The 114,020-nt window shown below is 70.1% G+C and carries 105 protein-coding genes and 5 tRNA genes (2 of these 110 cut by a window edge); 75 read left to right on the forward strand and 35 right to left on the reverse strand.

Annotated features, from left to right (window positions below; genetic code table 11):
- Nucleotides 1-1,610, reverse strand: partial view of a maltotransferase domain-containing protein gene (locus tag ACTU3I_RS16960; RefSeq protein ID WP_442926903.1) — the 5' portion only. Its footprint begins 469 nt before the window's first position; 1,610 of the gene's 2,079 nt are visible here — the first part of the coding sequence; its start codon is at nt 1,608-1,610; its stop codon lies off the left edge, out of view.
- 74 nt (nt 1,611-1,684) lie between these two features.
- A complete protein-coding gene (glgX, locus tag ACTU3I_RS16965; protein WP_442926904.1) occupies nt 1,685-3,772 on the reverse strand; it encodes a glycogen debranching protein GlgX in 2,088 nt (695 codons plus the stop codon).
- Nucleotides 3,773-3,823: 51 nt separating this feature from the next.
- Between glgX and ACTU3I_RS16970 the strand changes: the two genes are divergently transcribed.
- The 3 genes from ACTU3I_RS16970 (at nt 3,824) to ligA (ending at nt 8,754) form a co-directional block, all read left to right on the forward strand.
- Nucleotides 3,824-4,993, forward strand: a complete 1,170-nt coding sequence (locus tag ACTU3I_RS16970; RefSeq protein ID WP_442926905.1) for a cysteine desulfurase family protein — start codon at nt 3,824-3,826, stop codon at nt 4,991-4,993.
- Between the two features lie 288 nt (nt 4,994-5,281).
- Nucleotides 5,282-6,382, forward strand: coding sequence for a tRNA 2-thiouridine(34) synthase MnmA (gene mnmA / locus ACTU3I_RS16975; protein ID WP_442926906.1), 1,101 nt, complete (start codon nt 5,282-5,284; stop codon nt 6,380-6,382).
- A 44-nt stretch (nt 6,383-6,426) separates the two neighbouring features.
- Nucleotides 6,427-8,754: an NAD-dependent DNA ligase LigA gene (gene ligA / locus ACTU3I_RS16980; protein ID WP_442926907.1), complete on the forward strand. Its 2,328-nt coding sequence runs from the start codon at nt 6,427-6,429 to the stop codon at nt 8,752-8,754.
- Between the two features lie 76 nt (nt 8,755-8,830).
- On the opposite strand, the gene ACTU3I_RS16985 is transcribed toward ligA, so the two are convergent.
- The gene (locus ACTU3I_RS16985; protein ID WP_442926908.1) at nt 8,831-10,531 is read right to left on the reverse strand and encodes a long-chain-fatty-acid--CoA ligase; all 1,701 of its coding nucleotides are present in this window, start codon (nt 10,529-10,531) and stop codon (nt 8,831-8,833) included.
- Nucleotides 10,532-10,597: 66 nt separating this feature from the next.
- Here ACTU3I_RS16985 and gatC point away from each other — a divergent pair, with 66 nt between their 5' ends.
- From gatC to ACTU3I_RS17015, 6 genes are all read left to right on the forward strand, one after another.
- A complete protein-coding gene (gatC, locus tag ACTU3I_RS16990; RefSeq protein ID WP_442926909.1) occupies nt 10,598-10,897 on the forward strand; it encodes an Asp-tRNA(Asn)/Glu-tRNA(Gln) amidotransferase subunit GatC in 300 nt (99 codons plus the stop codon).
- On the forward strand, nt 10,894-12,432 hold the full coding sequence (gene gatA, locus ACTU3I_RS16995; protein WP_442926910.1) for an Asp-tRNA(Asn)/Glu-tRNA(Gln) amidotransferase subunit GatA: 1,539 nt from the start codon (nt 10,894-10,896) through the stop codon (nt 12,430-12,432). Before gatC ends, gatA begins: the two co-directional genes overlap by 4 nt.
- Complete coding sequence (gene gatB, locus ACTU3I_RS17000) at nt 12,432-13,946, forward strand: Asp-tRNA(Asn)/Glu-tRNA(Gln) amidotransferase subunit GatB (RefSeq protein ID WP_442926911.1); 1,515 nt, start codon at nt 12,432-12,434, stop codon at nt 13,944-13,946. Before gatA ends, gatB begins: the two co-directional genes overlap by 1 nt.
- A 114-nt stretch (nt 13,947-14,060) precedes the next feature.
- Complete coding sequence (locus ACTU3I_RS17005) at nt 14,061-15,317, forward strand: DNA polymerase IV (RefSeq protein WP_442926912.1); 1,257 nt, start codon at nt 14,061-14,063, stop codon at nt 15,315-15,317.
- A 38-nt stretch (nt 15,318-15,355) separates the two neighbouring features.
- The gene (locus ACTU3I_RS17010) at nt 15,356-15,676 is read left to right on the forward strand and encodes a hypothetical protein (protein WP_442926913.1); all 321 of its coding nucleotides are present in this window, start codon (nt 15,356-15,358) and stop codon (nt 15,674-15,676) included.
- Nucleotides 15,677-15,722: 46 nt separating this feature from the next.
- Nucleotides 15,723-16,244, forward strand: coding sequence for a hypothetical protein (locus ACTU3I_RS17015; RefSeq protein WP_442926914.1), 522 nt, complete (start codon nt 15,723-15,725; stop codon nt 16,242-16,244).
- Here ACTU3I_RS17015 and ACTU3I_RS17020 read toward each other — a convergent pair whose 3' ends face one another.
- Nucleotides 16,245-16,790 carry a YaeQ family protein gene (locus tag ACTU3I_RS17020; RefSeq protein WP_442926915.1) on the reverse strand — a complete coding sequence of 182 codons (546 nt, stop codon included), beginning with the start codon at nt 16,788-16,790 and terminating at the stop codon, nt 16,245-16,247. It lies immediately after the preceding gene.
- A gap of 35 nt (nt 16,791-16,825) precedes the next feature.
- Here ACTU3I_RS17020 and ACTU3I_RS17025 point away from each other — a divergent pair, with 35 nt between their 5' ends.
- Nucleotides 16,826-18,046: a M23 family metallopeptidase gene (locus ACTU3I_RS17025; protein WP_442926916.1), complete on the forward strand. Its 1,221-nt coding sequence runs from the start codon at nt 16,826-16,828 to the stop codon at nt 18,044-18,046.
- A gap of 13 nt (nt 18,047-18,059) precedes the next feature.
- Here ACTU3I_RS17025 and ACTU3I_RS17030 read toward each other — a convergent pair whose 3' ends face one another.
- The 6 genes from ACTU3I_RS17030 to ACTU3I_RS17055 form a co-directional block, all read right to left on the reverse strand.
- The gene (locus ACTU3I_RS17030; protein ID WP_442926917.1) at nt 18,060-18,560 is read right to left on the reverse strand and encodes a DUF2017 family protein; all 501 of its coding nucleotides are present in this window, start codon (nt 18,558-18,560) and stop codon (nt 18,060-18,062) included.
- On the reverse strand, nt 18,557-18,847 hold the full coding sequence (gene clpS / locus ACTU3I_RS17035; RefSeq protein WP_442926918.1) for an ATP-dependent Clp protease adapter ClpS: 291 nt from the start codon (nt 18,845-18,847) through the stop codon (nt 18,557-18,559). The genes ACTU3I_RS17030 and clpS overlap by 4 nt, the downstream gene beginning before the upstream one ends.
- Nucleotides 18,844-19,227: a metallopeptidase family protein gene (locus ACTU3I_RS17040; protein ID WP_442926919.1), complete on the reverse strand. Its 384-nt coding sequence runs from the start codon at nt 19,225-19,227 to the stop codon at nt 18,844-18,846. Before ACTU3I_RS17040 ends, clpS begins: the two co-directional genes overlap by 4 nt.
- A gap of 2 nt (nt 19,228-19,229) precedes the next feature.
- A tRNA-His gene (locus ACTU3I_RS17045) sits at nt 19,230-19,305 on the reverse strand.
- Between the two features lie 36 nt (nt 19,306-19,341).
- Entirely contained in the window at nt 19,342-19,968 is a 627-nt protein-coding gene (orn, locus tag ACTU3I_RS17050) for an oligoribonuclease (RefSeq protein ID WP_442926920.1), read from the reverse strand.
- Nucleotides 19,969-20,047: 79 nt separating this feature from the next.
- Nucleotides 20,048-20,120: transfer RNA gene (locus ACTU3I_RS17055), tRNA-Arg, on the reverse strand.
- 96 nt (nt 20,121-20,216) lie between these two features.
- On the opposite strand from ACTU3I_RS17055, the gene ACTU3I_RS17060 reads away from it, so the two are divergent.
- A complete protein-coding gene (locus ACTU3I_RS17060; protein ID WP_442926921.1) occupies nt 20,217-20,426 on the forward strand; it encodes a methyltransferase in 210 nt (69 codons plus the stop codon).
- Nucleotide 20,427: 1 nt separating this feature from the next.
- On the opposite strand, the gene yczE is transcribed toward ACTU3I_RS17060, so the two are convergent.
- A complete protein-coding gene (gene yczE, locus ACTU3I_RS17065; protein WP_442926922.1) occupies nt 20,428-21,057 on the reverse strand; it encodes a membrane protein YczE in 630 nt (209 codons plus the stop codon).
- A gap of 62 nt (nt 21,058-21,119) precedes the next feature.
- Here yczE and yczR point away from each other — a divergent pair, with 62 nt between their 5' ends.
- Nucleotides 21,120-22,535 (forward strand): MocR-like transcription factor YczR, encoded by a 1,416-nt coding sequence (gene yczR, locus ACTU3I_RS17070; protein WP_442926923.1) that lies wholly within the window; start codon nt 21,120-21,122, stop codon nt 22,533-22,535.
- On the opposite strand, the gene ACTU3I_RS17075 is transcribed toward yczR, so the two are convergent.
- Nucleotides 22,536-22,781, reverse strand: coding sequence for a hypothetical protein (locus tag ACTU3I_RS17075; protein WP_442926924.1), 246 nt, complete (start codon nt 22,779-22,781; stop codon nt 22,536-22,538).
- Between the two features lie 69 nt (nt 22,782-22,850).
- On the opposite strand from ACTU3I_RS17075, the gene msrA reads away from it, so the two are divergent.
- The 5 genes from msrA (at nt 22,851) to ACTU3I_RS17100 (ending at nt 26,788) form a co-directional block, all read left to right on the forward strand.
- Nucleotides 22,851-23,375: a peptide-methionine (S)-S-oxide reductase MsrA gene (gene msrA, locus ACTU3I_RS17080; protein ID WP_442926925.1), complete on the forward strand. Its 525-nt coding sequence runs from the start codon at nt 22,851-22,853 to the stop codon at nt 23,373-23,375.
- A gap of 147 nt (nt 23,376-23,522) precedes the next feature.
- Nucleotides 23,523-24,029: a single-stranded DNA-binding protein gene (locus tag ACTU3I_RS17085; protein WP_442926926.1), complete on the forward strand. Its 507-nt coding sequence runs from the start codon at nt 23,523-23,525 to the stop codon at nt 24,027-24,029.
- 20 nt (nt 24,030-24,049) lie between these two features.
- On the forward strand, nt 24,050-24,553 hold the full coding sequence (locus ACTU3I_RS17090; protein ID WP_442926927.1) for a DUF6993 domain-containing protein: 504 nt from the start codon (nt 24,050-24,052) through the stop codon (nt 24,551-24,553).
- A gap of 41 nt (nt 24,554-24,594) precedes the next feature.
- A complete protein-coding gene (gene ettA, locus ACTU3I_RS17095; RefSeq protein ID WP_442926928.1) occupies nt 24,595-26,274 on the forward strand; it encodes an energy-dependent translational throttle protein EttA in 1,680 nt (559 codons plus the stop codon).
- Nucleotides 26,267-26,788, forward strand: a complete 522-nt coding sequence (locus ACTU3I_RS17100) for an acyl-CoA thioesterase (protein WP_442926929.1) — start codon at nt 26,267-26,269, stop codon at nt 26,786-26,788. Before ettA ends, ACTU3I_RS17100 begins: the two co-directional genes overlap by 8 nt.
- Before the next feature lie 9 nt (nt 26,789-26,797).
- Here the strand turns inward: ACTU3I_RS17100 and ACTU3I_RS17105 are convergent, their stop codons facing one another.
- Complete coding sequence (locus tag ACTU3I_RS17105) at nt 26,798-27,682, reverse strand: acyl-CoA thioesterase (protein ID WP_442926930.1); 885 nt, start codon at nt 27,680-27,682, stop codon at nt 26,798-26,800.
- A 47-nt stretch (nt 27,683-27,729) separates the two neighbouring features.
- On the opposite strand from ACTU3I_RS17105, the gene ACTU3I_RS17110 reads away from it, so the two are divergent.
- Complete coding sequence (locus tag ACTU3I_RS17110; protein ID WP_442926931.1) at nt 27,730-28,404, forward strand: hypothetical protein; 675 nt, start codon at nt 27,730-27,732, stop codon at nt 28,402-28,404.
- A 35-nt stretch (nt 28,405-28,439) separates the two neighbouring features.
- Here ACTU3I_RS17110 and ACTU3I_RS17115 read toward each other — a convergent pair whose 3' ends face one another.
- The 4 genes from ACTU3I_RS17115 to pepN form a co-directional block, all read right to left on the reverse strand.
- Nucleotides 28,440-30,104: an FAD-binding dehydrogenase gene (locus ACTU3I_RS17115; protein WP_442926932.1), complete on the reverse strand. Its 1,665-nt coding sequence runs from the start codon at nt 30,102-30,104 to the stop codon at nt 28,440-28,442.
- Nucleotides 30,105-30,129: 25 nt separating this feature from the next.
- Nucleotides 30,130-30,567 carry a globin gene (locus ACTU3I_RS17120; RefSeq protein ID WP_442926933.1) on the reverse strand — a complete coding sequence of 146 codons (438 nt, stop codon included), beginning with the start codon at nt 30,565-30,567 and terminating at the stop codon, nt 30,130-30,132.
- Nucleotides 30,564-31,739, reverse strand: coding sequence for a mechanosensitive ion channel domain-containing protein (locus tag ACTU3I_RS17125; RefSeq protein WP_442926934.1), 1,176 nt, complete (start codon nt 31,737-31,739; stop codon nt 30,564-30,566). The genes ACTU3I_RS17120 and ACTU3I_RS17125 overlap by 4 nt, the downstream gene beginning before the upstream one ends.
- A gap of 112 nt (nt 31,740-31,851) precedes the next feature.
- Complete coding sequence (pepN, locus tag ACTU3I_RS17130) at nt 31,852-34,407, reverse strand: aminopeptidase N (RefSeq protein WP_442926935.1); 2,556 nt, start codon at nt 34,405-34,407, stop codon at nt 31,852-31,854.
- A 114-nt stretch (nt 34,408-34,521) separates the two neighbouring features.
- Between pepN and ACTU3I_RS17135 the strand changes: the two genes are divergently transcribed.
- From ACTU3I_RS17135 to ACTU3I_RS17155, 5 genes are read left to right on the forward strand one after another with little or no spacing between them, the layout of a single operon-like run.
- Nucleotides 34,522-35,709 (forward strand): ferrochelatase, encoded by a 1,188-nt coding sequence (locus ACTU3I_RS17135; RefSeq protein WP_442926936.1) that lies wholly within the window; start codon nt 34,522-34,524, stop codon nt 35,707-35,709.
- 10 nt (nt 35,710-35,719) lie between these two features.
- Nucleotides 35,720-36,262, forward strand: coding sequence for a ribose-5-phosphate isomerase (locus tag ACTU3I_RS17140; protein WP_442926937.1), 543 nt, complete (start codon nt 35,720-35,722; stop codon nt 36,260-36,262).
- Between the two features lie 49 nt (nt 36,263-36,311).
- Nucleotides 36,312-37,310: an Fpg/Nei family DNA glycosylase gene (locus tag ACTU3I_RS17145; RefSeq protein ID WP_442926938.1), complete on the forward strand. Its 999-nt coding sequence runs from the start codon at nt 36,312-36,314 to the stop codon at nt 37,308-37,310.
- A 28-nt stretch (nt 37,311-37,338) separates the two neighbouring features.
- A complete protein-coding gene (locus ACTU3I_RS17150; protein ID WP_442926939.1) occupies nt 37,339-37,980 on the forward strand; it encodes an FMN-binding negative transcriptional regulator in 642 nt (213 codons plus the stop codon).
- Between the two features lie 44 nt (nt 37,981-38,024).
- On the forward strand, nt 38,025-39,452 hold the full coding sequence (locus tag ACTU3I_RS17155) for an amidohydrolase (RefSeq protein ID WP_442927184.1): 1,428 nt from the start codon (nt 38,025-38,027) through the stop codon (nt 39,450-39,452).
- Between the two features lie 56 nt (nt 39,453-39,508).
- On the opposite strand, the gene ACTU3I_RS17160 is transcribed toward ACTU3I_RS17155, so the two are convergent.
- Entirely contained in the window at nt 39,509-39,994 is a 486-nt protein-coding gene (locus tag ACTU3I_RS17160; protein WP_442926940.1) for a Dps family protein, read from the reverse strand.
- A gap of 147 nt (nt 39,995-40,141) precedes the next feature.
- Here ACTU3I_RS17160 and ACTU3I_RS17165 point away from each other — a divergent pair, with 147 nt between their 5' ends.
- From ACTU3I_RS17165 to ACTU3I_RS17175, 3 genes are all read left to right on the forward strand, one after another.
- Nucleotides 40,142-42,283 carry an acyltransferase family protein gene (locus ACTU3I_RS17165; protein ID WP_442926941.1) on the forward strand — a complete coding sequence of 714 codons (2,142 nt, stop codon included), beginning with the start codon at nt 40,142-40,144 and terminating at the stop codon, nt 42,281-42,283.
- A 9-nt stretch (nt 42,284-42,292) separates the two neighbouring features.
- A complete protein-coding gene (locus ACTU3I_RS17170; RefSeq protein ID WP_442926942.1) occupies nt 42,293-42,832 on the forward strand; it encodes a gamma carbonic anhydrase family protein in 540 nt (179 codons plus the stop codon).
- Nucleotides 42,833-42,999: 167 nt separating this feature from the next.
- Nucleotides 43,000-43,500 carry a cupin domain-containing protein gene (locus ACTU3I_RS17175; protein WP_442926943.1) on the forward strand — a complete coding sequence of 167 codons (501 nt, stop codon included), beginning with the start codon at nt 43,000-43,002 and terminating at the stop codon, nt 43,498-43,500.
- A gap of 1 nt (nt 43,501) precedes the next feature.
- Here ACTU3I_RS17175 and ACTU3I_RS17180 read toward each other — a convergent pair whose 3' ends face one another.
- Together ACTU3I_RS17180 and ACTU3I_RS17185 are read right to left on the reverse strand one after the other, a co-directional pair.
- Nucleotides 43,502-43,663 carry a hypothetical protein gene (locus ACTU3I_RS17180; RefSeq protein ID WP_442926944.1) on the reverse strand — a complete coding sequence of 54 codons (162 nt, stop codon included), beginning with the start codon at nt 43,661-43,663 and terminating at the stop codon, nt 43,502-43,504.
- 77 nt (nt 43,664-43,740) lie between these two features.
- Nucleotides 43,741-43,814 (reverse strand) — tRNA-Gly (locus ACTU3I_RS17185).
- A 145-nt stretch (nt 43,815-43,959) separates the two neighbouring features.
- Between ACTU3I_RS17185 and ACTU3I_RS17190 the strand changes: the two genes are divergently transcribed.
- From ACTU3I_RS17190 to ACTU3I_RS17220, 7 genes are all read left to right on the forward strand, one after another.
- Nucleotides 43,960-44,033: transfer RNA gene (locus ACTU3I_RS17190), tRNA-Pro, on the forward strand.
- Nucleotides 44,034-44,099: 66 nt separating this feature from the next.
- A complete protein-coding gene (gene tig, locus ACTU3I_RS17195; protein WP_442926945.1) occupies nt 44,100-45,545 on the forward strand; it encodes a trigger factor in 1,446 nt (481 codons plus the stop codon).
- Nucleotides 45,546-45,609: 64 nt separating this feature from the next.
- Nucleotides 45,610-46,101 carry a tetratricopeptide repeat protein gene (locus ACTU3I_RS17200; RefSeq protein ID WP_442926946.1) on the forward strand — a complete coding sequence of 164 codons (492 nt, stop codon included), beginning with the start codon at nt 45,610-45,612 and terminating at the stop codon, nt 46,099-46,101.
- A gap of 81 nt (nt 46,102-46,182) precedes the next feature.
- Nucleotides 46,183-46,767, forward strand: coding sequence for an ATP-dependent Clp protease proteolytic subunit (locus tag ACTU3I_RS17205; protein ID WP_442926947.1), 585 nt, complete (start codon nt 46,183-46,185; stop codon nt 46,765-46,767).
- A 29-nt stretch (nt 46,768-46,796) separates the two neighbouring features.
- Complete coding sequence (locus tag ACTU3I_RS17210) at nt 46,797-47,468, forward strand: ATP-dependent Clp protease proteolytic subunit (RefSeq protein ID WP_442926948.1); 672 nt, start codon at nt 46,797-46,799, stop codon at nt 47,466-47,468.
- A gap of 148 nt (nt 47,469-47,616) precedes the next feature.
- Nucleotides 47,617-48,885: an ATP-dependent Clp protease ATP-binding subunit ClpX gene (gene clpX, locus ACTU3I_RS17215; protein ID WP_442926949.1), complete on the forward strand. Its 1,269-nt coding sequence runs from the start codon at nt 47,617-47,619 to the stop codon at nt 48,883-48,885.
- 28 nt (nt 48,886-48,913) lie between these two features.
- Nucleotides 48,914-50,017, forward strand: coding sequence for an epoxide hydrolase family protein (locus ACTU3I_RS17220; protein ID WP_442926950.1), 1,104 nt, complete (start codon nt 48,914-48,916; stop codon nt 50,015-50,017).
- A gap of 15 nt (nt 50,018-50,032) precedes the next feature.
- On the opposite strand, the gene ACTU3I_RS17225 is transcribed toward ACTU3I_RS17220, so the two are convergent.
- On the reverse strand, nt 50,033-52,084 hold the full coding sequence (locus ACTU3I_RS17225) for a M3 family metallopeptidase (RefSeq protein WP_442926951.1): 2,052 nt from the start codon (nt 52,082-52,084) through the stop codon (nt 50,033-50,035).
- 95 nt (nt 52,085-52,179) lie between these two features.
- Here ACTU3I_RS17225 and ACTU3I_RS17230 point away from each other — a divergent pair, with 95 nt between their 5' ends.
- The 3 genes from ACTU3I_RS17230 to ACTU3I_RS17240 are packed head-to-tail and all read left to right on the forward strand — an operon-like array spanning nt 52,180 to nt 54,240.
- The gene (locus ACTU3I_RS17230; RefSeq protein ID WP_442926952.1) at nt 52,180-52,782 is read left to right on the forward strand and encodes a helix-turn-helix domain-containing protein; all 603 of its coding nucleotides are present in this window, start codon (nt 52,180-52,182) and stop codon (nt 52,780-52,782) included.
- Nucleotide 52,783: 1 nt separating this feature from the next.
- Nucleotides 52,784-52,984 (forward strand): hypothetical protein, encoded by a 201-nt coding sequence (locus ACTU3I_RS17235; protein ID WP_442926953.1) that lies wholly within the window; start codon nt 52,784-52,786, stop codon nt 52,982-52,984.
- A complete protein-coding gene (locus tag ACTU3I_RS17240; protein ID WP_442926954.1) occupies nt 52,981-54,240 on the forward strand; it encodes an MFS transporter in 1,260 nt (419 codons plus the stop codon). Before ACTU3I_RS17235 ends, ACTU3I_RS17240 begins: the two co-directional genes overlap by 4 nt.
- Here ACTU3I_RS17240 and ACTU3I_RS17245 read toward each other — a convergent pair.
- The gene (locus tag ACTU3I_RS17245; RefSeq protein ID WP_442926955.1) at nt 54,233-54,484 is read right to left on the reverse strand and encodes a hypothetical protein; all 252 of its coding nucleotides are present in this window, start codon (nt 54,482-54,484) and stop codon (nt 54,233-54,235) included. The genes ACTU3I_RS17240 and ACTU3I_RS17245 overlap by 8 nt on opposite strands.
- Entirely contained in the window at nt 54,484-57,051 is a 2,568-nt protein-coding gene (gene valS, locus ACTU3I_RS17250; protein WP_442926956.1) for a valine--tRNA ligase, read from the reverse strand. Before valS ends, ACTU3I_RS17245 begins: the two co-directional genes overlap by 1 nt.
- A gap of 156 nt (nt 57,052-57,207) precedes the next feature.
- Between valS and ACTU3I_RS17255 the strand changes: the two genes are divergently transcribed.
- From ACTU3I_RS17255 to ndk, 8 genes are all read left to right on the forward strand, one after another.
- Nucleotides 57,208-58,857, forward strand: coding sequence for an ABC transporter substrate-binding protein (locus ACTU3I_RS17255; protein ID WP_442926957.1), 1,650 nt, complete (start codon nt 57,208-57,210; stop codon nt 58,855-58,857).
- 40 nt (nt 58,858-58,897) lie between these two features.
- Nucleotides 58,898-59,875, forward strand: a complete 978-nt coding sequence (locus ACTU3I_RS17260; protein WP_442926958.1) for an ABC transporter permease — start codon at nt 58,898-58,900, stop codon at nt 59,873-59,875.
- Nucleotides 59,875-60,684 carry an ABC transporter permease gene (locus ACTU3I_RS17265; protein WP_442926959.1) on the forward strand — a complete coding sequence of 270 codons (810 nt, stop codon included), beginning with the start codon at nt 59,875-59,877 and terminating at the stop codon, nt 60,682-60,684. Before ACTU3I_RS17260 ends, ACTU3I_RS17265 begins: the two co-directional genes overlap by 1 nt.
- Nucleotides 60,681-62,324 carry a dipeptide ABC transporter ATP-binding protein gene (locus tag ACTU3I_RS17270; protein ID WP_442926960.1) on the forward strand — a complete coding sequence of 548 codons (1,644 nt, stop codon included), beginning with the start codon at nt 60,681-60,683 and terminating at the stop codon, nt 62,322-62,324. Before ACTU3I_RS17265 ends, ACTU3I_RS17270 begins: the two co-directional genes overlap by 4 nt.
- A gap of 91 nt (nt 62,325-62,415) precedes the next feature.
- The gene (ileS, locus tag ACTU3I_RS17275) at nt 62,416-65,835 is read left to right on the forward strand and encodes an isoleucine--tRNA ligase (protein ID WP_442926961.1); all 3,420 of its coding nucleotides are present in this window, start codon (nt 62,416-62,418) and stop codon (nt 65,833-65,835) included.
- Entirely contained in the window at nt 65,832-67,184 is a 1,353-nt protein-coding gene (locus ACTU3I_RS17280) for a bifunctional folylpolyglutamate synthase/dihydrofolate synthase (protein WP_442926962.1), read from the forward strand. The genes ileS and ACTU3I_RS17280 overlap by 4 nt, the downstream gene beginning before the upstream one ends.
- The gene (locus tag ACTU3I_RS17285; RefSeq protein ID WP_442926963.1) at nt 67,181-67,576 is read left to right on the forward strand and encodes a DUF4233 domain-containing protein; all 396 of its coding nucleotides are present in this window, start codon (nt 67,181-67,183) and stop codon (nt 67,574-67,576) included. Before ACTU3I_RS17280 ends, ACTU3I_RS17285 begins: the two co-directional genes overlap by 4 nt.
- 2 nt (nt 67,577-67,578) lie before the next feature.
- Nucleotides 67,579-67,995, forward strand: coding sequence for a nucleoside-diphosphate kinase (ndk, locus tag ACTU3I_RS17290; protein ID WP_442926964.1), 417 nt, complete (start codon nt 67,579-67,581; stop codon nt 67,993-67,995).
- Between the two features lie 126 nt (nt 67,996-68,121).
- Here the strand turns inward: ndk and ACTU3I_RS17295 are convergent, their stop codons facing one another.
- The gene (locus ACTU3I_RS17295; RefSeq protein WP_442926965.1) at nt 68,122-68,535 is read right to left on the reverse strand and encodes a hypothetical protein; all 414 of its coding nucleotides are present in this window, start codon (nt 68,533-68,535) and stop codon (nt 68,122-68,124) included.
- A 2-nt stretch (nt 68,536-68,537) separates the two neighbouring features.
- Nucleotides 68,538-69,140, reverse strand: a complete 603-nt coding sequence (locus tag ACTU3I_RS17300; protein WP_442926966.1) for a vitamin K epoxide reductase family protein — start codon at nt 69,138-69,140, stop codon at nt 68,538-68,540.
- Between the two features lie 284 nt (nt 69,141-69,424).
- On the opposite strand from ACTU3I_RS17300, the gene ACTU3I_RS17305 reads away from it, so the two are divergent.
- Entirely contained in the window at nt 69,425-71,794 is a 2,370-nt protein-coding gene (locus tag ACTU3I_RS17305) for an Rne/Rng family ribonuclease (RefSeq protein WP_442926967.1), read from the forward strand.
- Nucleotides 71,795-71,796: 2 nt separating this feature from the next.
- Here the strand turns inward: ACTU3I_RS17305 and ACTU3I_RS17310 are convergent, their stop codons facing one another.
- Nucleotides 71,797-72,063, reverse strand: coding sequence for a DUF4031 domain-containing protein (locus ACTU3I_RS17310; RefSeq protein ID WP_442926968.1), 267 nt, complete (start codon nt 72,061-72,063; stop codon nt 71,797-71,799).
- Nucleotides 72,064-72,274: 211 nt separating this feature from the next.
- On the opposite strand from ACTU3I_RS17310, the gene rplU reads away from it, so the two are divergent.
- From rplU to rsfS, 9 genes are all read left to right on the forward strand, one after another.
- Nucleotides 72,275-72,583 (forward strand): 50S ribosomal protein L21, encoded by a 309-nt coding sequence (gene rplU, locus ACTU3I_RS17315; protein ID WP_442926969.1) that lies wholly within the window; start codon nt 72,275-72,277, stop codon nt 72,581-72,583.
- Between the two features lie 17 nt (nt 72,584-72,600).
- Nucleotides 72,601-72,858: a 50S ribosomal protein L27 gene (rpmA, locus tag ACTU3I_RS17320; protein ID WP_442926970.1), complete on the forward strand. Its 258-nt coding sequence runs from the start codon at nt 72,601-72,603 to the stop codon at nt 72,856-72,858.
- A gap of 100 nt (nt 72,859-72,958) precedes the next feature.
- Nucleotides 72,959-74,470, forward strand: coding sequence for a GTPase ObgE (obgE, locus tag ACTU3I_RS17325; protein ID WP_442926971.1), 1,512 nt, complete (start codon nt 72,959-72,961; stop codon nt 74,468-74,470).
- Nucleotides 74,467-75,306, forward strand: coding sequence for a glutamate 5-kinase (gene proB, locus ACTU3I_RS17330; protein ID WP_442926972.1), 840 nt, complete (start codon nt 74,467-74,469; stop codon nt 75,304-75,306). The genes obgE and proB overlap by 4 nt, the downstream gene beginning before the upstream one ends.
- A 9-nt stretch (nt 75,307-75,315) precedes the next feature.
- Nucleotides 75,316-76,575, forward strand: coding sequence for a glutamate-5-semialdehyde dehydrogenase (locus ACTU3I_RS17335; protein ID WP_442926973.1), 1,260 nt, complete (start codon nt 75,316-75,318; stop codon nt 76,573-76,575).
- Between the two features lie 52 nt (nt 76,576-76,627).
- Nucleotides 76,628-76,852, forward strand: a complete 225-nt coding sequence (locus ACTU3I_RS17340; protein ID WP_442926974.1) for a hypothetical protein — start codon at nt 76,628-76,630, stop codon at nt 76,850-76,852.
- A 9-nt stretch (nt 76,853-76,861) separates the two neighbouring features.
- Complete coding sequence (gene nadD / locus ACTU3I_RS17345) at nt 76,862-77,458, forward strand: nicotinate-nucleotide adenylyltransferase (protein WP_442926975.1); 597 nt, start codon at nt 76,862-76,864, stop codon at nt 77,456-77,458.
- Nucleotides 77,455-78,447 (forward strand): hypothetical protein, encoded by a 993-nt coding sequence (locus ACTU3I_RS17350; protein WP_442926976.1) that lies wholly within the window; start codon nt 77,455-77,457, stop codon nt 78,445-78,447. Before nadD ends, ACTU3I_RS17350 begins: the two co-directional genes overlap by 4 nt.
- Nucleotides 78,444-78,815, forward strand: a complete 372-nt coding sequence (gene rsfS / locus ACTU3I_RS17355; protein ID WP_442926977.1) for a ribosome silencing factor — start codon at nt 78,444-78,446, stop codon at nt 78,813-78,815. Before ACTU3I_RS17350 ends, rsfS begins: the two co-directional genes overlap by 4 nt.
- 10 nt (nt 78,816-78,825) lie before the next feature.
- On the opposite strand, the gene ACTU3I_RS17360 is transcribed toward rsfS, so the two are convergent.
- A complete protein-coding gene (locus tag ACTU3I_RS17360; RefSeq protein ID WP_442926978.1) occupies nt 78,826-79,260 on the reverse strand; it encodes a VOC family protein in 435 nt (144 codons plus the stop codon).
- Between the two features lie 111 nt (nt 79,261-79,371).
- On the opposite strand from ACTU3I_RS17360, the gene ACTU3I_RS17365 reads away from it, so the two are divergent.
- Nucleotides 79,372-79,447 (forward strand) — tRNA-Ala (locus ACTU3I_RS17365).
- Between the two features lie 85 nt (nt 79,448-79,532).
- On the opposite strand, the gene ACTU3I_RS17370 is transcribed toward ACTU3I_RS17365, so the two are convergent.
- The gene (locus ACTU3I_RS17370) at nt 79,533-81,761 is read right to left on the reverse strand and encodes an LLM class flavin-dependent oxidoreductase (RefSeq protein ID WP_442926979.1); all 2,229 of its coding nucleotides are present in this window, start codon (nt 81,759-81,761) and stop codon (nt 79,533-79,535) included.
- Nucleotides 81,762-81,925: 164 nt separating this feature from the next.
- On the opposite strand from ACTU3I_RS17370, the gene ACTU3I_RS17375 reads away from it, so the two are divergent.
- Complete coding sequence (locus ACTU3I_RS17375; protein ID WP_442926980.1) at nt 81,926-82,234, forward strand: winged helix-turn-helix transcriptional regulator; 309 nt, start codon at nt 81,926-81,928, stop codon at nt 82,232-82,234.
- A 44-nt stretch (nt 82,235-82,278) separates the two neighbouring features.
- Nucleotides 82,279-83,475, forward strand: a complete 1,197-nt coding sequence (locus ACTU3I_RS17380) for a glycoside hydrolase family 3 N-terminal domain-containing protein (protein ID WP_442926981.1) — start codon at nt 82,279-82,281, stop codon at nt 83,473-83,475.
- On the opposite strand, the gene ACTU3I_RS17385 is transcribed toward ACTU3I_RS17380, so the two are convergent.
- The 4 genes from ACTU3I_RS17385 to ACTU3I_RS17400 all read right to left on the reverse strand — a co-directional run bounded on the left by ACTU3I_RS17385 (nt 83,476) and on the right by ACTU3I_RS17400 (nt 86,991).
- Nucleotides 83,476-84,363: a 3-methyladenine DNA glycosylase gene (locus tag ACTU3I_RS17385; protein ID WP_442926982.1), complete on the reverse strand. Its 888-nt coding sequence runs from the start codon at nt 84,361-84,363 to the stop codon at nt 83,476-83,478.
- Nucleotides 84,360-85,073, reverse strand: coding sequence for an SOS response-associated peptidase (locus tag ACTU3I_RS17390; RefSeq protein WP_442926983.1), 714 nt, complete (start codon nt 85,071-85,073; stop codon nt 84,360-84,362). Before ACTU3I_RS17390 ends, ACTU3I_RS17385 begins: the two co-directional genes overlap by 4 nt.
- 209 nt (nt 85,074-85,282) lie before the next feature.
- Nucleotides 85,283-86,323 carry an App1 family protein gene (locus ACTU3I_RS17395; RefSeq protein WP_442926984.1) on the reverse strand — a complete coding sequence of 347 codons (1,041 nt, stop codon included), beginning with the start codon at nt 86,321-86,323 and terminating at the stop codon, nt 85,283-85,285.
- A gap of 5 nt (nt 86,324-86,328) precedes the next feature.
- Nucleotides 86,329-86,991, reverse strand: a complete 663-nt coding sequence (locus tag ACTU3I_RS17400; protein WP_442926985.1) for a DedA family protein — start codon at nt 86,989-86,991, stop codon at nt 86,329-86,331.
- Between the two features lie 42 nt (nt 86,992-87,033).
- Between ACTU3I_RS17400 and ACTU3I_RS17405 the strand changes: the two genes are divergently transcribed.
- From ACTU3I_RS17405 to holA, 5 genes are all read left to right on the forward strand, one after another.
- The gene (locus ACTU3I_RS17405) at nt 87,034-88,341 is read left to right on the forward strand and encodes an anthranilate synthase component I family protein (protein ID WP_442926986.1); all 1,308 of its coding nucleotides are present in this window, start codon (nt 87,034-87,036) and stop codon (nt 88,339-88,341) included.
- A gap of 60 nt (nt 88,342-88,401) precedes the next feature.
- Nucleotides 88,402-90,981: a leucine--tRNA ligase gene (leuS, locus tag ACTU3I_RS17410; RefSeq protein WP_442926987.1), complete on the forward strand. Its 2,580-nt coding sequence runs from the start codon at nt 88,402-88,404 to the stop codon at nt 90,979-90,981.
- 99 nt (nt 90,982-91,080) lie between these two features.
- Nucleotides 91,081-91,689 carry a helix-hairpin-helix domain-containing protein gene (locus tag ACTU3I_RS17415; protein WP_442926988.1) on the forward strand — a complete coding sequence of 203 codons (609 nt, stop codon included), beginning with the start codon at nt 91,081-91,083 and terminating at the stop codon, nt 91,687-91,689.
- Complete coding sequence (locus tag ACTU3I_RS17420) at nt 91,686-94,010, forward strand: ComEC/Rec2 family competence protein (RefSeq protein ID WP_442926989.1); 2,325 nt, start codon at nt 91,686-91,688, stop codon at nt 94,008-94,010. The genes ACTU3I_RS17415 and ACTU3I_RS17420 overlap by 4 nt, the downstream gene beginning before the upstream one ends.
- A 9-nt stretch (nt 94,011-94,019) precedes the next feature.
- A complete protein-coding gene (gene holA / locus ACTU3I_RS17425; protein ID WP_442926990.1) occupies nt 94,020-95,057 on the forward strand; it encodes a DNA polymerase III subunit delta in 1,038 nt (345 codons plus the stop codon).
- A 51-nt stretch (nt 95,058-95,108) separates the two neighbouring features.
- On the opposite strand, the gene rpsT is transcribed toward holA, so the two are convergent.
- The 3 genes from rpsT to ACTU3I_RS17440 all read right to left on the reverse strand — a co-directional run bounded on the left by rpsT (nt 95,109) and on the right by ACTU3I_RS17440 (nt 101,046).
- Nucleotides 95,109-95,369 carry a 30S ribosomal protein S20 gene (rpsT, locus tag ACTU3I_RS17430; RefSeq protein ID WP_442926991.1) on the reverse strand — a complete coding sequence of 87 codons (261 nt, stop codon included), beginning with the start codon at nt 95,367-95,369 and terminating at the stop codon, nt 95,109-95,111.
- 111 nt (nt 95,370-95,480) lie between these two features.
- On the reverse strand, nt 95,481-96,200 hold the full coding sequence (locus ACTU3I_RS17435; RefSeq protein ID WP_442926992.1) for an alpha/beta fold hydrolase: 720 nt from the start codon (nt 96,198-96,200) through the stop codon (nt 95,481-95,483).
- A gap of 73 nt (nt 96,201-96,273) precedes the next feature.
- Nucleotides 96,274-101,046: an ExeM/NucH family extracellular endonuclease gene (locus ACTU3I_RS17440; protein ID WP_442926993.1), complete on the reverse strand. Its 4,773-nt coding sequence runs from the start codon at nt 101,044-101,046 to the stop codon at nt 96,274-96,276.
- Nucleotides 101,047-101,221: 175 nt separating this feature from the next.
- Here ACTU3I_RS17440 and ACTU3I_RS17445 point away from each other — a divergent pair, with 175 nt between their 5' ends.
- From ACTU3I_RS17445 to leuA, 13 genes are all read left to right on the forward strand, one after another.
- Complete coding sequence (locus tag ACTU3I_RS17445) at nt 101,222-102,376, forward strand: pyridoxal phosphate-dependent aminotransferase (protein ID WP_442926994.1); 1,155 nt, start codon at nt 101,222-101,224, stop codon at nt 102,374-102,376.
- A 12-nt stretch (nt 102,377-102,388) separates the two neighbouring features.
- Nucleotides 102,389-104,233 (forward strand): translation elongation factor 4, encoded by a 1,845-nt coding sequence (gene lepA / locus ACTU3I_RS17450; protein WP_442926995.1) that lies wholly within the window; start codon nt 102,389-102,391, stop codon nt 104,231-104,233.
- Nucleotides 104,234-104,338: 105 nt separating this feature from the next.
- Complete coding sequence (locus ACTU3I_RS17455) at nt 104,339-104,989, forward strand: DUF1990 family protein (RefSeq protein ID WP_442926996.1); 651 nt, start codon at nt 104,339-104,341, stop codon at nt 104,987-104,989.
- Nucleotides 104,989-106,206 (forward strand): radical SAM family heme chaperone HemW, encoded by a 1,218-nt coding sequence (gene hemW / locus ACTU3I_RS17460; RefSeq protein ID WP_442926997.1) that lies wholly within the window; start codon nt 104,989-104,991, stop codon nt 106,204-106,206. Before ACTU3I_RS17455 ends, hemW begins: the two co-directional genes overlap by 1 nt.
- An 80-nt stretch (nt 106,207-106,286) precedes the next feature.
- Nucleotides 106,287-107,327: a heat-inducible transcriptional repressor HrcA gene (gene hrcA, locus ACTU3I_RS17465; RefSeq protein ID WP_442926998.1), complete on the forward strand. Its 1,041-nt coding sequence runs from the start codon at nt 106,287-106,289 to the stop codon at nt 107,325-107,327.
- A gap of 51 nt (nt 107,328-107,378) precedes the next feature.
- Entirely contained in the window at nt 107,379-108,503 is a 1,125-nt protein-coding gene (dnaJ, locus tag ACTU3I_RS17470; protein WP_442926999.1) for a molecular chaperone DnaJ, read from the forward strand.
- A gap of 3 nt (nt 108,504-108,506) precedes the next feature.
- A complete protein-coding gene (locus tag ACTU3I_RS17475; protein WP_442927000.1) occupies nt 108,507-109,238 on the forward strand; it encodes a 16S rRNA (uracil(1498)-N(3))-methyltransferase in 732 nt (243 codons plus the stop codon).
- Nucleotides 109,239-109,302: 64 nt separating this feature from the next.
- Entirely contained in the window at nt 109,303-109,650 is a 348-nt protein-coding gene (locus ACTU3I_RS17480; protein WP_442927001.1) for an HIT domain-containing protein, read from the forward strand.
- A 46-nt stretch (nt 109,651-109,696) separates the two neighbouring features.
- On the forward strand, nt 109,697-110,734 hold the full coding sequence (locus ACTU3I_RS17485) for a PhoH family protein (protein WP_442927185.1): 1,038 nt from the start codon (nt 109,697-109,699) through the stop codon (nt 110,732-110,734).
- Complete coding sequence (gene ybeY, locus ACTU3I_RS17490) at nt 110,731-111,201, forward strand: rRNA maturation RNase YbeY (RefSeq protein ID WP_442927002.1); 471 nt, start codon at nt 110,731-110,733, stop codon at nt 111,199-111,201. The genes ACTU3I_RS17485 and ybeY overlap by 4 nt, the downstream gene beginning before the upstream one ends.
- Nucleotides 111,198-112,535 (forward strand): hemolysin family protein, encoded by a 1,338-nt coding sequence (locus tag ACTU3I_RS17495; protein WP_442927003.1) that lies wholly within the window; start codon nt 111,198-111,200, stop codon nt 112,533-112,535. Before ybeY ends, ACTU3I_RS17495 begins: the two co-directional genes overlap by 4 nt.
- Nucleotides 112,525-113,418 carry a GTPase Era gene (era, locus tag ACTU3I_RS17500; RefSeq protein WP_442927004.1) on the forward strand — a complete coding sequence of 298 codons (894 nt, stop codon included), beginning with the start codon at nt 112,525-112,527 and terminating at the stop codon, nt 113,416-113,418. Before ACTU3I_RS17495 ends, era begins: the two co-directional genes overlap by 11 nt.
- Nucleotides 113,419-113,570: 152 nt before the next feature.
- Nucleotides 113,571-114,020, forward strand: partial view of a 2-isopropylmalate synthase gene (gene leuA, locus ACTU3I_RS17505; protein WP_442927005.1) — the 5' portion only. The gene runs 1,311 nt beyond the window's last position; only the first 450 of its 1,761 coding nucleotides appear in the window; the start codon lies at nt 113,571-113,573; its stop codon lies beyond the right edge, outside the window.

Genomic DNA, 114,020 nt, shown 5'->3' on the forward strand with positions numbered 1-114,020 from the left:
AAGAGCTCGTACCCGGCGTACACGCCGTACGTCGGCGCGGCCGTGGCCGCCAGCGCCGCGCGCACCTTGTACGCGGGGCGCCCGCCGTACTGCAGGTATTCGGTGAGGATATCGGGGGTGTTGACGAAGAGATTCGGCCGCAGGTAATCGTCCGTCTCGGTGGCGAGGCCGGTGAAGAACTCCTCGAGCTCCTCCTTGGTGTTGCGCCAGGTGAAGTAGGTGTAGCTCTGCTGGAACCCTGCCATCGCGAGACCCCGGAGCGGCGCGGGGCGCGTGAAGGCCTCGGCCAGGAACACGACGTCCGGGTGCTCCGCGCTGACGGTGGCGATCAGCCACTCCCAGAACTGCAGCGGCTTGGTGTGCGGATTGTCGACGCGGAAGATCAACACGCCCTGCGCGATCCAATGGCGGACGATGCGCAGCACCTCGGCGCGGATCCCTTCGGGATCGTTGTCGAAGTTGATCGGGTAGATGTCCTGGTACTTCTTGGGCGGATTCTCCGCGTACGCGATCGATCCGTCGGGAAGGGTCGTGAACCACTCCGGGTGCTCCGTCACCCACGGATGGTCCGGGGCGGCCTGGAGCGCGAGATCCAGGGCGATCTCCAGCCCCTCGGCGCGCGCGGCGCGGACGAAGGCGCGGAAGTCGGTCAGGGTTCCGAGATCGGGGTGGACAGCGTCGTGGCCGCCCGCGGCCGATCCGATCGCCCAGGGCGACCCCGGGTCGCCCGGCTGCGGGTCGAGGGTGTTGTTGCGGCCCTTGCGGTTGCGTTCGCCGATCGGGTGGATGGGCGGCAGATACAGAACATCGAAACCCATCTCGGCGACCGCGGAGAGCCGCCGTGTTGCGGTGCGGAAATTGCCGCTGCGGATCGTGCCGTCCTTGAACAGGCGTGCGCCCTCGGAGCGCGGGAAGAACTCGTACCACGCACCGACACCGGCGCGGCGTCGCTCGACCAGCATCTCGAGGTCGCCGCCGACGCTTCCGAGCGTCGTGAGCGGACGGTCGGCGAAGAACGCGGCGATCGCGGTGTCGCGAACGATCCCGAGTGCGGCTTCGTCGGCGACGGCGGCGTCGCGAAGCACGGCGGCCGCCCCCTCGAGGGTCATCCGCTCCGCCCGCGGGCGCGTCTTGTCGGCGATGGCACGCTCGAACAGCTGCGCGCCGATCTCCCTCATCAGCGCGGGGTCCACCCCGGCGGCGATCTTCAGCTCGGCGGCGTGCTGCCACGTGGCGAAGTCGTCCGAGAACGCCTCGAAGCGGTATCGCCAGATGCCCTGCTCCAGGGGCACCACCAGGGTGCTCCAGCGGTCGAAGCCGTCGCCCAGCGCGCTCAGACGATGCAGGGCCTCGTCCCCGGACGGCGAGAACACACGCACGTGCACGCCGATGAGATCATGCCCCTCGCGAAATGCCGTCACGGTGAACGGGACCGCTTCCTCGACATACGCGGACGGTCGGAATCTGCCGCCCGGAACGGACGGGCGCGGGAGGGCCAGCGGGATCCGCGGCGTCACCGTCTCGCTCGGTGTCGCCGTCGCCGGGCGCACGGGGATGGAGGCGGCGCTGCGCCACGGGCGGGGGGTGGAGAGTCGCGTCGGAGGTGCCACGATCCGAACCTACCCCGCACCCCTCGGCGGGCACACGAACGCCTGCGACCGTTGACAACGGCCGGAAAGCTCGATCACTCGACGCGGAACAGGTGCATCGAGGTGGGAGCCAGGGCGACGACGTCCCCGGCGACGTAGCCGACCTCGCCGTCGCGGGGCCGCTCATCCGCGCTGGACCACAGCGACACGAAGCGCACCGCGTCGGGGAGCTCGGGGAGCGTGACGTCGATGGGCGTCTCGTCGCCGTGGATCATCAGGAGGATGCGGTTGAACGCCTCCTCTTCCGGCGTCGACGAGGCCACGTACTGCAGGGTGCGGTGCGCGGGGTTCGTCCACAACTCGCTCGACATGGTGCGTCCGTCGTGATCGAACCACTCCATCACCGATGCCGACGGGGTGTGCTCGCCCAGGCGCGCGAAGCGGATGGGGCGCAGCGCCGGGTTCTCGCGCCGAAGCTGCAGAAGACGTCGCACGTGCGCCAGGAGATCTTTCTGCCACGGCGCATGCTCCCAGGACAACCACGTGAGCGCGGAATCGTGGCAGTAGGCGTTGTTGTTGCCGCGCTGCGTGCGCCCGAACTCGTCGCCTGCCGTGAGCATCGGGATCCCCGCGCTCAGCAGCAGCGTTCCCAGGAGATTCCGCATGGCCTTGCGGCGTGCGGCGAGGATGCGCTCGTCGTCGGTCTTGCCCTCGATGCCGTGGTTGAACGAGCGGTTGGTGTCGGCGCCGTCACGGCCCTGCTCGCCGTTCCCGAGGTTGTGCTTGACGTCGTAGGACACGAGGTCACGGAGGGTGAAGCCATCGTGCGCGGTGACGAAATTCACCCCGGCGAGCGGGCCGCGCTCGGCGCTGAAGGTGTTGGACGAACCGGCCAGGCGCGTGGCGAACCCGCCGATCCCCACCGGCGCGGTGTCGGCGCGTCGCGCGTAGTCGATGTCGCTCAACCAGAAGTTGCGGACGCGGTCGCGGTAGCGGTCGTTCCACTCCATCCATCCGGTGCCGAAGTTCCCGGTCTGCCATCCGCCCATCCCGACGTCCCACGGCTCGGCGATCTTCTTGGCGCCGGCCAGCTGCGGGTCGTCGAGGATCGCCCGCAGGAGGGGATGCTGCGGGGTGAACGTGTGCGCGGCGTCGCGACCGAGCGTCGCGGCGAGGTCGAAACGGAATCCGTCGATCTGCACATCGTTCGCCCAGTACCGCAGCGAATCGATGACGAGGCGGGCAGCCGCATCCGATGCGGTGTTCACGCTGTTGCCGCATCCGGTGACGTCGATGTAGGCGCCCTCGTCGGTCTGTCGGTAGTACCCGCGGTTGTCGAGGCCGCGAAGGCTCGTGCGCGGGCCGCCGAGTCCCTCCTCGGCAGTGTGGTTGTAGACGACGTCGAGGATGACCTCCAGCCCCGCTTCGTGAAGCAGGCGCACCATGCCTTTGAACTCGCGCAGCACCGCCTCCGGCCCCCCGCGCCGGCTGTCTTCGGTGGCGTAGGCGGCGTGAGGGGAGAAGAAGTTGAGTGTGTTGTAGCCCCAGTAGTTGGTCAGTCCGAGTTGGAGCAGGCGCGGCTCGGTCGCGAAGGCATGGACGGGGAGGAGCTCGATGCTCGTGATTCCCAGGCTCAGGAAGTGCTCGATCATCGCGGGGTGGGCGAGGCCCGCATACGTGCCATGGAGGGCCGGCGGGACACCGGGATGACGCTTGGAGAGGCCTTTGACGTGCCCCTCGTAGACGACGGTGCGATCGAGCGGGATGGCGGGCTTGCCGACCCCGCCCCAGTCGAAGCCGCCGTCGACGACGACCGCCCGGTGATCTCCGAACCCGCTGGTGACCAGACCGCGGGCGTACGGATCGAGCAGGAGGCTCTCACGGTTGAAGGTGTTGCCGGGCGCGTGGGGGCCGTCGGCGCGGACCGCGTACCGTGCTCCCGGACGCAGGAGCGGTGTGGTGACCGACCATACGTCCCCCTCGCCGCGGACGAGGGGGAGACGCTCGATCGCCCAGTCCAGGTCGACGTCGTCGAAGACGACGAGCTCGATCGCGTCGGCGCTTCCCGACCACACCCGCAGCGTGCCGCCGTCGGGGCCCATCCGCACGCCGAGGTCGTCCAGGCGCGAGTCGAGCAGCCCCCCGGCCGGGGCGAGCACGGAACTGAGATCCGGTCCAGCCATGCGCTCTACAGTAGTTAGGCCATGTGACGGACACGTCACGGGAGGAGTGTCATGGCGGTGTACCTCGACCATGCGGCCACGACGCCGCTGCGGGATGAGGCGCGCGACGCCTGGCTCGAGGCGGCGGCCGTCGGGGCGAACGCCTCGTCGATCCACGGCGGCGGACAAGCGGCGCGGCGGGTGCTCGAGGACGCGCGCGAGCGGCTCGCGGCGGTCCTCGGATGCGACGCCCCCGAGGTCGTCTTCACCTCCGGCGGGACGGAGTCCATCAACACCGCGGTGACGGGACTGTGGTCGGCGCGGTGCGCCGGTACGGCAGACGTCGTTCTGCCCGACGGCGAGCACCATGCCACCCTCGATGCCGTGGCAGCCCTCGCTGCGCGGGAAGGAGCGGGTGTCCGCGAGGTTCCGCTCGACGCGACCGGGCGCATCGACCCGGAGGCGTTCGCCGCGGCGGCGCGCGGCGCGGCCCTGGCGACCGCCCTGATCGCGAACAACGAGGTCGGGACCGTGCAGGACGCCGCGGCGCTGGCGGCGGGGGCGGCGGGGGCGGGAACCCCGCTCCATTTCGATGCGGTATCGGCATTCGGCCACGTCTCGGTGGACTTCGCGCGGTGGCGCGCCGACGCGTCACCCGGCGCCGGTCTCGTGGCGCTGAGCGTCTCCGCCCACAAGGTGGGAGGCCCCGTCGGGGTAGGCGCCCTCGTCGTGGCACGCACCGCCCGTCTGTCCCCGCTCCTGCACGGCGGTGGGCAGCAGCGAGGCCTCCGCGCCGGCACGCAGGACATCGCGGGGGCGAGCGCATTCGCCGTGGCGGCCGAGCTGGCGGAGACCGAACGGGCGGGTGAGGCAGCCCGCCTCTCGGCACTGCGCGACGCGCTGCTGCGGGGCATCCGAGATGTGGTGCCCGGCGCCGAGATCCTCGGCGACCCCGTCGACCGCCTCCCCGGCAACGTGCACGTGCTGTTCCCGGACGCGGCGGGGGAGACGCTGCTGTTCCTCCTCGACCAGGCCGGGATCTCCGTGTCGACCGGGTCGGCGTGCCAGGCCGGCGTTCCGGAGCCGTCCCACGTCGTGCTCGCCCTGGGGCGCACCGAGCGCGAAGCGCGCTCGGTGCTGCGACTGACGCTCGGACGCACGTCGACGGCCGCCGACGTCGCGGCGTTCCTCGCGGCGCTTCCCGACGCGTATGCCCGAGCCGCGGCGTCCGCCCGCCGTTGACGGCACCGGCCCGTAGCGTACTCACGGCATCGGCCCGTACCGTACTCAGTCCGAGCCGCCGGATCCGCCCACCGTTGACGGCTCCGGCCCATACCGTACTCAGTCTGAGCGGACTATCCCGTCCACTCCGCCCGCCGAATCACGCGGGCATGCGTTCGGCTCATCCGCGCGCAGACTGAATACGGTACGCGGGCATGCGTTCGGCTCGTCCGCGCGCAGACTGAATACGGCGGGTGAGGACTGGAGCTGGGCGGACCGGGCGCCGTGAGCGACTCGTAGACTGGCACGATGCGGATTCTGGCGGCGATGAGCGGCGGCGTGGACTCCGCCGTCGCGGCAGCGCGCGCCGTGGAGGCGGGCCATGACGTCGTCGGCGTGCACCTCGCCCTCTCCCGCGCCGGCGGCACGCTCCGCACCGGGAGCCGCGGATGCTGCACCATCGAGGACGCGATGGACGCGCGTCGCGCGGCTGATCGCCTCGGCATCCCGTTCTACGTCTGGGACTTCTCCGAGCGGTTCCGCGACGACGTCATCGACGACTTCATCGCCGAGTATCGGGCGGGCCGCACACCCAACCCCTGCATGCGGTGCAACGAGAAGATCAAGTTCGCCGCGCTCTTGGAGCGGTCCCTCGAGCTCGGTTTCGACGCGGTCTGCACCGGGCACTACGCGAGCCTGGTCGACACTCCGGACGGGCGGGAGCTGCACCGCGCGAGCGACCAGGCCAAGGACCAGTCGTATGTGCTGGGCGTCCTCACGGCGGACCAGCTCGCGCACACCTATTTCCCGCTGGGCGCCACGCCCTCGAAGGCGCTCGTCCGCGCAGAGGCCGAAGCGCGCGGGCTGACCGTCGCGCACAAGCCCGACAGCCACGACATCTGCTTCATCCCCGACGGCGACACGCGCGGCTGGCTGGCCGAGAAGGTCGGCGCCGAGCAGGGGCCCATCATCGACCGCGCCGGCGAGGTCGTCGGGTCTCACGAGGGCGCCCATGCCTACACGGTCGGCCAGCGGCGCGGCCTGCAGCTCGGCGTCCCCGCCCCCGACGGCAAGCCGCGTTTCGTGCTCGAGGTGCGCCCCGTCTCCAACACCGTCGTCGTCGGCCCCAAGGAGGCGCTCGCCACCGCCGAGATCGCGGGGGCGCGGTTCACGTGGACGGGGCGCGCCCCGGATGCGACGGAGTTCGCGTGCGACGTGCAGATCCGCGCGCACGCCGACCCGGTGCCCGCCGTCGCGCGGGTCGCCGACGGCATCGTGACTGTCGTGCCGGAGGTGCCGTTCGACGGCGTCGCGCCCGGACAGACGGCGGTGCTCTACGACGGCACGCGAGTCCTCGGGCAGTTCACGATCGACCGGACGGTGTCGGCGGTGCCGGTTTCCGCGGGATAGTCCAGCCCCCGGGGGCTGTCGGGAGCGGTCTCTAAACTGACCGTGTGGCGAACGGCGACGAACTTCCCGACCTGACCCTCGACGAGGCCCGCGCCGAGGTCGACGACCTGACGACGCGGATCGTCGGAGCGCGCGACGCCTACTACGGGCGCGACGCCGAGATCGTCGACGACGCCACCTACGACGGCTGGATGCATCGCCTCGAGGCTCTCGAACGGCTCTATCCCGAGCTGCAGGGGCAGGACAGCCCGACTCTCTCGGTGGGGGCGGCGGAGAGCACGATGTTCGCGCCGGTGGAGCACGCCGAGCGGATGCTGAGCCTCGACAACGTCTTCAGCGTCGACGAGCTGCGCGAATGGTGCGCGCGGGCCGAAGCCTCCGCCGGCCGGCGTGTGCGGTGGCTGACCGAGCTGAAGATCGACGGGCTCGCGATCAGCCTGCGGTACGAGAACGGCGTCCTCACCTCCGCGGCGACCCGTGGCGACGGGCGCGTCGGAGAAGACGTCACCGCGAACGCGATCCGCGTGAGCGGCATCCCGCAGCGCCTGTCGGGGACGGGGCATCCGCCGATCGTCGAGGTACGCGGGGAGGTGTTCATCCCGGTCGCGGCGTTCGACGAGCTCAATGCCCTGCAGGCGCGACTGCGCGAGCGCGTGGTGGCGGAGTCTCAGGCGCGCGGCGTGGACGAGGAGAAGGCCACGCGCAGCGCCGCGCGGCGGTTCCCCGCCTTCGCCAATCCGCGCAACGCCGCCAGCGGAGGGCTGCGCCAGCAGCTGGAGAAGAAGAGCGGGATGGAGCTGGACGCAGGTCAGGCGCGGCTGGAATCGCTACGGCTGTTCGTCCACGGCATCGGTGCGTGGCAGGCTCCGCCGGTGTCGTCGCAGAGCGAGGTCTATGCGCTCCTGGCGGAGTGGGGCCTGCCGACGAGCCCGTATTTCCGTACCTCCGACGATATCGACGGCGTCCTCGCGTTCGTCCAGCACTACGGTGAGCACCGCCACACGGTCGAGCACGAGATCGACGGTGTGGTCGTCAAGGTCGACGAGCTCGCGCTCCACGACGAGCTGGGGGCGACCAGTCGCGCACCGCGATGGGCCATCGCCTACAAGTACCCTCCCGAGCAGGTCAACACCAAGCTCCTCGACATCGTCGTGTCGGTGGGTCGCACGGGCCGCGCGACACCGTTCGCCGTCATGGCGCCGGCGCGGGTGGCCGGGAGCGTCGTCAGGCAGGCGACGCTCCACAACCAGGAGGTCGTCAAGGCCAAGGGCGTGCTCATCGGCGACACCGTCGTGCTGCGCAAGGCCGGCGACGTCATCCCCGAGGTCCTCGGCCCGGTGGTGGAGCTGCGCGACGGCAGCGAGCGGGCATTCGTCATGCCGACGGAGTGCCCAGAGTGCGGCTTCCCGCTCGCCCCCGCCAAGGAGGGCGACATCGACCTGCGCTGCCCGAACACCCGGGCCTGCCCCGCCCAGGTGCGCGGTCGCGTCGAGCACATCGGATCGCGCGGCGCCCTCGACATCGAGGCTCTCGGTGAGGTGACCGCGGCAGCGCTGACGCAGCCCAGCGTTCCGGAGCATCCGCCGTTGGAGACCGAGGCCGGCCTCTTCGAGCTGACCCTCGACGAGCTCGTGCCGATCGAGGTGATCGTCCGCGATGCCGAAACGGGTGAGCCGCGCCTGGATCCCAAGACCGGAGAGGTCGTGCGCCGGGCGCCGTTCCGGCGCAACCCGAGCGGGGCGGAGAAGAAGGCGGGCCTCACCGGTCCGCAGCCGTCGGCGCAGGCGATCACGCTGCTCGACGAGCTCGAGAAGGCCAAGACGAAGGATCTCTACCGCTTTCTCGTCGCCCTCAGCATCCGGCATGTCGGACCGGTCGCGGCGCGTGCGCTCGCACAGTGGTTCGGCTCGCTCGACGCGATCCGCGCCGCCTCGCGCGACGAGCTCGCCGCCGTGGAAGGTGTCGGCGGAATCATCGCGGATGCCGTCATCGAGTGGTTCGCGGTCGATTGGCACCGTGAGATCGTCGACCGCTGGGTGGCCGCCGGCGCTCGACTGGCGATCCCCGGTCATCCGGGTCCGGGCGCGGCGAACGCCGGCGGGGGCGTGCTCGACGGCGTGACCGTGGTGGCGACCGGGTCTCTCGAGGGCTACACGCGGGAGGGCGCCCAGGAGGCGATCATCCGTGCCGGCGGCAAGGCCGCCTCCAGCGTGTCGAAGAAGACCGACTTCGTCGCCGCCGGTCCCGGCGCCGGCTCCAAGCTCGGCAAGGCCGAGGAACTGGGCCTGCGCATCATCGATGCGCAGCAGTTCCATCTTCTCGTGACCGAGGGCCCGGCGGCTCTCGACGCGATCGCCCCCGACGCCGGCTGACGGCGCTCCCTGCCGTTTCCGCGGCTCAGCGTCGAACATCCTCGCATGCCGGTGCGGGTACCCCGACCCGACGTGGTCAGTCGCCGGAGGTCAGCGCGAGGAGTCTCTCCTGCACCTGCTTGCGCAGCACCTTGCCGATGAGCGAGCGGGGCAGTTCGTCCACCACGAAGATGCGCCGCGGCACCTTGTACGGCGTGAGGATGCTCCGCGCAAAGGTTCGGATGTCCTCGACATCGACGTCGCCCGCCCCGTCGGGGATGATCGCGGCGACGACCTCCTCGCCGGAGTGCCCGCTGGGAAGGCCGACCACCGCGACGTCCACGACACGCGGATGCTGGCGGAGGACACTCTCCACCTCGGTCGGGGCGACGTTGAACCCGCCGGTGATGATGAGCTCTTTGATGCGGTCGACGATACGGACGAAACCGTCCTCATCGATCGTCACGATGTCGCCGGTGCGGAACCAGCCGTCGACGAACACCTCTTCGGTCGCCTCCGGCTTGCCGTAGTAGCCGCTGAACACCTGCGGCCCCCGCACGACCAGCTCGCCGCGCTCACCCGGCGCGACGTCGACGGTCGGGTCGTCCGGGTTCACGACCCGGCACTCCGTGCCCGGGAGGGGAAGCCCGACGGTCCCGGGGACGCGGTTGCCGGCCACCGGATTCGCCATGAGGACGGGGGAGCACTCGCTCAGGCCGTAGCCCTCCACGAGATAACCGCCGCTGGCCTCCTCGAACGGCACGACGAGCTCGTGCGGGAGCGCCATCGCCCCGGAGATGGCGATCTGCGTGCCGGCAAGGGAGATGCCGGTCTCCCGCGACGCCGTGAGGAGCCGCTCCGCGATCGGCGGCACGAGCGGAAGGAAGGTCGCCGGATGCTTCTTGACCACCGCGAGCACGAGGTCGGGGTCGAACCGCGGGAAGAGCACGAGGCGTGCGCCCATCGACATGGCGAAGGTCAGGCACAGCGTGAGTCCGTACGCGTGGAACATCGGCAGCACGGCATAGACGACGCATCCCTCACCCGGGGTGATCTGCGGCACCCACGCGCGGGCCTGGGCGGCGTTGGAGAGGAGGTTGCGGTGCGTCAGCGACGCGCCTTTGGGAGTGCCTGTCGTGCCGCTGGTGTACTGGATGATCGCGAGGTCGTCGGTGCGCGGGCGCGGGTAGGTGTCCGCCAGCCGGTCGCCGCGGAGGAGGTCCTCCCAGGCGATTGCGCCGCTCACGCGCTCGTGGAGAGCGGTGCGTGCCTCGCGCGCCCGCGCGAGAGGCAACCGGAGTGCGAGCCGGGTCTTCAGGGGCATCGCGCGGGTGACGTCGACGGAGACCAGGGTCTTCACCTGCAGGTCGGCGGGGAACTCCTGAAGAGTGCGCACCACCTTGCTCCACACGATCGCGTGCTGGGCGCCGTGATCCTCGAACTGCTTGCGCATCTCGCGGGGCGTGTAGAGCGGGTTGTGCTCGACGACGATCCCCCCGACCCGGAGCACCGCATAGAACGCGACGATGTGCTGCGGGGAGTTGGGCAGCACGATCGCGACCGGGTCGCCGGCGCGCACGCCGCGTGACCGCAGACCCTCCGCGGCATGGGCGATCTGATCCTCGAGCTGCGCGTACGTCGTCGTGCGGGCGAAGAACTCCAACGCCGGAGCATCCGGATGCTTCCGGGCCGACGTCGTCACGATGTCCACGAGCGAGCCGGACACGGGATCCAGGTCTTCGGGCACCCCGTCGGCGTAGCTGCGGATCCAGGGGCGCGGCGGGTCGAAGGCAGTCACTCAGCCACCCTATTTCCTGCCCGCGGCCGCAACGGCGGGCAGCCGCGCGGAAACTAGACTGGTCGGGTGTCTGAAATCACCCCCGATCTCGTGCGCCATCTCGGCGTGCTCGCCCGGATCCAGCTGAGCGACGAGGAGGTGGACCGCCTCACCGGACAGCTCGACGTCATCGTCGACAACATCGCCAAGGTGTCGGAGGTCGCCACCCCCGACGTGGTGGCCACGAGTCATCCGATCCCGCTGACGAACGTTTTCCGCGCCGATGAACCCGGAGAGGTCCTCACGCTCGAGCAGGCGTTGCACAACGCGCCGGATGCGGCGGATGACCGGTTCCGCGTGACGGCGATCCTGGGGGAGGAGCAGTGAGCGACGACCTCACGCGGCTGAGTGCGGCCGATCTCGCCGCGCGACTCTCCGCCGGTGATGTGTCCAGCGTCGAGGCCACGCAGGCGCACCTCGACAGGATCGCCGCCGTCGACGGCGATCTCCACGCCTTCCTCCACGTCAACGCTCGCGCCCTCGAGGTGGCCGCCGACATCGACCGCCGGCGCGCCGCCGGGGAGGACCTCGGGCCCGTCGCCGGCGTGCCGCTGGCCATCAAGGACGTGCTGGTGACCACCGATATGCCGTCCACGAGCGGATCGAAGATCCTCGAGGGCTACCTCTCGCCGTACGACGCCACCGTCGTCGCGCGCTCGCGCGCAGCCGGCCTGGTGCCGCTGGGCAAGACGAACATGGACGAGTTCGCGATGGGCTCCTCGACCGAGCACTCCGCGTACGGACCGACCCGCAACCCGTGGGATCGCGACCGGATCCCGGGAGGCTCGGGCGGTGGGTCCGCCGCGGCGGTCGCCGCATTCGAGGCGCCCCTGGCTCTGGGCTCCGACACCGGCGGCTCGATCCGCCAGCCGGCGCACGTCACCGGCACCGTCGGCATGAAGCCGACATACGGCGGCGTGAGCCGGTACGGCGCCATCGCGCTGGCGTCGAGCCTTGATCAGGTCGGGCCGGTGACACGGACGGTGCTGGACGCCGGGCTCCTCCACGACGTCATCGCCGGGCACGACCCGCACGACGCCACGTCACTCACCGACGCGTGGCCGTCGTTCGCGGATGCGGCGCGGGACGGGGCATCCGGCGCGGTGCTCCGAGGCCTCAAGGTCGGCGTCATCCGCGAACTCGACGCGTCCGGATTCCAGCCGGGTGTCTCGGCCTCGTTCCGGGCCGCCCTTGCGGCCCTCGAGGCGCAAGGCGCCGAGATCGTCGAGGTCAGCGCGCCCCACTTCGAGTACGGCGTCGCCGCCTACTACCTGATCCTCCCGGCGGAGGCATCGAGCAACCTCGCCAAGTTCGACTCCGTCCGCTTCGGGATGCGCGTGACGCCGCACCCCGGCGCGACGGTCGAAGACGTCATGGCCGCCACGCGCGAGGCCGGATTCGGCGACGAGGTCAAGCGCCGCATCATCCTCGGCACCTACGCCCTGTCGGCCGGATACTACGACGCCTACTACGGCAGTGCGCAGAAGGTGCGGACGCTCATCCAGGCGGACTTCGACGCCGCCTTCGCGCAGGTCGACGTCCTCGCGACCCCGTCGGCACCCACCACGGCTTTCCGGCTGGGTGAGAAGCTCGATGACCCGCTGCAGATGTACCTCAACGACGTCACCACCATCCCGGCGAACCTCGCCGGCGTCCCCGGCATCTCCATCCCCTCGGGACTGGCAGAAGAAGACGGGCTGCCCGTCGGCATCCAGTTCCTCGCGCCGGCTCGAGAAGACGCTCGCCTCTACCGCGTGGGGGCGGCCACCGAGGCGGTGCTCGTCGACGGATGGGGCGGGCCGCTCTTGGACCGGCTGCCCGCCCTCCCGCAGGCTCAGGGATCGACAGGAGGGGTGCGCTGATGGCCAAGGACGAGCTGATGGACTTCGACGAAGCGCTCGAGCTGTTCGAACCGGTACTCGGCTTCGAGGTGCACGTCGAGCTGAACACGCGGACGAAGATGTTCTCCGCAGCCCCCAACCCCGCGCATCCCGACAACCACGGCGCGGCGCCGAACACGCTGGTCGCGCCGGTCGACATGGGGCTTCCGGGCGCGCTGCCGGTGGTGAACGAGCAGGCCGTCCGGTCGTCCATCAGCCTGGGCCTCGCCCTCGGCTGCTCGATCGCGCCGTCGAGCCGATTCGCCCGGAAGAACTACTTCTACCCCGATCTCGGCAAGAACTACCAGATCTCCCAGTACGACGAGCCGATCGCCTTCGAGGGTTCCGTCGAAGTCGAGCTCGAAGACGGCACCGTGGTCACCGTGCCCATCGAGCGTGCGCACATGGAGGAGGACGCCGGCAAGCTCACGCACGTCGGCGGGTCGACCGGCCGCATTCAGGGCGCGGAGTACTCCCTCGTGGACTACAACCGCGCCGGTGTGCCGCTCGTCGAGATCGTCACGAAGCCGATCTTCGGCGCCGAGCACCACGCACCCGACATCGCGAAGGCCTACGTCCAGACCATCCGCGACATCGTCCGCGGCCTCGGCATCTCCGAGGCGCGGATGGAGCGGGGCAACCTGCGCTGCGACGCGAACGTGTCGCTGCGCCCGCGCGGGCAGGAGAAGCTGGGCACGCGCACCGAGACCAAGAACGTGAACTCCATGCGCTCGGTGGAGCGGGCGGTCCGCTACGAGATCCAGCGCCAAGCGGCGATCCTCGCCGCCGGCGGCACGATCACGCAGGAGACGCGACACTGGCATGAAGACACCGGCACCACATCTCCTGGCCGGCCGAAGTCGGACGCGGATGACTACCGCTACTTCCCCGAGCCCGATCTGCTGCCGGTCGCGCCGGCGGAGTCGCTGATCGAGGAACTGCGGGCCGCCCTCCCCGAACCGCCGGCCGCGCGTCGGCGTCGCCTCAAGGCGGATTGGGGCTTCGCCGACATCGACTTCCAGGGCGTGGTGAACGCCGGTCTGCTCAGCGAGGTGGAGGCCACGGTCGCCGCAGGCGCCTCGCCATCCGCTGCCCGCAAGTGGTGGATGAGTGAGATCAGCCGCGTCGCGAACGCCGACGGTCGCGACGCAGCCGATCTGGTGTCCCCGGAGAACGTCGCGGCACTGCAGCACCTCGTCGACGCCGGCACACTCACCGACAAGCTGGCGCGCCAGGTGCTCGAGGGGGTCATCGCGGGGGAGGGGACGCCGCAGGAGGTCGTCGACGCGCGCGGGCTCGCCGTCGTCTCCGACGACGGTGCGCTCCTCGCCGCGATCGACGACGCGCTGGCGTCGCAGCCCGATGTGCTCGCCAAGATCCGCGACGGCAAGGTGCAGGCCGCCGGCGCCGTCATCGGCGCCGTGATGAAGGCGATGAGAGGCCAGGCCGACGCGGCACGCGTGCGCGAGCTGGTCCTGGAGCGCGCCGCGCAGTAGCCCTCCCGTCGAGTTGTGTCTTGTGGTCGATATTCCGCCCGAATTTCGACCACAAGGCGCAACTCGATGAGCGTGCTCCGTCGTCGTGTCGGTGGGGCCGGGGAGAATGGACGCATGGGACGCGGCGACGGCACGGGACGACTGGTGTCGGCCGCCGGCGCCGATGACACCGGCACCGGCATCCTGCACGTCGACATGGACGCGTTCTATGCCTCGGTCGAGGTGCTCGACGATCCGTCCCTTCGCGGGAAACCGATCATCGTGGGTGCACCGGAGGGGCGCGGTGTCGTCTCCAGCGCCTCGTACGAGGCGCGCAGGTTCGGCGTGCGCTCGGCGATGCCGGTCTCGCAGGCGCTGCGCCTGTGCCCGACGGCGATCGTCGTCATGCCCCACTTCGACCGATACGTCGAGCTGTCCCGGCAGGTCATGGCGATCTTCGCCGACTACACACCGCTGGTGGAGCCGCTCTCCATCGACGAGGCATTCCTCGACGTGCGCGGTGCGCGACGTCTGTGGGGGAGCCCCGGGGTGATCGCGCGGATGCTGCGGGAGCGGGTGCTCGCCGAGACGGGTCTCACGTGCAGCATCGGCGTCGCCGCCACCAAGCACGTCGCGAAGATGGCCTCCACCATCAGCAAGCCCGATGGTCTCCTCATCATCGCGGAGGCCGATACTGCGTCGTTCCTGGCCGCGCGATCCGTCCGCGCGCTGTGGGGAGTCGGGCCCAAGGCGGCCGAGGCACTCGAATCCCGAGGCATCCGCACCGTCGCCGACATCCTCGCCGCTCCACAGTCGGTTCTCGATCGCGTGCTGGGCCCCGCCATGGGCGAGCGCGTCGCTCACCTGTCCCGCGGCATCGACGCCCGCGAGGTGCACACCGAGCGGGTCGAGAAGAGCATCGGCCACGAGGAGACGTTCTCCGAGGACATCGCCGACACGCGCGTACTCCACGTCGAGCTGCGGCGACTGGCCGACCGGGTCGGTGCGCGCCTGCGCCGGCATGGCGTGGAAGCTGCCACGGTCTCGATCAAGGTGCGCATGTCCGACTTCACCACCCTCAGTCGCTCTCGCACCCTCGCCGAACCGACAGCGGTCGGTCAGCGGATCGGAGACGCGGCGATCGAGATGTTCGACGGCATCTCACGCAGCCTCCCGATCCGCCTGATCGGCGTGCGCGGCGAGAAGCTCCGCGCGGCCGTCGGGCCGCTGGGTCTGTGGGACGACGACGAGGAGTGGCGCGCGGTCGAGGACGCGCTCGACGGCGCGTCGGAGCGGTTCGGACGCGGCGTCGTAACTCGCGCCGCTCTTCTCGGCCCTCGTCGCGACGACGGGGTGCTGCCGTCGAATCCGCTGCCGACCCACGAGCCCTGAGCCTGGGCAGCGCCGTGCCCGCAGAGTACGGTGGGTGCATGCCCAACATCGCACTGGAACTCGGCAAACAGGCCGCACAGCTCGGCGTCAACGCCGCGTACGGAGAGCAGCAGGACGTCGACGGCGTGCGGCTCATTCCGGTCGCTCTCACATGGTCGGGGTACGGCGGGGGCTCCGACGAGGCCGGCAACAACGGCGGCGGTGGCGGGGCGTACAGCGTTCCCGTGGGCGCGTACATCCGCCGCGGCGACGACATCCGGTTCGAGCCCAACATCGTGTCGTTCCTCGCCGTCGCGATCCCGTTCGTGTGGGTGGCCGGTCGGGCGCTCAGCCGTGTCATCCGCGCCCTCAAGAAGTAACCCCGACCCGTTCACCCGCGCTCTGGACGCCGCCGTGAATGCGGCGGTGTCAGCGGTGCGCGCGGTGGCCGCTGCGAACCCGGTCGTCCTCGTCGACGGGCGAAGCGGCGCGGGCAAGACGACGTTCGCGCGAGAGCTGGCCGCGCGGTGGCCGCAGCGCGGGCGTGTGCAACTTGTCGCGCTCGATGACGTGTATCCGGGGTGGGACGGCCTCCGCGACGGGGTCGATTACGCCTGCTCCACGATCCTGGCGCCCCACGCGCGCGGTGTGGTCGGGGTATGGGAGCGGTGGGACTGGAGCACGTCGGAGCGGGCGGAGGCGCATGCGATCGACCCGTCGCTTCCGCTCATCGTCGAGGGGTCCGGCCTCCTGACGCCCGTCACCGCGCGCCTAGCGGACGTGCGGGTGTGGCTGGATGCTCCCGTCGCCAGCCGACGGGCGAGGGCGCTGACCCGCGACGGCGACGCGTATCGGCCGCACTGGGAGCGGTGGGCTGCGCAGGAGGATCGCCATGTCGCCGACGACGAGCCCCTGTCGCACGCGAGTCTGACGGTCGCCCTGCCCTGATCAGAGCGCGTCGAGCGCCTGATCGACGATCTCCGACTCCAGGGCCGTGCCGTTGAGCTCGAGGTAGAGGCGTCGCTCGGTCACCGACACGGTGAGGGCGTTTCGTCGTTCGATGAACGCGGCGGCGCGGTCGAGGAATCCCGGATCGAAACTGTGGAGGGCGATGTCCGCAGCGTCGTGGATCCGCTTGCCCGTCCAGGTGGCCACGAGCTTCACCGGATCGCGGTGCGTGTACACGGCCGTCCTGTCCGCCAGCCGGCTTCCGTAGTGCAATCTCTCGGCATCCGGGGCCCCGACCTCGATCCACGCGGTCAGTCTCCCGGTGTCGTCCCGTACGAGCACGGCCGGCTCGTCGGTGGTCGAGATGCCCTCGCTGAACGTGATGCCGGTCTCGTACTCGAGGCAGTACGCGAGCACGCGGGTGAGCATGAACGCGCCGGTCTCGGACGGGTGGCGGGCGACGCGCAGCGAGAGCTGCTCGTAGACGCCGCGGTCGATGTCGGCAAGTTCGACGTCGAATGTGTGCATCGTCGCGCCGGCAGCCATAGCTCTCGAGCCTACTGAGCTTCCATACTGAGTCCATGCACCGCGTGCCCGCCGCAGTCGTCCTTGCCGCCGCCGCCGTCCTCGTTCTCGTCGGATGTTCCGCGCCGGAGTCTGACCCCGAGGCCACCCCCACGCCACCGACGCCCGCCGACGTGCCCGAAGACGACTTCACGCCGGTCATCGCGCGGGTGCTCAGCGTTCCGCGGGGGGTGCCGACGACGGACGGCCGCGTGCACATCGCCTATGAGCTCGCCCTGAGCAACGTCACCTCGCAGACGGCGACCATCGAGTCGATAGACGTGCTCGACGGGAGCGGTTCGTCCCTGGAGCGTCTCGACGGTGATGCGATCGTCCCCTGGGTGGCCGTCTCGGGCGCGCCCGAGCCCGGTCGTGTCCTGGGTCCCGGGCAGGGGGCCCTGGTGTGGCTGGACGTCGTGGTCGATTCCATGGCGGAGCTCCCCGAGGTCCTGGCACACGACGTGACCTTCGGATTCGAGCCCGGCGCGCTCCCGGTCATCAGCGACGAGATGACCGAACGCCTGGCCGTGACGGAGGTGGATCCGGCACCGCCTGTCGTCATCAGCCCCCCGCTGGCGGGCGACGGCTGGCTCAACGGCAACAGCTGCTGCGCCGTCACCCCCCATCGCGGGGCGGTGAACCCGATCGACGGGGCGTACCATGCGCCCGAGCGCTACGCGATCGACTACGTGCAACTCGACGCCGATGGCGCGTTCGTCACGGGGCCCGTCGACGAGCTGGCGAGCTATCCCTATTTCGGCTCCGACATCCTCGCGGTCGGCGACGGTCCGATCGTGTCGATGCGATTCGACCTCCCCGAGCAGACGCCGGGGGCGAACCCGACCGGGCTCACGCTCGACGAGTACGGCGGCAACCACATCGTTCAGGACCTCGGCGACGGGGTGTACGCGTTCTACGCGCATCTGCAGCCCGACAACCCGATGAGGGTCGAGGTCGGTCAGGAGCTGGAGCGCGGTCAGGCGATCGCCCTGCTGGGCAACACCGGCAACACCGACTCCCCGCACCTGCACTTCCACCTCATGGATTCGCCCAGTCCACTCGGGTCCAACGGCATCCCCTTCGTCTACGACGCGTTCGAGCTGGCGGGGGAGATCACCGCCGACGACCTCTTCGCTCACCTGTCGGATGGGGGTCCGTTCACCGTCTCCGCCAGCGAATCGGGGAAACGTGAGGACCTGTACCCGTTGTGGCTCACCGTCACCGACTACCCCGGATGACGCGACGAGGGCCTCAGCCGTCGACGGCCTGGAGCAGCCCCTCGAGCCGTTGACCGAGCCAGTCGTACAGAAGGTATCGGGAATCGTCGTCGCGGCGGTCGTCTTCGTCGTCGATCCCGAGGCGCGAAGCCAGCACGAGGCGCATGGCCGCCAATGCGCGCAGCCACGCGGCGGTCTGCTCCCCGTCGAGCGTGACGAGCCGCGGCGTGAGAGCACGCGCCTCGTCGAGGTCTTCCGGTGCGGGGAGATCACCGGTCGCGCTCAGGGTCGACAGCATCGTTCGGGCATCGGCGGCGCGGCGACCCAGGAGGTCGTCGCCGGTGAGTCGCCGGAACTCTTCGGATGCCGGGGGGTCATCGGGGTACGCATCGGGAACGAGGCGGTGGACGGCGGGGTCGCGCGGCGCCGCCGCGCCGGTGTTCTCGACCAGTTCGAGGAACTGGGTCGTCAGCGCGGAGAGATGAGCGGCTTCGATGGTCGTGATCTCGAGGAGGAGTCGCGTTCCGTCGCTCATTCGCCGGCCCTCCGTACGGTCGCCCAGAGCCCGTAGTCGTGCATCGCCCGCGTGTGCAGCTCCATCTGCTCGCGCGCACCCTCGGCCACGATCGCCGAGCCCTTCTCGTGCACGAGCATCATCAACCGAGTGGCCTCGGGCGAGGAGTATCCGAAGTACTCGCGGAAGACGTGCACGACGTAGCTCATGAGGTTCACCGGATCGTTCCAGACCACCGTCTGCCAGGGCCGGTCCACGAGCGCGACGTCGTCGAGCTCTACATCGTCCTTCGTGAGCGTGGCGGTCATGCCCATCCCAGTTCGTGAAGCCGCGCGTCGTCGATGCCGTAGAAGTGGGCGATCTCGTGCACGAGCGTCGTATGGATCTCGTCTTGCAGCTGCGGCAGGGTGTCGCACGCCGCCAGGTGCGGTTCGCGGTACACGATGATGCGATCGGGGAGTTCCCCGGCGCTGCCGTACCGGTCGCGCTCGGTCAGGGCCCAGCCGTCGTACAGGCCGAAGAGGTCGAGCGAACCGTCTTCGGGTCGGTCCTCCACCACGAAAACGACGTTGTCCAGGCCCGCCACCATGTCATCGGGCAGGCGGTCGAGCTCCTCGATCACGAGCTGCTCGAATGCCGCCGCATCCAGATCGGCCGGGCGCCGACCCGGAATATCGGTGTCACTCATCTTGGGGTGAGTAACGGGACTTGAACCCGCGACCCCCTGGACCACAACCAGGTGCTCTACCGACTGAGCTATACCCACCATGTGCCCGTCGAACGGGACAACCTCATGATTCTCTCATACCGCGAAGGGGTATGACGACACCGCGCCGGCGGCCGCGGCGCGCGCGCCGTCGCTGGTAGGACCCGGCTCGGGGACGAACACGGCAGACCGGTAGTACGCCAGCTCGCGGATGGATTCGTGGATGTCGGCGAGCGCTCGGTGGCCGCCGTTCTTGGCCGGCGCGTGGATGTACGCGCGGGGGAACCACCGCCGGGAGAGCTCTTTGATGCTCGATACGTCCACGTTGCGGTAGTGCAGCCACCGGTCGACGCGCGGCATGTATTTCGCCAGGAACATGCGATCGGTGCCGATCGTGTTGCCCGCCAGCGGCGCCTTGGCCTCGAGCGGGACGAATCGCTGGATGTACTCCAGGGCCTGAAACTCCGCATCGGCGACGCTGACGCCCCCGGGGATCTCGTCGAGGAGGCCCGAGGTGCGGTGCATCCCGGTCACGAACTCGCTCATGTTCGCCAGCGCCGAGTCGTCGGGTTTGATCACCACCTGGAATCCCGGGTCGAGCACCTGCAGCTCGAAGTCGGTGATCACGACAGCGATCTCGACGAGTTCGTCGACCGCGAGGTCGAGTCCGGTCATCTCGCAGTCGATCCATACGAGGCGGTCGTTTGCGGAAGGCCCCACCATGCCGCCCATCCTATCGACGGCCCCGACACGGGAAGGCCGGGCCGGCGAATGGAAGTCTCCCCAGACACGATCCGAGAAGTCCCCCAGACACGATTCGAACGTGTGACCGGCGGATTAGAAGGCCGCTGCTCTATCCACTGAGCTACTGGGGGTCGGCATCCAGCGTACCGACGCCACGCCGTCACGCGCACTGGCATCGGGGCCGGATGCGGCGTAGCGTCGAGAACGCACCGCGGAAGGAGTCGAAGATGACTGAGACCACGACCCGCCGCCTCTGGGTGGCTTACGGGCCGATCGGCGCCGTCGGCAAGATCCAGAAGGACGGCGACGGGTACACCGTGCAGATGGCCGGCGCGCCGGAGCCGCTGGGCACCTATCCTTCGATGGATATCGCCAAGCGAGCGCTGCAGTCTCATCTGAAGCCCGGGGCCGAGGCACCCGAGTACCGCGAGCACTGACTCAGCGGAGAACCCGGACGCGGGCCGCAGCCAGCTCCGCGGCGACCGTCCGGGAGCGCACCGGGACGTCGAACAGCGGCAGCGCGACGTGGACGAGCGGACCGATGCAGACGGCGAAGACCACCGTGCCGATGCCCACGGTTCCGCCGAGCCACCATCCGATCACGAGCACGGTGCCCTCGACCGTCAGACGGCAGAGCCAGATCGGGGCGCCGAGTCGGGCGTGAAGACCCGTCATGAGGCCGTCGCGCGGGCCCGGTCCGAAATGCGCGCCGATGTAGAGCCCCGAGGCGATGGCCACGAGCACCACTCCCGAGGCCAGCATCGAGGCCTGGCCGACGATCGTGTCAGGCCTCGGCAGCACGGCGAGGGTGGCCTGCATGCTCGTGCCGACCAGCGCGATGTTCGCGACGGTTCCGACTCTCGGATGCTGACGCAGCGGTAGCCAGGCGAGGAGGACGGCCGCTCCGAGCAGGTTCGTGACCCAGCCGACTCCGAGTCCGACCCGCTCGCTCAGCCCCTCGGCGAGCACGGTCCAGGGATCGACGCCGAGTCCCGCCTGCAGCGTGAAGGCGGTTCCGGCGCCGTACAGGATCAGCCCGACGAGGAGCTGGGTGACGCGGCGGGGCATGCTGCCATTCCACCGCAGAATTGGACCACTGGCCAAATGCCAATACCGATAGACTGGCCTGCGTGGATTCCCGAATCAGCGCGCGCGCGCTGGCCGCGGCGCTCGGCGGCTGGCGCAGCAGCGAGCCGGTGTATGAGGCGCTGGCCGACGCCATCCGGCTCCTCTGCCTGGACAATCGCCTCCCCGCCCACACGGCCCTGCCGGCGGAGCGCGAACTCGCCGCGGCACTGGATCTGAGCAGGACGACCGTCGCAGCGGCCTATCGCAGTCTCCGTGACACCTCTCACATCCGCAGCGTCCGCGGGTCGGGGAGCGTGACTCTTCCCCTCGCGCGTCGCGACCCCGGCACGCGGCGGGCGATGGCCGACGCGATCGATCTCCAGCAGGCCTCGCCGCCCGCCTGGCCGGGGCTCGCCGGCGTGTTCGGCGAGGTCGCGACCCGTGCCGCGTCGCTCGTCGCGCGATCGGGGTACGACGTCGTCGGTCAGCGGGCGCTCCGAGAGGCCGTCGCCGAGCGGTACCGGGAGCGGGGGATCCCGACCGACGCCGACGAGGTGCTCATCACCTCGGGGGCGCAGAGCGCGATCCACCTGATCGCGTCGGTGATGCTCGGACGCGCCGACCGCGTACTCATCGAGACGCCGACCTACCCGCACGCGGCAGACGCGTTCCGGCAGGCGGGCGGTCGCCTGGTCGCCGTCCCCGTGACGACAGAGGAGGGCTGGGACCTCGATCGAGCGGAGCAGGCGTTCGCGCGGACTCTCCCCGTCCTCGCCTACCTCATGCCCGTCTTCCAGAATCCGACCGGGCGCACGATGACGCCGCACGAGGCGGATGTCGTCGCCCGGGCGGCCGAACGCGCCGGCACGGTGCTCGTGATCGATGAGACGACCGGCGAACTCGCCATCGACGGAGGCGGTGCGGAGGCCTTCGCCGATCACGACGACGTCATCCGGCTCGGTTCGCTGGGCAAGACGGTCTGGGGCGGGCTCCGGGTCGGGTGGGTGCGGGGTCCGCGGGAGGTTCTGCAACGCCTTGCCGCGGCCAGACCGGTGCACGACCTCGGAACGGCCGAGTTCGAGCAGGCGGTGGCGTTGGCGCTCCTTCCTCGCATGACGGAGATCATCGCTCAGCGCGCCGGTCACCTGCGGACGGGGCGCGACGCGCTCGTGACGGCCCTCGCCCGCACGCTGCCGTCGTGGACCGTGCCGACGGTGGAGGGCGGGCTGTCGCTGTGGGTGGAGCTGGACGCTCCGCTCAGCTCGCCGCTGGTGATCGCCGCCCGAGCCCGCGGGCTCTACCTCTCCGCGGGTGCGCGGTTCGCGGTCGAAGGCGGACACGACCGGCACCTGAGGCTGCCCTTCACCGCGCCGGCCGACGAGCTCGTCCGCGCCGTCGATGTGCTGGCCGATGTCTGGCCCGGTGTGCTCGCGGCGGCGCCGCTCTCCCGTCTGGAGCGCCTGGACGCGCTGGTGTGATCATCGGGCGTAGCGCAGGCAGTCGCACGCCTCCTCGGGCGTCCAGAATTCGCCCAGGGGGAGGAACGTGCCCGTCGATGCGTGGAAGCGCTCGGCGGCATAGCGCCACCCCGCGTCGGTGTGCACGGCGTGGACGTGTCCTGCGATGCGACCGGCGCGATCGGTGACGCGCCACCGTCCCCGTGCCACCCGTGAGAGGCGCGCCCACCCGGGAGCGACGATTTCGGGGCCTTCGGTGAGGAGCATGCCCTCACGCTACGAGGGGGGTCCGACATCGGACGCGGCGTAGGCTCGAAGTGCGACGGGAGGGAAACCATGGAGACATATGTCGTGGCCGGCGGCTGCTTCTGGTGTTTGGACGCGGCGTATCGCGCGCTCCGCGGGGTGACCTCGGTGGTGTCCGGCTATACCGGCGGCCAGGTCGAGGATCCTTCGTATGAGGCGGTCTGCACCGGCGGTACCGGGCACGCCGAGGCCGTCGCTGTCACGTTCGATCCCGAAGTCATCCCGGCGGAGATCATCCTCGACGCGTTCTTCACGATGCACGATCCCCGGCAGCTGAACCGGCAGGGCAACGACGTCGGAACCCAGTACCGCAGCGCCATGTTCCCTGCCGACGACGCCCAGCGCGAGGCGTTCGAGCGCGCACGAGACCGCGCGACCGAGTGGTGGGACGGCAGTGTCGTGACGACGATCGAACCGCTCGGCGTGTACTACCCGGCCGAGGACTACCACCAGGACTTCTTCGCGAAGAACCCCACGCAGGGGTACTGCCTGGCCGTCGCCGTTCCCAAAGTTTCCAAGGTGCGCGCGCGGTTCGCTGAGTACGTCTCCGCCTGACCTTTCCTCCCCAGGCCTGCCCCGAAGCGGGTTCTCCCCAGACGGCCGGGCGCAGCCGCGCTGCTGCGCGCGGCGTGGTCACCATGGGCTGAGCTCCGGTGACCGACGGGCACGCGGTCGCCGGAGCCTTCGAGGAAGGAATGTGTCATGACCGAGATCATCACGGTGACGGGCAACCTCACCGCCGACCCGGAGCAACGACCGTTGGGCAACGGAACGAACGTCACCTCGTTCCGTGTGGCCGCGCCGCATCGTCGCTTCGACCGCGGGACGGGGCAGTGGGTCGACCAATACACGAATTTCTTCTCGGTGTCGGCGTTCCGCTCCTTAGGCGCGCACGCTCTGACCTCGCTGAAGAAGGGCGATCGAGTGATCGTCGTGGGGCGCCTCCACCTGCGTGCGTGGGACAACGGCACCCGCAGCGGCACGAGCGCCGACATCGACGCCGATGCGATCGGGCACGACCTGTTGTTCGGGAGCACCACGTACCATCCCGACGGCCGTCGCGAACCCGCGGCGACCACGGCCGACGAGACCACGGCGCGCGACAGCGGTGGCCGGGACGCCGACGGCTGGACGATCCCCGCCGGCGCACTCGTCGGCGTCGGCGGAGAAGAGGTCGACGCCGCCGAGCCGGATCCGACCCCGTTCTGAAGCCCCCGTAGACTCGACGTGTGGCCCGAACGCTCGTGACCCTGTCCGGCCGTGCGCGCCCGTGGGGGCGCGCCGCAGCGATTCTCCTGGTGCTCGCTCTCGCAACGGGGTGCGCCCCGTCAGAACCCGCGCCGTCCCCGACGACTGCGAGCGCGAGCCAGACGGCGACACCCACTCCCACGTCGACCGAACCGGCGTTCATGCGCGAAGGCACCGCGCAGGAGAACCTGCCCTACTTCGCATCGGTGGTCCGATCGGTGTGGATTGGGCCTGAGCCGGTGGCCGGCCGCGCATACGTCGACGCCCTCGCGGCCGCCGGGTTCGACAAGGCGGCCATGCAGGTGACGGCGGACGAGTCCACGGTGGGCAACCCCGCCGAGAGCATCCAGTTCTCCGTGCGCTGGGGCGACGAGTGCCTCGTGGGTCAGGTGGGCCCCGCCACCGGTGAGCCGGTGGCGACGGTGCTCCCCGGTCTGGAAGACGGCGGCTGCCTCATCGGCACCACCCGCACGATCGACTGGTGAGGCGTCGGCCCTCCGGGGCCTCACCGTAGACTGGGAGCGCTATGGCCGAATATATCTACTCGATGGTGCGCGCCCGGAAGTCCGTGGGCGACAAGGTTATTCTCGACGACGTCACGATGGCGTTCCTCCCCGGCGCGAAGATCGGCATGGTGGGTCCGAACGGGGCGGGTAAGTCGACCATCCTGAAGATCATGGCGGGGCTGGACACCCCCTCCAACGGAGAGGCGAAGCTCAGCCCGGGTTTCAGCGTCGGTATCCTGCTGCAGGAGCCCGAGCTCGACGAGTCCAAGACGGTTCTCGAGAACATCCAGGACGGCGTGGCCATCAAGGCCAAGCTCGATCGCTTCAACGAGATCTCCGCACTCATGGCCGACCCCGACGCCGATTTCGACGCGCTCCTGGCGGAGATGGGGACGCTGCAGGAGGAGATCGACGCCGCAGACGGCTGGGACCTCGATTCTCAACTCGAGCAGGCGATGGACGCCCTCCGGACGCCGCCCGCCGATGCCGCCATCGGACCTCTCTCCGGTGGTGAGAAGCGCCGCGTGGCGCTGGCGAAGCTGCTCTTGCAGAAACCCGACCTCCTGCTGCTGGACGAGCCCACGAACCACCTCGACGCGGAAAGCGTCCTCTGGCTCGAGCAGCACCTGCAGGCGTACAAGGGTGCCGTCATCGCCGTCACGCACGACCGGTACTTCCTCGACCACGTCGCCGAATGGATTGCCGAGGTGGATCGCGGACGGCTCATCGGCTACGAAGGCAACTACTCGACCTACCTGGAGAAGAAGGCCGAGCGCCTCGACGTCCAGGGCAAGAAGGACGCCAAGCTGGCCAAGCGTCTCAAGGACGAGCTGGAATGGGTGCGCAGCAGCGCCAAGGGACGCCAGACGAAGTCCAAGGCGCGACTGGCGCGTTATGAGGAGATGGCAGCGGAGGCCGAGCGCACCCGCAAGCTCGACTTCGAGGAGATCCAGATTCCCGCCGGTCCGCGTCTGGGCAACGTCGTCATCGAGGCGAAGAAGCTGAAGAAGGGCTTCGACGGCCGGTCCCTCATCGACGGACTGAGCTTCAGCCTGCCGCCGAACGGCATCGTGGGCGTCATCGGTCCCAACGGTGTCGGAAAGACGACGCTGTTCAAGACCATCGTCGGGCTGGAGCCCCTCGACGGTGGCGAGCTGAAGATCGGCGAGACCGTCAAGATCAGCTACGTCGACCAGTCGCGGGCGAACATCGACCCGACCAAGACGTTGTGGGAGGTCGTCTCCGACGGGCTCGACATCATCACGGTCGGAAAGATCGAGATCCCCTCGCGCGCATACGTCTCGAAGTTCGGCTTCAAGGGACCCGACCAGCAGAAGAAGGCGGGCGTCCTCTCCGGTGGCGAGCGCAACCGGCTGAACCTCGCGCTGACCCTCAAGGAGGGCGGCAACCTGCTGCTGCTGGACGAGCCGACCAACGACCTCGACGTCGAGACCCTGTCCAGCCTGGAGAACGCGCTCCTCGAGTTCCCCGGTTGCGCCGTGGTCATCACGCATGACCGGTGGTTCCTCGACCGCATCGCCACGCACATCCTCGCGTACGAAGGGACTGCGGAGAAGCCGGACCAGTGGTACTGGTTCGAGGGGAACTTCGAGGCGTACGAGCAGAACAAGATCGAGCGTCTGGGTCCGGATGCGGCCAACCCGTCGAAGTCGACGTACCGCAAGTTGACCCGTGACTGAGTACACCGCGCGCGTCGAGCCGGTGGCCACCGGCCGGAGGCTCCACATTCCGATCCCGCTTCGGTGGGGCGATCTCGACGCGTACAACCACGTCAACAACACCGCCATGCTCCAGTTGCTGGAGGAGTCGCGCGTGCGCGCATTCTGGCAGGCTCTTCCGGGGGAGACCGCACCGCCCACCGCCGTCCTTCGTCCGGGTCTCGACACCGGGGTGCTCACCCTCGTGGCCCGGCAGGAGGTCGAGTATCTCGCTCCGGTGCCGTACGGCCGCTACCCCCTCGACGTGCAGCTGTGGTTCGGCAAACTCGGGGGCTCGAGCGTCGAGGTCTGCTATGAGGTGTGCAGTCCTCCGGAGACCGCCGGTGACGGCGGCCAGGTCGTCTACGCTCGCGCGTCAACCGTCGTCGTGAAGGTGGACGCCGCGTCGGGAAAGCCCCTTCGTCTCAGCGCCGAAGAGCGCGCCGCGTGGGAGCCGTTCCTCGACGAGCCGATCGCCTATTCGCACCGACGCTGAACCGCGTCCTCACCCACCGGCGGGATCGTCGGGTACGCGCACCATGATCTCCTGCGCGACGCTCGCGGCCAGCACGCCGTCCCGGGAGTAGATGCGGCCGGTCGCGAGGCCCCTCCCGCCCCGCGCACTGGGCGACTCCTGCACGTAGAGCAGCCACTCATCCACGCGGGCGTCGCGATGCCACCACATGGCGTGATCGAGGCTGGCGACTTTCAGTCCCGGGTGCGACCACGCCACACCGTGCGCCCGCAGAATGGACTCCTGGATCGTCAGGTCGCTCAGGTACGCCAGCGCAGCGCGGTGCAGGAGCAGATCGTCGGGCATGGCGCTGCGCGCCCGCATCCACACGGCCTGCCGCGGCACCGATTCGCCCTCGACGCGCTCGTAGAGCGGCGAGGGGATGTGACGGAGGTCGACCGGGCGATCGGCGAAGAGGCGCTGCGTCATCGGATGCTGCGCCGCTGCCCCCATCTCGAGATCGGGGATGTCCTCCGGCGCAGGCACGTCGGGCATCGGCTCCGCATGATCCAGTCCGCCGTCGTCGTCCTGGAACGAGGCGATCATGGAGAAGATCGGCAGGCCCTCCTGGAACGCCTGCGTGCGACGCGTGGAGAACGACCGGCCGTCATGGATACGGTCGACGGCGAAGGTGATGGGGGAGGCGACGTCCCCGGCGCGCAGGAAATACCCGTGCATGGAATGCACGCGGCGCTCGGGCGGAAGCGTGCGGGAAGCGGCGACCAGCGACTGCGCCAGGACCTGGCCGCCGTACACGCGCCGAGTGGGCATCGGATGGGAGATACCGGTGAAGATGTCTTCGCTCGTTCGTGCTCCGGCGTCGCGCAGACTCAGAACCCCGAGCAATGCCTGCACCGGATCGATCGCGTCCGACACGTGTCCTCCAGACCGGCGGCGGTCCGCCCCTTGGTAGTTTAGGGCGGGTGCCCGAGCGCTTGAGATTCCCCGACGCAGACGCCGCCGCAGACCTGCTCACCTTCGCCGGTCGGGCGGTGCGGCTCGGCGACGGCGCAGTGAGGCTGCAGGGCGGGAGCGGCGCTCTCGTGATCACGACGGCGCCGCTGGCGCCCCAGACGCTTCTGGATTCCACTCCGACGGTGCTGGGTATGCGCATCTTGCCGATCGATCCCGAGCTCCAGTGCGACGTCGTGGTGTCAGCGGAAACCCTCGCCCTGGCGCCCGACGACCGCACCGCGGTCGTCCTTCCGGACAGTGCGGTCTCCGCACCCTGGGCGGGGATCTCCCCGCCGCGGCGCGGGTGGGAGCTCGCGGGCGGGCTCAGCGCGTCCGTGCTCGCGGCGCGCTCGCAGTGGGGGATCGCGGCGGTGGCGGATCAGCTGCCCGCGGATGCCGGCGAAGAAGTGGTGCACGCCGTCCGCTCGCACGTGTGGGGGGAGGCCGACGAAGCTCTGGGCGGCCTGCCGCTCGGGGTCGCGTTCGCGGCGTTCGCTCTCGGGTTCATCGCGGGCGAGGAGGATGCTGCGGTGCGGACGGTCGGATCCTGGACGCGGCTCACCCTTTCACGGGGACACGTGCTGACCCGCACGACCGTGCGCGCCGGTCTGACCCCGGTACGGCGAACGGGAAGCGGCGGATAAGAGGAGTCGCGGCCACGCCGACGCGGGCGCCGAGGTCACGACCCTGCCGCTGCGGCCCGCCCCGCCGCGCGGCCCGAGAAGAGGCATCCGCCGAGGAAGGTTCCCTCGAGGGCGCGGTATCCGTGGACGCCGCCCCCGCCGAACCCGCTCGCCTCTCCCGCCGCGTAGAAGCCGGGGACGGGCTCGCCGCCGGCGCCCAGCACGCGCGCCGACAGGTCGGTTTCGAGCCCGCCGAGAGACTTGCGGGTGAGCACGTGGAGCTTCACCGCGATGAGGGGCCCTGCCGAGGGGTCGAGGATGCGGTGGGGGAAGGCCGTGCGGATGATCCGGTCGCCGCGGAACGCCCGCGCCGACCGGAGCATCGCGATCTGCGCGTCCTTGGTGAAGTCGTTCGCCATCTCACGGTCGCGCGCGACGAGCTCCGTGCGGACGCGTCCGACATCGAGCAGGTCGCCGCCGGGGAGCGCTGCCATCCCCTTGAGCAGCTCGTCGAGGCTGTCGCGCACCACGAAGTCGTCGCCGTGGTCCAGGAACGCTTGTACGGGGCCCGCCGCTCCCTTTCCGAGCCGCGAGCGCACCAGCAGCCCGAGGTCCTTGCCGGTGAGGTCGGGGTTCTGTTCGCTGCCTGAGAGGGTGAACTCCTTCTCCACGATGCGCGAGGACAGCACGAACCACGAGTGGTCGTGCCCGGTGCCGCGGAGATGCGCCAGCGTGCCCAGCGTGTCGAACCCCGGGAACAGCGGAGAAGGCAGCCGCCGCCCTGTCGCGTCGAGCCACACGGAAGAGGGTCCCGGAAGGATGCGGATGCCGTGGCCGGGCCAGACCGGATCCCAGTTGCGGATGCCCTCGACGTAGTGCCACATCCGGTCTCCGTTGATGAGGCGCCCGCCCGCCGACGACGCCACGGCGAGCATCGACCCGTCGACGTAGGCGGGGACGCCGGAGAGCATGGCTGCCGGCGGCGCGCCCAAGCGCGCGGGCCATTGCGCGCGCACGAGATCATGGTTGCCGCCGATGCCGCCGGAGGCGACCACCGTGGCCGAGGCGGTGATGCGGAAGTTGCGGAGCACCTCCCGCGACGACGCCGCCCCGCGCGGGGCTCCGCTGGGGGCGAGTACATCGCCGGCGGCTCCCGTCACGACGCCGTCGGAGAGCAGCAGCTCGCTGACGCGGTGGCGGGGGAGGATCGTCAGCCTGCCCGTGCGTTCCCCTTCTTCGACCGCTGCCTGGAACGGCGCCACGACACCGGGTCCGGTGCCCCACGTGATGTGGAAGCGCGGCACGGAGTTTCCGGGCCCGGTGGCGGTGTACCCGCCGCGCTCGGCCCATCCGACGATCGGGAAGAAGCCCATCCCGAGCTCCCGGAGCCATGATCGCTTCTCGCCGGCTGCGAACTCGAGATATGCCTCCGCCCACTGACGCGGCCAGTGATCCTCCGCGCGGTCGAACTCCGCCGTTCCCATCCAGTCCTGGCGAGCGAGGTCGAGGGAGTCGGTGATCCCCAGGCGGCGCTGCTCGGGCGAGTCGACGAAGAAGAGGCCGCCGAACGACCACCACGCCTGCCCGCCGAGGTTGGTGCGCGGTTCCTGGTCGACGAGCACGACGCGCTTGCCGGCGCGCAGGACCTCGGCGGCGGCGACGAGGCCGGCCAGCCCCCATCCGATGACCAGGACGTCGGTCTGCGTGGTCTGATCGGTCATGGCGACTCCTTCGTCGTCGTGTCGGTCAGCGGTTGTCGTCGCCGGTCATGGGGAGCGTCTGGCGAGCGCCGGCCGCACCCGGCGACATGGTGTTCACCATGGCATACGCGGCGCGGGACAGGTAGTCCCACAGGGTCTCTTCGTGCAGGGGCGCGAGGTGGAGCTCGTCGACCGCCGTGCGCATGCAGCGCAGCCATCGATCCCGCGCGTCGGGATCGACGGTGAACGGGAGGTGCCGCATCCGCAGTCGCGGATGACCACGCTGATCGCTGTATGTGGTCGGCCCGCCCCAGTACTGCATGAGGAAGAGGGTGAGCCGCTCCTCCGCGGGCCCCAGATCCTCTTCCGGGTACATCGGCTTGAGCACCGGATCGGCGGCCACCTCGCGGTAGAAGGTGCGGACGAGCCGACGGAACGTGGGCTCGCCGCCGATCTCCTCGAAGAACGTGATCGGCTCGCTCATGCGGGGGACTCCTCGGGCGGCTGCGTCGGCTTCTTGGGCGCGCGTTTGGCCGCCGGCGTCTTCGGCCCGGGCGGGGTCTCCGGCGCGTCGCCCGCGGCCGGCGGGGCACCCTCGGCAGGGTCCGGTTCCGCCGCGCGCTTGCGGCGCGGCTTCCAGACCGGGCGCTCGGGGACGGGAACCGGCGTGGGCTTGGTCTTCGGCGGGTTGGCGCCCTTGATCCGCGCGGCTCCCTCGAGCCCCGTGAGCATGATCGAGTTCAGCTGGGGGAGTTTCAGCCCGAGTTCGTCGATGGCGTTCTTCAGCCGCATCCGCAGTTCGCGGGCGACGTCGTCTTTCGCGTTGGCGCGCGTCTTCATGACGAGCCGGATAACGAGGGCGTCGCCGGTGACCGACTCCAGGCCCCACACCTCCGGCTGCTCGATCACGCGCGTGCGCCACTTGGGGTCCTTCGCCAGGGACTGCGCGGCGGTGAGCATCGACGACTCCACCTCTTTGATGTCGGCGTCGACGGGCACGGCCAGGTCGATGATGACGCGCGACCAGCCCTGCGACATGTTGCCGATGCGGGTGATCTCCCCGTTGCGGACGTACCAGAGCGTGCCGTTGACGTCGCGCACGTGGGTGATGCGGATGCTGACGTACTCCACGACGCCGGTGGCGAGGCCGAGGTCCACGACGTCGCCGATGCCGATCTGGTCCTCCGCGACGAGGAAGATGCCGTTGAGGACGTCCTTGACGATGTTCTGGGCGCCGAAGCCCAGGCCGGCGCCGATGGCGGCCGTGAGGAGTGTCAGCGACGCCAGGATGTCGGGCGCGACGATTCCCGCGATGAGCACGAGCGCGACGATGACGATGGCGACATTGACGATGTTCTGCAGGATCGATCCGAGCGTGCGCGTGCGCTGCACGAGCCGCACGGCGGCGATCGGAGACCGGTCGAGCGCCTGCGTGTCGTCGACGCGCGCCTTGTTCTTCGCGCCGTTCACGATGCGCCCCACGACGCGGCGGATGACGAATCGCAGCGCCCACGCCAACAGCACGCTGACGGCGATGACCACGACGACGTTGAGCGCCTTCAAGCCGATGTCCAGCGACAGCTCGCCGAACCAACCCCAGAAGTCCGGATCCGTCACGGCGGGGGGTTCGATCGGGGTCTCGGTCACAGCGAACATCGCTTCCATGCTAACGATGCGTGCCTCCGTGCCGCCTGTGCGCCGCCACGCCCTCTCTTGCGTGAATCGGCTGCGAAAACGGGCGTTTTCGCAGCCGATTCACGCAAGTGGGTCAGTCCTCGGCGTCGCGCTCCTGCGCCGACAACGCGCGCTCCACTCCCGCGAGGTTCTCGTTCACGAGCCGGCGCAGCGCGGGGGCGGCGTCGGGGTGCTCGGCCAGCCACGTGCGCGTCGCGTCGCGCAGCTCACGGTTCGCCAGAGCGGCCGGATACAGCCCGACGATGAGGTACTGCGCGATCTGATACGACCGCGACTCCCAGATCGGCAGCAGCATGTCGAAATACGGCCGGACGTACGCGGCGAGAGCGCCGACGGTGGCCGGATGCACGAAGCCGGCCGCGGCGGCGCGGACGATCGTGTTCGGGGCGTCGTCGCGCGTGATGAGCGAGTCCCACGCGGCGAGCTTGGCCTCGGCATCCGGAAGCGCAGCCTTGGCCTGCGCGGCGAACTCGCCGCCCTTGGCGGTGTTGTCCTCCGCCAGGGCGCGGTCGATGTCGGCCGTGGTCACGCGGCCGCCTGCCGCGAGGGACACCAGCAGCTGCCACGACAGGTCGGTGTCGATCGCGAGGCCGCCGAGAACCGTCGTGCCGTCGCGGAGGTCGCGCACACGCTGCCACTGCGCGTCGGTCGAGGCCGCGCTGGCGAACGCGGTGACGAACTGCAACTGGCTGTCGCTCCCGGCCTCGGCGGCGACGGCGAGCTCCCACAGGCCGTCGGCCACGCGCCGGCGCGTCGCGTCCCGATCGGCGGGGGTCACGTAAGCGTTCGCGGCCAGCTGCAGCTGGGCGAGAGTCGTGCGGACCGTGGTCGACTCGGTCTCCGACCCGATGTTGCGAAGCACCAGATCGATGTAGTCGCGCGCGGGGGCTTCGGCATCCCGGGTCTGGTCCCACGCGGCGCCCCACACGAGCGACCGCGCGAGCGGGTCGCGGATGTCCTTGAGGTGCGCGATCGCGGTCTTCAGCGAACGGTCGTCGAGTCGGATCTTGGCGTACGCGAGGTCCCGGTCGTTCAGCAGCACCAGGTCGGGTCGCTTCAGCCCCTTCAGCTCGGCGACATCCGTTCGATCTCCGTCGACGTCGAGTTCGAGGTAGTGCACACGCTCGAGTCCGCCGCCGGAGAGAGCGTAGAACCCGATTCCCAGGCGATGGGGCCGGATGGTCGGGTAATCGGCCGGGGCCGTCTGCACCACCGCGAACCGGGAGATGGTGCCGTCCGACGCCTCATCCAGAAGCGGCGAAAGCGTGTTCACGCCGGCCGTTTCCAGCCACTTCTTCGACCACGCCCCGAGATCGCGACCGCTCGTGGCCTCCAGTTCGGCGAGCAGGTCGCCGAGCTCGGTGTTCGACCACTCGTTCTTGGCGAAGTAGGCCGCGACGCCGGCGAAGAACTGCTCGATGCCGACCCAGGCCGCGAGCTGCTTGAGCACCGACCCGCCCTTGGCGTATGTGATGCCGTCGAAGTTGACCTGCACGTCCTCCAGGTCATTGATCTCGGCGACGACCGGATGCGTCGAAGGCAGCTGATCCTGGCGGTACGCCCAGGTCTTCTCCATCGCGTTGAAAGTCGTCCACGCCTCGGTCCACTCGGTGGCCTCGGCCGTCGCGATCGTGGAGGCCCACTCCGCGAACGACTCGTTCAGCCACAGGTCGTTCCACCACTTCATGGTGACGAGGTCGCCGAACCACATGTGCGCGAGCTCGTGCAGGATCGTGACCACCCGGCGTTCCTTGATGGCGTCGGTCACCTTGCTGCGGAAGACGTAGGTCTCGGTGAACGTCACCGCGCCGGCGTTCTCCATCGCCCCGGCGTTGAACTCCGGGACGAAGAGCTGGTCGTACTTGGCGAACGGGTAGGGGTAGTCGAACTTCTCCTCGTAGTACGCGAAGCCCTGACGCGTCTTCTCGAAGACGTAGTCGCTGTCCAGGTACTGCCACAGGCTCTTACGCGCGTAGACGCCCAGCGGAACGACCCGCCCGGAGGCGCTCGTCAACTCCGAGAACGTGGACTGGTACGGGCCGGCGATGAGGGCCGTGATGTACGACGAGATCGGCGGGGTCGGCTCGAACGTCCAGGTCGCGGTCGCGTCGCCGTGGCGCTTCGGTTCCGGGGTGGGGGAGTTGGAGACGACAGCCCACGGCTCCGGCGCCGTCACCGTGAACTGGAACGTCGCTTTGAGGTCGGGCTGCTCGAACACCGCGTACATCCGCCGGGAGTCGGGAACCTCGAACTGCGAGTACAGGTAGACCTCGCCGTCGACGGGGTCGACGAAGCGGTGGAGCCCCTCACCGGTGTTGGTGTAGAGGCAGTCGGCGTCGATCACCAACTCGTTCTCCCGCTCGAGACCGGCCAGCGTGATCCGCGAGTCGGCGAAGGCCTCCGTGGGCACGGCACGACCGTTCAGGGTGATCTCGCGAACCTCGCGCGCGATCAGGTCGATGAACGTGTCCGCGCCCGCGGTCGCGGCGAAGCGCACCGTGGTCCGCGAGCCGAACACCTCGTCGCCGCGAGTGAGGTCGAGGGCGACCTCGTATTCGATCCCGTGGGTGGTGTCGATGACGGCGCGACGCTCCTGCGCCTCGATGCGGGTGAGGTTCTCTCCAGGCACGTGCTCGCTCCCAGGGTTTCAGGACGGGGACGCCGCGGCGCTGCTGGCGCCGACGGCAACCGTCTCAGCCTAGACCCGGGGATGACCCCGCGAACGCGATGAGAGGATGACTGTGTGCCGTTCGATTCCCCGCGTGAGAACCTCCCCGCCGAAGAACCCGTCCCCTACGCGAGCGCCGCCGCGCGGCCCGGGCGTCCGTGGGTCGAAGAGGCCGTGGCCTACGACGGCGTCCTCCTGGCCGGCTTCGGCGGCCCGGAGGGACAGGACGATGTGATCCCGTTCCTGCGCAACGTCACCCGCGGCCGGGGGATCCCCGACGAGCGGCTGGAGGAGGTGGCGCACCACTATCGCCACTTCGACGGCATCAGCCCGATCAACGCGCAGAATCGCGCGCTGAAGCAGGCGATCGAAGCCGAGATCGCGCGCCGTGGCATCGGGCTGCCGGTGTATTGGGGCAACCGCAACTGGGAGCCCTACCTCGAGGGCGCCGTGCAGGAGGCCGCGGATGCGGGGCACACCACGCTCCTCGCGCTCGCCACCAGCGCGTACAGCTCGTTCTCCAGCTGCCGCCAATACCGCGAGGACTTCGCGCGGGTGCTGGAGAGCACCGGTCTCGCGGGCACGGTCACGATCGACAAGATCCGTCAGTTCTTCGACGTCCCCGGCTTCGTGGCGCCCTTCGTCGACGGCGTGCGTGCGGCCGTCGCCGGGTTCCGTCGGCAGGGCATCGCGTCGGGGGCGATCCGCGTGCTCTTCTCCACTCACTCGATCCCGCTCGCCGACGCCGAGCGGTCCGGCCCCCGCGACGTCGATTTCGGAGACGGCGGCGCCTACGCCGCGCAGCACCGCGCGGTCGCGGAGGTCGTGATGGCCGCCGTCGACGACGACGTCGCGTGGGAGCTGGTGTACCAGTCCCGCTCCGGCCCGCCCAGCCAGCCCTGGCTCGAGCCCGACGTGAACGATGCGATCGCCGCCCTCCCGGCGCAGGGAGTCGAGGCGGTCGCCATCGTTCCCCTCGGGTTCGTCAGCGACCACATGGAGGTGCTGTGGGACCTCGACACCGAGGCGCTTCAGGCCGCCGAAGAAGCGGGGCTGACGGCCGTGCGCACACCGACGCCCGGCGTCGACCCCTCTTACGTGTCCGGCCTGGTCGATCTCATCGAAGAGCGGCTGCGCGGCACGCCCGTCGCGGAGAGGCCGCACGAGACGGCCCTCGGGCCGTGGTTCGACGTCTGCCGGCCCGGATGCTGCGAGAACGTCCGCGCGGGGTTCAAGCCGGCCGCCGCGGGTGTTGCTCCCTAGGATGAGGCGCATGCGCATCCACATCGCCACCGATCACGCGGGCCTGGATTTCTCCACGCAGCTGCAGCAGCACCTCGCCGAGCAGGGTCACGAGGTGATCGACCACGGGCCGCTCGAGTACGACCCCGTCGATGACTATCCGGCCTTCTGCATCCGCGCGGCTCAGGCGGTCGTGCGCGACCAGGCCGCCGGCATCGAGACGCTCGGGGTGGTGTTCGGGGGCTCCGGAAACGGGGAGCAGATCTCCGCCAACAAGGTGCGCGGCGTTCGGGCGGCGCTGGTGTGGAACATCCCCACCGCCGAGCTGGCGCGACAGCACAACGACGCCAACGTGATCGCGATCGGTGCGCGCCAGCACACCTTCGAGGAGGCGGTGACGTTCATCGATCGGTTCATCGCCACCCCGTTCTCGGCCGAGGAGCGTCACGCGCGCCGAATCTCGCAGATCGCGGTGTTCGAGGAGAGTGGCGCGCTGCTGCCGGACCCTCGCGCGACGACCGCCGGGCCCGATGTGCTCGACGCGAGCGACTCCTTCGACCCTGAGGCGGGCTGATGCCCGCCGCAAGATCTTTCGATGCTCTCCTCGTTCCGGGGGCGGGCTGATGCCCGAAGGACATTCCGTCCACCGCATCGCCCGCCAATTCGAGAGGAACTTCGTCGGCCGCGAGGTCGCCGCCTCCAGCCCGCAGGGGCGCTTCGCCGAGGGCGCTGCGCTGCTGAGCGGACGCGAGCTGCGTGAGGCGCGCGCCGTCGGCAAGCAGATGTTCGTCGCCTTCGACGGGGATCTGTGGTTGCGCGTGCATCTGGGGCTCTACGGCGCGTGGGACTTCGCGGGCGACATCCTCGTCGATCCGACCATCGCCTCGGCGAACGGCCGGATGGGACAGACCAACCAGCGCGGCACGATGCTCGACGAGGAACCGATCCTGGATGCGGCGGGGGAGAACTCGCTCTCCTCCATCGGCGCGCCGCGGCGGGCCCGGGGCCGGGTGCGGATGTCGGAGCAGACCACCGGACTGCAGGAGGAGACGGAGTGGCCGCCGCCCGTGGTCGGCCAGGTGCGGCTGCGGCTCCTCACGGAGCGCACCTGCGCAGATCTGCGCGGACCGACGGCATGCGTGCTGCAGTCGCCCGACGAGGTGGTGGCCACGATCGCCAAGCTCGGACCCGATCCGCTCGTGGACGACCCGACGCTCGGCGAGGAGCGCTTCGTCGCCGCCGTGCGTCGCAAAGCCACGCCGATCGGCGTGCTCCTGATGGACCAGGCGGTCGTCAGCGGCATCGGGAACGTCTACCGGGCCGAGCTTCTCTTCCGGGCACGGCTGAATCCACATGTCCCCGGACGCGACGTGCCCGAGGAGGTCCTCCGGCAGCTGTGGGCCGACTGGTCGAGGCTGCTGCGGATCGGCGTCGACACCGGCCAGATGATGACCATGGACGACCTCGACGCCGACGCCTACCGTCGGGCGATGGCATCCCGTGACGACCGGCACTGGGTGTACCACCGTGCGGGGCTCCCGTGCCGCGTCTGCGGCACCACGATCGTCGTGGAGGAGGCCGCCGGCCGCAAGCTCTACTGGTGCCCTCGTTGCCAGGCGTGAGCGCCGCCCGCCCCCGTAGGCTGACGTCATGAGGCAGAACCCGAGTTTCGCGATGACCGACGTGGGCGAACTGCGACGCCTGGTCGCGCAGAACCCCTGGGTCACCCTCGTCAGCGACGGCGACGAGGGCCTCGTCGCCTCCCACTACGCCGTGCTCCTCGACGAGGGGCACGAAGACCTCACGATCGTGGGACATGTCGGAAAGCCCGACGACCTCGTTCACGGCCTCGGCCGGCGCGAACTGCTCGTCGTGGTGCAGGGGCCGCACGGGTACATCTCGCCCGGATGGTACGGCGACGTCGCCTCGGTCCCGACGTGGAACTTCGTCTCGGCGCACCTGTCCGGAGTCCCCGAGCTCCTCACCCCCGAAGAGAACCTCCGTGTGCTCGACCGCCTCGTCGCGCACTTCGAGGAGCGTCGAGACGCGCCCCGCCTGATGTGGGAGCGACCGAATGATCCGGACTTCATCGAACGCCTGGAGAAGGGCACGGTGGGTTTCAGGCTCACCCCCTCCCGCCTGGTTGCCAAGCGCAAGCTGAGTCAGAACAAGACGGCCGACGTCGTCGAGACGATCATCGGCGAGCTCTCCGGCGACGGGGTCTACGCGAATCCTCGTCTCGCCGCCGAGATGCGGCGCGCGGCGGACGCGCGCGCACGGGCGACACGGTGATCGGAACGATCCGCGCCGTCCGCATCGCCGGCGCCGGGCGCGAGATGCTGCCGACCGACGAGCCGGTCGACGTCTTCCTCGCCGACGGACGTATCGCCGACATCGCCCCCGCCGGCGCCTTGCCGCCATCGGGCGAGGTCCTCGAGGGTCAGGGCGGATGGCTCGTCCCGGGGCTCTGGGACCATCACGTGCACGTGATGCAAGCGGCTCTCGTCGCCGATCGCATCGCGCTCGGAGACGCGCGCTCTGCTGCGGAGGCCGCGGCCATGATCGCCGCATCCGCCCCCCTCGACGGCCGGCGGGTGGGCAGCGGCTTCCGCGACGCCTTCTGGTCGGATACTCCGACCCTCGCGCTCCTGGATGCGGTCACCGGCGACATCCCGACATACCTGATCAACGCCGATGTGCACAGCGTGTGGGTGAACTCCGCCGCCCTGGCCCGCGAGCGCATTCTCGAGCACGACGACGGCATCCTCCGCGAGGAAGACGCGTTCGAGATCTCTCGGCGCCTCAACGCCGTCGACCCGACGGCCGCCGACCGACGCGTGCAGGCGCTCGCACGCTCAGCGGCGGCCCGTGGCGTGGTCGGCCTGGTCGATCTCGACATGGGATGGAACGCCGAGGGGTGGAGTCGTCGCGCTGCCGAGGGGTTCGACACGCTGCGGATCGCCTTTGGGGTTTACCCCGAACACCTCGATCGAGCGATCGCCGAGGGGCTCCGCACCGGCGAGCCGGTGCCCGGGGACACGCACGGACTCGTCCGCGTGGGCGGGCTGAAGGTGATCACCGACGGGTCGCTCGGGACCCGCACCGCCGCCTGCTCCCACGCCTACCCCGAGGGGGGCCACGGCCTTCTCACGGTGGGCGGGGCGACGCTGCTGGACCTGATGACGCGTGCCACCGGCGCGGGCCTGTCGTGCGCGATCCACGCCATCGGCGACGTCGCGAACACGGCGGCACTCGACGCGTTCGCGGCGACCGGAGCGACCGGCACCATCGAACACGCGCAACTGGTCTCCCGCACCGACCTGCCCCGCTTCGCACGCCTCGGTGTCGCCGCGAGCGTACAGCCCGAGCACGCTCTCGATGACCGTGACCTCACCGACTCCGTGTGGCGCGCACAGATCGCGCAGCCCTATCCGTTGCGCTCTCTCGCCGACGCCGGTGCCAACCTGCTGTTCGGCTCGGACGCCCCCGTGTCGGCGCTGGACCCGTGGGCGGCGATGGCAGGGGCCGTGTTCCGCACGCGTGACGGCCGCGAGCCCTGGCAGCCCCAGGAGCGCGTCGATCTCGACACGGCGCTGGCCGCGTCCACCGCGGGCGGGTCCACCGCCGGCGCGCGCATCGAGCCCGGCGCGACGGCAGACCTCGTGCTCTGCGAGTCCGACCCGCGGGCAGCCGACGAGGGCGGACTCCGCGGCATGCGCGTGGCGGCCACGCTGCTCGGCGGTCGCGCGACGTTCGCCGCCTGATCCGCACAGACAACGACGCCCCCACGGTGAGCGGGGGCGTCGTGCGGAAGCCGTGATTACGCGGCGAGGTGTGCGAACAGGAACCAGCGGTCCTTGTCCAGGCCCCGCTTGATCTCGATGGCGACGTCCTGGCTCGACAGATCGAACTCGTCCAACCCGTCGATGGCGGCCTGAAGCTCCACCAGGACGGCGTCGATATCGGCGATCACCGCGCGGATGATGACGTCCGACGGTGCGAAGCCGGCCGGGACGGCGGTTTCCTTCGCCTTGCCGGCGACAGTGGACAACCGCGAGTCGATGGGAAGACCGAGCGCCACGATCCGCTCAGCGGCGAGATCGGCCCAGTCCTGCGCGTGCGCGACGATCGTGTCGAGTAGCTCGTGCACGCCGACGAAGTTGGATCCGCGCACATGCCAGTGCGCCTGCTTCCCGTTGACGACGAGGGCCTCGAGACCGAGGACCACGGGGGAGAGGAACTGCGCGGTCGCTGCCGCCGTCGTGGAGTCGGCGGTGGTGGCGGTCGGGGTCTCTACGTTGCTCATGTCTCCTCCTCGTGAACGCCGAACGCGCTCATGTAGTGCAACGGTACTCAGCCGCCGGCATTCCGCAAGCAAGCGAAGGCTGGGCTTACACCGCCGGAAAGACGGGCAAATCCCGGGCTCGGCGCCGACGTCGACTACCGTCGAGGGGTGCCCTCCGCCGATCAGCTCTCCGGTCCTCAGAACCTCGGCGAACCGTCGCGCACCCAGCGTCGCCTGCGGCGCGATCGTTCACCCGAGCACGCCGAGCCATCCCGTTTCCTGCCGCACGTTCAGGGATTGCGAGCCATCGCCGTCCTGTTCGTCGTGCTCTATCACTTCTGGCCGGCGCGGCTGCCCGGCGGCTACGTCGGCGTCGACATCTTCTTCGTCATCTCCGGCTTCCTCATCACCGCCCACCTCATGCGGGAGCTCACCGCCACGGGAACCGTGCGGCTGGGCCAGTTCTGGGCACGTCGCGCGCGGAGGCTGCTCCCCGCGTCGCTTCTGGTCCTGCTGTTCTGCGCGCTCGTGGCGATGTCGCCCTATCTCACGCCCACTTCGGCCCTGCCCAACGAGGTGCGGGAGATCATCGCGTCGACCTTCTACGTCGAGAACTGGTTCCTCGCACTGAACTCGGCGGACTACCTCGGTCACGGCGGCGAACCGACCACCGTGCAGCACTATTGGTCGCTGTCGCTCGAAGAGCAGTTCTATGTGGTCTGGCCCCTGCTGATGCTGTTGGCGGCGTGGATGGCGATGAAGTGGTTCCGCGGGAGCACTCGCCGAACAGTTCTCGTGACTCTCGGGGTCGTCTCGGTCGCGTCCTTCGTGTTCTGCGTGATCTTCACCCTGACCAACCCCGCACCGGCCTACTTCGTCACCTTCGGCCGGATGTGGCAGTTCGGTGTGGGCGCGGCGATCGCGCTCGTCCCGGCGCTGCGTGTGCAGCATCCGATCGTGAGCTTCGTCCTCGGATGGGGCGGCGTCCTTGTCCTCCTCTTCGTCGCCTTCCGCTTCGACGGTCAGACGCCGTTTCCCGGCTACGCCGCCGCGCTGCCCACGCTGGGCGCTGCGGCGATCATCGCTGCCTCGAACACGCGCCGATGGTGGTATCCCACCCGGATCCTCGCCATCCGGCCCATGCAGTTCGTGGGGAACATCTCCTATTCGCTGTACCTCTGGCATTGGCCGCTCATCGTCATCGCCCCGTCGGTGCCGTTCTGGGGGCTCACCATCTACCACCGCGTGGCGCTGCTCGTGCTCTGCTTCGTGCTGGCCTGGCTCACGAAGCGGTTCGTCGAAGACCCGGTGCGGTCGTGGCGCGCGCTCACGTCTCGCCCCGCACGCGTGACGCTGTGGTCGTCGCTGGTGGCCATGCTGGTCGTCGCGGGTACCGCCGGCGCTGCCTGGGCGATCAATGCCCCCGCCTACCAGGCCGGCGTGCAGGCGATCGCGCAGCTGCGGGAGAACCCGCCGCCGTGCTTCGGCGCTGCGACCGTGCTGGACGAGTCCTGCGCGGGCACGGCGAAGGCCGACACCATCCTGCCCGCACCGGGTTTCGCGGGGGTCGATCGGCCTGCCGACGAGCAGTGCTTCGTGCAGCTCAACGACGCGCGGCCGGTGTCGTGCGAGTTCGGCTCCGACGACCCCGAGGCGCCCCGTGTGGTCCTCATCGGCGACAGCCACGCCTACCAGCTGCTCTCGACCTTCCAGCGGATGGCGGATGCCGAGGGATGGCATCTGACCACGTTCTTCAAGGGCGCGTGCCCGTGGAGCACGACGCCGCTGTCGACGCCGGGGGCCTTCGGCCAGGCGTGCACCGCGTGGCGCGAAGGTGTCGCCGATCAGCTCGCCGAACGCGACGTCGATGCCGTCTTCACCGCCGCCATCGCGACGACCCCGTACGCCTCCGCAGGGTTCGACACCGCCTATGACGCCGCCGTCGCCGGATACCGGGACGCCTGGTCATCCATGACCGATCGGGGGATACCGGTTGTGACAGTCGTCGACAATCCGGTGTGGGAGACGGATCCCAACAAGTGCCTGCGCACGCGGGACACGGCATCCTGTGACGGACCGCGCGCCGATGTGCTCGTCGCCGAGGACCCGGTACGGGCGGCCGCGGACGGTCAGGACGGGGTCACGCTGCTCGATTTCACCGACGTGTACTGCGAGGGGGAGACATGCGCCCCGGTGGTGGGTGGGGCGAACATCTACCGCGACCAGGACCATCTCACCGTCACGTTCGCGGATTCGCTCGCGCCGCAGCTGACCGCGGCGCTTTCCGACGCCCTCGCGACCCGTCGATAGGCTCGGCCCATGACCATTGCCGACGATGCCACCGTCCTCGCCCTTCCGAACGCCGCCCCGACGATCGACGAGACAGCGTTCGTCGCTCCGGGAGCCCGCATCGTGGGAGCCGTGAGCCTGGCCGCCGAGTCGAGCGTCTGGTACAACGCCGTCCTCCGCGCCGACGGCGCTCCGATCTCCATAGGCGCGGGGACCAACCTGCAGGACAACGTCTCGGTCCACGTCGACGCCGGTCATCCGGTCGTGCTCGGCGAGAACGTCTCGGTCGGACACAACGCCGTCGTGCACGGCTGCACCGTCGGCGACGGTTCGCTCATCGGGATGGGGAGCGTCATCCTCTCGGGGGCGGTCATCGGCAAGGGGTGCCTGATCGCCGGGGGAGCGGTGGTGCTGGAGGGGATGCAGGTGCCGGACGGCTCGCTCGTGGCAGGCGTTCCCGCGAAGGTCCGCCGGGAACTCACCGACGAGGAGCGCCGGGGCCTGCAGGCCAATGCCGACATCTACCGCGACCACCTGCGCACGCATGCGGCCGCCGTCAGCGGCGGCTGACGGATGACGCAGTTTCGGAGAATCGCCGCGGATTCGGAGCCTGGGGGTCGCCCGATCCGAATCCGGCGTCATTCTCCGAATCCGATGCGGCGTGATCGGACGGCTTCGCGCGCAGCGGCGCGGTTCGGCGCCGAGCGGGGCCTTCTCGCCCTGGCAGCGAGTCGCGCATGACGTCGTCGGTCGGCCATCCGCGCGCCGCGTACTGGATCGAGCACCTCGGGCTGGAGGTCCTCGAAGGGGAGTCCGGCTGGTGGACGGGTCGCTTCCGCTCCGCCGTCGACGTCAACGGGGCGGGCGGGCCGAGCGTCGCGTGCAACGCCATCTACTACCTGCTCGAGCCGAGCCGCCCCATCAACGCCTGGCACTGGCTCGCCAGCGACGACACGCACGTCCTCATCGAGGGCGGACCGGTCGAGTACATCGTGGCGGCTGCGGACGGCGTGGTCTCACGGTCCGTCGTGAACGGCGGCGCGAATCCGATGATCTCCATCCCCGCGGGCTCTCACAAGGCGCTGCGGCTCACGGCGCCGGACTCTTTCGCGCTGATCGGTTCCGTCGTCGCGCCCGCCTGGACCCCCGAGCGCGTGCGTGTCGAACCGCCCGCGCTGCGGGAGCGCCCCCCGTGGCTGACCGACGATCTCATGCGACGGCTGACCACGGGCGCCTGACTCAGCGTTCGGCTCCGACCTCGATGACGATACGGCCACCGGTGATCAGGCCGAGGAGCGGCCCCTCGCCGGGAGTCGGGATCGGGGCGGGCAACTCCTGCCTCGCCTGCCATTCCAACCGCGCGTCGTGCGCGGAGGGATGGAAGAGGGCGAAGATGTCCATGACTCCGACGCTACGGGGAGCCCATGCGGGCGCACATCCCCCCGGCGGATGATGATGGAAGTCTCACGAAGGTCTTGTGGAGGGGATGACGGGAATCGAACCCGCACCATCAGTTTGGAAGACTGAGGCTCTACCATTGAGCTACATCCCCGCAGCGGCTCGCACCGCAGCATCCCGAGTCTAACGGAAGCTCGGAGCGCCTCCCGACCCGACATGATCGGCGGTCACGGTGAAGGCCCCGGCAGATCGACTAGACTTTGCGGGGCCGTTCGTCGTGCGCGCACGAGCGCACCGCCCGGGGCGTAGCTCAGCTTGGTAGAGCGCCCGCTTTGGGAGCGGGAGGCCGCAGGTTCAAATCCTGTCGCCCCGACGTCGCAATCCCCACAGACCCTTAAACCGCGCTCGCGCGCGGACCGAACGAGGAGAACGAAAAGGCATGGTCAACAGCACCGTCGAGAAGCTCAGCCCCACGCGGGTCAAGCTGCACATCACGGTCTCGCCGGACGAGCTCAAGCCGAGCATCACCCACGCGTACGAGCACATCGCGCAGGACGTGCAGATCCCCGGCTTCCGCAAGGGCAAGGTCCCGGCGCCCATCATCGACCAGCGCATCGGCCGCGGGGCGGTCATGGAGCACGCCGTCAACGAGGGACTGGACAAGTTCTACCGCGAGGCCGTGGAGGCGCAGAACCTCCGCGTTCTCGGCCGTCCGAACGCGGAGGTCGTCGAGCTGCCCGAGCTGAAGGACTTCTCCGGCGACCTGGTCGTCGACGTCGAGGTCGACGTGCGCCCCGAGTTCGACCTGCCGAAGTACGAGGGCATCACGATCACGGTGGATGCCGCGGAGGTCGACGAGGCGGCGATCGACGAGGAGCTCGACCGCCTGCGCGGCCGCTTCGGCACGCTCGTCACCGTCGACCGCCCGGCCGCGACCGGCGACTTCGTCGAGCTCGATCTCGTCGCCACGATCGACGGCACCGAGATCGACCGCGCCGAGGGCGTCTCCTACGAGATCGGCTCGGGCGAGCTGCTCGAGGGCATCGACGAGGCCATCGAGTCGCTCACCGCGGGCGAGGACACCACGTTCCGCTCGAAGCTGATCGGCGGCGACCACGCCGGCGAGGAGGCCGAGGTCTCGGTCTCGATCAAGGCCGTCAAGGAGCGAGAGCTCCCCGAGGCCGACGACGACTTCGCTCAGATCGCCAGCGAGTTCGACACGATCGCCGAGCTCCGCGAGAGCCTGAAGGACCGCGTCGGACAGCAGTCGACGTTCACGCAGGGCTCCGCCGCGCGCGACAAGCTCGTCGAGGAGCTCCTCGCTCAGGTCGAGATCCCCGTTCCGCCGCAGCTCATCGAGGACGAGGTGCACACCCACCTCGAAAACGAGAACCGGCTCGAGGACGACGTGCACCGCGCAGAGGTGGCCGAGGCCAGCGAGAAGCAGTTCCGCACGCAGATGCTCCTGGACAAGATCGCCGAGGAGACCGACGTGCAGGTCTCGCAGGACGAGCTCACCCAGTACCTCATCCAGTCGGCTGCCCAGTACGGCATGGCGCCGCAGGAGTTCGTCGACGCGCTGCAGCAGGGCAACCAGCTGCCTTCGCTGGTCGGTGAGGTCGCCCGCAACAAGGCCCTCGCGGTGGCGCTGGGCAAGGTCACGGTCGTCGACACCAACGGCAACCCCGTCGACCTCAGCGGCTTCGTCGCCGAAGAGACCGAGGAAGAAGAGGTCGTCGAGGAGGCGCAGGAGATCGCGGATGCAGCCGCCGATGCCGACGCGGTGATCGAGGCCGAGGAGGCCCCGGCCGCCGACGAGAAGCCCAAGAAGGCTTCTGCCAAGAAGCGTGCTCCGGCCAAGAAGAAGGCCGACGCCGCCGAGTAAGGGCGGATGACGTGACGGAGGGCGGATGCTGCGGCATCCGCCCTCCGGTCGTGAAGAGGACGAGATGACAGATACGTGGAGCGCGAGGATCGCGGCGGTGTGGGACGACCCGGCGCTCTCGGATTCCGGCCGCATCGCGGCGATCGACGCGCTGGCAGCCGAGCGCGGCCCCGAAGATGCGGTGGCGCTCTATGAGCGCGCCGGCGCGCGGGACTCCGCCGGCGAGGAGGCCGAGGCCGAGCCGCTGTATCGGGCGGCGATCCGAGCCGGGCTGCCGGACGAGCTCCGCACGCCCGCGACGATCCAGCTGGCGAGCACGCTGCGCAATCTGGGGCGCACCGCCGAGGCGCTCGCGATGCTGACCGCCGAGGCCGATCGGGTGCGCGGGACGGAGTGGTCCGACGCGGTGGCGGCCTTCCTGGCACTCGCGCTGGTCTCGGCGGGGCGCCCCGAAACCGCCGTGGCCATCGCCCTGCAGGCCCTCGCGCCGCACCTCCCGCGATACACCCGATCGGTCGCGGCCTACGCGCAGGAGATCGCGGACCGCCACGCCTGATCTGCCGACGGCGAACACGGGCAACCCCCTCCGAGGGCGCCGGTAGATTCATTGCAGATCGAACGGAAAACAGGAGCACACATGCCCGAACCCCTGGTCGCTACGAGCGTTTTCGACCGCCTGCTGAAGGACCGCATCATCTGGCTCGGCTCAGAGGTGCGTGACGACAACGCCAACGAGATCTGCGCAAAGATCCTCCTCCTCGCCGCGGAGGACTCGCAGAAGGACATCTACCTCTACATCAACTCGCCCGGCGGATCCATCACGGCCGGCATGGCGATCTACGACACGATGCAGTTCGTGCCGAACGACATCGTCACCGTCGGCATCGGCATGGCCGCTTCCATGGGTCAGCTGCTGCTGACCGCCGGCACCAAGGGCAAGCGCTACATCACGCCCAACGCCCGCGTGCTGCTGCACCAGCCCCACGGCGGCTTCGGCGGCACGGCGAGCGACATCCAGACCCAGGCGCAGCTCATCCTCGACATGAAGCGCCGCCTCGCGGAGATCACCGCCGCGCAGACCGGCAAGTCGGTCGAGCAGATCAACGCCGACGGTGACCGCGACCGCTGGTTCGGGGCAGAGGAAGCCCTCGAGTACGGCTTCGTCGACCACATCCGCGAATCGGCCACCGACGTCATCGGCGGCGGCGGAACCGCGGCCTGAGACACGCGTCGAGAGAGAAGGACATCGATATGCAGACCCCCACTTTCGGCGGCGTGGCCCCGCAGGCGCTCCAGGCACCCGGCAGCCGGTACGTGCTCCCGCAGTTCGAGGAGCGCACCGCCTACGGCTACAAGCGCCAGGACCCGTACAACAAGCTGTTCGAAGACCGCGTGATCTTCCTGGGCGTGCAGGTCGACGACGCGTCGGCCGATGACGTCATGGCGCAGCTGCTGGTCCTGGAGAGTCAGGACCCCGACCGCGACATCATCATGTACATCAACTCGCCCGGCGGCTCGTTCACGGCCATGACGGCGATCTACGACACGATGCAGTACGTCTCGCCGCAGATCCAGACGGTCGTGCTCGGCCAGGCGGCTTCCGCGGCGGCCGTGCTCCTCGCCGCCGGCGCGCCGGGCAAGCGCCTCGCGCTGCCGAACGCCCGCATCCTCATCCACCAGCCCGCGATGGGTCAGGCCGGCCACGGTCAGGCCTCCGACATCGAGATCCAGGCGCAGGAGATCCTGCGTATGCGCACCTGGCTCGAGGAGACGCTGGCCAAGCACTCCAACAAGACGGTGGAAGAAGTGAACAGGGACATCGACCGGGACAAGATCCTCTCCGCCGAGGAGAGCGTCGCGTACGGGCTGGTCGACCAGGTCCTGACCACCCGCAAGCGCACACCCGCCGCGCTGACGAAGTAATCGCCTCCGGAGCCCCCGCCCTCGCCGGCGGGGGCTCCGTCATCTCCCGGCCGCGCGCGGCGGCGCAATCCACTCGGATGTCGCTCCCAGCGGTTAGGCTCGATACACCCCGGGGGCACCAGCCCCCACCGCAACGAGGAGGAGCCGGATGGCACGCATCGGTGAGAGTGCCGACCTCTTCAAGTGCTCCTTCTGCGGAAAGAGCCAGAAGCAGGTTCAGCAACTGATCGCCGGCCCCGGCGTCTACATCTGCGACGAGTGCGTCGAGCTGTGCAACGAGATCATCGAAGAACGGATGGCGGAATCCTCCGCCGGAGTCGTCTCCGATTTCGATCTGCCCAAGCCCCGCGAGATCTTCTCGTTCCTCGAGGAGTACGTCGTCGGTCAGGAACCGGCCAAGCGCGCGCTGGCCGTCGCGGTCTACAACCACTACAAGCGCATCCGCGCCCACGGCACGCTGCAGCCGGCCGAGCAACGCGCCGACGAGATCGACATCGCCAAGAGCAACATCCTGCTGCTCGGCCCGACCGGCTGCGGCAAGACCTACCTTGCGCAGACCCTTGCCAAGCGGCTGAACGTGCCGTTCGCCGTCGCGGACGCGACGGCGCTGACCGAGGCGGGGTACGTCGGCGAAGACGTCGAGAACATCCTGCTGAAGCTCCTGCAGGCCGCCGACTTCGACACCAAACGCGCCGAGACCGGCATCATCTACATCGACGAGGTCGACAAGATCGCCCGCAAGGCGGAGAACCCCTCGATCACGCGCGACGTGTCGGGGGAGGGCGTGCAGCAGGCGCTCCTGAAGATCCTCGAGGGCACCGTCGCCTCGGTACCGCCGCAGGGCGGCCGCAAGCACCCGCATCAGGAGTTCATCCAGATCGACACGACGAACGTGCTGTTCATCGTGGCGGGGGCGTTCGCCGGGCTCGAGGAGATCATCTCCTCGCGCGTCGGAAAGCACGGCGTCGGATTCGGCGCCCCGCTGCACGACAAGGGCGAAGACCTCAACCTCTTCAGCGAGGTGCTCCCCGAAGACCTGCACAAGTTCGGTCTGATCCCGGAGTTCATCGGGCGCCTGCCGGTCGTGGCCTCGGTGTCGCCGCTGGATCAGGACGCGCTCATGGAGATCCTGACGGAGCCGAAGAACGCCCTGGTCAAGCAGTACCAGCGCATGTTCGAGATCGACGGCGTGCAGCTCGAGTTCGAAAACGATGCCCTGCGTGCCGTCGCCGACCTCGCCGTCGCGCGAAAGACCGGGGCGCGCGGACTGCGCGCGATCCTCGAAGACGTGCTCGGGCCGATCATGTTCGACATCCCGTCGGCGGAAGACGTGGCGAAGGTCGTCGTGACGCGTGCCGCCGTCGAGGACGGCGCAGCACCCACTCTCGTGCTGAACCAGAAGCGGAAGAGCGCCTGACGTCGCACCCCGCGCGTACCGTCGCGGTATGTCCGTCATCCAGCCGTATCGCATCGACGTCGACGACGCCGTCCTGACCGACCTCCGCGCACGTCTGGCTGCCACGCGCTTGCTGCCCGACTCACCGCGGCGCCCGCCGTCCGGCATGACGTCGTCGTACCTCGCCGATCTCGTCGAGTCGTGGATCGCCTTCGACTGGCGAAAGCGCGAGCGGTGGCTCAATCGGCATCCGCAGTTCCTCGTCGATCTGCACGGCTCTCGGATGCATGTCGTCCACCGGCGGTCGGAGAACCCCGGGGCACCGGCCCTTCTCATCATGCACGGATGGCCGCACACGTTCGCGATGCAGCTGGATTTCGCCGACCTGCTCGATGACGTGCACGTCGTCGTCCCGAGCTTCCCGGGCTTCGGCTTCTCCACGCCGTACGCCGACGCACCCATGACCGAGGACCAGCTGGCGCGCAGCATGCAGGCGCTCATGACCGATGTGCTCGGCTACGAGCGGTACTTCACCTACGGCGAAGACGTGTCCGCGAACATCAACGATCTGCTCGCCGCCACCTATCCGCGGTCGGTGCGCGGTGTGATCGCGACCCACGCGCATTTCGGCACCGCGAGGGAGCGCGCCGACCCCGAGGTGACAGCGTTCTTCGCACGTCTGGCCGCGGATCACACCGCGAACGGGGCATACGGTCACGTGCAGGCGACGCGTCCCGACACCCTCGCTGCCCCTCTCAACGACTCGCCGGCGGGGCTTCTGGCGTGGCTGGTGGAGAAGTTCGCGGAATGGAGCGATACCGGTCCGGATGCGGATCCGCGGGCCGTCGAGACGAGGATCGGCCGTGATCGCCTCCTCACCGAGGCGACCCTCTACTGGGTCACCCAGTCGATCGGCACATCCTTCCGCCCGTATTACGAGGGCGCCGATCAGCCGGCGCCGATGCCGCCCGCCGACGTGCCCGCTGCGGTGTTCATCCAGCGCCACGAGCATGACTATCCCGAAGTGCTCGCTCGCCGCTTCTACCGCGATCTACGCGTTTTCGAACGACTCGACGAGGGCGGGCACTTCACCGTCGCCGAGATCCCGGATGCGATGGCCGCCCGGGTCCGCGCCTTCCTGGCCAGCGTCTAGTCCCTCCCCGCGCCGTCACTCGGCGAGGCCGCGCCGATCCAGGAGTGGTCGGATGTCGGCGTCCCGCCCCCGGAAGTCCCGGTAGGCCTCGAGCGGGTCCTTCGCCCCGCCGACGCCGAGGAGACGTTCGCGGAACTGCAGTCCGTTGGCGCGGTCGAGTCCGCCGTTCTCACGGAACCACTCCACCGTGTCGGCGTCGAGCACTTCGCTCCAGATGTACGAGTAGTACCCCGCGCTGTATCCGCCGGAGAAGACATGGGCGAAGTACGTCGACGCGTACCGCGGCGGTACAACCGGGTTGTCGAGACCGATGTCGGCCAGCGCTGCAGCCTCGAACCCGGCCACGTCGATCTCCTCGCGGGCCTCAGTGGCCGAGAGACCGTGCCACGCCTGGTCGATCCAGGACGCCGCGAGATACTCGCTTGTCGCGAACCCCTGGTTGAAGGTCTCCGATGCGCGGAGCCGGTCGATGACGTCGCGGGGGAGAGGCTCCCCGGTGTCGACGTGCCGGGCGTAGGAGTCGAGGATCTCGGGTTCGAAAATCCACATCTCGTTCACCTGGCTGGGGAACTCCACGAAATCGCGGAACACCGCGGTGCCACTGAAATGCGGGTACGTCACGCGTGCGAAAAGGCCGTGGAGAGCGTGCCCGAACTCGTGGAACAGCGTCGTGACCTCGTCGAGCGTCAGCAGGGTGGGCGTTCCCGGGGCCGGGCGGACGACGTTAAGGTTGTTGACGACGATCGGACTCGTTCCGCGCAGCGTCGACTGCGTCACGATCGAGTTCATCCAGGCGCCGCCGCGCTTCGTGTCGCGCGTGTAGAGGTCGAGGATGAAGAGCCCGAGCGACGAGCCATCGGGCTCGAAGACCTCGAAGACGCGGGCATCCGGGTGATAGGCGGAAAGGTCTGTGCGCTCGTCGATACGGATTCCGTACAGTCGCTCGGCCGCGTAGAAGACGCCGTCGCGGAGCACCCGTTCGGCCTCGAACCAGGGCCGCAGGGCGGCGCGATCCAGGTCGTACTGCGCAGCGCGGACCTTCTCGGTGTAGTACGCCCAGTCGTGCGCCGCGAGGCGGAACGGCCGCGATTCGCCGTCGATGAGAGCCTGCAGCGCGGCCTGTTCGCGCTGTGCGTTCCGCGCTGCGGGGACGGCGAGCCGGCGGAGGAGCGTGCGCGCCGCCTCGTCCGACCCGGCGGTCTGGTCCGACAGGACGTAGTCCGCGTGGCTGGCGTGCCCGAGCAGCTCCGCGCGCTCCGCGCGCAGCCGCACGATCTCGCGGAGAACGACGGTGTTGTCGTGGGCGTTGCCCCGCGCGCCGCGCGACCGCGACGCTTCGAGCAGCCGGCGCCGGCTCTCGCGGCTCTCCAGACTCGCCAGGTACGGATGCCCCGTGAACAGCGTCAGCGTGACGACGAAACGCCCGTCGAGGCCGCGGTCGGCGGCGGCGCGGGCGGCGGCGGACAGTTCACCCGGAGACAGTCCGGCGAGTTCGCCGGCGTCGTCGAAGACGACGGCGAGGTCGTTCGTATCGGCGAGGAGATTCTTCTCGAACGTCGTTGTCAGCGTGGAGAGGCGCTGGTTGAGCTCCACGAGGCGAGCCTTGGCGGTCTGGTCGAGACCGGCGCCGGCGCGCGTCATCTCCCGGAACCGTCGCTCGATGAGGTAGCGCTGCTCGCTCGAGAGATCGAGGGCGTCTCGATCCGCATGCAGGCGTGAGACCCGGGCGTAGAGCGCAGGGTCGAGCTGGACGGCGTCGGAGTGGGCGGAGAGCACGGGGGCGAGAGCCTCCTCGATCTGCTGGATCTCGTCCGTCGCGTCGGCAGATGACACCGTGTAGAAGGTGCGGGCGACGCGGTCGAGCAGCTCGCCGCTGTCTTCGAGGGCCCGCATCGTGTTGTCGAAGGTCGGCGCGGCCTCCTGTGCGGTCAGGGCGTCGACCGCGCGGCGCTGGGCCGCCATCGCCGCCTCGAATGCCGGCATGTAGTGCGCGGGTCGGATTGCTGCGTAGTCGGGGAGACCGGAGGCAAGGGTGCGAGCGGCGAGCAACGGGTTGGCCGAATCCATTCGGCCAGCGTAATTGCGCAGCGTGCCCGCGGTGCAAAGTTCTGGATGCAAAGGAACTGTTGCGAAGATACCTCTGCAAAGGTAACTTTGTAACCATGACCCCCGCGGAGAGTTCGTCGAGTGCCCGCCGGCAGGACCGCGTCCTCGATGCGGGTGCGCTCCGAGCGCTGGCGCATCCGCTGCGGGTGCAGATGTTCGACATCCTCAGCCAGTACGGGCCGCAGACGGCCAGTACGCTCGCGTCGCTGACCGGGGAGTCGACAGGGGCGACGAGCTACCACCTGCGCGCCCTCGCGCGCCAGGACCTCATTCGTGAGGTCGAGGGACGGGGAAGCGGGCGAGAGCGGTGGTGGGAGCGTCCGGCTGGCGGCATCGAGCTGTCGGCTCCCGAGTCGGCCCGCACGCCCGCCGGTCGCGCCGCGATGCAGGTGGTCATGACCGAGACGCTCAATCGACGGCATCAGCAACTGATGGAGTACGTCTCGCGGTCGCTGTCCGAGACCGACGACTGGCGGGAGGGCTCGATCATCTCGACCGGAACCGCGCGACTCACCGCCGAGCAGATGACCGAGATGACGCAGAGACTGCAGGCGATCATCGACGAGACGGTTCTGCGCTACCGCGATCAGCAGGGAGAAGGCGTCCGCCCCGTCACGATGCGGGCCGACGTCTTCCCGCTCCCGCCGGAAGGACACTGACATGACCGCCCTCGCCCCGCGCTCGTCCGCGTCTTCGCTCGACCGGCTCCTCCTCCGGCTGTCGGCCCGTCTCGAGGCCCTCGCCGTGCGTCGGATGCAGCGGCGCGCTCCCGCGGCCTTGCCGCCGCGCGTCGTTCGCCGTCACGCCCCCAGTGGGCGAGCGGATGCGGCGGCCGTGCACATGGGCTTGTTGCCCCGGTGACCGGCGGGCACGCGCCACCATCGCCGCTGGGCCCCGCGTTCGCTCGACTGTGGACGGCCTCCGCATTCAGCAACCTGGCGGACGGCGTGGGCCGTATCGCGGTGCCCCTCGCCGCGACCGTGCTCACGGACGACCCCTTCGTCATCTCGGTCGTGGGCGCGCTGGCGTTCGTGCCGTGGCTGCTCTTCGGGCTGCCGGCGGGCATGCTGGTGGACCGCTTCGATCGACGGCTCCTCATGGCGCTGGCCAACGGCATGCGAGCGGCCGTGGCGGTAGGGCTGGCGGTCCTCGCGTCCGTGGACGCGCTCGGGCTCCCCGCCCTGCTCGTCGGCGCGCTGCTGTTCGGCGTCGGCGAGACCGTCTTCGACAACGCGACCAACGCCGTCGTACCCGCCCTCGTCGCCCGCGCGGCCCTCGATCGTGCCAACGGGTGGATCCAGGGTGCCCAGGTCGCGATCGACAACTTCGTGGCCGCGCCCATCGGCGGTGTGCTCTTCGCCCTCGGCGTAGCCGTTCCGCTGTGGAGCGGGGGCGCCGCCTACGTCATCCCCGTCGTCCTCGTGCTGCTGCTCCCCCTCGCCGCGGCCCGTCCGACCCGACCCGAGGTCATGCCCGGCGAGTCCGGCTCCGCCCCCGTCGGTCGAGTCCCGGCTCGAGAAGCGCTGGCGTATCTGTGGCGACACCGGTACCTGCGAGCGATGGTCGTCTTCACCTCGGTGGTGGGGTCGGCGCTCAGCTTCGCGCAGGCCACCATGGTGCTCTACTTCCTCGACGTCCAGCACGTCCCGGTTGCGGCATTCGGTTTCGTCACCGCGGGGATCGGGGCCGGCGCGCTGGCCGGTTCGCTCGTCTCGGCGCGGGTGGTGACGCGGTTCGGGCGCGGCCCCGTGATGCTCGCGGCCAACGGAGTGTGTGCGCTGGGGATGGGCCTCACCTGGATCGCGCCTCACGCGGTACTCGCCGTCCTCGCCTACGCCGTCTTCGCGTTCGCGGTCTCGGCCTGGAACGTCCCGTGGGGAGCCCTCCGCCAGCAGATCGTGCCGGCCGCTCTGTTCGGACGGGTACTCGGGATCATCCGGACGCTGACGTGGGGCCTCTTCCCGCTGGCCACCGTCGCGGGCGGCCTCGTCTCTCGAGTCGACCTGCGCCAGCCCTTCGGCATCGGCGCGTGCGTTGTGCTCGTTGCAGCGCTCGTCGGCGTGCGGCTGCTTCTGCGCGGCACGCGTCTGGCGGGAGCGGAGTCCGCCGTCAGCTGATCCCCGTGTCATCGTCCTTGCGGACCACCGCCTCGCCGTCGGCATCCAGCGACACGATCACGCCGGTGTCCAGCTCGGCGATCGGTCGCCCCTCCAGCCACGTCAGCGTCCACCGAGGTGTCGGCTGGTGAGCGAGCTGGTCGGCGGGGAGAAGGCGGTCGACGGCCGCGATCTGCGCGCGCAGGGCCGCCGGGACGGCGGCGGGGGGCTCGTCTCCCGAGCTCCAGCGTGTTCCGAGCTGCATCAGTCCTCCTGGGGGGCGAATTCGATCGAGGAGACCGCCGTCGCGTCGCCCTCGACGAGAGTGAGAGCGGCGATGCGGCCCACCGCCCGCAGGTCTGCCTCCGCCAAGCGGAGCGCAGCGGCGTGCGGTGACGCGAGGGTCAGCGAGGCGACGGGGGTCTTCTGCGAGACCTTCGCCTCTGTCTTGGCGCGCCGGACGACGATGAGGGCTTCTCCCACCGCGGCCAGCACGGAAGCGTCGCCGGTGATTCCGGCAGGCTCGGGCCACGCGGCGGCGTGCACCGACCCTTCGTTGAACCACGACCATGTCTCCTCGGCGGCGAAGGCGAGCACCGGGGCGAACAGACGCACGAGCGTGGACAGCGCGGTGCGCAGGGCCAGCGCAGCGGAGGCCTGCCCTTCATCGGAGCGATCGTAGGCGCGCTCCTTGACGAGCTCGAGGTAGTCATCGCAGAACGTCCAGAAGAACGTCTCGGTGACTTCGAGCGCTCGGGCATGGTCGTACGACTCGAGGGCCTTCGTGGCATCCGCGACGACCGCGTCCAGGCCCGCCAGCATCGACGCGTCCAGCGCGTGGGTGACCGTGGCGCCCTCCGGAATGGGGAAGGAGAGCACGAACTTCGCGGCGTTGAGCAGTTTGATCGCAAGACGCCGGCCGATCTTGATCTGCGTCGGATTCTGCGGGTCGAACGCGGCATCGGTTCCCAGGCGGCTGGATGCGGCCCAATACCGGACGGCGTCCGAACCGTGCTGGGCGAGGATGTCGGCGGGCGTGACGACATTCCCCTTGGACTTCGACATCTTCTTGCGGTCGGGGTCGACGATGAACCCGGAGATCGCCGCATCCGACCAGGGGGCCCGCCCGTCCTCGAGCGTGCTGCGCAGCAGTGTGGAGAAGAGCCACGTGCGGATGATGTCCTGGCCCTGTGGCCGAAGATCGAACGGCGCCACGACGCTCCACAGCTCCGGGTCCCGCTCCCACCCGCCGGCCAGCTGCGGCGTGAGCGACGAGGTCGCCCACGTGTCGAAGACGTCGCGTTCGGCGTCGAATCCGCCCGGGACGCCGCGCTGGTCGGCCGAGTAGCCGGCGGGCACGTCGATGGTGGGATCGACGGGCAGCGACGCGGCGTCGGGGGTCAGGACTCGGTCGTAATCGCGTTCGCCGTTCTCGTCCAGCGCGTACCAGAGCGGGATCGGGACGCCGAAGAAGCGCTGTCGCGAGACGAGCCAGTCGCCGGTGAGGCCGTTCGTCCAGTTCTCATAGCGCACGCGCATGAAGTCCGGGTGCCAGGAGATCTGTTGTCCGAGGGCGATGAGCCTGTCGCGCAGTTCGGCCTCCCGGGCGCCGTTGCGCAGGTACCACTGGCGGGTCGAGACGATCTCGAGCGGCCGGTCGCCTTTCTCGAAGAACTTCACGGCATGCGTGAAGGGCCTCGGGTCGCCGATCATCTCGCCGGATTCTTGCAGCAGCTCGACGATGCGCTTCTTGGCGCTGAAGACGGTCTTGCCTGCCAGCTCCGCGTAAGCGGCCCGCGAGGCCTCGCCGGTGAGGACGTCGGGTGCGTCGGCGAGCACGCGGCCATCGTGGCCGAGGATCGTGCGGTTGGGCAGATCCAGCTCGCGCCACCAGATGATGTCGGTGACATCGCCGAAGGTGCAGATCATCGCGATACCGGAGCCCTTGTCCGGCTGGGCGAGCGGATGAGCGAGGACCGGCACCTCGACGTCGAACAGCGGCGTGCGCACCGTCGAGCCGAAGAGCGGCTGGTAGCGCTCGTCATCGGGGTGGGCGACGAGCGCCACGCACGCCGGGAGCAACTCCGGACGAGTGGTCTCGATGAAGACGTCGCCGCCGGCGCCGTGGAACGCCAGTCGGTGGTACGCCGCCGGCTGGTCGCGGTCCTCGAGTTCGGCTTGGGCGATCGCGGAGCGGAAGTCGATGTCCCACAGCGTCGGGGCCAGCGCCTGGTACGCCTCGCCTCGCTGCAGGTTGCGCAGGAACGCCAGCTGGCTGATGCGGATCGTGTCGTCGGAGATGGTGCGGTAGGTCTGCGTCCAGTCGACGCTCAGCCCGAGCGCGCGCCAGACGGTCTCGAAGGCCTTCTCGTCTTCGACGGTGAGCCGCTCACACAGTTCGATGAAGTTGCGCCGGCTGATGGGCACCTGGTCGGCGGCCTTGCTGGACTTGCCCTCGCCGCCCTCGAACGGCGGGGCGAAGTCGGCGTCGTAGGGCAGCGAGGGGTCGCACCGCACGCCGTAGTAGTTCTGCACGCGACGCTCCGTGGGCAGGCCGTTGTCGTCCCACCCCATCGGGTAGAAGACCGTCTTCCCCCGCATGCGCTCGAAGCGCACCTTGACGTCGGTGTGGGTGTAGCTGAACACGTGGCCGATGTGGAGGCTGCCCGAGGCGGTGGGCGGGGGAGTGTCGACCGAGAAAACGCCGCCGCGACCCGCCCGCACAGCGCGTTCGCGGTCGAACAGATACGTGCCCTGCGCGCTCCACGCCGCGTCCCACTTGTGCTCGAGACCTTCCAGGGCGGGCTTGTCGGGAATTCGCGCGTCGGCCATGGGTCTCCTCGATATATGCGGCACCGTGTGTGCGTGCCTGAGTGTGGGAACTGCCCCTATTCTATCCTGCGCGCGATCGGCCCCACCGTCGGCGGAGGACGGGAATGCCCCGGTCGCTGGCGCGGTTTGATCGACTGCGTCCAAGAATCCGCTACGGTGGACGCGATCCCGCTTCTCGATCCGAGGTTCGTCATGCCCTTCCGCACCACACGCCGGCTCCTGACCGCTGCCGCACTCACCCTCGCCGCCGCTGTGACGCTCAGTGCGTGCGCCGGCGCGGGTGCCGAATCCGAAGGTGGCGGCGAGGTGGTCTGGGCCATCGAGGGTGCGAACCTCTCGGCCGGTCACATGGACCCGCAGGTGAGCCAGCTCGATGTCTCCGCCATGGTGCAGCGAGTGGTGCTGGACTCGCTGGTGTACCAGGAGGCGGATGGCTCGTTCTCGCCGTGGCTCGCCGAATCGTGGGAGATCGAGGACGACGGCGCGGCATACCTGTTCACCCTTCGAGACGACGTGACCTTCCACGACGGCGAGCCTTTCGACGCCGCCGCGGTGAAGGCGAACTTCGACCGCATCGCCGACCCCGAGACCGCCTCCGCGCAGGCGGCCAGCATGCTCGGCGGTGATTTCTACGCGGGCACCGAGGTGATCGATGACCACACGGTCCGCGTCAGCTTCACCCAGCCGTACGCGCCGTTCCTGCAGGCCGCGAGCACCGCGTTGCTGGGGTTCTATTCGCCCGCGGTCCTGGAGAGCTCGGCCGACCAGCTCAAGGCCGGCGGCCCGGACATCACGGTCGGGACGGGCCCCTTCGTGCTGACGGAGTACACCCCCGATCAGGAGATCGTGTACACCCGCAACGAGGACTACGCATGGGGCCCGCACAGTGAGGAGGCGCCGCAGTTCGAGACGCTGCGCGTGGAGATCCTTCCTGAGGCCGCCGTCCGCGCGGGCGTCGTCGAGAGCGGCGAGGCCGATCTCGCCAGCAACATCCCGCCGAACCTCGCCGCCGAGCTCCCCGATTCCGTCGCGGTCGACTCGAAGGCCTACCCGGGCCTGCCGTACTCGCTGTATCTCAACGAGGCCTACGGGGTCTTCGCCGATGAGCCGGTGCGCCAGGCGTTCTCGCGCGCGATCGACATCGACTCCGCCGTCGAGGAGATCTTCTCCGGTCAGTTCCCGCGAGCGTGGAGCGTCCTCGGCGCCACCACCCCGGGCTATGACGCCTCGCTCGAAGACTCCTGGCCGTACGACCCCGCCGTGGCGAACCGGCTGCTGGACGAGGCCGGCTGGACCGAGCGGGATGCCGACGGGTACCGCGTGAAAGACGGCCAACGGCTGTCGGCGCGGTGGATCGCCTGGACGCCCGTACCCGATGACCGCGTGGCACTGGCGAACGCCATCCAGTCGGACCTCAAGGCCGTCGGCTTCGAGGTCGTGCGCGAGGTACTCGAGCCGGGCGCCTACAACGAGCAGTACGAACCCAAGACCTTCGACCTCACGGACTGGGGGTTCTCGGGGGTCGACCCGGATCTCCTCCGCAGCCACCTGCACACCGAGGGCTTCCAGAACGCCTCGCAGGTCAGCGATCCGGAAGTGGACGCGCTCCTCGAGCAGGGCGTGGCCGCCACCGACCAGCAGGTCCGCAACGACATCTACTCCCAGCTGCAGCAGTGGAACGCGCAGCACGTCGCCATCGTGCCGCTGTACAGCCCGTCGCTCATCACGGCGCTCGGGGAGAACGTGTCCGGTCTCGCCTACGATCTGTACGGGCGCCCCTTGTTCTACGACGTGACAGTCGGCTGACACGGGCGCACCCGTTGTCGGCGGGACGCGCGGAGGGTGCATGACGAGGGCGAGCCGGGCGCGCACGATCGTTCTGCGCCTGGCCGGCATGGCCCTGTCAGTGGCGGTCGTCCTGTGGGGTGCGGCGACGCTCGCGTTCCTCGCCTTCCGGGTGATCCCCGGCGATCCCGTGGACGTGATGCTCGGCCCGCAGGCGCAGGTCAGCGATGCGGTGAAGGACGCGATCCGCGCCGAACTGGGCGTGGACAGGCCTCCGTTGGAGCAGTACATCGGCTATCTCGCCGCGCTGACGCGGGGGGATCTCGGTCAGTCGTACCAACTGCGGATGCCGGTGGGAGAGGTGATCGGCCGTCAGCTCGGCGCGACGCTGCAGTTGACGGCCGCGGCACTCGTGATCGCGGTGGTCGTCGCGCTCGCTGTCGCGGTGCTCGCCCGCGGCCCGCGGTCGCGTGGCGCGGTCGCCGGGGCGGAGCTGATCATCCTCTCCTCGCCGGTGTTCTGGATCGGTCTGGTGCTGCTGAGCGTCTTCGCGTTCGGACTCGGCTGGTTCCCGGTATCGGGATCACGCAATCCCGCCACGATCGTGCTCCCCGCGGTCACGCTCGCCCTCCCCGTCGCCGCGCTTCTCGGGCAGGTGCTGCGTGACGGCATCGAAGCGGCGGAGCGCCAGCCCTTCGCCACGACCGTGCGAGCCCGCGGCGCGGATGCGACGTGGCTCACCATCCACCACACGCTCCGGCACGGGGCGACGGGGGCGGTGACACTCGCGGCGTACTTCGTCGGCTCGTTGCTCGGGGGAGCGGTGCTCGTGGAGACTGTCTTCGCCCGGCCGGGGCTCGGGCGGGTCACCCTCGCCGCGATCACCGACCGCGACCTGCCGGTGATCACCGGCATCATCCTCTTCAGCGCCCTGGTCTTCGTGGTCGTGAACCTCATCGTCGAGCTGCTGTATCCGGTGCTCGACCCGCGGCTGCGCGATGCGCGGACGACGGCCGCACGCACGCGGAGCGTGGCCTGATGGTCGGGCGGCGGATACTGGCGGGCGGCGCCATCCTGGTGCTGCTGATCATCGGTCTCATGGCGGTCCTTCCCGGCGTCTTCGCCACGCAGGATCCCCTGCAGACGGACGTCGCGCAGGCGCTCCTCCCCCCGAGCGCGGAGCACCTGTTCGGAACGGATCAGAGCGGTCGCGACGTGTACTCCCGGGTCGTCCATGGCGCGTCGCGCTCGGTGGGCATCGGGCTGCTCGCCACGGGCCTGGCCCTCGTCGTCGGACTCGTCCTCGGGTCGCTGTCGGGAATCGCCCCCCGTGTGCTCGACCTCGCCGCGATGCGCGCGACCGATGTGCTGCTCGCCTTTCCGGAATTCCTCATCGCCCTCGTGGTGGTCGCCATCCTGGGCCCCGGCCCGGTGAATGTGGCCGTGGCTGTGACGCTCGCCGCCATCCCCGTGTACGTCCGGTTGGCGCGGGCGCAGACCCGCACCCTCCGCACGGCGGAACACGTCGAAGCCGCGCGGATCCTCGGGGTCCCCGCCACGCCCGCGTTCGTCCGCCACGTCGTCCCCGGAGTGCTCGGCGCCCTCAGCGTGCTCGCCACGATCGGGATCGGCTCCAGCATCCTGGCCGCGGCGGGACTCAGCTTCCTCGGACTGGGTCCGACCGAGCCGACGCCGGAGTGGGGGCTCATGCTCGCCGGTGGACGCAACGTCCTGGGACAGGCATGGTGGATCGCCGTCTTCCCGGGGATCGCGATCACCGTCACGGTCGTGGCCGCGACGATCCTCGGGCGGATGGCACGGGCCCGCGCAGACCGAGGCGCCTCATGAGCGGCCTCTCCGTGCGCGGCCTGCGCGTGACGATCGCCGGGTCGCCGCTCGTCGACGGGGTGGATCTCGACGTCGCCCCGGGCGAGTGCCTGGCGATCGTCGGCGAGTCCGGAGCCGGCAAGTCGCTGACGGCGCGGGCGCTGCTCGGTCTGTCACCGGCGGGGGCGACAGTCGGGGCGGACGTGCTGGAGGTCGACGGGGTCGACGCCCGACGTCTCGGCGAGCGAGGCTGGCGACGGCTGCGCGGCGCGCGCATCGGCCTCGTCTCCCAGGACGCCCTCGTGTCGCTCGACCCGCTCCGCAGGGTCGGTGCCGAGGTGGAGGAGCCGCTGCGGCTTCACGAACGGCGGATGCCGCGGCGACACCGCCGTTCCCGAGCCCTGGAGCTGCTCGCCGATGTCGCCCTGCCCGACCCGGAGCGTCGCGCCCGTCAGTACCCTCACGAACTCTCCGGGGGGCAGCGTCAGCGCGCGCTCATCGCGTCCGCCCTCGCCGCGGGCCCGGCCGTCCTCGTCGCGGACGAGCCGACGACCGCGCTCGACGCGACGGTGCAGGCTCGCGTGCTCGACCTGCTCCGGACCATCGCCGGACGCGGCGTGGCCGTCGTCCTCATCACTCACGATCTGGCGGCGGTCCGCCGTGTCGCCGACCGCATCGCCGTGATGCGCGACGGTGTGTTCGTGGAGGCTGGGGCCGCGGACGCTGTCCTGACCGCGCCGCAGCATCCGTACACCCAGCGACTGCTGGCCTCGGCCGCGCACGCGCCGCGGTCGCAAGGCGCCCCTGCGGGGGCCGCTCTCCTCACCGTCGACGCCGTCTCGAAGCGCTTCGACCGGCCCGCCGTCCGTCAGGTCAGCCTCGAGCTGGCATCCGGCCGCACGCTGGCCGTCGTGGGGGAATCGGGGTCGGGGAAGACCACCCTCGCGCGCATGATCGTCGGGGTCACCCGGCCCGACAGCGGCGAGATCCGCATCGGCGGTCTCGCATGGGGAAGCGGCGCCGATGCCGCACTCCGGCGGCGCGTGCAGCTGGTGCATCAGAACCCCCTCGGTGCACTGGATCCCCGCTGGACCATCGGGCGGTCCCTCCGCGAGGCGCTGGAGGCCGGCGGTCGCCCCCGCGCACAGCGCTCCGCCGGCGTCGCCGATCTCCTGGCGGAGGTGGAGCTGGCCCCGGACCTGGCGCGGCGGCGGCCCGCGCAGCTGTCGGGCGGACAACGCCAGCGCGCCGCGATCGCCCGCGCTCTCGCGGTCGGTCCCGATCTGCTCGTGCTCGACGAACCGGTGTCGGCCCTGGACCCCACCGTGCGCGAGCACGTGCTGGCAGTTCTGTCGCGGTTGCAGCGAGAGCGAGGGCTAAGCATGATCTTCGTCTCGCACGACCTCGGCGTCGTCGCCTCGGTCGCCGACGAGGTCGTCGTCATGAAGGACGGGGCGGTGGTCGAATCGGGGCCGACGGCGGAGGTCTTCACCGACCCCCGCCATCCGTTCACACGGGAACTGCTGGCCGCGAGCTCGCACGGTGCCGGTAGACTGAACGGCACGAGCATCGATCCGGCCATCACCGGGGAGCTCTCGGAAGAACGGGATCACGCGTCCTCAGTAGAACCGAGCGGGGCAGGCCCGTCACAGCCGCAGTGAGAGAGGGCGAACCCCAGCGGTTCGCCACGCGGGGTGGTACCGCGGCTCGCACGAGTCGTCCTCGCAGGCCCATCCGACCTGCTGGAGTGACATGACCTACCCGAAGTCTTCGTTCGGACCCGCCGAACCCACCGGTGATCGCGGCGACGCCGTCGTCCCGAGCCCGCGGTTCCCCGCCATCGAGGCGGACACCCTCGCGTTCTGGAAGGACGACGACACCTTCCGCGCGTCGATCGCGCAGCGGGAGGGATCGGAGGAATGGGTCTTCTACGACGGTCCGCCCTTCGCGAACGGCCTGCCGCACTACGGGCACCTCCTCACGGGCTACGCGAAGGACGTCTTCCCGCGGTTCCAGACGATGCGCGGTAAGAAGGTCGACCGGGTGTTCGGGTGGGACACCCACGGCCTCCCCGCGGAGCTCGAGGCGATGAAGCAGCTCGGGATCACCGAGAAGAACGAGATCGAACGCATGGGCGTCGCGACCTTCAACGCCAAGGCCCGCTCGTCGGTTCTCGAGTACACCGAGGAGTGGCAGGAGTACGTCACGCGCCAAGCCCGCTGGGTCGACTTCGAACGCGGATACAAGACACTCCACACGACCTACATGGAGTCCGTGCTGTGGGCGTTCAAGTCCCTGCACGACAAGGGCCTCGCGTACGAGGGGTACCGCGTCCTTCCCTACTGCTGGCGCGACGAGACCCCGCTGTCCAGTCACGAGCTGCGCATGGACGACGACGTCTACAAGATGCGTCAGGATCCGTCGGTCACCGTGACGTTCCCGCTCGTGGGCGCGAAGGCCGAGGTGCTCGGGCTGACCGGCGTGCGAGCCCTCGCGTGGACGACGACGCCGTGGACGCTTCCCACCAACCTGGCTCTGGCCGTCGGCCCCGGCATCCGGTACGTCGTGCTTCCCGGTGGCCCTCACGGCGCCGCCGATGTGCGGGCGACTCCGGGAAGCGACGCGGATGACGCGGTCGAGACGAGCGCACATCGGTACCTCCTCGCCGAAGACCTGCTCGCCGGCTATGCGAAGGACCTCGGATACGACTCGCCGGAGGAGGCCGCCGCCGCCGTCGATCAGAGCGTCCTGGGCGCCGACCTCGCCGGGGTCGCCTACGACCGGCTCTTCGACTACTACGCCGACGCCGACGAATGGGGGACGCGGGACGCGTGGCACATCCTCGTGGACGACTACGTCACCACGACCGACGGCACGGGCATCGTCCACCAGGCACCCGCCTACGGTGAGGACGACAAGCGCCTCGCAGACGCGGCAGGTCTGCCCACGATCCTCTCGCTCGACGACGGAGGGCGCTTCCTCCCCGCCGTTTCCGACGTCGCCGGACTTCTGTGGATGGACGCGAACACGCCGCTCATCCGGCTCCTGCGCTCCCGCGGTCGGCTCGTGCGGGAGGCGAGCTACGAGCACTCCTATCCTCACTGCTGGCGCTGCCGGAACCCTCTCATCTACAAGGCGGTGTCGAGCTGGTTCGTGCGGGTCACCGAGATCAAGGACCGGCTCCTGGAGAACAACGCCGAGATCACCTGGGTCCCCGAGAACGTCAAGGAGGGTCAGTTCGGCAAGTGGCTCGAGGGCGCCCGCGACTGGTCCATCAGCCGCAATCGCTACTGGGGCTCGCCGATCCCGGTCTGGAAGAGCGACGACCCCGCCTACCCCCGCGTCGACGTCTATGGCTCGCTCGCCGAGCTCGAGGCCGACTTCGGCCGACTCCCCGTGAACGCCCACGGCGAGGTGGACCTTCATCGCCCGTACATCGACGACCTGACGCGGCCCAACCCCGACGACCCGACCGGTCGGAGCACGATGCGCCGCATCGAGGACGTGCTGGATGTGTGGTTCGACTCGGGGTCGATGCCGTTCGCCCAGGTGCACTACCCGTTCGAGAACGCGCAGTGGTTCGACGAGCATGCCCCCGCCGATTTCATCGTGGAGTACATCGGGCAGACGCGTGGCTGGTTCTACGTCATGCACGTGCTGTCCACCGCGCTGTTCGACCGCCCCGCCTACACCGGCGTCTCGTGCCACGGCATCGTGCTGGGAAGCGACGGACAGAAGATGTCGAAGTCCCTCCGCAACTATCCGGACGTGCGAGAGGTGTTCGACCGCGACGGCTCCGACGCGATGCGGTGGTTCCTCATGTCGAGCTCGGTCCTTCGCGGCGGCAATCTCGTGGTGACCGAGGAGGGCATCAGAAGCGGCGTGCGGGAGTTCCTCCTCCCGCTGTGGAACGCGTGGTACTTCTTCGCCACGTATGCCAACGCCGCCACCTCGACCGGGTACGAAGCGCGGTGGCGCACCGACTCGACCGACGTGCTCGACCGCTACATCCTCGCCCTCACCGGCGAGCTCGTGCGCGAGGTCGCCGGCGACCTCGAAGGCCTCGACTCCACCACCGCGGCCGAGCGCCTCCGCGACTTCGCCGAGGTGCTGACCAACTGGTACATCCGCCGCTCACGCGACCGGTTCTGGGTCGGTGTGCGCGAGGACGACCACACCACGACTCAGGCGTTCGACACGCTGTACACGGTGCTCGAGACCGTCACGCGAGTGGCGGCACCCCTCATCCCGCTGGTGGCCGAGCGCGTCTGGCAGGGGCTCACGGGTGGTCGCAGCGTCCACCTGACCGACTGGCCGGATGCGACGGCCTTCGACTCCGCCGCGGACATCCGGGTGGCGATGGACGCCGTCCGAGAGGTCTCCAGTGTCGCGAACGGGCTGCGCAAGCGCGAAGGGAAGCGCGTGCGGCTCCCGCTGCCGCGCCTGACCGTCGTCGTCCCCCAGGCCTCGGGGCTGGAGAGGTTCGAGGACATCCTGAGCGATGAGCTGAACGTCAAACGGGTCGAGTTCGTCGAGCTCGCCGAAGGGACTGCCGCGCAGTACGGCATCACGCACCGTCTGACCGTCAATGCGCGCGCGGCAGGACCCCGCCTCGGCAAGCAGGTGCAGCAGGCGATCGGCGCGGCCCGCTCGGGGGAGTGGGCCGAGGTCGACGGCACCATCGTCGCCGGCGGGATCCCGCTGGTCGACGGCGAGTACGACCTCGTCGTCGAGACGACAGGGCGTCCGGAGGGTGAGGCGCTCGCCACGCTGGGCGGCGACGGCTTCGTGGTGCTGGACACCAACACGAACGAGGCGCTGGAGGCCGAGGGCCTCGCCCGCGACGTCATCCGCGCGGTGCAGGACACCCGCAAGGCCGCCGGCTTCGATGTGAGCGACCGCATCCGGCTGGTGCTGACCTTCACCGACGCCGCGGACGCCGCGGCCGTCGTCGCCGCGTTCGATGTCGCCGAGGTGGCCGGGGAGACTCTCGCGCGCGAGGTGAGCGTCGTCGACGGGTCAGGTTCCACGCTGCTCGCCCGTGAGACCCTGCGCGCCACCGCTCAAGAGGTGGCCGATCACACCGCGGAGTTCGCGGCAGGCGCGCTGGCGAACGCCGGGGCCTTCACGGTCTCGGTGTCGAGACTCACGACGGAGGGAGCGGCCGCGTGAGCGATCGCACACGAGCGGACGCGGTGTACGCCGCGCTGTTGCAGCGTCAGGGTGAGCAGTGGGTGCAGCCGCGCGTCGAGCGCACCCGGCGCGTGCTGGAGCTGCTCGACGACCCGCAGCGCACCTACCGCGTCATCCACGTCACGGGGACCAACGGCAAGACCTCCACGAGCCGCATCATCGAGAGCCTGGTGCGCGCTCTGGGATTGCGCACGGCGCTGTTCACGAGCCCGCACCTCGAGCGCTTCACCGAGCGCATCCTGATCGACGGCGAGCCGGTGCCCGATGCTGCCGTCGCCGACGCGTGGGACGAGATCACGCCGTTCGTCGACCTGGTCGACGCCGAGCTGGCGGCAGCGGGTGACGCGCCGCTGACGTTCTTCGAGATGCTCACCGTCCTCGCCTTCGTCGTGGCCGCCGACGCTCCCGTGGACGTGCTCGTGCTCGAAGTGGGCATGGGGGGCTCATGGGACTCGACGAACACCGCGGACGGGGACGTGGCAGTCTTCACCCCTGTCGCCCTGGACCACACCGACCGCCTCGGAGGCACGCTCACCGAGATCGCCCGCGTGAAGTCGGGCATCATCAAGGACGGCGCCGCCGTCGTCTCGGCACAGCAGGAGCAGACGGTGGCGACGGTCCTCCGCGAGGCGGCAGCCGCCCGCGGTGCGAGCATCGCCTTCGAGGGCGACGAGTTCGCTCTCACGGAGCAGCGCCTGGCCGTCGGCGGCCAGCTCATCTCGGTGCGCGGGCTCGCCGGGGAATACCGCGAGGAGTACCTGCCGCTGTACGGCGCACACCAGGGGGCGAACGCGACCCTCGCTCTCGCGGCGGTCGAGTCGCTCATCGCCGGCGCCTCTCAGCCGCTGGCGCCCGACGTCGTCGCCGACGGGCTCGGGCAGGCGACGTCCCCGGGACGGCTGCAACTGGTCGGGGCCCACCCCACGGTGCTCGTCGACGCCGCCCACAACCCGCACGGCGCCGCTGCGCTCGTCGCCGCGTTGAAGGAATCGTTCGACATCGACGAGTGGGGCGTCGTCCTGGGCGTCCTCTCCGACAAGGACGCCGGCGGGATCGTCGCGACCCTTGCTCCGATCGCCGCGCACGTCTTCGCCACCGCACCCGACTCCGAACGCGCATCCGACCCCGACACACTCGCCGATCTGGCCGAAGCCGCGGACCTTCCCGTGACGGTGCATCCGGGCATCGAAGATGCCGCCGACGCGGCCCGCGAGTGGGCCTCCGTCTCGGACCGGCGCGCTGTCGTGATCGCCGGGTCGGTGGTGCTGGCGGGCGAGGCGTTGCGTGTGGCCGACGTCGAGGGGTGGAAGGACGGGTGGGAGCAATGACCGCCCGTGAACGCCGTCGCCGCGGCGCGGCCGAGTCGCTCGGGTCTGTCGTGCTCGGATTCGAGTCGATCGTCGTCTTCCTCGGCGGCCTCGTCGTGTACGGGCTCAACGCGCTTCCCGACGGGATCGAGTCGTGGTGGGGCATCGTCGGCGGCGTCGTGCTCGCGATCCTGATGATCCTCATCGCCGGGATGCTGCGGCATCGCTGGGCGATCGTGCTCGGGTGGGTGCTGCAGCTCCTCCTCGCGCTCGGCGGATTCGTCGTCGGCACGCTGTTGCTGGTCGCTCTCATTTTCGGCGGCATGTACGCGTATGCGACGATCAAGGGGGCCGCCCTCGACCGCCGCAATGCGCAGGCGCCCGCCCCGTCAGAACCCTCGAACGGAGATTGACCATGCCGACCGAAGAGACCCTCGTCCTGGTGAAGCCGGACGGAGTGGCCCGCGGCCTGACCGGCGCCATCCTCGCCCGCATCGAGGCGAAGGGCTACGCCCTCGTCGACATCCGGCTCGTCGAGCCGGACCGCGAGCGGCTGGAGCGCCACTACGCCGAGCATGAGGGAAAGCCCTTCTACGAGCCGTTGTTGGAGTTCATGATGTCGGGGCCGTCCGTCGCGATCCGGCTCGCCGGAAACCGGGTGATCGAGGGCTTCCGCTCGGTCGCGGGAACGACCGATCCCACCACCGCGGCGCCGGGGACGATCCGAGGAGATTTCGGCCGGGATTGGGGTCTCAAGGTGCAGCAGAATCTCGTGCACGGCAGCGACAGCCCCGAATCCGCCACGCGCGAGCTCGACATCTGGTTCGCCTGAGCGGCAGTCCGCCTCCTCCACCGGACGTGGATTCGGAGGATGCACGCCGATTCGGACGAGCTGGGCGTCAGCATCCGAGCCCGGCGGCCCTCTCCGAATCTGCTGTGGTGCCGGTCGGGGGGTTGCTCAGTGGCGGACGTCGAAGGTGACGGATGCGGCGGCGCAGCTCGCGCCCTCGGCGCACTTCGCGTACTCCCCGTAGTTCGAGATGTGGGCGATCGCGGGGCCTGGTGCGATCGTCGGCGGCACCGTGATGCTCACCGCGAACGATCCGTCCGCATGCGGGCGCACGAACGCACGGGCGAGCGGGATGCGCTCGTCGGCGGGCTGGATACGTACCTCCCAGCGCGCTCCCTCCGGGAGATCGACCGGGCAGGCATGCGTCGTCTCGACCGTGACGATGCGACCCGGGCGGGGGTCCTCCGGAGTGACCGACAGCTCGGGAACGCACGTCCGGCCCGGAGGCAGGGGCCCGCAACCGACGAGCGGAGCGGTCAGGGCGACGACCGCGACGCAGAGGTACGCCCGCGCGCGGCGCACGGTCAGAGCGACCCGATCACGTCGAGCCGCAGCTGCGCGAGGACGGCGATGATGGCGTAGCTGACGACCGCGAGCACGGGCAGCCATCCCATGAGCGCTCCGGCGGCTCGCCGTACCGGACGGGGCGAGGGGACGATGCCGGTGCGCAGCACGTGGAGCAGCACGGCGTAGAACGACGGGATCGTCACGACCCACGTCACCATGCACCACGGGCACAGCGTGGCGAGCTCGTAGATGCTCTGCGAGATGAGCCAGAGCACGAAGGCGAAGGCACCCGTCATCCCCAGGGCGAACAGCCACCAGAACCACCGAGCGAAGCGGGCGCCGGCGAGGATCGCCATCCCCACGACGATGGGCGCCATCCATCCGATGAGTCCCAGGATCGGATTGGGGAATCCCAACAGGCTGCCCTGCCAGGAATCGAGGTTCTTCCCGCACTGGATCAGGACGCTGAAGTCGCACGACGCGGATTCTCCGGGGTGCGCCAGCAGGTACAGCCGCTCCGAGGTCAGCGAGAACGCCGCCCATTCGCCCACCACTCCGGCGAGGATCAGCCACACAGCCAGCGCGGTGGGACGGGACGGGGCGCCGAGAGGAGTGCTCACGCCCCGGATTATGGCATCGCGGCCTATGCGTGGGCCGCATCCGCCCCGTCGTCGGGAAGCGATCGCGCGGCGAACCTGCGGACTCGGGAAGGAAGTGCGATACTAGACGTCGATGCATTGCGGCCGCGCCGCATCGGCATCACGACAGACTTCGGGCGATGGACGCCCTATGCAGCTCGAGCTTCGGGCCGGCTGCAGGCCGAGAGAGTACGTGGCATCGCCGGGTGCGGCGCCGCATGAGTTTCGGGTGACGCGCGGTGTCGCCCACGAGGAGTACGCCAGAGATGGCCGATGCAACAGTTGACCAGCCGGACAACCGGGACGAATCGACCGCCGTCGACACCACTGTCGCCGTCCAGGAGGCGGAAGCCGTCGTCGAGGCCGTCTCGCTGACGGAAGGCGACGAGGGTGCGCCGTCACCGTCGGCAGAGACGTCGGACGGTGCCGCCGCCGACCCTGTCGTGGAGGCTCGTCCCTCCGCCGGCGAGGACGGTCGCTTCGTCGAGGAGCCGGCGAACGCCGCGCCGGCGCCGGAGCCGGAGCCCGAGCAGGTGCCGGAGCCCGAGCAGGCGCCGGAGCCGGACCAGACGGCCGACACCGCGCCTGGAGAACCGGCGGGGCCCGTCACTGCCGTGTCCCTCGGGCTCCTGCCGGAGGTGTTCGTCTCGTCCGTGACCACAGAGCTGCACTTCTACGCTCCCGAGGTCGTGCCCCTCCCGCCGCGGCCGGTCGAGGAGGAGCCGAGCGTTCCGTCGTCGCGGCGCCGCAACCGCCGCCGCGGCGCGTCATCGGACGACGCCGGCGAGCAGGACGCCCCGCCCCCGCGCCAGCGCGCCGTCGAGTACATCACCGAGCCGCAGCGCATCAAGGGCTCGACGCGGCTCGAAGCGAAGAAGCAGCGCCGGCGGGACGGACGCGAGGCGGGCCGTCGCCGGCCCGTTGTGACCGAGGCCGAATTCCTCGCGCGCCGTGAGGCTGTCGACCGCGTCATGGTCGTGCGGTCCAAGAACAACCGCGTGCAGATCGCCGTCCTCGAAGACAACGTGCTCGTCGAGCACTACGTCGCACGCAATCAGGACGCGTCCCTCATCGGCAACGTCTACCTCGGTCGGGTCCAGAACGTCCTGCCCAGCATGGAGGCGGCGTTCGTGGACATCGGGCGTGGCCGCAACGCCGTGCTGTACTCCGGCGAGGTCGACTGGGACGCCGTGGAGACGGGCAATCAGCCGCGTCGCATCGAGCTCGCCTTGAAGTCGGGTGACCGCGTGCTCGTCCAGGTCACCAAGGACCCCGTGGGTCACAAGGGCGCACGCCTCACCAGCCAGATCTCCCTTCCGGGTCGCTACCTCGTGTACGTCCCCGGAGGTGCCATGAACGGCATCTCCCGCAAGCTCCCCGACACCGAGCGGGCCCGCCTGAAGAAGATCCTCAAGGAGGTGCTCCCCGAGTCCTCGGGCGTCATCGTGCGCACCGCCGCCGAGGGGGCCACCGAGGACCAGCTCACGCGCGACGTGCAGCGCCTCACCTCGCAGTGGGAGCACATCTCCGCGCAGGTGGAGTCCATCCAGGCTCCCGCCCTCCTGCACTCCGAACCGGATCTCCTCGTCAAGATCGTGCGCGACGTCTTCAACGAGGACTTCACGCGGATGCTGATCCAGGGCGAGGACGCCCAGCAGACCATCTCCGCGTACCTCGCCGGCGTCGCACCCGACCTGCTCGAGCGCGTGGAGAGCTACGAAGGCGACGGCGATCCGTTCGACGACTTCCGCATCACGGAGCAGATCGAGAAGGCACTCGACCGGAAGGTCTGGCTGCCCTCCGGGGGTTCGCTGGTCATCGACCGCACCGAGGCGATGACGGTGGTCGACGTCAACACCGGCAAGTTCGTCGGCTCGGGCGGCAACCTCGAGGAGACGGTCACCAAGAACAACCTCGAGGCGGCCGAGGAGATCGTCCGCCAGCTGCGCCTGCGCGACATCGGCGGCATCATCGTCGTGGACTTCATCGACATGGTGCTGGAGTCCAACCGTGACCTGGTCCTGCGCCGCTTGGTGGAGTGCCTCAGCCGCGACCGCACGAAGCACCAGGTCGCGGAGGTCACCTCGCTCGGACTCGTGCAGATGACGCGCAAGAAGCTCGGCCTCGGGCTGCTGGAGACCTTCAGCGAGCCGTGCGAGGTGTGCGCGGGGCGCGGCGTGATCGTGCACCACGACCCGGTCGTGAAGCACCGTTCCTCCGGCGCCGGAGCCTCACAGCCCCGTCGCGGACGCGGGGGCAACGGCAACGGCAACGGTGGCGCGAACCCGACCTCCGGCACGCACGTCATCACCGAGGGTGTGAAGTCCGCACTCGCTCAGATCGCGGCGTCCACGATTCACTCCACCGCCGGATCGGCCGAGGAGGAGGCATTGGTCGAGGAAGCGGTCGCCGAGGCGGTGGAAGCCGTCGAGGCAGCGGTCGAGCCGGCGCGCAAGCCTCGCAAGAAGCGCGCCGAGGCGAAGGCACCGCGCACCGAGAAGGACCTCCTGCTGGATTCGGTCCTCAACGCCCTGCCAGAGCCGAAAGCCCCGGGTCAGGGACGTTCACGTCGACGCGTCACCACGGCGGCGCTCAGCGGAACCCCCGTGCAGCCGTCGCCGGCCGAGGGCTCCTGAGCTCAGCGCCGGTCGCGCGCGCGCACGCGCAGGCCCGAGGCGATGAGTCGTCGCACGAGCTCGTGGCCGGTGACGTGGTGCGCTCCGGCGGCGACGAGTCGCGCGTGCGCCTCATCCGGGACGTCGTAGTGGTCGAGGTCGAATCCGCGGCGGGGGATCCCATTCGCTGCGGCGAAGGCGTGGAGCTCTCCCAGGTCACTGTCGCTGACCAGATGAGCCCAGTGGCGCCCATGCGCCGGCCACACCGCGTCGTCAATGAGAATGGCCACGTCCGCGATCTTATGCGGCCCCGAGACACGCGGGGCCGAGCCGCTTTGCCCATCCCTCCGGCATCGGGTAAACTCGATCCTTGGTGCGCCGCGTCGGAAGACCAGCGGCACCCGACCGTGACCTCCGAAGGACTGCGCGTCGGGAACTCGCACCGAGACTTTCCGTCATCAGACAACGGAGCCGTCCGCTCCAGAATGAAACAGGTGTGAAGTGGTTTACGCAGTTGTGCGCGCCGGGGGCCGGCAGGAAAAGGTCGAGGTCGGCACGATCGTCGTCCTGGACCGCCAGGCGGCCTCGATCGGCGACACGATCCAGCTTCCCGCCGTCCTGCACGTCGACGGCGACACCGTCACGACCGATGCCGACAAGCTGGCGAAGGTGACCGTGACCGCCGAGGTGCTCGGCGAGGAGCGCGGCCCGAAGATCGTGATCCAGAAGTTCAAGAACAAGACCGGCTACAAGAAGCGTCAGGGGCACCGCCAGGACCTCACGCGCGTCAAGATCACCGGCATCAAGTAAGCCAGGGAGACGTAGACATGGCACACAAAAAGGGCGCAAGCTCCACCCGCAACGGTCGCGACTCCAACGCCCAGCGACTGGGCGTGAAGCGTTTCGGCGGCCAGGTCGTCGGCGCCGGCGAGATCATCGTCCGCCAGCGCGGCACGCACTTCCACCCGGGCGCCAACGTCGGTCGCGGCGGGGACGACACCCTGTTCGCGCTCTCTGCCGGCGCGGTGCAGTTCGGCACGAAGGGCGGCCGCAAGGTCGTCAACATCGTCGCCGCCGCGGAGTAATCCCGGCGAAGCACGGCTTTCCGAGGGGGTGGGCGAACGCCTGCCCCCTCGTTCGTTTTCCCGCGGCATCCGCCGCCCCGACTCGCAGGAAGGACCGCGAATGGTCACATTCGTCGACCGCGTGACGCTGCACCTGCGCGCCGGTAAGGGAGGCAACGGCTGCGTGTCCGTGCGCCGCGAGAAGTTCAAGCCGCTCGCCGGTCCCGACGGGGGAAACGGCGGTCACGGGGGCGACGTCGTCCTCGTCGCCGATCCGCAGGTGACGACGCTGCTGTCGTACCACCACTCCCCGCACCGCTCCGCGGGCAACGGCGGCTTCGGCATGGGCGATCACCGCTCCGGTGCCGCCGGAGAGTCACTGGAGCTGCCGGTACCGGTAGGCACGGTGGTGAAGGACCCGCAGGGGGACACGCTCGTCGACCTCATCGAGCCCGGGATGCGTTTCGTCGCCGCCCCCGGCGGCCAGGGAGGGCTCGGCAACGCCGCTCTCGCGTCACCCAAGCGCAAGGCCCCCGGCTTCGCCCTGCTGGGCACACCGGGCTGGGAGGGCGACGTCCTCCTCGAGCTGAAGACCGTCGCCGATGTCGCGCTCGTCGGGTTCCCGTCTGCGGGCAAGTCGAGCCTCATCGCGGCCGTCTCCGCCGCCCGGCCGAAGATCGCCGACTACCCCTTCACGACCCTGCATCCGAATCTCGGTGTGGTGCAGGCCGGCGATGTGCGGTTCACGATCGCCGACGTCCCCGGGCTCATCGAAGGAGCCAGTGAAGGACGAGGCCTCGGTCTGGAGTTCCTCCGCCATGTGGAACGCTGCACGGCCCTGGTCCATGTCCTCGATTGCGCGACGCTGGACCCCGGTCGCGATCCGCTGACCGACCTCGACGTGATCCTCGCGGAGCTCGCCGCATACCCCGTTCCCGAGGGACAGGTGCCGCTCCTGGAACGCCCGCAGCTGGTCGCGCTCAACAAGGTCGACGTGCCCGAGGCGAAGGATCTGGCGGAGCTGGTGCGACCGGAGCTGGAAGCGCGCGGCTTTCGCGTGTTCGAGATCTCCACCGTCAGCCGCGCGGGACTCCGCGAGCTCGACTTCGCTCTCGCCGACATCGTGGAGCGCGCTCGCGCGGAGGCGGCAGCCGCCCCCGCGCCCGAGCGGATCGTGATCCGTCCGCGCGGTGCGGAGCGGGACTTCAGCGTCCGCGTCGACGGTGGCACGTACGGTCCGGTCTACCGGATCCTCGGCGACAAGCCGGTGCGGTGGGTGCAGCAGACCGATTTCCAGAACGATGAGGCGGTGGGCTACCTCGCCGACCGGCTCGAGCGCCTGGGAGTGGAGGACGAGCTCTTCCGCGTCGGCGCCACACCGGGCGCGACGGTCGTCATCGGCGAGGGTGACGGCATCATCTTCGACTGGCAGCCGTCGCTGAGCTCGGCCGCCGAGCTGATGGTCGCGCCGCGAGGCACCGATCCCCGCCTCGACGGATCGGGTCGCCGCACCACGAATCAGCGCCGCGAGCAGTACTACGAGCGGATGGATGCGAAGGCGGACGCCCGCGCAGAGCTCGAAGCCGAGCGCCTCGCCGACCGGACCCCCGAGCGGAGCGAGGGCGACGCGTGAGCGCCGTGAGCCGCGCCGGCATCCCCGGCGCGGACCGCGTCGTCGTGAAGGTCGGATCCTCGTCGATCAGCGGTGACAACGCGCACCGCATCGACACGATCGTGGAAGCCCTCGCCGCCGCGCACGCCCGAGGGACCGAGATCGTGCTGGTCTCCTCCGGTGCCATCGCCACGGCTCTGCCGTTCCTCGACCTTGCCGGACGCCCGAGTGACCTCGCGACGCAGCAGGCGGCGGCTGCCGTCGGGCAGAACGTGCTCATGTGGCGCTACCAGACGTCCCTCGACCGCTTCGGTTTGCTGGCGGGCCAGGTGCTGCTGACGGCGGGCGACCTCGAGCATGCCACGCCCCGTTCGAACGCGCGCCGCGCCATGGAGCGACTGCTGGGTCTTCGTATCCTGCCGATCGTGAATGAGAACGACACCGTCGCGACCCACGAGATCCGCTTCGGCGACAACGACCGGCTGGCCGCGCTCGTGGCGCAGCTGGTCGGCGCCGACGCCCTCATCCTCCTGAGCGATATCGAGAGTCTGTACACCGCGCCCCCCACCGAGCCCGGCTCGCTACCCATTCACGACGTGCCGTTCGCGGGAGACCTCTCCGGCTTCCAGTTCGGCAGCGTCGTGGTCAACAGCGTGGGCACCGGGGGAGCGGCCACCAAGGTCTCCGCGGCACGCTTGGCCGCCGCATCCGGAGTGGGCGTTCTCGTCACCAGCGCCGACCTCGTGGGCGAGGCGCTTCGTGGTGAGGACATCGGCACCTGGTTCGAGCCCGACGTCACTGCGGGCCGACCGGCATCGACCGGGCCGGTCGGAACGATACCGACCACCCCTCGATAGACTGGCGGGATGACTCTCGTGGCCACCTCAGCGCGCGAGCGGATGCTGCGCGCCCGGGACGCCGCCCGCTCGGTGGGGCTTCTCGACTCCGCGGCGAAAGAGCGTGCGCTCCGTGCCATCGCTGACGGTCTCGACGCGGACGCCGCGGCGATCATCGCCGCCAACGCCGAGGATCTCACCCGCGGTCGGGAAAGCGGTATCGGCGACGCGCTCCTGGACCGGCTCCGTCTTGACGCGCCGCGCGTCGCCGCTCTCGCCGCCGCGGTGCGGGAAGTGGCCGTACTGCCCGACCCGGTCGGACGCGTCCTCGATGAGCGGACGCTCCCGAACGGCCTCCGTCTGCAGAAGGTCGCCGTTCCGTTCGGGGTCGTCGGATCGATCTACGAGGCCAGGCCGAACGTCACCGTCGACATCGCGGCGCTCGCGCTGCGCTCCGGGAACGCCGTCGTCCTCCGCGGTGGCACCGCCGCCGAGCGCTCGAACGCGGCGCTGGTGGCCAGTATGCGTGCCGCGCTGTCCGCCGTCGGCGTCGACCCGGAGGCCGTGCAGACCGTCGACGACTACGGGCGCGAGGGCGCGCGGGAACTGATGCAGGCGCGCGGCATCGTCGACGTCCTCGTCCCCCGCGGAAGTGCCCAGCTCATCGAGACCGTGGTCACGGAGTCGCTCGTCCCGGTCATCGAGACCGGCGCCGGGATCGTGCACATCGTGCTCGACGAGACCGCGCGCGAAGACTGGGCGCGCGACATCGTCGTCAACGCCAAGACGCAGCGCCCGAGCGTCTGCAACGCGGTCGAGACGGTGCTCGTGCACCGCGGCGCCGCAGACCGGGTGCTTCCCGGCGTCCTGCGCGCGCTCGACGAGGCCGGCGTGACAGTGCACGGTGACGACGCCGTCGTCCGTCTCCATCCGCGGGCCGTTCCAGCCACCGAGGAAGACTGGGCGACGGAGTATCTCAGCCTGGACATCGCCGTGCGCATCATCGACGACCTCGATGATGCCCTCGACCACATCCGGCGGTATTCCACGCACCACACCGAGTCGATCGTGACGGATGACGCGGCGAACGCGGAGCGCTTCCTGGCGGAGGTCGATTCCGCTGTCGTCATGGTGAACGCCTCCACCCGCTTCACCGACGGCGGTGAGTTCGGCTTCGGAGCCGAGGTGGGCATCTCTACTCAGAAACTGCACGCCCGCGGCCCGATGGGCCTCGCCGAACTCACCAGCTCCAAATGGCTGGCGCGCGGCGACGGGCAGGTGCGGGCCTGACCGCCTAAAATGGCAGTGCGCGTCCGTCGCGCAGACCCGAAACGGAGACCCGATGACCACCGCCGCCACGCTGATCGCTCTTGCTGCTGAGGAAGCGGAGCACCACGGCAACGTCGCGCTCGAAACCGTCTGGTACGGGATTGTGGCACTCGTCGTCTTCGCCGGACTCGGCCTCGTGACCCTGTCGTACCGCAACGTGGCCAACCGTCACGCCCACAAGGCCGAGGCGTACGCCCGCACGCACCCTGCGCCCACGCACGAGGGGCACGGCCACTAGGCCCACTGGATGTCGGGGGAGCGAGCTCCGCGGATCGGGGTCATGGGCGGGACTTTCGATCCCGTCCACCATGGGCACCTGGTGGCCGCCAGCGAGGTCGCGCAGAGCTTCGACCTCGACGAGGTCGTGTTCGTCCCCACCGGTCAGCCCTGGCACAAGGAACGGGTCTCCTCCAGCGAGCACCGCTACCTCATGACGGTCATCGCGACAGCCTCGAACCCGCAGTTCACGGTCAGCCGGGTGGACATCGATCGCGGCGGCATCACGTACACGATCGACACGCTGCGCGATCTGAAGCGCCAGCGACCGGATGCGGAGCTCTTCTTCATCACCGGTGCGGATGCCGTGGCGCAGATTCTCAGTTGGAGGGACCATGATGAGTTGTGGGACCTCGCCCACTTCGTCGCGGTGTCACGACCGGGACATGTCCTCACCTCCGAGGGCCTGCCCACCGACGACGTGAGTCTGCTCGAGATCCCCGCCCTGGCGATCTCGTCGACCGACTGCCGAGACCGCGTCCGCCAGGGGAATCCCGTGTGGTACCTCGTCCCGGACGGGGTCGTCCAGTACATCGAGAAGCACCACCTCTATCGGAGCAAGGCATGAGCACACCAGATCAGCCCGAATCCTCTCCGCTGACCCGACGCCGCCTGCGCGAGATCCGCGCCACCGGCGCGACGCCGGTCATCCTGCCCGCCGAGGACACCGAGGCGGTCGCGCCTCCGGCCCCGGAGCCGACGCCGGCCCCGACGCCGCTGCCGCGCCCGGCCGAGCCCGTGTCGGTCGGTCCGGCGCCGCTGGCCGACGCCTCCGTCGACCTCGGCGTCTCGCCGCTCACGCGCCGTCAGGCGCGCGCGCAGGAGCGCATCCGCACCGCATCCGTGCCTGTCATCCAGCCCGATGCCATCCCGGCCGGGGCTCCCGTCGTGACGCCGGCAGCCGAGGAACCCGCGGTCGACGTGGAGCCGCTGTCCGACGATCGCGAGAAGGCGGCGGACGCGTCGCCCGGGGCACCCACCGCCGGCGCGCGCGACGCTGAATCCGAGGTGCTGACCCCTTCGGCCGACGCCGAGGAGGAGTCGCACCCCCCGGCGGTCGTGAATCCGGAACTCGGCTCCGACCTGCTCGTCGGTGACGCCCCGCCGGTGTCGCTTCCCCCCTCGTTCGATCAGCTCATCGCCCGCGGTTCGTCGGCGACGGGCTCCGTCGCCACCCCGAATGCCCTCATCCTGTCGCAGACGCCGACCGCGACGCCGCTCGCTCCGATCACCGCCACGGGCGAGGTGCTCATCACCGGGTCCTTCGACCTTCCCGAGGGGCTGGGGTCGGTCGGCCACGCCCATGGCACCACCGACGGCAAGGACGTCGATGCCACCCTCATCGACGGTGAGCTCCCTGCGTCGTCTTCTCCCACCCCTATCGCTGCCAGCGCCGCCATCAGCACCGCTCGTCACGCCGGCGAGGAGATCATCCGTCCTCCCGCTCCCGAGAAGGGCAACAAGCTCATGCTCGCCCTGGTCATCACGGCCGGCGTGCTGGCGCTGGCCCTCGTGGGCGTTCTCATCCTCGCCGTGACGACGGGCGTCTTCGCATGACCGCGTCGGAATCATGTCGCGAGCAGCTCGCGATCGCCGCTCGCGCGGCCGACGCGAAGGGCGGCGAAGACCTCGTCGCGCTCGACGTCTCCGAACCGCTTCCGCTCGTAGACATCTTCCTCCTCGTCACCGGCCGCAACGAGCGCAACGTCGCCGCGATCGCGGACGAAGTGGAGGAGAAGCTGCTCGAGGCCGGTCACAAGCGCCTCCGCCGTGAGGGCCGTCAGGAGTCGCGCTGGATCCTTCTGGACTTCGGCGACCTGGTCGTGCACGTCTTCCACGAGCAGGAACGCACCTTCTACGGCCTTGAGCGGCTCTGGAAGGACTGCCCCATCGTTCCGATCGACCTCCCGGCGCACGCCGAGTAGGGCCGGCAGCTCACTGCAGGCAGAACTCGTTCCCTTCGGGATCTCGGAGCTGCCAGTAGCGCTCCGGCCACGGTCCCCACGACTGCTCGACGAGGCGCACGACCTCCGCGCCGAGGGCGACGAGCCTGTCCTTCTCGGCATCCAGGTCGGCGGGATCGATCACGTGACCGCCGTCGCGCCGGTCGGCCGTCACGTCGATGTGCACGCGGTTGCGCCCGGTCTTGCGGCCGTCGGCATGGTGGAAGAACAGACGCGGCCCGCGCCCGGACGGATCTTCGGCGAGGCCGCGAAGGGCGAGATCCCGCTCTGTGAGGCCGGCGTCGAGGAGGCTCTGTTTCAGCTCGCCCTCGAACTCGGTGTGAGGGTAGCCGAAGACGTCCGACCAGAAGCGTGCGAGGCGCGGCGGGTCGTCGGCGTAGATGACGATGTTCCCGAGTTTCGGCATCGGTTCTCCTTTCCGAGGGCAACGCTACGCGGGGGCTCCGACGCCGTCCGCGTTTCGAGGCGGCCCGTCGGATGTAGTAGTCTTGGGGGGTTGCCTCCTCGGGCAGCAGGAGGGCCTGTGGCGCAGCTGGTAGCGCACCTGCATGGCATGCAGGGGGTCAGGGGTTCGAGTCCCCTCAGGTCCACCAATCGCTCGAAGTCTTAACCCTGCCCCCCGGTATCGGTGGGCGGGGTTGAGCTGTCCTACGCGGTCGATGTCGGACTGGAGCTCCGTCAGGTCGCCGGAGGCTGCTCCCCGGCCGGATCGATGGCGAAGTTGTCGCGGAAGAGCCCGGTGGGATCCCACCGGCGCTTGAGGTCGCGGAGTCGTTGCAGGTGCGCGGGTGGGAAGGCACGCGCCACGACGTCGCGGCCGGTGTCGGTTTCGAAGCTGAGATACATGCCGTCGAAGTGCGAGCGGAGCCCCGCCCAACGTTCCTCGAAGTCCGTCGAGCCGCCGCCGAGGGTGGCGATGAGGAAGTTCGCCTCTCGCCAGGCGTAGGCGGTGGCCTCTGCCGGGAGGTCGCCGGCAGCGCCGCCCGCGGAGCGGATCGAGAGGATGAAGGAATCGCGGGAGGCGAGGAGCTCACCGAGACCCTCGGCGACTTCGGCGTCGAGATGTCGTGCAAGGCCGGAGTGTCCGGATGGCTCGCCCTGTCCGTGCTGGATCTCGCCTCCGGCGGGAAGTTCGAGCAGAGCCGCATACGGCACGAGCTGAACGGACTGGTTTCCGAGCGGGGCGAGGTCGGCCAGCGGTTGGAGCCGATTCACGATGGTGTCGGGGTCGTCGGAGTCGACGACGATGAGCGCCTGCACCACGACAGGTGCGCCGGGACCGCTGGGGCTCATCATGAGCGTGCCGGTCACGCTCGGGTGCGCCGATTCGATGGCGGCTCCCCATCCGCGGAGGAACCCGGCGATGTCCGCGGGCGTGTACACCAGCATCGCGAAGCCGACCTGCTCGCCGATCGGGTCCGTGTCGAACTCGAAGGAGACGGCAACGCCGAAGTTCGCGCCGGCACCGCGCATCGCCCAGAAGAGGCCGGGGTTCTCCTCGGCGCTGGCGTGCACGAGCTCCCCGTCCGCGGTCACGACATCGACCGAACGGAGATGATCGATCGTCAGCCCGTTCTCGCGCACCAGCCAGCCGATGCCGCCCGCTGTGGCGAGTCCGCCCACTCCGACGCCGCCGTAGTCTCCTGCCGTCAGAGCGCGCCCATGCGGCGCAAGGGCGCGGGCGACGTCACCCCAGCGGGCTCCCGGCCCGATGCGCACACGCCCTTCGTCGAGGATGGTGATGTCGTCGAGCGCATCGACGGCGAGGACGATGCCGCCGTTGTTCAGCGACCGACCGGAGAGGCCGTGACCGCCGCTGAAGATCCCCAGTGGGACATCGCGGTGGCGGCGGGCGTACCGCACCGCTTCCTGAACCTCGCCCGTGGTCTCGGGTCGCAGCACGAGCGCGGGACGCGCCCCGCGGAAGTAACCTGACGTGTACCGGATGTATCCCCGCTCGAGCGGGGTCAGGGTATGGTCGGCCAACGGGAGCGGCACGGGATCACCGTCGAGCGCCGGAGCACGGCGCGGCTGGGGTGAAGCGACCTCCCCTGACGACGCCGAGCGCGCCTCGGCCACGCGCTCGCGGATCTCGGGCGCGAGAACCTCGGCGAACTGGCGCAGCGCGGCGGGGTCGTCGGTGCCCATGATGAAGACGCTCACGCCGTCCTCGATCGCCAGCCTCGCGAGTTCCCTCGCGGAATACTGCGGAACGAGGTTCATCAGCCTGACGATCGCCTTCGGATCGCGCCCGGCCGCGCGCGCCGCCTTATCGATCACCGCGTTCCCGCGTGCGACGTCGCCCGGCTTCATCCAGGGCAGGCTCGGCAGCCAGCCGTCGGCTTTGCGGCCGATCATGCGCTGCATGCGCGGCTTGTACGCGCCCACCCAGATCGGGATGTCATGGGCCGGCTTGGGTCCGCGCTGAGCCCCCTTGGCCTGATGGAAGACGCCATCCACGAACAAGGGCGCCGGGTTCTCGACGGCCCATATGCCCCGGATGATGTCCAGCGCCTCATCCAGACCCGACACCGCCTCCGCCGGGGTGAGCAGCGGCGCGCCCATGGTGGCCATCGCGTCGAAGTAGCCCCCCGTTCCGATCCCGAGCTCCACCCGGCCGTTGCTGAGCAGATCGAGGCTCGCCAGACCCCGCGCAAGCACGGTCGGGCGACGCAGCGGAAGATTCAGCACGTTCCCGGACACATGGATGCGCGAGGTCCTGGCGGCCACCCAGCTCAGCAGCGTCCATGTGTCGTGAAAAGCCGCCTGATAGGGGTGATCCTGGAATGTCGCCAGGTCCAGCCCCACATCCTCACTCATCATCGCCAGGTCCACGGCATGCTGGGCGGGCTGGCTGAGAGGTGTGATGAAGCTGCCGAAGCGCAGCGGGTGACCGTAATCAGGCATGCGTCCCATGCTCGGGAGTCGTTGTGCCCCGCGCAATGCGCAAGTAACCGAGTTACTATTGGTAAGTGATCAGGCGAAACGACAGCTCGACAGACCCTCACCGGACGGCGTGGAGCCACACCGACGAAGCGGAGTGCCGACATGCGAGCCGAGTCTTGGAGGTCGTGGGGCAGCGCTGGTCTCCGAGCATCCTGCTCAGTCTCGGGCGCGGTGCCGAACGCTTCAGCGACATCATCGCCGCGACCCCGGGCATGTCCGCACGTATGCTCACCCTCCGGCTCACGCAGCTCGAAGCCGCGCACCTCGTCGAGCGTGTCGTCATCCCCACGACGCCGGTCACCGTGCGCTACCGGCTCACCTCCCAAGGTGCTGACCTGATCGAGGCGCTTCATCCGATCGCCGGCTACGTGCAGCGATGGGAAGGCTCTGCGGATGGCGTGTCCCGCGATCGCCAAACGACGCACGGGGCGTGAGCCAGCGCGCCTGCTTTTCCGCGCCGTCCGCGTAGGCTGATGCGATGAGCCGCCGGATGCTGACCGCCGCCGGTGTGACGGTCACTGTCATGCTCGCGCTGTCGCCGCACGCTGCCGCAGCGGCCCCGGCTCAGTCGGCCGACGCGGAGGTCACCGTCGTCGCGGCGACTCTGGATCCTGCCGATGCGCGTTCGCGTGCGACCGAACGGGTGCGCGCCATGACGCTGCCCGAGAAGGCGGCGAGCGTCGTGATGGGCCATATCCCGACGACCGATGCCGCCACCGCTGCCTCGTACATGGTCGCGAATGGTCTGGGCGGATTCATCCTCATGGGCGCCAACGTGCCACGCGACGAACCGGCGCTGCGGGCGCTCACCGCGGCGCTGACGCCGGATCCCCGCTTCCCGCCCCTCCTCGCGATCGACCAGGAGGGCGGAGACGTCTCACGGCTGCCGTGGGACGCGTTCCCCGCCGCGAGAACCCTGAAGGACGCACCGGCCGACGCGGTCCGCGACGCGTTCGCGGGTCGCGGAGCGCTCGTTGATCGGGCGGGCATCGGAGTCAACTTCGGTGTCGTCGCCGACGTGACCGGCGACCGGTCGATGTTCATCTTCCGACGGGCGCTGGGAGTGGATCCGGTCGGCGCCGCGGAGCGTGTGGCTGCTGCCGTGGCGGGGGAGGGCGGGCAGGTCGCGTCGACGCTGAAGCACTTCCCGGGGCACGGTGCGGCGCCGGGTGACTCGCACGCGGGGATCCCCGAGACGGCCATGACGAGGGATCAATGGCGTGCCACAGATGCGGCGCCCTTTCTCGCCGGCATCGACGCCGGCGCTCCGCTGCTGATGTTCGGGCACTTGCGCTACACCGCTGTCGACTCCGCCCCCGCGTCGCTGTCGGCCGAGTGGCACCGGATCGCCCGCGAAGAGCTCGGGTTCGAGGGCGTCGCGGTGACGGACGACCTCGGGATGCTGCAGGCCTCGGGTGAACCGGCCCTCGCCGACCCGGTCGCGAACGCCGTCTCCGCCCTGGCCGCCGGAAACGACCTCGTGCTGTCGGTGATGTTCACCGACGCGGGCTCGGCGAGTCGCCTCGTCGAGGGCATCGTCGCCGCCGTCGAGTCCGGGGTGCTCCCCGCGGAGCGGCTCGACGAGGCTGCGACACGCGTTGCGGAACTCCGGTTGGCGCAGGCGGACGCCGGCAGCTCCTTGGTTCCGTGTGCGGAGTGCGCGCCGGCCGGCTGATCAGTCGAGGATCGCGAGCAGCTTCCTGCGGAGTGGAGCCGCACGTGTCGTGAACCCTCGCTGCTGGCGGACATACTCCGCCTTCCCCACAGCGGTCTCGATCGGTATCGCGTCGTACCCCCACGCGGAGAGGTCGTACGGTGAGGCGCGCATGTCGAGCAGACGGAGGTCGCGGGCGAGCGTGAACGCGTCCAGCAGTACCTCGCCCGGCACGAGGGGGCCCAGCTTGATCGCCCAGCGATAGAGGTCCATGCCGGCGTGGAGGCACCCGGGCTGCTCGAACGTCGCCTGGCGGTCCCGCGAAAGGGCATCGCGGTTGCGCGGCGCGGCATCCGGAGTGAAGAAGCGGAATGCATCGAAGTGCGTGCAGCGCAGGTCATGCGCCTCGACGACGGCGTCCGTGCCTGCCGCACCCAGGCGCAGGGGCACGTCGTGCCGAACCTCGGGGGCGCGGTACGCCATCGCCCATTCGTGGAGGCCGAAGCATCCGAACGAGGCCGGTCGTGCTGCCGTGACGACGAGGAGGTTGCGGATGGCGCGCACCAACGGCGCCTTCTCGGTGCGGAAGGCGTGCGCATCGACGCGGACGCTTCCCGGCTCGGTACCCGGGAGATACCAGCGCCACGACGCCCGCTCCGGCGCATCGAGGAGCACCGTGTGCGAACCGGGATGCCACCGGTGAAGTCGGGAGGGGCGATACGAGTAGTACGTGAAGAGGAAGTCTTCGACCGGGTGCGTCTGACCGCGGGCTGCCCGTGCCCGACGCCCCGCCGTCAGGGTCTGCGCCCGGTCCTGATGCTGTCGTTCGCGCGCGCGCCATTGTCCGGGGTCGAGAACTGTCGTCTCGGTGTCGTCGAGCGGGGGCACCTCCCGAAGCCGGGCGCTCACTCGTCGACGGGCTCGATGAGCTCGGGTCCGTTGTTTCGCACGTTGCCGACGGCGCGGGAGACGGTGTGGTCTTCCAGGGCGTCGGCGATCGCCGGGGCGGCGTCGATGGCGGCATCCAGCACGTCACGCACGTTGTCGGTGCTCGGGTCCAGCCACGCGTCGGCGTGGTCGGGGTCCATGAACAGCGGCATCCGGTCGTGGATGGAGCCCAGCCGGCCGATCGAATCGCGAGTGAGGATCGTGAAGCTGAGCATCCACCGCGCCGGATCGTCATCCGGCACCGCCGGGTTCTTCCACCACTCGTACAGGCCGGCGAAGAACATTGGCTCGCCGCCGGCCGGGTGGATGAAGTGCGGGACCTTGCCGTCGTCGGTCGCCTTCCACTCGTAGTAACCGGTGGCCGGGATCACCGCGCGACGCTTCTCCAGCGCGCGACGGAACATCGGCTTGTCCTCGACCTCTTCGCTGCGCGCGTTGAACGCCCGGGCGCCGATCTTGGGATCCTTCGCCCACCCCGGGACCAGGCCCCAGCGCGCCACTTCTAGCCGACGGGTGGGCGGGTCGGTCTTCGCGGAATCCAGGACGATCGCTGCAGAGTCGGTGGGCGCGATGTTGTACGACGGGGCAGGAAGATCCTCGGCCTCGACGTCGACGCGCAGGACGCCCACGAGCTCTGACCCGACGTTGGCTACGACGAAGCGACCGCACATGTTCCCACCGTACGCCGGGGTCCCCTCACCGGTCCCGAGCGAGCCGCGACGAGGCGCGGAACGGCCGCCTGCGCAACTCCTCAAATTTCGGACCCGCGTGAGCCGGCACCCGCGCCATCGCGCGGGAGGGCGCGCGACCCGAGCGCGATCTTGAGGAGTTCCGCCGCGCGCCACGAGCGTGAGCGAGGGCGCGAGGCGGGATCCGCAGGTCAGCTCCGCGGCTCGCTGGCGACGACTCCCACGTCCTCCAGACGCTCCAGAAGGCCGGCGCCGTCGGATTCCGTCACCCAGGGCACGTTCGCGGCGGAGTGATCGTCGACCACGGTCCGCCCGCCGGCCAGAACCGCCTCGGCGGGGGACAGCCGTCTGATGGCGACGGCGGCGACCGATTCCGGATGCTCCGCGGCGAAGCCGGTGTAGATCTCATCGTCGTGCTGCCCGTCGTCACCGACGAGGAGCCAGCGGATGTGAGGGAACTCGCTCGCGAGCCGGCGGAGGTTGCTCGCCTTGTGGTCCCGACCGCTGCGGAACCAGCGGTCGTGGGTCGGGCCCCAGTCGGTGAGGAGGATCGAGCCCGGGGGGAAGAGGTGCCGCCGGAGGAAGCGGATGAGTGTGGGGGCGACGTTCCACGCGCCCGTGGACAGGTACAGCATCGGAGCGCCGGGGTTCTCGCGCGTGAGCCGCTCCAGCAGCACCGCCATCCCGGGGACCGGCTGGCGGGCGTGTTCGTCGACGACGAAGGAGTTCCACGCCGCGAGCAGCGGACGGGGGAGCGCCGTCACCATCACGGTGTCGTCGACATCCGAGACGATGCCGAATCGCACGTCGGAGGCGACGATGAACACGCGCGTCTCGACGGGATCGCTGCCCTCGACCGACATCTCCACCGTCTGCCATCCGGGTTCGAAGCGCCCGGGGACGACGGTGTCGACGACGCCGCCGCGATCGGCGACGACGTCATGGACGACGCCGTCCACCGTGATCCGCACCTGCGCGAAGCCCACCGGGACGGCCACGAAGCTCCGCCAGCCCCGCACACTCGCGTACTCGCCGGAGGAGGGCTTGCGCGCCGGCGGGGCGATCAGGACGCGGCCGACGACGCGCACCCACTCCTCGCCCCCGTATCCCGGATATCCCATGACCTGCGCGCGGAGGCCGCGGGCGCGCGCGCGACGCTCGCGCCAGGAATGGGCTCGGCGCTCCAGACGGGCGAGCCAGAGCACTTTGGTGCGAGAAGGGGGGACGGGCATCCCCCCTAGTGTTCCACGTCCTCGGAGTCGGTGCCGTCGAGCGACCGGCGCTCGAGGCGCGCGATCACCTTCTTGCCGACGTATGCCAGCACGAGGAACGCCGCGATCACGCCGACGAACACATAGCCGGCGAAGTGGATCGTCTCGCTCAGCTCCCGGTACGTGCCCGCAGCAATCGACGCCACGGAGACGTAGAGCGTTGCCCACACCACGCACGCCGGAGCCGTCCACGCCAGGAAACGCCGGTACGGGTAGTCGCTCATGCCGACGGTGAGCGGGACCAGTGAGTGCAGCACCGGCAAGAACCGCGAGAGGAAGATCGCCACACCGCCGCGGCGGCGGAGGTACCGCTCCGAACGTTCCCAGTTGCGCTCACCGATCCGCTGACCGAGCCTCGACGCCCGGATGCGAGGACCGAGGAATCGGCCGAGCCCGAAGCCGATGCTCTCGCCGATCAGCGCGCCGACGACGACCGAGACGCCCAGCGCGACCCCTTCGCCGGGCGAGGCGACCGCCGTCGCCGCGACGATGACCACCGTGTCGCCCGGGACGATCAGTCCGACGAGGATGCTCGTCTCCAGAAGGATCGCCAGCCCGGCCAGCAGCGTGCGAACGACGGGGTCAACGCTCTGCACGGCGTCGAGAAGCCCGGTCAGGATCTCGTTCACGCGCAAGAGCCTAGAGCCGCGCACCCCCTCTAGCCTGAGAAGGTGCCGCAGCAACTCGACTCCGTGCCGCTTCGCGATGGCGTCGACCCCGGGGCCGTGTTCGCCGAGCTGAGCGCGCGCCATCCCCATACGTTCTGGCTCGACGCCGGTCCGGATGCGGCGGAGGGATGGAGCTGGGTCGGCGCCGGCACGCCGGAGCCGGACGGAAGCGGCGTCCGCGCCGTGCGCGTCGACCAGCATTCCGGGAACGGGGACGTCGGCCCCTTCACCGGCGGATGGGTCGGCTGGGTGGGGTACGAAACAGGCGCGGCGGCCGCGGGTGCACCGGTCGCAACCGCCGGCGGCGGAGCCGTGCCGGCGGAGCTGTGGCTCCGCGTGGACGATCTGTACGCCTTCTCCCACGCGACAGGGCGCGCGTGGGCGCTCTCGCGCACCGGCCGGGCGCGGGAGCACGCCTCGCGAGCGGATGCCGCCCCCGCTCTCGCCGCGCCTCCCCCCGCGAGGCCCGCCCGCGCTCGAGCGCGACACCGGCCGGACGAGTACGCGGCCCTGATCGAACGATGTCGCGCGCACATCCGGGAGGGCGACGCCTATCAGCTGTGCCTGACGACCCGCTTCGAGGTGGCCGGCGCGGTCGACCCCCTCGCCGCGTACGAACGGCTCCGGGCGGCGACCTCGTCCCATCACGGCGCGATGATCCGCAGCGGCGACGCGGCGCTCCTCAGCGCCAGCCCGGAGCGCTTCCTCGAGATCTCGGGCGGCGTCGTGCGGACGCATCCGATCAAGGGCACCCGTCCACGCGGCGGGGATGCGCCGGGGGATCGCGCTCTCGTCGACGAGCTCCGCGCCGACCCGAAGGAGCGGGCGGAGAACGTCATGATCGTCGACCTGATGCGCAACGACCTCTCGCGGGTGAGCGTCCCGGGCTCGGTGCGCGCGGAACGGCTGCTCGAGGTGGAGACCTACCCGACCCTCCACCAGCTCGTCAGCACCGTCTCCGGGACGCTCAGCCCCGGCACGACGCTCGGCCACGTCCTGGGGGCGGCCTTCCCCGCCGGGAGCATGACCGGCGCGCCGAAGCTGTCGGCGATGACGATCCTGTCGGAACTGGAGGAGAGGGAGCGCGGGGTCTTCGCAGGCTGCTTCGGTTGGGTCGGCGACGACGGCGCCGCCGACCTCGCCATGGTGATCCGCAGCATCGTCACGTATCCCGGCGGCGCCTACATCGGCGCAGGAGGCGGGATCACATGGCGCTCCCGCGCCGCCGCGGAGGTCGCCGAGGTCGGTCTCAAGGCCCGGGCGCCGTTGGCCGCGGTGGGTGCGCAGGTCCCTCCCGGCTGGGACGGATGAGGGTCCGCTAACCTGGAAGACGCGCTCCGGCGCCTCTCCCGACATCCAGATTGGCTTTCCGTGTCCCAGATCAGCACGCCTTCCACCGCTGCCGACAGCGGTGGGTTCGACCCGCACGAGATCCAGCGGAAGTGGCAGGCGCTGTGGGCAGAACGCGATCCGTTCCGCGCGGGCGACGACGCCGATGCGCGGCCGCGCAAGTACGTCCTGGCGATGTTCCCCTACCCGTCGGGCGACCTGCACATGGGGCACGCCGAGAACTACCTCTACTCCGACATCGTGGCGCGGTTCTGGCGTCACCGCGGGTACAACGTGCTGCACCCGATCGGCTGGGACTCCTTCGGGCTCCCCGCCGAGAACGCCGCCATCCAGCGCGGGGCCGACCCGGTGGAATGGACCTACGGCAACATCGCGCAGCAGAAGCAGAGCCTGCACGACTACGGCGTGTCGTTCGACTGGAACCGGGTTCTGCACACCAGCGACCCCGAGTACTACCGCTGGAACCAGTGGCTGTTCCTGAAGCTCTATGAGCGTGGCCTGGCGTACCGCAAGGAGAGCCCCGTCAACTGGTGCCCGTTCGACCAGACGGTGCTCGCGAACGAGCAGGTCGTCGACGGCCGCTGCGAGCGTTGCGGCAACGAGGTCGTCAAGAAGAAGCTGACGCAGTGGTTCCTCAAGATCACCGACTACGCCGACCGCCTCCTCGACGATCTGAACCAGCTCGAGGGCTTCTGGCCGCAGAAGGTCATCCAGATGCAGCGCAACTGGATCGGGCGATCCGTGGGCGCCGACATCGAGTTCGAGATCGAGGGACGCGAGGGGACGGTCACGGTCTTCTCGACGCGGCCCGACACGCTGTACGGTGCGACCTTCTTCGTCGTGGCGCCCGATTCCGACCTCGCTGCCGAGCTCGTGGCCGGGGCGTCCGCCGAGGCCCGTGTGCGGTTCCAGGACTATCTCGATCGCGTGCAGAAGACCACCGACATCGATCGGCAGTCCACCGACCGCCCCAAGACCGGCGTCTTCCTCGAGCGCTACGCGATCAACCCCGTCAACGGCGAGCGGCTGCCGATCTGGGCTGCCGACTACGTGCTCGCCGACTACGGCCACGGCGCGGTCATGGCCGTTCCCGCGCACGACCAGCGCGACCTCGACTTCGCGCGGGCGTTCGATCTGCCGGTGCGCGTCGTCGTGGACACCACGGCGCCGGTGACCGGCGCGATCCCCGTGATCGATCTGGACGAGGACGGCGTGCCGATCGACCCGGTCGGCGACGCGCTCGACGACCTCGACCCGGTCCGCACCGGGGTGGCGCTCACCGGTGAGGGCCGGATGATCAACTCCGGGCCGCTCGACGGTCTGTCCAAGCGCAACGCGATCGCTCGGGTCATCGACCTGCTCGCCGCCAAGGGGCTCGGTCGCGCCGCGAAGACCTACCGCCTGCGCGACTGGCTCATCTCCCGGCAGCGCTTCTGGGGGACGCCCATCCCGATGATCCACACCGAGGACGGGCGCACCGTGCCCGTGCCGGAGGAGCAGCTCCCCGTGCAGCTGCCGTCCGTCGACGGACTCGACCTGTCGCCGAAGGGCGCGTCACCCCTGGGCGCGGCGGCGAGCTGGGTGCACACGACCGATCCCGAGTCGGGCGCGTCGGCGCGGCGGGACCCCGACACGATGGACACGTTCGTCGACAGCTCGTGGTATTTCCTGCGCTTCCTCTCCCCGGGCGACGAGAGCCAGCCCTTCGTCGGACGCGAGGCGGACAAGTGGGGCCCGGTCGACTTCTACATCGGCGGAGTCGAGCACGCGATCCTGCACCTGCTGTACGCGCGGTTCGTGACGAAGGCCCTGTTCGACATGGGGATGGTGGAGTTCACCGAGCCCTTCTCGAACCTCATCAACCAGGGGATGGTGATCCTCGGCGGCTCCAAGATGTCCAAGAGCAAGGGGAACCTCGTCCTCTTCCAGGAGGAGCTCGACGCCCATGGGGCCGACGCCCTTCGTGTCGCCCTGGCCTTCGCCGGGCCCGTCGAGGACGACAAGGACTGGGACGACGTCTCCACGACGGGCGCGGCGAAATTCCTCGCGCGGGCGCTGCGCGTCGCCTCCGACGTCGACAGCGACCCCGATGTGGTGTGGGCCGAAGGCGATGCCGCGCTTCGTCGCGTCACCCATCGTCTGCTCGCGGACGCCCCGGGCCTCGTGGAGCAGACCAAGTTCAACGTCGTGGTCGCGCGCCTGATGGAACTGGTGAACGCCACCCGCAAGGCGATCGACTCCGGTGCGGGCGCTGCGGACCCCGCCGTGCGTGAGGCAGCCGAGGCGACGGCGATGATCCTCGACCTGTTCGCCCCGCACACGGCCGAGGAGATGTGGCAGATCCTTGGATACGAGCCCTTCGTCGGCCTGACGACCTGGCGCTCGCCCGACCCGACGCTCCTGGTCGAAGACAGCGTCACCGCTGTGGTGCAGGTCGACGGCAAGGTGCGCGGCACCCTCGAGGTCCCGGCCCGCATCGACGCCGCCGAGCTGGAGGCGCTCGCCCGCGCCGACGCCAAGGTGCAGCGGGCCCTCGGCGACCGGGAGATCGTCCGGGCCGTCGTGCGCCCGCCGAAGGTCGTGAGCTTCGCGACGAAGTAGGCCCGTGCTCGTCCTCCCCAAGCGTCCCCGGCGGCGCCGCGTCCACAGATGAGCGGCCGCCGCCGGGAGAGGGCCGGATGCCACGCCTAGCGTGAGCGGGTGACCGAGGCGTCGGGAAAGCGGGGGGCTCGTCGGTGGGGTGCGGGCGCGGTCGTCGTCCTCGTGCTCGCGGTCTTCGCCGTCACGGTCGCCGTCGGGCTCTTCCGCGGGTCCGCCGGCAGCGCGGAACTCGTCCCTGTCACCGCGTCCCCGGCGGCATCCGGACAGCCTGCCTCTCCCGAGACCGAGGTCGCCTACGTGCACGTCGCAGGCGCGGTCGCCGCTCCGGGCCTCTATCCGCTCATGCCGGGAGCACGCGTGGCCGATGCGGTGGCGATGGCCGGCGGCTTCGCTCCCGATGCCGATCGTGCCGCGGTGAACCTCGCCCGCGCGGTTCAGGACGGCGAGCAGATCCTCGTCCCCGTCGTCGGGGCGGCGCCCGCTCCGCCCGTATCCGCCGACGCGGGGGGCGAGGGCGCGCCGCTGGACCTGAACACGGCCGACGCGGCAGCGCTCGATACTCTGCCCGGCATCGGGCCGGCGCTGTCGGGCCGGATCCTTGCGTGGCGGGAGGAGAACGGGCCGTTCGCCAGCGTCGACGATCTGCTGGCCGTGCCGGGGATCGGGGAGAAGCTCGTGGCGGGGCTTCGCGATCTCGTCCGCGTATGACGGCGGCGGTTCGCGGCGTCCGGTTGGTCCCGGTGGCGGGGGCGGCCTGGGCGACGGCGGCATTCGCCGTGCTGATTCCGGATGCGGCGGCGGCAACGGCGGCCGTCCTGTGGGGCGGAGCCGTCGTCGCGGCCGCTCTCGCCGTGCGCCGACCCGCCACCGGTGCCGTGGTGATCGCACTGACGCTCGCCGTCGCCGGCGGCGTATCCGTCCAGGTGGCCGTCGCCCAGCCGGCCCGCGCGAGCGTGTCGGACTCGGTCGGCACCGGCGGGCGCGCGGTGCAGATCACCGGCGAGGTGTCCGGACGGAGCGATCGCGCACCGTCCGGGGATGTGTGGTTCGACCTCGCCGCGCGCAGCGTCGCCATCGGCGGCCGGACGATGCACACCAGCGTGCCGGTGCGTGTGGGAGTGCCGGTCGACGGAGCCTGGGCAGCGGGCATGCCCATCGGGGCAACCGTCACGCTGCGCGGTGTCGCGTTCCCGGCGAGCCCCGGGGAGCGTGCGACCGTCGTGGTGAGGGCGGACGGGGAACCGCAGCTCCTCGTACCGCCGCCGGGCCTGTGGGGCGCTCTCGCCACCCTGCGCTCCCGGCTCGCGGATGCGGCCGCGCGCCTCCCCGGTCCGGGAGCGGCGCTCGTCCCCGGTCTGGCGGTAGGGGACACCTCCGCGGTGACCCCCGCTCTCGAGGAGTCGATGAAGGCCGCATCCCTCACGCATCTCACCGCCGTCTCCGGCGCGAACTGCGCGATCGTCGTGGGGCTGGGCTTCGGCGCCGCGGCTCTGTGTCGCGCACGGCGCGCGGTGCGGATCGGGGCGGGCCTCAGCACGCTCGGCGTGTTCGTGCTCCTCGTGACCCCGGAGCCCAGCGTCGTGCGTGCCGGCGCGATGGCTGCCGTCGCCATGGTCGGGGTCGGGGTCGGGCGCGTGGGCAGCGGCGTGGCGGTGCTCTGTGCGGCGGTGAGCGTTCTCTTCGTCCTCGATCCGTGGCTCGCGCTCAGCCTCGGATTCGCGCTGTCCACGACGGCGACGGCGTCACTCCTTGTGCTCACGCGCCCGATCGGGACCGCGCTCGGGCGCGTGATGCCGGTGCCGCTGGCGATGGCGATCGCCGTGCCGCTTGCCGCTCAGCTCGCGTGCGGGCCACTGCTCATCCTGGTCGACCCGCACGTCCCGGTCCTCGGGGTGCTGGCGAACCTCCTGGCGGCGCCGGCCGCCCCGGCTGCGACGGTCGCGGGCTTCTTCGCCTGCCTGGCCGCCCCGGTCCCCGTCATCCAGGACGCACTCGCGGCTGCGGCATGGGTGCCGTCGAGCTGGATCGCGGGCGTGGCGACGACGATCGGCGCACTTCCCGGTCAGCGCCTGGCGTGGGTCGACGGTCCGCCCGGCGCCGCGCTCCTCGCGGCGCTGGGCGTCGCCGTCGTCGTGGCGCTCCTTCCGCTGCGCGCAGCAGCCGCCCGGCGCTGGCGCGCCGTGCGGGCAGCGGCGGTCGTGGCGGTCGTGACGTCCCTCGCCGTCGGCGTCGGCCAGGTCGCCCTCATCGGCGTGGCAGCCCCCTGGACGGTGCCCACCGCGTGGCAGATCGTGGTGTGCGACGTGGGTCAGGGTGACGCAGTCCTCGTCCGCGCCGGTGACGCCACGGCTCTCATCGACACCGGCCCGGCGCCGGAGCCGGTGGCGGAGTGTCTTCGTCGATTCGGTGTGACGTCGCTGGATCTCCTCGTCCTCACCCACTTCGACGCGGATCACTCCGGCGGTGTCGACGCGGTACGCGGTCGGGTCCGAACCGTCCTGCACGGCCCGCCCGACGTCGACGGCGCTCGAGCCCTCGCACTTCTCGAGAGCGGCGGCGCCAGGCTGTCCACGGCATCCGCCGGTCAGGAAGGAAGCATCGGACCCGCACGCTGGCGTGTGCTGTGGCCGACCGACGGTGTGCGCCTTCCGGGCAACGACGCGAGCGTGGCCCTGCGGATCGACGGCTCGGAGATCCCGTCGATGCTGCTTCTCGGCGATCTGTCCGCGGAGGCGCAGATCCGCCTCCGCGCCGCCCACCCGCCCGGGCGCGTCGACGTGGTTAAGGTCGCGCACCACGGCAGCGCCGACCAGGACGACGCTCTCTACGAGATGGCGGACGCGGATCTCGCCCTCATCCCGGTCGGAGCGGACAACGACTACGGACACCCGCGCGAGACCCTGCTGTCACTGCTCCGGCACGTCGGAACGCGCATCGCGCGCTCCGACGTCGACGGGCACATCGCGGTCTGGCGCGACGGCTCCGGCCTGCACCTGTGGCGCGAGAAGAGCGTCGGGCCCGCCGGTTAGGCTGATCGCATGAGTCCGACCGCTCGCCGCAGCGCCCCCGCGAAGTCCCGGTCGGTCATCCCGCAGGTGTCCTGGCGCGCACCTCAGCCCGCGCCCGTCGTCCTCGTCTCCGGTCCTGAGGAAGTGTGCGCCGAGCGCGCCACCGCCGGGATCCGCGACTACCTGAAGGCCGAAGACCCGAGCCTCGAGGTCACCGACGTCCGGGCCGATGACTACGCCGCCGGCACCCTGCTCGCCGTCACGTCCCCGTCGCTGTTCGCAGAGCCGCGGCTCGTCCGCGTCGGCGGCGTCGAGCGCTGCTCCGACGTCTTCCTGAACGAGGCTGTCGCCTACCTCTCTCAGCCGCAGGAGGGGGCAACCGTCATCCTCCGTCACACCGGAGCCAGCGTGCGTGGCAAGAAGCTCCTCGACGCCATCCGCGCCGGTGAGGGCGGGGGAGTCGAGATCGCCTGTCCCGCCATCAAGCGGGACAGCGATCGCTACGACTTCGCCGCGGGGGAGTTCTCCACAGCTCGCAAGCGCATCGCTCCCACAGCGCTACGGGCGCTCGTGTCGGCGTTCAGCGACGACCTGACCGAGCTCGCTGCAGCGTGCCAGCAGCTCGTCGCCGACGTGCCCGGCGACGTCGACGACCGTATCGTCGAGCGTTACTACGGCGGCCGGGTCGAGACCTCCGCCTTCACCGTGGCGGACCTGGCGATCGCGGGCCGGTACGGCGACGCCCTGATCGCCCTGCGTCACGCCCTCGCGTCGGGCGCCGACCCCGTGCCGCTGGTGGCGGCTGTCGCCCTCAAACTGCGCACGATGGCTCGCGTGGCAGGCTCGCGCGAATCCTCCTCCGCCGCTGCCGCCCGCCTGGGAATGAAGGACTGGCAGGTCGATCGTGCCCGCCGGGACCTCGTCGGCTGGTCCGGGCCCACGCTCGCCCGCGCCATCCAGGCGACCGCCCGCGCCGACGCCGAGGTCAAAGGTGCCTCCCGCGACCCCGTGTTCGCTCTCGAGCGGATGATCACCGTCATCGCCACGCGAGCTCCGTTCGCGGCCTGACAACGCAGAAGGCCCGCCCCGCGAACGGAACGGGCCTTCGACGACAGCGGCTCAGAGAGCGGCAACCTGCTTTGCGATCGCGGACTTGCGATTCGCCGCCTGGTTGGCGTGGATGACACCCTTGCTCACGGCCTTGTCGAGCTTCTTGGCGGCTTTGGCCAGTGCCTTCTCGGCGGCGGCCTTGTCGCCGGCGGCGACGGCCTCGCGGGTGCGACGCACCTCGGTCCTCAGCGCGCTCTTGACGGCCTTGTTACGCTCGCGCGCCTTTTCGTTGGTCTTGTTGCGCTTGATCTGCGACTTGATGTTCGCCACGTTCGACGGCTCTTTCGTTCGGAGGTTTCGGATACTTGCCGGAAGGCGGGAGAGGGGCGCCGGCCGGCGGTCGTGAGGGCGAACCCACACGCAAGCCAATCACCGAGTCTATCAGTCCTGCTCGATCGTCGTGATCGCGAGGTTGAGGAGCGCGTTGAAGACCTCCGGGCGCATTGCGCTCACGAGATGACTGGTGCGCGGAACGACGAGAAGCTCGGCGTGCGGAGCCACCTTCTGGAACAGCCGCTCGTTGACCCGCAACTGGTCGTACTGTCCGTTCACGAACCACATCGGCACCCGGATCCGTCCGAGCGCGGCGAGCAGATCGAGCACCGAGAGGCTGCCGAGCGCGATGTCCTGCGCGTCGAACGCGTATCCGCCCGCGCCGAAGTCCCCTCGCGTTGCTTCCGGCAGCGTCTTGGAGAGCACGTACTGCGTGATCGCCATCCCCCGGTCGGGGAGACGATCGAAGCCGCGAGCCAGCATCCGGTAGGTCGCCAGGCCCACACCGCGCGGAATGGCCGTGCACGATGCGGCGACGAATCCGGCGATCGGCGGCGCCGCCGGCGCACCGGCATACTCGATGCACAGCAGCCCTCCCATGGAATGACCCACCAAAAGCACGGGGCCCTCGGCTGCCGCCGTGCGCACCGCCCGGTCGATCGTCGCGAATGCCTCATCGAGGGTGAACTCCTCGCCGCGGCGCGTTCCGTGCCCGGGGAGATCGACCGCGGTCACCGGGTTCCCTCGATCGTGGAGATAGTCGGCCTGCGCGCGCCACATGGTGGCGGATGTGCGGATGCCGTGCACGAGCACGACCTGTACCACCATGCTCCCAGCGTAGAGATGAGTGAGCGGGGTGCGGCGACGAACCTCCGCCGCACCCCGCCTCTCGCGCCGCGTCTCAGAACAGCGCGCGGACCCGGACCGTGCCGCTCGTCGAGCCGGTGACGGTCGCGGGGTCGCTTGGCACGAAGACCGCCGTGTAGGTATGCGTCCCTCGCGGGATCGTCTTTGGGAGTCGGTAGGTTGCGACGCCGTTTCGCACGCTGGCCGTACCGACGACCTGGGCGCCCTCCCGGAACTCTACCGTGCCGGTCGTCACCGCACCCGGAGCCCTCACGAGGGCGACGAGCGTAGCGGGCAGGAGACGGTTCAGGTGCACCGACGGAACCGCCAGCAGGCGGGTCGTCGATGCGACTGCGGGCTCGTCGCCAGCCAGCACGTCGATCGGGATCGTCACGACTGTCCCCGTCTCGGGGGCGGTGAGGGTCACGAGCACGGTGTCGCCGACGGCGGCGCCAGCGGGCACCGCCACGGGAACCGTGGTGGCACCCGACGTCACGGTGACCGTGCCGGCCGACGTTCCATCGATCGCCACCGCCAGCTGCGTGGTCTCGATCGCTCCGCGGCTCGTGAGGTTGAGGCCCGACACCGGCAGCGAGACCACTCCGCCGGCGGGACCCTCGAGCGGGGCCGCCACCGAGACGGCGTGCTTGGCGAAGGAGGGCGAGACGGGGGAGTTCTCGCCGAGGTAGTTCACCCACGCCTCGTAGTCGAGCAGGCCGGTGTCGACAGCATCCGCTCCCTCGGTGAACACGCGGAAGTTGTCACCTCCCGCGATGAGGAACGAGAGCGTGCCGACCCGGTACGGCGCGGCGGGATCGACCGGTACCCCGTCGACGGTGATGGAGGTGATGCGATCACCCTCGGGGCGGCTCGCGTCGAACGTGTAGGTCACATTGTCGGAGAGACCCAGCTGGAGGTACGGACGCGAGGGGATCGTGCCGTCGGGGTTGCGCTGCCACTGCTGCTCGAGCAGCGTGTCGAATTGCGCGCCCGTGAGCGTCACGAGGCCCATGGTGTTGTTGAACGGCAGAACGGCCAGCGCTTGCGAGTACGAGATCTGTCCGTCCTGCAGGCCGGGCACCGCTGTCGCGCCGAACTCGGCCTGGGTGTCGTACAGCTCCGCGCGCAGCCCTCCGGGGTTCGTGACGCCGATCTGAGCGCCGTCCGGGAGGTCGGCGAGGCTCGATCGGATCGACTCCGCGACGAGATTGCCGAGCGACGACTCGGAGGCGCGGTCGTCGCGGCTGCCTCCGGTCCATACGCCGTCGACGAACGCACCGCCGCCGAACGCGGTCGTGATGTCATCGGTGACGGCTCCCACCGGCTGGTTGCCGATCTCGGCCGCGTACGCGAGGGCATCGGTGACGATGCCGTTCACCTCGGCGACGCGCGGATAGGTCGCGATGAGGTCGGCCGCGGGGGTCGTGGTGCGCGCGACGTTCTCCTGCGTGTGGGCCGTGACCTCGCCCGTGGACGGGACGACCGACAGCGTGATCTTCCCGATGTTGGCGCCGTACGAACCGGTCTGGACGATCGGGCGCGTGCGGTCCGTGCCCGGGATCGCCGCCTCCCACGCGTACTCCTTGTGCGTGTGGCCGGTGAAGATCGCGTCGACGTCGGCGACGGTGTCGTTCACGATCTCGGCGAACGTCCCACCCGCGGCGAGCTCCTCGTCGAGGGTGGCGCCGTCCGGGGTGCCGGCTCCGGCCCCGTCGTGATACAGCGCGACGAGAACGTCGGCCTCGCCGTTGGACTCGTCGCCGTCCGAAAGGTCCGCACTCACGCGGTTCACCGCGTCGACCGGGTCGCCGAAGTCGAGATCCGCGACCCCCGACGGCGTCACGAGCGCCGGGGTCTCCTCCGTCACGGCACCGATCACGCCGACGACGAGCCCGTCGCCGATGTCGAGGAGCTCGTACTCGTCGAGCGCCGGCGTCTGCGTGCCCTTCTCATACACGTTCGCGCCGAGGTAGGAGAAGTCCGCCGCATCCGAGACGCGGCCGGTCAGATCGGCGAAGCCCCTGTCGAACTCGTGGTTGCCGACGGCACTGGTCTGCAGTTCGAGAGCGTTCAGGACGTCGATCGTCGGCTGGTCCTGCTGGACCGCCGAGGCGAACAGGGATGCGCCGATGTTGTCGCCCGACGACAGGAACAGCGCCGGCCCGGATGCGGCGGCACGCTGCTCCTCGAGCGTGCCGGCGAAATTGACCGTGTTGGCGTCGATGCGTCCGTGGAAGTCGTTGATTCCCAGGAGCGTCAGCTCGACGGGGGCCTCGGCGCCCGCCGACAGGCCCACCTTCACCGGATCGTGATCGCTCGAGCGGTACACGTCACCGGCGTGGAAGAGCGTGCCGTGGTAGCCGTAGCGGCTGTACTCCAGTGCGATCGACTCGCCCGAGTTGATGTTCCAGATGTCGGCCCCCGTCGCGCGCTTGGCCGCCGCGTCGTTGAGGAGGACATGATCGAGCGATCCGGCGAGTCCGTCGAACGAGTAGCTGGACTCGCCGAGCTCGAAGTGCTGCTCCGCGTCGACGTAGCCGGCGTCGTAGAGCACCTGCAGCGGGTCTTCCTGGCCATAGGAGTTGAAGTCCCCCGCGAGGAGCACGGACTCGGCGTCCCCCTGGATGCTGTCGACCCACGCGTCGAGCGCCCGCGCCTGTTCGACGCGGGTGAGGTTGGAGGCGCCCTGACCGTTGCTGTTCGCCTCCTGGTCGCCGGGGCGCGCGGTCGCCGCCGATCCCTTCGACTTGAAGTGGTTCACCACGAACAAGAACGCCTCGCCGCCACGGGCGGGTGCGAAGACCTGCCCGATCGGCTCGCGAGCCTGGTCGAACGCCTGCCCGGCGCCCGAAGCGGTGCCCAGAGCGCGCGCGTCGCCCACCGGGGAGACGAGCGCCGGCTGGTAGATGATCGCGTTCGTGATGACATCCTGCAGCGACGGGGCGGGCAGTTCATCGGATGACCGGACGTACGCCCACTTGGTCGACCCGGCGGCCGCGTTGAGCGCGGCGACGAGGGTGGCCGTGGCCTCATCTGCGGCATCCGCTCCGTCGACCTTGGCCGAGTTCTCGATCTCCATGAGACCCACCACCGCCGCGTCCAGGCCCTCGATCGCCGCGACGATCTTGCTCTGCTGACGCGCGAGGTCGTCCGCATCCCAGGCGCCGCGCTGATCGCAACCGGTGCGCACGGAGTTCTCCTGGCCGTTCGGCGCCGGGTCGTAGGACCGGCAGGCGGCGTTGTCGGTGCCGAGGGTGGTGAAGTAGTTGAGGACGTTGAAGGACGCGACGCTGACGTTGCCGCCCACCTCGGCCGGTGCCGGCGTACGGGGATTCGAGAAGGTGACGCCGTCGTCGGCGCCCGAGCCGTCGCCCACGACCTGCTGAGTGGGCAGGAAGCGCCACGCGTCGAAGTCGTAATGGACGATGACGGGCCGGTCGAACGTCGCCGTGCCGCCGACGACGAGCGGCTCGCCGAGGGAGACGAACGGGGGCGTCAGCGCGCTGTTGACCGCGTCGAGGAAGTCGGTGGCGGCGCCGTCGTCGAGGATCACGGCGCGGGCGGCGTTGTCGGCGGCGATCTCGGCGGCCGCGGCCGACCCCGCGTCGGCGGCATCCGTGGGCTGGCGCAGCGGCACGTCGCCGGCCGCGAGGCCGACCTCGCCGTACTGATTGGTCGAGAACGTGTCGCTGACGGTGAAGGTGCCCTGCGGCTGGACCAGCATCGACTCGATGCGCTCACGGCCGGCCTCGTCGGCGGGCCAGGCCACGCTCGCCGGCACCGGAGCAGCCAGCGGCTCGGTGAGCTTCTCCACCCCGCCGGCGGCGACGTCGAGGCGCGTGACGCCGAACTGCTCGGCCACCACCCCCGTGACGCGGATGCTGTCGCCGACGGCCACCTCGCCGACGGTCGCTGCGGAGGAGACGAAGACGGCGTCGGACGCCGCGTGCGAGTCATCGAGCGCTCCGCCGGTGCCGGCGGTCTGCACGACGTAGCCGGTCTGGTCGCCGAGCCCCGGATAGCGCGCGGTGACGACGCCCTCGGTGAGCACGGTCCGACCTACGAGCGGCGAGGTGTCTGCGGTGCCCTGGATGTCGGCGATCCCGGTCGGTACCGGTTCTTCGGGGTCGCCGGGGTCTTCCGGCTCGGTCGTATTCGGGATCGCCCCACCGCCGAGCGGCGTCGCCGCCGCGAGGGTGAAGTCCGCCGCGTTGTCCGCGGTGTTCGCGCCGGCGGTGCGGGTGATCGCCGTCGCGTTCGTGGTGGCGGGGGCGGGGCCCGCGCCCGCGAAGTCGCTCGCCGCGCCCCAGCCCACGAGGTCCGCCACCGGCTCCAGCTCGTCGATGCCTGTCGCCCCGGCGATCGCGGTCTCGGAGGTGACGAGGGCGACCTTACCCTGCGAGCCCGACAACGCGAGGCTGCCGTCGACGTCCGCCTCGAAGCCCGGCAGCGCGGTGTTCGCCCCCGGAGCCTCGCCCACGAGCACGGAGCCGCCTGCGGCGATCGAGATGTCTCCGAGGGGCGTGACCTGCCATGTACCCCCGCCCGATGACGCGTACTGGACGCTCCAGCCCGCGAGGTTCACGGGTCGGTCCGTGGTGTTCAGCAGCTCGACGAAGTCGCGATTGTGGGTGGCGCCGCTGTTGCCGCCGCCGCCGTAGATCTCGTTGATGACGACATCCGCCCCGGCGCTGACCGCTGCGCGGGCAGGAACGGCGGCGCCCAACCCCGTCAGCGCGAGGACGCCGGCGAGCAGGGCCGCGATGATCCCGCGGGTGCCTCCGGCAGCGCGTCGGTCAACGGGGACGGCGGGCGAGGGTTGCGTCACGGACTTCTCCTGTCTCGGCGAGCGACATCGCAGGCACCGCCGGACAGCGCCTGTCGTGGAGCGCCGGAGCGCTTCATGACAGGCGGGGGGTCGGGGGGACCTGGCATCGATCATGCCCGACGGCACCGACATCCGGGTAACGATCTCGTGAACAAGCCCGCCGTACGATGAGCCGGTGCCCGCCATCGCCCCCCACATCGCCGCCATGCCGGGATCCGGCGTCCGGCGCATCCTCGAGATCGCGCTGCGGCGGCCGGGGACCCTGATCCTCGCCGTCGGAGAGCCCGGTGAGGCGGTCGCTCCGCGCATCCGGTCCGCCGGCGCGCAGGGGTGGACGGACGGGGCCACGCGGTACACGCCGAACGGCGGCATCCGCGCCCTCCGCGAAGCCATCGTCGGCAAGCTCGCCCGCGAGAACGGGGTCGATGCGGCGGTGGAGCAGGTGTTAGTCACGGTCGGTGGTACGCAGGCGCTTCATCAGGCGATGTCGCTCGTCCTCGCCGCCGGCGACGACGTGCTCATCCCCGACCCGGGATACACGACGTTCGCGATGAACGCCGCGATGCTCCAGGCGCGAGCGGTGCCGTACCTCCTGCGTCCGGAGCGCGCGTTCACCCCCGACCTCGACGAGCTGGAGCGCCTCGTGACCCCGCGCACGCGCGCGATCATCGTCAACTCCCCGTCCAATCCGCTGGGGATCACCTACTCCGCCGAGCTGATCGCGGCGCTCGTCGCCTTCGCCCGGCGGCACGACCTCTGGCTGATCAGCGACGAGGTGTACGAGCGGTTCACCTGGGGCGCCGCTCACGTCAGCCCCGCCTCGCTCGACACCGACGGACGCGTGCTGAGCGTGTTCTCCACCTCGAAGACCTATGCCATGACAGGCGTGCGCGTCGGATGGCTCGTGACACCGCCGGGGCTCGAGGACGCGATGCTCCGCGCCCAGGAGGCGACGGTGAGCTGCGTCGACGGCCCCGCCCAGCTGGCGGCCCTGGAGGCGCTCACGGGACCGCAGGACGCGGTCGCCTCCGCCTCCGCGCACTACGCGGAGAACCTCCGCGCGGCCGTGTCGGTCCTGGATGCCGGCGGGTTTCGCTACCTCGAGCCCAGCGGCGCGTTCTATCTGTGGATCGATATGGCGCACGTCGCGGGCGGGGATGTGGCCGCGTGGTGCGAGCAACTCCTCGACGAGCAAGGCGTCGCCGTCGCGCCCGGCTCGGCGTTCGGGGCATCCGGGGAGGGCTGGATCCGCGTGTGCGTGGCGAGCGACCGCGCGGAGCTCCTCGAGGGCCTGCGGCGGCTGCCCGTGCCGCCCGCGGCACGCCCGTAGAATCGACGGAACATGTCACCCCGAGCCCTGAAGCCTCTCGAGCCGTCTGCGACCCCTCCCGAGCTGATCCGCAACTTCTGCATCATCGCCCACATCGACCACGGCAAGTCGACGCTGGCCGACCGGATGCTGCAGATCACCGGCGTGGTCTCCGACCGCGACATGCGCGCCCAGTACCTCGACCGCATGGACATCGAGCGTGAACGCGGCATCACGATCAAGAGCCAGGCCGTGCGGATGCCGTGGGCAAGCGCCGGCACCACCCACGCGCTGAACATGATCGACACCCCCGGTCACGTGGACTTCACCTACGAGGTCTCCCGATCACTGGCCGCGTGCGAGGGCGCGATCCTGCTCGTCGACGCGGCGCAGGGGATCGAGGCGCAGACCCTCGCGAACCTCTACCTCGCGCTGGAGAACGACCTCCACATCATCCCGGTGCTCAACAAGATCGATCTCCCCGCCGCCGATCCGGAGAAGTTCGCCGCCGAGCTCGCCGGGCTCATCGGCGGCGACCCGGAGGACGTGCTGCGGGTGAGCGGCAAGACGGGTCAGGGCGTCGAGGAGCTCCTCGACCGCATCGTCGCCGACATCCCGGCACCGCAGGGCGCCGCCGACGCCCCGGCGCGCGCGATGATCTTCGACTCGGTGTACGACGCGTACCGCGGCGTGGTGACCTACGTCCGGATGGTGGACGGCAAGCTCGAGCCGCGCGAGCGGATTCAGATGATGTCGACGCGGGCGACTCACGAGCTGCTCGAGATCGGCGTCTCCAGCCCCGAACCCGTGCCCACGAAGGGCCTCGGTGTGGGCGAGGTGGGCTACCTCATCACCGGCGTGAAGGACGTCCGCCAGTCCAAGGTCGGCGACACGATCACCAACCAGCGCAAGCCCGCATCCCAGGCGCTCCCCGGCTACACCGATCCGAAGCCGATGGTGTTCTCGGGCATCTACCCGATCGACGGCAGCGACTACGCCGAGCTTCGCGAAGCCCTCGACAAGCTCAAGCTCTCCGACGCCTCGCTGCAGTACGAGCCCGAGACATCCGTCGCCCTCGGCTTCGGTTTCCGCGCCGGTTTCCTCGGGCTTCTCCACCTCGAGATCATCACCGAGCGGCTCTCGCGCGAATTCGGTCTGGATCTCATCACCACGGCCCCGTCTGTCACGTACGAGGTGACGACCGACACCGGCGAGACCGTCACCGTCACCAACCCGAGCGAGTACCCCGACGGACGCGTCGCCACGGTCTCGGAGCCGGTGGTCAAGGTCGGCATCCTGCTGCCGAAGGACTACGTCGGCACGGTGATGGAGCTCTGTCAGGGACGCCGCGGCACGCTACTGGGCATGGACTACCTCAGCGAGGACCGCGTCGAGCTGCGCTACAACATGCCGCTCGGTGAGATCGTCTTCGACTTCTTCGATCATCTGAAGAGCCGCACGCAAGGCTATGCGAGCCTCGACTACGAGCCCGCGGGCTCCCAGGAGGCCGACCTGGTGAAGGTCGACATCCTGCTGCAGGGCGAGAAGGTCGACGCCTTCAGCTCGATCGTTCATCGCGCGAAGGCTTACGCGTACGGCACGCTCATGACCGAGCGTCTGCGCAAGCTCATCCCGCGCCAGCAGTTCGAGGTTCCCATCCAGGCCGCGATCGGAGCCCGCATCATCGCGCGCGAGAACATCCGCGCCATCCGCAAGGACGTGCTGGCCAAGTGCTACGGCGGTGACATCACCCGCAAGCGGAAGCTCCTCGAGAAGCAGAAGGAGGGCAAGAAGCGCATGAAGATGGTGGGGCGGGTCGAGGTGCCGCAGGAGGCGTTCATCGCCGCGCTCTCCGGCGACGTCGAGTCCAAGAAGTAGCGCGTGCTCGATACTGCATCTGCGCCACGAGACTGCGTCCGCTGACTGCAGTCTCGTGGCGGTGGTGCAGTCTCACGGGAGCGGCGAGCGGCGTAACCTGGAACGATGCGCCGCGGGACCTTTAGAGACGAGACGGTCGACTACGCCGCCGTGGGGGCGACGCAGGCCTCGGACCTCATGCAATACCCGCCCGAGCGCTCCATCCCCGCCGAGGAGAGCTGGCGGATCGGCTCGGGCGAGGAACGCTTCGCCACGGCCGGCGAGGCTCTCCTGTCGTGGGCGGCGCAGCGGGAGGGCGGGCTCACTCTCACCGACGTCCGGCCCGCGCCCGGCCCGATGTACACCGGAGTGGGCTACGACGCCGAAGGCACCCCCATCGCCCCGAGCCGCCTCGAGTCCGATCAGCGTTTCGACGCCGACGGCACGCCGTTCGTGGCTCCGGGCACGACAGTGCGGCTGCGCGGTCGGGTGCGGCGGATGCGCGCCGACGCGGAGTTGCGCGTCATCTCGGTCATCGAGGAGCCCCGCCGCGTCGGCTTCACGCTCGGCACCGTGGGGGACTCGGTGGTCAGCGGGGAGGAGCTGTTCGTCCTGGACTGGCGCGACGATGACGGCGTCTGGTTCACGGTGCGGGCCTTCGATGCGCCGGTCGCGCTCGTCTACCGCCTCTACCCCCGCCTCGTGCGGCACCGCCGCCGCGAGCTGTTCCAGAGGTATCTCCGCGCGATCTCGCCGCTCTACAGCAGCGCGCACTGATGGGCGCAGCGCTGCCGCTCGGCGACGCCGCACCACTGGACGGACGCCTCCCCGACGATCTCCGCATCGAGGCCGGAACCGACTTCGGCGTCTACGTGCACGTGCCGTTCTGCCGCGTCCGCTGCGGATACTGCGACTTCAACACGTACACCTCGTCCGAGCTGCAGGGTGCCCGCCAGGACCAGTACGCCGACACCGTGCAGCGTGAGATCGACCTGTCGGTGCCGGTCCTCGCCGCCGCCGGGGATCTCCGGCCGGCCTCGACGATCTTCTTCGGCGGCGGAACCCCGACGCTCCTCCCGCCGGGGGATCTCGCCCGCATGCTGGCGGGCGTCCGCAACGCGTTCGGCAAGACACCCGACGTCGAGGTGACCGTCGAGGCGAACCCCGACACCGTCACGCCGGAGGTCGCCGACACCCTCGCGGCGGCCGGCGTGACCCGCATGTCGATCGGCATGCAGTCGGCCCAGCCGCACGTGCTCGCAGCCCTCGATCGCACCCACGACCCGGCGAACGTCCGTACCGCCGTGGCCGCCGCGCGGGCCGCCGGCCTCGACGTCAGCGTCGACCTCATCTACGGCACCCCGGGGGAGTCGCTGGAGGACTGGCGTGCGTCCCTCGAGGAGGCCATCGCTCTGCAGCCCGATCATCTCTCGGCGTACGCCCTCATCGTCGAAGACGGCACGAAGCTCGCCCGCCAGATCCGCCGCGGGGAGCTCGCGGAGCCGGACGACGATCTCGAGGCCGACATGTACGAGCTGGCCGACGACCTGCTCGGCGGGGCCGACCTGGAGTGGTACGAGGTCTCCAACTGGGCGCGCACCCCTGCGCATCGCTCCCGCCACAACCTCGCCTACTGGCGGGGCTCGGATTGGTGGGGGTTCGGTCCCGGCGCGCACAGCCACGTCGCCGGACTCCGCTGGTGGAATGTCCGTCACCCCGCCGCGTACGCCGCGCGCCTGGCGCAGCAGCAGTCGCCCGCTGCCGGTCGGGAGAGGCCGGATGCCGCTGCCCGGCGGCTCGAATCGGTGTTGCTCGGCTCCCGCATCCGCGAGGGAATCCCGGTGAGCGACCTGCTGGCCGAGGGCAGACGGGCCGTGGCCGGTCTCGTCGCGGACGGACTGGTCGAGGGGAAAGCGGCGATCCGCGGACGGGTCGTGCTCACCCGCCGCGGGCGGCTCCTGGCGGATGCGGTGGTCCGCGCCCTCACGGAGTGAGTCCTCGGCGCTCCTCCTGCTGCATCCGCTAGAATTGGCACTCAGCTACGACGAGTGCCAACGTTCGCGGGAGGAGTGCCATGGTCACGGAACGCGGGCTCCAGGTACTGCGCGCGATCGTGCAGGACTACGTCGACACGCGTGAGCCGGTCGGCAGCAAAGCCATCGTGGACCGGCATGCGTTCGGGGTGTCGGCGGCGACCATCCGCAACGACATGGCGCTCCTCGAGGACGAAGAGCTGATCGCCGCGCCTCACACCTCGTCGGGGCGCGTACCCACCGACAAGGGCTACCGCGTCTTCGTCGACCACCTCGCCGAGCTGCGACCGCTCTCCGGCGCGCAGCGATCGGCGATCGCATCGTTCCTCGACGACTCCGGCGACCTCGACGATCTCCTCGGACGCACCGTCCGCGCGCTCACGCGGCTCACCGGTCAGGTCGCGATGGTGCAGTACCCGTCGTTCGCGGCGGCGAACGTCACGCATGTCGAGCTGGTCAATCTCGGCGGCGGCCGCATGCTCGTCGTCGTCGTGACCGACACCGGCCGCGTCACGCAACGCTTCGCATACTCCCGCGAGGAGCCCTCCGACGACGATCTCGCCCAGTTGCGCGCCCGCATCGGCGCGCTCATCGTCGGGTCCTCGGTGCGCGACGGCGCCGAGCGCATCGACGCCGTCCTCTCCGGCTCCGCGCCCGCGGCGACGGGGATCGAGGCGATGGCCCATCCCGTGCTGCGCGTCCTGGCCGAGGAGCTCGAGGAGTTCCGGCAGGACCGGCTCGTCATGGCCGGCGCTGCCACCCTTGCTCGGCGCGAATCCGACTTCCGCGGCAGCATCTATCCGCTCCTCGAAGCGATCGAGGAGCAGGTGACGCTGCTCAGACTCATGAGCGAGATGGTGGCCGACGCGCAGGGCCTCTCGGTGAGCATCGGCCGGGAGAACGAGCCCTTCGGTCTCATCGAGGCGTCCGTGCTCGCGAGCGACTACGACGCGCCGGCGAGCGGTGCACGCGTCGGGCTCCTCGGTCCGACGCGCATGGACTATCCCACGAATCTCGCGGCGGTGCGTGCCGTCGCGCATTATCTGACCCGGATGCTCGAGGAAGACGAGAACGGCCGCTGAGCAGCATCCGGCTCACGAACGATCCCGCCGTGTGCGGGCAGGAAGGCGAAAGTGGCTGACCACTACGAGGTCTTGGGCGTCGCGCGCGACGCCTCCGCCGACGAGATCAAGCGCGCCTACCGGCGCCTGGCCCGCGAGCTCCACCCCGACGTCAATCCCGGCGAGGACGCATCCGAGCGGTTCAAGCTCGTGACCCACGCCTACGACGTGCTCAGCGACCCCGAGCAGCGCCGGCGCTACGACCTCGGCGGCGACTCCAGCCCGTTCGGCGGCGGAGGCGGCGCCGCGGGCTTCGGCGGCTTCGGCGACATCTTCGAGACGTTCTTCGGCGGCGGAGGCGGCGGCGCACGGGCCGGCCGCCCGCGCTCGCGGCGCGAACGCGGGCAGGACGCGCTCGTGCGGGTCACGCTCGAGCTCGGAGACGTCGTCTTCGGCACGCACCGCGACCTCGACGTCGACACCGCCGTGCTCTGCGAGACCTGTCAGGGGTCGTGCTGCCAGCCCGGCACGTCCGAGGTCACGTGCGACATCTGCCACGGGGCCGGAAACGTCCAGCGCACCGTCCGCAGCCTCCTCGGGAACGTGGTCACGACGCAGCCGTGCGCCACCTGCCAGGGATACGGCACCACCATCCCGTACCCCTGCGCCACCTGCCAGGGTCAGGGACGCGTGCGCGCGCGGCGCACCGTCTCGGTCGACATTCCCGCCGGCGTCGAGACCGGCCTGCGGCTGCAGCTGCCCGGTTCGGGAGAGGTAGGTCCCGCGGGCGGTCCGAACGGCGACCTCTACCTCGAGATCAACGTCGCCCCGCACGAGGTCTTCAGCCGCGAGGGCGACGACCTGATGGCGACGCTCGAGGTGTCGATGCCGGATGCCATCCTCGGCACGAGCACGAGCATCCAGGCGCTCGACGGCGAGGTCGAGCTGGACGTGCGCCCCGGCGTGCAATCCGGCGACGTGCTCACGATCAAGGGCCGCGGGATCACCCCGCTGCGGGGCTCGCAGCGGGGTGACCTCCGTGTGGGCGTGCATGTCGTGACGCCCACGCGGCTGGACGGCAAGGAGCGTGCCCTCATCGAGGAGTTCGCCCGGCGCACGAAGGCGCCCTCGCCGCGGCTGGCCGAGTTCCACCAGGGGATGTTCTCGAAGCTTCGCGACCGCTTCCGAAACGGCTGAACCGTGGCGCTGCACTTCCTGAGCGACGCCGCCGCCGCGGCGAGCCCCGGGGGGACCGTCGTCCTCGACGGCGGCGAGGCGCATCACGCCGCCACCGTGAGGCGGCTGCGGCGGGGGGAGGCGGTGACCGTCGGCGACGGATGCGGCGTCTGGCTGGAGGGCACGGTGGACGAGATCGCGCCGCGGGAGGTCGTCGTGCGGGTCGTGACGCGACGGGACGTCGCCGCACCGACGCCGCGACTGGTGCTCGTGCAGGCGCTGGCCAAGGGCGACCGTGACGAGCTCGCCGTCCAGGCGGCCACCGAGCTCGGCGTGGACGTCATCGTGCCGTGGCAGGCCGAACGGAGCATCTCGCGTTGGGACGGCAAAGCCGACAAGGGCGTCGCCCGCTGGCGGACGATCGTCCGTGAGGCCGTCAAACAGGCGCATCGGCCGTGGCTTCCCGAGGTCGCAGACCCCGTCGACCGCGCGGGTCTGGTCGCGCTGGCCGCCACGACACGGATGCTGATCCTGGACCCGGGAGCCGCCTGCCGGCTGTCCGCGGCGGATCTCACCGGGCAGACGCGGGACGTCGCGTTCGTGGTCGGGCCGGAAGGCGGCGTCTCCGAGGCCGAGCTGTCCGCGCTGTCGGTCGCCGGGGCCACCCCCGTGCGGCTCGGGCCGACGGTCCTGCGCACCTCGACCGCCGGCGCCGCGGCCATCGCGGTGGCGAACGTCGCCCTCGGCCGCTGGTGACGGGCGGCTCGGGCGGCGCGGGCATCCGCGGCTCGGACGCGGAGCCGCCGATAGACTGGAACGCATGAGCGAACCGTCGATCTTCACGCGCATTCTCGAGGGAGAGATCCCCGCCGAGATCCTCGCCGAGACCGAGAACGCGTTCGCCATCCGCGACATCGCGCCCCAGGCTCCCGTCCACCTCCTCGTGATCCCCAAGTCGGGGGAGTACCGCAACGTCGTCGAGCTGGCCGCCGGCGACCCTGCGCTTCTCGCCGAGCTGGTGGGGCTCGCCAACACCGTCGCCGCCGAGCACGCGGACGGCGATTTCCGTCTCATCTTCAACACCGGCCCCGGTGCCGGGCAGACCGTCTTCCACGTGCACGCGCACGTGCTCGGCGGCGGCCTGCAGGAAGCGAGCCTCGGTGGCTGACGACTCCGAACCGACCGTCGAGCGGGTCTACGCCGACGGCATCGCCATGGTGCAGCTGCTCGGTCCGCAGGACCGGCTGCTGCGGGTCGTCGAGAAGGAGCATCCCGACGTCGACGTGCTCGTGCGCGGCAACGAGATCACCCTCACCGGCCCCGCTGGCGACGTCGCCCGGGCCCGCGCCCTCGTCGACGAGCTGCTCGCGATGACGAGAGCGGGCCACGGCCTCGACACCGTCGACGTCGCAAGCTCCAGCCGCATCCTCCGGCGCAACGCCGAGGACGGCGGACCGCGACCGTCCGAAGTGCTGGGCGAGGCGATCCTCTCCTCACGGGGACGCGTCATCCGCCCGAAGACGCTCGGTCAGAAGGCCTATGTCGACGCGATCGAGGAGAACACGATCGTCTTCGGCATCGGCCCGGCCGGAACCGGCAAGACCTACCTCGCGATGGCCAAGGCCGTGCAGGCGCTGCAGCGCAAGGAGGTCAGCCGCATCATCCTGAGCCGCCCCGCCATCGAGGCGGGGGAGCGGCTCGGGTTCCTCCCCGGAACGCTCAACGACAAGATCGATCCGTACCTGCGGCCGCTCTACGACGCCCTGAACGAGATGATGGACCCCGAGGTCGTCCCCAAGCTGATGGCCGCCGGCACGATCGAGGTCGCGCCCCTGGCGTATATGCGCGGGCGCACGCTCAACGACTCGTTCGTGGTCCTCGACGAAGCCCAGAACACCACGCCCGAGCAGATGAAGATGTTCCTCACGCGCCTCGGGTTCGGCACGCGAATGGTCGTGACCGGCGACATCACGCAGGTCGATCTGCCGCAGGGCTCGTCGGGCCTGCGGCTGGTGACGCGCATCCTGTCGGAGGTCGAGGACATCCACTTCTCGTACCTGACGAGCGACGACGTCGTCCGTCACACGCTGGTCGGACGCATCGTCGACGCGTACACGGAGTACGACGAACGCCGTCTCGCGGGCAGGCGCGAGCGCGAGGAGGCCAGCGAGTTCGCCAATCGCGCCGAACGCCGTGGGTCCACGCGCACCTCCGGCCCCCGCGACCACCTGCCGAGGCGAGGACGCTCATGACGATCGAGATCAACAACGAGTCTGGCCTCGCCGTCGACGAGTCCGTCCTCCTGCGTCTGATGGAGTACAACCTCGCCGAGCTCCACGTGAGCCCGGATGCCGACGTCGCGATCGTGCTCGTGGACGAAGGCGCCATGGAGGCCCTGCACGTGCAGTGGATGGACGAGCCTGGTCCCACCGACGTCCTGAGCTTCCCCATGGACGAGCTGCGCCCGGGGACCGAGGACGCACCGACCCCCGCCGGGCTGCTCGGGGACATCGTGCTGTGCCCGCAGGTCGCCGAGACGCAGGCGATCGCGGCCAAGCACTCCACCCAGGACGAGCTCATCCTCCTCACCACCCACGGCCTCCTGCACCTGCTGGGGTTCGATCACGCCGAGCCCGACGAGGAGCGTGAGATGTTCGCGCTCCAGAGGGACCTCATCCTCGGCTTCCAGACGACCGAGCGTCGTCGCCCCCGCGCATGACGGAAGCCCTCCTTCTCGTCGCCGCGCTCGTGCTCGTCGGGTTCGGTGGACTCATGGTCGCCCTCGACGCCGCCCTGAGCGTCACCTCGCGCGCCGACCTGGCCGAACTCGCCTCCGGCGGGCGCAATGCGCGGTCTCTCCGCCGGATCGCGGCCGACCCCGAAGCGCACGTCAATGCCGTGATGTTCATCCGCGTCCTCGCCGAGACCACCGCGGCCGTCCTCGTCACGCTCGCGTTCGTGCAGCTGTTCGACAGCATCTGGTGGGCCCTGCTGGCGGCGGCGGTGCTCATGACCGGGATCTCCTTCGTGGCCGTGGGCGCGAGCCCCCGCTCCGTCGGCCGCCAGCACGCGCGCGGGCTCCTGCGCAGCACCGCCCCCGTCATCCGCGCCGTCCGCATCATCCTCGGCCCGCTCGCCTACGCCCTGGTGGCCCTCGGCAACCGCGTGACGCCGGGCGTCGCACCGGGCTCGTCGTTCGCGTCGGAGGAGCAGCTGCTCAGCATCATCGACGAGGCCGCCGAGAACGAACTCATCGAGGAGGACGACCGCGAGCTCATCCACTCGGTGTTCGACTTCACCGACCGGTACGTCCGCGAGGTGATGGTGCCGCGCACCGACATGGTGTCGATCGACGCCGCCGCCCACACGCGGGAGGCTCTCGCGCTGTTCCTCGAGAAGGGCATCTCGCGCGTTCCGCTCCTGGACGACGAGGCCGACGACATCGTCGGGATGCTGTACCTCAAGGACCTCGTGCAGTTCGGGTTCCGGGACGAGCAGGGGTGGCGGGACGCTCCCATCCGCCGGATCGCGCGTCCCGCGGTGTTCGTGCCGGAGTCGATGCGCGCCGAGACGCTGCTGCAGCAGATGAAGCGCGATGCGGTGCACGTCTGCCTGGTGATCGACGAGTACGGCGGCGTATCGGGCCTGATCACGCTGGAGGACCTCATCGAGGAGCTCGTGGGCGACATCGCCGACGAGTACGACCCGCGGTCGACCGAGGTGGTCGAGCTCGAACCCGGACGGTACCGCGTGAGCGCGCGCCTGGCTCTCGACGAGGTGGGGGACCTGTTCGGGCTCGAGCTCGACGACGAGGAGGTCGACTCCATCGGCGGACTGCTCGGAAAGGCGCTCGGTCGCATCCCGCAGCCCGGCGCGACGGCCGAGTACGGCGGTCTCATCATGACCGGAGGAGCGTCACGCGGACGCGGCCGCGGGATCTCGACGGTCTTCGTCGAGCGCGACGAGAGCGCCGTCCCCGACGAGGACGCCGGGGGACGCCCCCGCACCGGCGAGGTGCGCGTGGCGAGCAGGGAGGACAGCCGTGACCGATGACCGATCGGGGTTCGTGACGTTCGTGGGCCGGCCGAACGTCGGCAAGTCGACGCTCACCAACGCCCTCGTGGGGGAGAAGGTCGCCATCACGAGCGAGAAGCCGCAGACCACGCGCCGTGCCATCCGCGGCATCGTCAACCGGCCCGGTGGCCAGCTCGTGATCGTCGACACCCCCGGGATCCATCGTCCGCGGACGCTCCTGGGGCAGCGCCTCAACGATCTCGTGGAGCAGGTGCTCGGCGACGTCGACGTCATCGGGTTCTGCGTGCCCGCGACCGAGAAGGTGGGGCCCGGGGACCGCCGGATCGCCGAGTCGCTCTCGGGGTACGCCCGCGCGAAGAAGGTCGCGATCGTCACGAAGACGGATGCGGCGTCCCGCGATGAGATCGTCGAGCGCCTCATGGAGGTCGACGCCCTCCGCGACGACTGGCACGCCGTCATCCCGCTCTCCGCCCTCACCCGGGACCAGCTCGACGTGCTGTCGGACGAGCTGCTCAGCCTGATGCCCGAGGGCCCGCCCCTGTACGGCGAGGGCGTCGTCACCGACGAGTCGCTCGAGGATCGTGTCGCCGAGATCATCCGCGAGGCCGCCCTCGAGGGGGTGCGGGACGAACTGCCCCACTCCATCGCCGTGACGATCGCCGACATCGCCGCGCGCGAGGACTCCGACCTCACCGACATCTACGCCGACATCGTCGTGGAGCGCGACAGCCAGAAGGCGATCATCATCGGCCACAAGGGCGCCCGGCTCCGCGACGTCGGAGCGCGGGCGCGGGCGGGCATCGAGCCGCTCGTGGGCACGCGCGTGTTCCTGTCGCTGCACGTGCGCGTGGCCAAGGAGTGGCAGCGAGACCCCAAGCAGCTCGGGCGCCTCGGGTTCTGAGCATTCGCGCCCGCGCTCGGGAGAGGTGTACTCTGTGACCGTGCTTCTCGGCTCGCTGCTTCTCCTTAGCTGCCGCGACGGGGCCTCGTTCTAGGGCCTTCCTCGTCGCGGAGCTCGTCGTTGGCCCTCACCTCTGAAGCGGAAGCGACATCATGGAGAACACCCAGAAGCCGTCGGGCATGCCGACGCACAAGTACCGTCCGTACCACGAGCAGATCGCCGTCGATCTCCCCGACCGCACGTGGCCGAGCACCCGCATCACGACCGCGCCGCGCTGGTGCGCGGTCGACCTCCGCGACGGCAACCAGGCGCTGATCGACCCGATGAGCCCCGAGCGCAAGCGCGTCATGTTCGATCTGCTCGTGCGCATGGGCTACAAGGAGATCGAAGTCGGGTTCCCCAGCGCCAGCCAGACCGACTTCGACTTCGTCCGCCAGCTCATCGAAGAGGGACTCATCCCCGATGACGTCACGATCCAGGTGCTGACGCAGGCCCGCGACCACCTGATCGCCCGCACGTACGAGGCCATCGCCGGCGCCAAGCGCGCCATCGTGCACCTGTACAACTCGACGAGCGTCGTGCAGCGCGATGTCGTGTTCCGC

Origin of the sequence: Microbacterium sp. RD1 (assembly GCF_052220165.1) — a bacterium.
In the GTDB taxonomy this organism is placed as follows: Bacteria; Actinomycetota; Actinomycetes; order Actinomycetales; family Microbacteriaceae; genus Microbacterium.

Bases quoted from the DNA above. Each gene is read 5' to 3' on its own strand.
- glgX (WP_442926904.1), bottom strand. From the start codon at position 3,772: ATGGCTGGACCGGATCTCAGTTCCGTGCTCGCCCCGGCCGGGGGGCTG.
- ACTU3I_RS16970 (WP_442926905.1), top strand. From the start codon at position 3,824: ATGGCGGTGTACCTCGACCATGCGGCCACGACGCCGCTGCGGGATGAG.
- mnmA (WP_442926906.1), top strand. From the start codon at position 5,282: ATGCGGATTCTGGCGGCGATGAGCGGCGGCGTGGACTCCGCCGTCGCG.
- gatB (WP_442926911.1), top strand. From the start codon at position 12,432: ATGGCCAAGGACGAGCTGATGGACTTCGACGAAGCGCTCGAGCTGTTC.
- ACTU3I_RS17005 (WP_442926912.1), top strand. From the start codon at position 14,061: ATGGGACGCGGCGACGGCACGGGACGACTGGTGTCGGCCGCCGGCGCC.
- ACTU3I_RS17010 (WP_442926913.1), top strand. From the start codon at position 15,356: ATGCCCAACATCGCACTGGAACTCGGCAAACAGGCCGCACAGCTCGGC.
- ACTU3I_RS17020 (WP_442926915.1), bottom strand. From the start codon at position 16,790: ATGGCTGCCGGCGCGACGATGCACACATTCGACGTCGAACTTGCCGAC.
- ACTU3I_RS17025 (WP_442926916.1), top strand. From the start codon at position 16,826: ATGCACCGCGTGCCCGCCGCAGTCGTCCTTGCCGCCGCCGCCGTCCTC.
- ACTU3I_RS17030 (WP_442926917.1), bottom strand. From the start codon at position 18,560: ATGAGCGACGGAACGCGACTCCTCCTCGAGATCACGACCATCGAAGCC.
- clpS (WP_442926918.1), bottom strand. From the start codon at position 18,847: ATGACCGCCACGCTCACGAAGGACGATGTAGAGCTCGACGACGTCGCG.
- ACTU3I_RS17040 (WP_442926919.1), bottom strand. From the start codon at position 19,227: ATGAGTGACACCGATATTCCGGGTCGGCGCCCGGCCGATCTGGATGCG.
- orn (WP_442926920.1), bottom strand. From the start codon at position 19,968: ATGGTGGGGCCTTCCGCAAACGACCGCCTCGTATGGATCGACTGCGAG.
- ACTU3I_RS17060 (WP_442926921.1), top strand. From the start codon at position 20,217: ATGACTGAGACCACGACCCGCCGCCTCTGGGTGGCTTACGGGCCGATC.
- yczE (WP_442926922.1), bottom strand. From the start codon at position 21,057: ATGCCCCGCCGCGTCACCCAGCTCCTCGTCGGGCTGATCCTGTACGGC.
- ACTU3I_RS17075 (WP_442926924.1), bottom strand. From the start codon at position 22,781: ATGCTCCTCACCGAAGGCCCCGAAATCGTCGCTCCCGGGTGGGCGCGC.
- msrA (WP_442926925.1), top strand. From the start codon at position 22,851: ATGGAGACATATGTCGTGGCCGGCGGCTGCTTCTGGTGTTTGGACGCG.
- ACTU3I_RS17085 (WP_442926926.1), top strand. From the start codon at position 23,523: ATGACCGAGATCATCACGGTGACGGGCAACCTCACCGCCGACCCGGAG.
- ettA (WP_442926928.1), top strand. From the start codon at position 24,595: ATGGCCGAATATATCTACTCGATGGTGCGCGCCCGGAAGTCCGTGGGC.
- ACTU3I_RS17115 (WP_442926932.1), bottom strand. From the start codon at position 30,104: ATGACCGATCAGACCACGCAGACCGACGTCCTGGTCATCGGATGGGGG.
- ACTU3I_RS17120 (WP_442926933.1), bottom strand. From the start codon at position 30,567: ATGAGCGAGCCGATCACGTTCTTCGAGGAGATCGGCGGCGAGCCCACG.
- ACTU3I_RS17125 (WP_442926934.1), bottom strand. From the start codon at position 31,739: ATGTTCGCTGTGACCGAGACCCCGATCGAACCCCCCGCCGTGACGGAT.
- ACTU3I_RS17140 (WP_442926937.1), top strand. From the start codon at position 35,720: ATGCGCATCCACATCGCCACCGATCACGCGGGCCTGGATTTCTCCACG.
- ACTU3I_RS17145 (WP_442926938.1), top strand. From the start codon at position 36,312: ATGCCCGAAGGACATTCCGTCCACCGCATCGCCCGCCAATTCGAGAGG.
- ACTU3I_RS17150 (WP_442926939.1), top strand. From the start codon at position 37,339: ATGAGGCAGAACCCGAGTTTCGCGATGACCGACGTGGGCGAACTGCGA.
- ACTU3I_RS17155 (WP_442927184.1), top strand. From the start codon at position 38,025: ATGCTGCCGACCGACGAGCCGGTCGACGTCTTCCTCGCCGACGGACGT.
- ACTU3I_RS17160 (WP_442926940.1), bottom strand. From the start codon at position 39,994: ATGAGCAACGTAGAGACCCCGACCGCCACCACCGCCGACTCCACGACG.
- ACTU3I_RS17170 (WP_442926942.1), top strand. From the start codon at position 42,293: ATGACCATTGCCGACGATGCCACCGTCCTCGCCCTTCCGAACGCCGCC.
- ACTU3I_RS17175 (WP_442926943.1), top strand. From the start codon at position 43,000: ATGACGTCGTCGGTCGGCCATCCGCGCGCCGCGTACTGGATCGAGCAC.
- ACTU3I_RS17180 (WP_442926944.1), bottom strand. From the start codon at position 43,663: ATGGACATCTTCGCCCTCTTCCATCCCTCCGCGCACGACGCGCGGTTG.
- tig (WP_442926945.1), top strand. From the start codon at position 44,100: ATGGTCAACAGCACCGTCGAGAAGCTCAGCCCCACGCGGGTCAAGCTG.
- ACTU3I_RS17200 (WP_442926946.1), top strand. From the start codon at position 45,610: ATGACAGATACGTGGAGCGCGAGGATCGCGGCGGTGTGGGACGACCCG.
- ACTU3I_RS17205 (WP_442926947.1), top strand. From the start codon at position 46,183: ATGCCCGAACCCCTGGTCGCTACGAGCGTTTTCGACCGCCTGCTGAAG.
- ACTU3I_RS17210 (WP_442926948.1), top strand. From the start codon at position 46,797: ATGCAGACCCCCACTTTCGGCGGCGTGGCCCCGCAGGCGCTCCAGGCA.
- clpX (WP_442926949.1), top strand. From the start codon at position 47,617: ATGGCACGCATCGGTGAGAGTGCCGACCTCTTCAAGTGCTCCTTCTGC.
- ACTU3I_RS17220 (WP_442926950.1), top strand. From the start codon at position 48,914: ATGTCCGTCATCCAGCCGTATCGCATCGACGTCGACGACGCCGTCCTG.
- ACTU3I_RS17225 (WP_442926951.1), bottom strand. From the start codon at position 52,084: ATGGATTCGGCCAACCCGTTGCTCGCCGCTCGCACCCTTGCCTCCGGT.
- ACTU3I_RS17230 (WP_442926952.1), top strand. From the start codon at position 52,180: ATGACCCCCGCGGAGAGTTCGTCGAGTGCCCGCCGGCAGGACCGCGTC.
- ACTU3I_RS17235 (WP_442926953.1), top strand. From the start codon at position 52,784: ATGACCGCCCTCGCCCCGCGCTCGTCCGCGTCTTCGCTCGACCGGCTC.
- ACTU3I_RS17245 (WP_442926955.1), bottom strand. From the start codon at position 54,484: ATGCAGCTCGGAACACGCTGGAGCTCGGGAGACGAGCCCCCCGCCGCC.
- valS (WP_442926956.1), bottom strand. From the start codon at position 57,051: ATGGCCGACGCGCGAATTCCCGACAAGCCCGCCCTGGAAGGTCTCGAG.
- ACTU3I_RS17260 (WP_442926958.1), top strand. From the start codon at position 58,898: ATGACGAGGGCGAGCCGGGCGCGCACGATCGTTCTGCGCCTGGCCGGC.
- ACTU3I_RS17265 (WP_442926959.1), top strand. From the start codon at position 59,875: ATGGTCGGGCGGCGGATACTGGCGGGCGGCGCCATCCTGGTGCTGCTG.
- ACTU3I_RS17270 (WP_442926960.1), top strand. From the start codon at position 60,681: ATGAGCGGCCTCTCCGTGCGCGGCCTGCGCGTGACGATCGCCGGGTCG.
- ileS (WP_442926961.1), top strand. From the start codon at position 62,416: ATGACCTACCCGAAGTCTTCGTTCGGACCCGCCGAACCCACCGGTGAT.
- ACTU3I_RS17285 (WP_442926963.1), top strand. From the start codon at position 67,181: ATGACCGCCCGTGAACGCCGTCGCCGCGGCGCGGCCGAGTCGCTCGGG.
- ndk (WP_442926964.1), top strand. From the start codon at position 67,579: ATGCCGACCGAAGAGACCCTCGTCCTGGTGAAGCCGGACGGAGTGGCC.
- ACTU3I_RS17305 (WP_442926967.1), top strand. From the start codon at position 69,425: ATGGCCGATGCAACAGTTGACCAGCCGGACAACCGGGACGAATCGACC.
- rpmA (WP_442926970.1), top strand. From the start codon at position 72,601: ATGGCACACAAAAAGGGCGCAAGCTCCACCCGCAACGGTCGCGACTCC.
- obgE (WP_442926971.1), top strand. From the start codon at position 72,959: ATGGTCACATTCGTCGACCGCGTGACGCTGCACCTGCGCGCCGGTAAG.
- ACTU3I_RS17335 (WP_442926973.1), top strand. From the start codon at position 75,316: ATGACTCTCGTGGCCACCTCAGCGCGCGAGCGGATGCTGCGCGCCCGG.
- ACTU3I_RS17340 (WP_442926974.1), top strand. From the start codon at position 76,628: ATGACCACCGCCGCCACGCTGATCGCTCTTGCTGCTGAGGAAGCGGAG.
- nadD (WP_442926975.1), top strand. From the start codon at position 76,862: ATGTCGGGGGAGCGAGCTCCGCGGATCGGGGTCATGGGCGGGACTTTC.
- ACTU3I_RS17350 (WP_442926976.1), top strand. From the start codon at position 77,455: ATGAGCACACCAGATCAGCCCGAATCCTCTCCGCTGACCCGACGCCGC.
- rsfS (WP_442926977.1), top strand. From the start codon at position 78,444: ATGACCGCGTCGGAATCATGTCGCGAGCAGCTCGCGATCGCCGCTCGC.
- ACTU3I_RS17360 (WP_442926978.1), bottom strand. From the start codon at position 79,260: ATGCCGAAACTCGGGAACATCGTCATCTACGCCGACGACCCGCCGCGC.
- ACTU3I_RS17370 (WP_442926979.1), bottom strand. From the start codon at position 81,761: ATGCCTGATTACGGTCACCCGCTGCGCTTCGGCAGCTTCATCACACCT.
- ACTU3I_RS17380 (WP_442926981.1), top strand. From the start codon at position 82,279: ATGAGCCGCCGGATGCTGACCGCCGCCGGTGTGACGGTCACTGTCATG.
- ACTU3I_RS17390 (WP_442926983.1), bottom strand. From the start codon at position 85,073: ATGTGCGGTCGCTTCGTCGTAGCCAACGTCGGGTCAGAGCTCGTGGGC.
- ACTU3I_RS17395 (WP_442926984.1), bottom strand. From the start codon at position 86,323: ATGCCCGTCCCCCCTTCTCGCACCAAAGTGCTCTGGCTCGCCCGTCTG.
- ACTU3I_RS17420 (WP_442926989.1), top strand. From the start codon at position 91,686: ATGACGGCGGCGGTTCGCGGCGTCCGGTTGGTCCCGGTGGCGGGGGCG.
- holA (WP_442926990.1), top strand. From the start codon at position 94,020: ATGAGTCCGACCGCTCGCCGCAGCGCCCCCGCGAAGTCCCGGTCGGTC.
- ACTU3I_RS17435 (WP_442926992.1), bottom strand. From the start codon at position 96,200: ATGGTGGTACAGGTCGTGCTCGTGCACGGCATCCGCACATCCGCCACC.
- lepA (WP_442926995.1), top strand. From the start codon at position 102,389: ATGTCACCCCGAGCCCTGAAGCCTCTCGAGCCGTCTGCGACCCCTCCC.
- ACTU3I_RS17455 (WP_442926996.1), top strand. From the start codon at position 104,339: ATGCGCCGCGGGACCTTTAGAGACGAGACGGTCGACTACGCCGCCGTG.
- hemW (WP_442926997.1), top strand. From the start codon at position 104,989: ATGGGCGCAGCGCTGCCGCTCGGCGACGCCGCACCACTGGACGGACGC.
- hrcA (WP_442926998.1), top strand. From the start codon at position 106,287: ATGGTCACGGAACGCGGGCTCCAGGTACTGCGCGCGATCGTGCAGGAC.
- ACTU3I_RS17480 (WP_442927001.1), top strand. From the start codon at position 109,303: ATGAGCGAACCGTCGATCTTCACGCGCATTCTCGAGGGAGAGATCCCC.
- ACTU3I_RS17485 (WP_442927185.1), top strand. From the start codon at position 109,697: ATGGTGCAGCTGCTCGGTCCGCAGGACCGGCTGCTGCGGGTCGTCGAG.
- ybeY (WP_442927002.1), top strand. From the start codon at position 110,731: ATGACGATCGAGATCAACAACGAGTCTGGCCTCGCCGTCGACGAGTCC.
- ACTU3I_RS17495 (WP_442927003.1), top strand. From the start codon at position 111,198: ATGACGGAAGCCCTCCTTCTCGTCGCCGCGCTCGTGCTCGTCGGGTTC.